At 44.1% G+C, this 86,218-nt stretch carries 72 protein-coding genes (1 of these 72 running past the window's edge); 34 read left to right on the plus strand and 38 right to left on the minus strand.

Translation table 11 applies throughout. The features are described 5' to 3' along the window. From Q0L00_RS07235 to Q0L00_RS07245, 3 genes are all read left to right on the plus strand, one after another. Positions 1 to 145 carry the 3' portion of an anaerobic ribonucleoside-triphosphate reductase activating protein gene (locus tag Q0L00_RS07235; protein ID WP_297336202.1) on the plus strand. Its footprint begins 557 nt before the window's first position, so the window shows 145 of its 702 coding nt (coding positions 558-702); the start codon falls outside the window, past its left edge; it ends in the stop codon at positions 143 to 145. Positions 146 to 720: 575 nt separating this feature from the next. Further along, positions 721 to 1,995, plus strand: coding sequence for a chloride channel protein (locus tag Q0L00_RS07240; protein ID WP_297336203.1), 1,275 nt, complete (start codon positions 721 to 723; stop codon positions 1,993 to 1,995). A gap of 70 nt (positions 1,996 to 2,065) precedes the next feature. After that, positions 2,066 to 2,710, plus strand: coding sequence for an HPP family protein (locus Q0L00_RS07245; protein ID WP_297336204.1), 645 nt, complete (start codon positions 2,066 to 2,068; stop codon positions 2,708 to 2,710). Here Q0L00_RS07245 and Q0L00_RS07250 read toward each other — a convergent pair. The 8 genes from Q0L00_RS07250 to Q0L00_RS07285 form a co-directional block, all read right to left on the minus strand. Next, positions 2,694 to 3,170 carry a hemerythrin domain-containing protein gene (locus tag Q0L00_RS07250; RefSeq protein WP_297336205.1) on the minus strand — a complete coding sequence of 159 codons (477 nt, stop codon included), beginning with the start codon at positions 3,168 to 3,170 and terminating at the stop codon, positions 2,694 to 2,696. The genes Q0L00_RS07245 and Q0L00_RS07250 overlap by 17 nt on opposite strands. Positions 3,171 to 3,365: 195 nt before the next feature. Next, positions 3,366 to 3,587, minus strand: coding sequence for a group III truncated hemoglobin (locus tag Q0L00_RS07255; RefSeq protein WP_297336206.1), 222 nt, complete (start codon positions 3,585 to 3,587; stop codon positions 3,366 to 3,368). Continuing rightward, entirely contained in the window at positions 3,587 to 4,009 is a 423-nt protein-coding gene (locus Q0L00_RS07260; protein ID WP_297336207.1) for a cytochrome C, read from the minus strand. The genes Q0L00_RS07255 and Q0L00_RS07260 overlap by 1 nt, the downstream gene beginning before the upstream one ends. Beyond that, complete coding sequence (locus tag Q0L00_RS07265) at positions 4,002 to 4,277, minus strand: hypothetical protein (protein ID WP_297336208.1); 276 nt, start codon at positions 4,275 to 4,277, stop codon at positions 4,002 to 4,004. The genes Q0L00_RS07260 and Q0L00_RS07265 overlap by 8 nt, the downstream gene beginning before the upstream one ends. Next, positions 4,274 to 4,510 (minus strand): hexameric tyrosine-coordinated heme protein, encoded by a 237-nt coding sequence (locus Q0L00_RS07270; RefSeq protein WP_297336209.1) that lies wholly within the window; start codon positions 4,508 to 4,510, stop codon positions 4,274 to 4,276. The genes Q0L00_RS07265 and Q0L00_RS07270 overlap by 4 nt, the downstream gene beginning before the upstream one ends. Before the next feature lie 11 nt (positions 4,511 to 4,521). Beyond that, positions 4,522 to 5,520, minus strand: coding sequence for a cbb3-type cytochrome c oxidase subunit II (locus Q0L00_RS07275; protein ID WP_297336210.1), 999 nt, complete (start codon positions 5,518 to 5,520; stop codon positions 4,522 to 4,524). Positions 5,521 to 5,531: 11 nt separating this feature from the next. Then, positions 5,532 to 7,337 carry a cbb3-type cytochrome c oxidase subunit I gene (locus tag Q0L00_RS07280; RefSeq protein WP_297336211.1) on the minus strand — a complete coding sequence of 602 codons (1,806 nt, stop codon included), beginning with the start codon at positions 7,335 to 7,337 and terminating at the stop codon, positions 5,532 to 5,534. An 82-nt stretch (positions 7,338 to 7,419) separates the two neighbouring features. Beyond that, positions 7,420 to 7,854, minus strand: coding sequence for an Rrf2 family transcriptional regulator (locus tag Q0L00_RS07285; protein ID WP_297336212.1), 435 nt, complete (start codon positions 7,852 to 7,854; stop codon positions 7,420 to 7,422). A 532-nt stretch (positions 7,855 to 8,386) separates the two neighbouring features. Between Q0L00_RS07285 and Q0L00_RS07290 the strand changes: the two genes are divergently transcribed. From Q0L00_RS07290 to Q0L00_RS07315, 6 genes are all read left to right on the plus strand, one after another. After that, entirely contained in the window at positions 8,387 to 8,611 is a 225-nt protein-coding gene (locus Q0L00_RS07290) for a helix-turn-helix domain-containing protein (protein ID WP_297336213.1), read from the plus strand. 15 nt (positions 8,612 to 8,626) lie between these two features. Next, the gene (locus tag Q0L00_RS07295; protein ID WP_297336214.1) at positions 8,627 to 9,037 is read left to right on the plus strand and encodes a hypothetical protein; all 411 of its coding nucleotides are present in this window, start codon (positions 8,627 to 8,629) and stop codon (positions 9,035 to 9,037) included. Positions 9,038 to 9,664: 627 nt separating this feature from the next. Then, complete coding sequence (locus Q0L00_RS07300; protein ID WP_297336215.1) at positions 9,665 to 10,228, plus strand: DUF2975 domain-containing protein; 564 nt, start codon at positions 9,665 to 9,667, stop codon at positions 10,226 to 10,228. 3 nt (positions 10,229 to 10,231) lie between these two features. Further along, entirely contained in the window at positions 10,232 to 10,438 is a 207-nt protein-coding gene (locus Q0L00_RS07305; RefSeq protein ID WP_297336216.1) for a helix-turn-helix transcriptional regulator, read from the plus strand. An 868-nt stretch (positions 10,439 to 11,306) separates the two neighbouring features. Then, positions 11,307 to 14,477 (plus strand): carboxypeptidase regulatory-like domain-containing protein, encoded by a 3,171-nt coding sequence (locus tag Q0L00_RS07310; RefSeq protein WP_297336217.1) that lies wholly within the window; start codon positions 11,307 to 11,309, stop codon positions 14,475 to 14,477. 74 nt (positions 14,478 to 14,551) lie between these two features. Continuing rightward, the gene (locus Q0L00_RS07315; protein ID WP_297336218.1) at positions 14,552 to 15,898 is read left to right on the plus strand and encodes an ectonucleotide pyrophosphatase/phosphodiesterase; all 1,347 of its coding nucleotides are present in this window, start codon (positions 14,552 to 14,554) and stop codon (positions 15,896 to 15,898) included. 60 nt (positions 15,899 to 15,958) lie between these two features. Here the strand turns inward: Q0L00_RS07315 and Q0L00_RS07320 are convergent, their stop codons facing one another. The 3 genes from Q0L00_RS07320 to Q0L00_RS07330 form a co-directional block, all read right to left on the minus strand. Continuing rightward, complete coding sequence (locus Q0L00_RS07320; RefSeq protein ID WP_297336219.1) at positions 15,959 to 16,588, minus strand: Crp/Fnr family transcriptional regulator; 630 nt, start codon at positions 16,586 to 16,588, stop codon at positions 15,959 to 15,961. A 126-nt stretch (positions 16,589 to 16,714) separates the two neighbouring features. Continuing rightward, positions 16,715 to 17,125 carry a hypothetical protein gene (locus tag Q0L00_RS07325; RefSeq protein ID WP_297336220.1) on the minus strand — a complete coding sequence of 137 codons (411 nt, stop codon included), beginning with the start codon at positions 17,123 to 17,125 and terminating at the stop codon, positions 16,715 to 16,717. A 1,033-nt stretch (positions 17,126 to 18,158) separates the two neighbouring features. Beyond that, on the minus strand, positions 18,159 to 20,606 hold the full coding sequence (locus Q0L00_RS07330) for an ABC transporter permease (protein WP_297336221.1): 2,448 nt from the start codon (positions 20,604 to 20,606) through the stop codon (positions 18,159 to 18,161). Between the two features lie 687 nt (positions 20,607 to 21,293). On the opposite strand from Q0L00_RS07330, the gene Q0L00_RS07335 reads away from it, so the two are divergent. The 3 genes from Q0L00_RS07335 to Q0L00_RS07345 are packed head-to-tail and all read left to right on the plus strand — an operon-like array spanning position 21,294 to position 24,288. Further along, the gene (locus Q0L00_RS07335) at positions 21,294 to 22,646 is read left to right on the plus strand and encodes a citrate:proton symporter (RefSeq protein WP_297336222.1); all 1,353 of its coding nucleotides are present in this window, start codon (positions 21,294 to 21,296) and stop codon (positions 22,644 to 22,646) included. A gap of 3 nt (positions 22,647 to 22,649) precedes the next feature. Next, the gene (locus Q0L00_RS07340) at positions 22,650 to 23,981 is read left to right on the plus strand and encodes an acyclic terpene utilization AtuA family protein (RefSeq protein WP_297336223.1); all 1,332 of its coding nucleotides are present in this window, start codon (positions 22,650 to 22,652) and stop codon (positions 23,979 to 23,981) included. A 4-nt stretch (positions 23,982 to 23,985) separates the two neighbouring features. Beyond that, complete coding sequence (locus Q0L00_RS07345) at positions 23,986 to 24,288, plus strand: hypothetical protein (protein WP_297336224.1); 303 nt, start codon at positions 23,986 to 23,988, stop codon at positions 24,286 to 24,288. Between the two features lie 309 nt (positions 24,289 to 24,597). Here the strand turns inward: Q0L00_RS07345 and Q0L00_RS07350 are convergent, their stop codons facing one another. From Q0L00_RS07350 to Q0L00_RS07360, 3 genes are all read right to left on the minus strand, one after another. Next, positions 24,598 to 27,741 (minus strand): PKD domain-containing protein, encoded by a 3,144-nt coding sequence (locus Q0L00_RS07350; RefSeq protein ID WP_297336225.1) that lies wholly within the window; start codon positions 27,739 to 27,741, stop codon positions 24,598 to 24,600. A 424-nt stretch (positions 27,742 to 28,165) separates the two neighbouring features. Next, positions 28,166 to 30,259, minus strand: a complete 2,094-nt coding sequence (locus Q0L00_RS07355; RefSeq protein ID WP_297336226.1) for an IPT/TIG domain-containing protein — start codon at positions 30,257 to 30,259, stop codon at positions 28,166 to 28,168. Positions 30,260 to 30,285: 26 nt separating this feature from the next. Further along, a complete protein-coding gene (locus Q0L00_RS07360) occupies positions 30,286 to 30,729 on the minus strand; it encodes a DUF6252 family protein (protein WP_297336227.1) in 444 nt (147 codons plus the stop codon). Between the two features lie 269 nt (positions 30,730 to 30,998). On the opposite strand from Q0L00_RS07360, the gene Q0L00_RS07365 reads away from it, so the two are divergent. Both Q0L00_RS07365 and Q0L00_RS07370 read left to right on the plus strand, forming a co-directional pair. Continuing rightward, positions 30,999 to 32,987 carry a tetratricopeptide repeat protein gene (locus Q0L00_RS07365; RefSeq protein ID WP_297336228.1) on the plus strand — a complete coding sequence of 663 codons (1,989 nt, stop codon included), beginning with the start codon at positions 30,999 to 31,001 and terminating at the stop codon, positions 32,985 to 32,987. Positions 32,988 to 32,998: 11 nt separating this feature from the next. After that, entirely contained in the window at positions 32,999 to 33,628 is a 630-nt protein-coding gene (locus tag Q0L00_RS07370; protein WP_297336229.1) for a response regulator transcription factor, read from the plus strand. Here Q0L00_RS07370 and Q0L00_RS07375 read toward each other — a convergent pair. Together Q0L00_RS07375 and Q0L00_RS07380 are read right to left on the minus strand one after the other, a co-directional pair. Then, positions 33,625 to 34,680 (minus strand): hypothetical protein, encoded by a 1,056-nt coding sequence (locus tag Q0L00_RS07375; RefSeq protein ID WP_297336230.1) that lies wholly within the window; start codon positions 34,678 to 34,680, stop codon positions 33,625 to 33,627. The genes Q0L00_RS07370 and Q0L00_RS07375 overlap by 4 nt on opposite strands. A gap of 177 nt (positions 34,681 to 34,857) precedes the next feature. Next, on the minus strand, positions 34,858 to 36,750 hold the full coding sequence (locus Q0L00_RS07380; RefSeq protein WP_297336231.1) for a PQQ-binding-like beta-propeller repeat protein: 1,893 nt from the start codon (positions 36,748 to 36,750) through the stop codon (positions 34,858 to 34,860). Positions 36,751 to 36,998: 248 nt separating this feature from the next. Between Q0L00_RS07380 and Q0L00_RS07385 the strand changes: the two genes are divergently transcribed. The 8 genes from Q0L00_RS07385 (at position 36,999) to Q0L00_RS07420 (ending at position 52,141) form a co-directional block, all read left to right on the plus strand. Beyond that, complete coding sequence (locus Q0L00_RS07385) at positions 36,999 to 37,619, plus strand: sigma-70 family RNA polymerase sigma factor (RefSeq protein ID WP_297336232.1); 621 nt, start codon at positions 36,999 to 37,001, stop codon at positions 37,617 to 37,619. An 89-nt stretch (positions 37,620 to 37,708) separates the two neighbouring features. Further along, a complete protein-coding gene (locus tag Q0L00_RS07390; RefSeq protein ID WP_297336233.1) occupies positions 37,709 to 38,809 on the plus strand; it encodes a FecR family protein in 1,101 nt (366 codons plus the stop codon). A gap of 148 nt (positions 38,810 to 38,957) precedes the next feature. After that, on the plus strand, positions 38,958 to 42,239 hold the full coding sequence (locus Q0L00_RS07395) for a SusC/RagA family TonB-linked outer membrane protein (protein ID WP_297336234.1): 3,282 nt from the start codon (positions 38,958 to 38,960) through the stop codon (positions 42,237 to 42,239). Between the two features lie 12 nt (positions 42,240 to 42,251). Next, positions 42,252 to 43,871 carry a RagB/SusD family nutrient uptake outer membrane protein gene (locus Q0L00_RS07400; protein ID WP_297336235.1) on the plus strand — a complete coding sequence of 540 codons (1,620 nt, stop codon included), beginning with the start codon at positions 42,252 to 42,254 and terminating at the stop codon, positions 43,869 to 43,871. Positions 43,872 to 43,949: 78 nt separating this feature from the next. After that, positions 43,950 to 45,713 carry a DUF1080 domain-containing protein gene (locus Q0L00_RS07405; RefSeq protein WP_297336236.1) on the plus strand — a complete coding sequence of 588 codons (1,764 nt, stop codon included), beginning with the start codon at positions 43,950 to 43,952 and terminating at the stop codon, positions 45,711 to 45,713. A 24-nt stretch (positions 45,714 to 45,737) separates the two neighbouring features. Next, positions 45,738 to 47,660 (plus strand): c-type cytochrome, encoded by a 1,923-nt coding sequence (locus Q0L00_RS07410; protein ID WP_297336237.1) that lies wholly within the window; start codon positions 45,738 to 45,740, stop codon positions 47,658 to 47,660. Positions 47,661 to 48,595: 935 nt separating this feature from the next. Next, entirely contained in the window at positions 48,596 to 50,974 is a 2,379-nt protein-coding gene (locus tag Q0L00_RS07415) for a TonB-dependent receptor (RefSeq protein ID WP_297336238.1), read from the plus strand. Continuing rightward, positions 50,975 to 52,141, plus strand: a complete 1,167-nt coding sequence (locus Q0L00_RS07420) for a PepSY-associated TM helix domain-containing protein (RefSeq protein WP_297336239.1) — start codon at positions 50,975 to 50,977, stop codon at positions 52,139 to 52,141. Positions 52,142 to 52,383: 242 nt separating this feature from the next. Here Q0L00_RS07420 and Q0L00_RS07425 read toward each other — a convergent pair whose 3' ends face one another. The 4 genes from Q0L00_RS07425 to Q0L00_RS07440 all read right to left on the minus strand — a co-directional run bounded on the left by Q0L00_RS07425 (position 52,384) and on the right by Q0L00_RS07440 (position 56,241). Next, on the minus strand, positions 52,384 to 54,054 hold the full coding sequence (locus Q0L00_RS07425) for a sodium-dependent transporter (RefSeq protein ID WP_297336240.1): 1,671 nt from the start codon (positions 54,052 to 54,054) through the stop codon (positions 52,384 to 52,386). An 82-nt stretch (positions 54,055 to 54,136) separates the two neighbouring features. Further along, entirely contained in the window at positions 54,137 to 54,520 is a 384-nt protein-coding gene (locus Q0L00_RS07430; protein ID WP_297336241.1) for a hypothetical protein, read from the minus strand. A gap of 186 nt (positions 54,521 to 54,706) precedes the next feature. Continuing rightward, a complete protein-coding gene (locus tag Q0L00_RS07435; protein WP_297336242.1) occupies positions 54,707 to 55,585 on the minus strand; it encodes a pirin family protein in 879 nt (292 codons plus the stop codon). 59 nt (positions 55,586 to 55,644) lie between these two features. Continuing rightward, positions 55,645 to 56,241, minus strand: a complete 597-nt coding sequence (locus tag Q0L00_RS07440) for a Crp/Fnr family transcriptional regulator (RefSeq protein ID WP_297336243.1) — start codon at positions 56,239 to 56,241, stop codon at positions 55,645 to 55,647. A gap of 104 nt (positions 56,242 to 56,345) precedes the next feature. Here Q0L00_RS07440 and Q0L00_RS07445 point away from each other — a divergent pair, with 104 nt between their 5' ends. Next, complete coding sequence (locus tag Q0L00_RS07445) at positions 56,346 to 56,597, plus strand: hypothetical protein (RefSeq protein ID WP_297336274.1); 252 nt, start codon at positions 56,346 to 56,348, stop codon at positions 56,595 to 56,597. 20 nt (positions 56,598 to 56,617) lie between these two features. Here Q0L00_RS07445 and Q0L00_RS07450 read toward each other — a convergent pair whose 3' ends face one another. Then, positions 56,618 to 57,253, minus strand: coding sequence for a GDSL-type esterase/lipase family protein (locus Q0L00_RS07450; protein WP_297336244.1), 636 nt, complete (start codon positions 57,251 to 57,253; stop codon positions 56,618 to 56,620). A gap of 89 nt (positions 57,254 to 57,342) precedes the next feature. Here Q0L00_RS07450 and Q0L00_RS07455 point away from each other — a divergent pair, with 89 nt between their 5' ends. Beyond that, the gene (locus Q0L00_RS07455) at positions 57,343 to 58,173 is read left to right on the plus strand and encodes a hypothetical protein (protein WP_297336245.1); all 831 of its coding nucleotides are present in this window, start codon (positions 57,343 to 57,345) and stop codon (positions 58,171 to 58,173) included. Positions 58,174 to 58,264: 91 nt separating this feature from the next. On the opposite strand, the gene Q0L00_RS07460 is transcribed toward Q0L00_RS07455, so the two are convergent. Further along, positions 58,265 to 59,623, minus strand: a complete 1,359-nt coding sequence (locus tag Q0L00_RS07460; protein ID WP_297336246.1) for an acyl-CoA dehydrogenase family protein — start codon at positions 59,621 to 59,623, stop codon at positions 58,265 to 58,267. Positions 59,624 to 59,658: 35 nt separating this feature from the next. Between Q0L00_RS07460 and Q0L00_RS07465 the strand changes: the two genes are divergently transcribed. Next, positions 59,659 to 60,264: a methyltransferase domain-containing protein gene (locus tag Q0L00_RS07465; protein ID WP_297336247.1), complete on the plus strand. Its 606-nt coding sequence runs from the start codon at positions 59,659 to 59,661 to the stop codon at positions 60,262 to 60,264. Here Q0L00_RS07465 and Q0L00_RS07470 read toward each other — a convergent pair. The 4 genes from Q0L00_RS07470 to Q0L00_RS07485 all read right to left on the minus strand — a co-directional run bounded on the left by Q0L00_RS07470 (position 60,261) and on the right by Q0L00_RS07485 (position 64,335). Then, positions 60,261 to 60,653 (minus strand): DUF983 domain-containing protein, encoded by a 393-nt coding sequence (locus Q0L00_RS07470; protein WP_297336248.1) that lies wholly within the window; start codon positions 60,651 to 60,653, stop codon positions 60,261 to 60,263. The two genes, Q0L00_RS07465 and Q0L00_RS07470, sit on opposite strands and share 4 nt — an antisense overlap. Positions 60,654 to 60,677: 24 nt before the next feature. Beyond that, the gene (locus Q0L00_RS07475; protein WP_297336249.1) at positions 60,678 to 62,027 is read right to left on the minus strand and encodes a neutral/alkaline non-lysosomal ceramidase N-terminal domain-containing protein; all 1,350 of its coding nucleotides are present in this window, start codon (positions 62,025 to 62,027) and stop codon (positions 60,678 to 60,680) included. Positions 62,028 to 62,030: 3 nt separating this feature from the next. Further along, positions 62,031 to 63,194: an AIR synthase related protein gene (locus Q0L00_RS07480; RefSeq protein WP_297336250.1), complete on the minus strand. Its 1,164-nt coding sequence runs from the start codon at positions 63,192 to 63,194 to the stop codon at positions 62,031 to 62,033. Positions 63,195 to 63,348: 154 nt separating this feature from the next. Then, a complete protein-coding gene (locus Q0L00_RS07485; protein WP_297336251.1) occupies positions 63,349 to 64,335 on the minus strand; it encodes a D-alanine--D-alanine ligase in 987 nt (328 codons plus the stop codon). 350 nt (positions 64,336 to 64,685) lie between these two features. Here Q0L00_RS07485 and Q0L00_RS07490 point away from each other — a divergent pair, with 350 nt between their 5' ends. After that, complete coding sequence (locus Q0L00_RS07490) at positions 64,686 to 66,872, plus strand: S9 family peptidase (RefSeq protein ID WP_297336252.1); 2,187 nt, start codon at positions 64,686 to 64,688, stop codon at positions 66,870 to 66,872. A gap of 140 nt (positions 66,873 to 67,012) precedes the next feature. On the opposite strand, the gene Q0L00_RS07495 is transcribed toward Q0L00_RS07490, so the two are convergent. Both Q0L00_RS07495 and Q0L00_RS07500 read right to left on the minus strand, forming a co-directional pair. Beyond that, positions 67,013 to 67,252: a hypothetical protein gene (locus tag Q0L00_RS07495; protein ID WP_297336253.1), complete on the minus strand. Its 240-nt coding sequence runs from the start codon at positions 67,250 to 67,252 to the stop codon at positions 67,013 to 67,015. Positions 67,253 to 67,444: 192 nt separating this feature from the next. After that, a complete protein-coding gene (locus Q0L00_RS07500; protein WP_297336254.1) occupies positions 67,445 to 68,791 on the minus strand; it encodes a rhodanese-like domain-containing protein in 1,347 nt (448 codons plus the stop codon). A gap of 177 nt (positions 68,792 to 68,968) precedes the next feature. On the opposite strand from Q0L00_RS07500, the gene Q0L00_RS07505 reads away from it, so the two are divergent. After that, a complete protein-coding gene (locus tag Q0L00_RS07505; protein ID WP_297336255.1) occupies positions 68,969 to 69,472 on the plus strand; it encodes a C40 family peptidase in 504 nt (167 codons plus the stop codon). Between the two features lie 48 nt (positions 69,473 to 69,520). Here Q0L00_RS07505 and Q0L00_RS07510 read toward each other — a convergent pair whose 3' ends face one another. Genes Q0L00_RS07510 through Q0L00_RS07535 form a run of 6 tightly spaced genes read right to left on the minus strand, consistent with a single transcriptional unit; the run spans position 69,521 to position 76,260 of the window. Continuing rightward, on the minus strand, positions 69,521 to 70,129 hold the full coding sequence (locus Q0L00_RS07510; RefSeq protein WP_297336256.1) for an HmuY family protein: 609 nt from the start codon (positions 70,127 to 70,129) through the stop codon (positions 69,521 to 69,523). 3 nt (positions 70,130 to 70,132) lie between these two features. Continuing rightward, positions 70,133 to 72,433, minus strand: a complete 2,301-nt coding sequence (locus Q0L00_RS07515; protein ID WP_297336257.1) for a TonB-dependent receptor — start codon at positions 72,431 to 72,433, stop codon at positions 70,133 to 70,135. Positions 72,434 to 72,478: 45 nt separating this feature from the next. After that, positions 72,479 to 73,528, minus strand: coding sequence for a ChuX/HutX family heme-like substrate-binding protein (locus Q0L00_RS07520; RefSeq protein ID WP_297336258.1), 1,050 nt, complete (start codon positions 73,526 to 73,528; stop codon positions 72,479 to 72,481). Position 73,529: 1 nt separating this feature from the next. Then, positions 73,530 to 74,333 carry a heme ABC transporter ATP-binding protein gene (locus tag Q0L00_RS07525; protein ID WP_297336259.1) on the minus strand — a complete coding sequence of 268 codons (804 nt, stop codon included), beginning with the start codon at positions 74,331 to 74,333 and terminating at the stop codon, positions 73,530 to 73,532. After that, the gene (locus Q0L00_RS07530) at positions 74,333 to 75,394 is read right to left on the minus strand and encodes an iron chelate uptake ABC transporter family permease subunit (protein WP_297336260.1); all 1,062 of its coding nucleotides are present in this window, start codon (positions 75,392 to 75,394) and stop codon (positions 74,333 to 74,335) included. The genes Q0L00_RS07525 and Q0L00_RS07530 overlap by 1 nt, the downstream gene beginning before the upstream one ends. After that, entirely contained in the window at positions 75,394 to 76,260 is an 867-nt protein-coding gene (locus Q0L00_RS07535; RefSeq protein ID WP_297336261.1) for an ABC transporter substrate-binding protein, read from the minus strand. Before Q0L00_RS07535 ends, Q0L00_RS07530 begins: the two co-directional genes overlap by 1 nt. 325 nt (positions 76,261 to 76,585) lie before the next feature. On the opposite strand from Q0L00_RS07535, the gene atpD reads away from it, so the two are divergent. Together atpD and atpC are read left to right on the plus strand one after the other, a co-directional pair. Further along, positions 76,586 to 78,088 carry a F0F1 ATP synthase subunit beta gene (atpD, locus tag Q0L00_RS07540; RefSeq protein WP_297336262.1) on the plus strand — a complete coding sequence of 501 codons (1,503 nt, stop codon included), beginning with the start codon at positions 76,586 to 76,588 and terminating at the stop codon, positions 78,086 to 78,088. 65 nt (positions 78,089 to 78,153) lie between these two features. Further along, the gene (gene atpC / locus Q0L00_RS07545) at positions 78,154 to 78,399 is read left to right on the plus strand and encodes an ATP synthase F1 subunit epsilon (protein WP_297336275.1); all 246 of its coding nucleotides are present in this window, start codon (positions 78,154 to 78,156) and stop codon (positions 78,397 to 78,399) included. A 262-nt stretch (positions 78,400 to 78,661) separates the two neighbouring features. Here the strand turns inward: atpC and Q0L00_RS07550 are convergent, their stop codons facing one another. The 3 genes from Q0L00_RS07550 to Q0L00_RS07560 all read right to left on the minus strand — a co-directional run bounded on the left by Q0L00_RS07550 (position 78,662) and on the right by Q0L00_RS07560 (position 80,478). Further along, complete coding sequence (locus Q0L00_RS07550; protein WP_297336263.1) at positions 78,662 to 79,054, minus strand: hypothetical protein; 393 nt, start codon at positions 79,052 to 79,054, stop codon at positions 78,662 to 78,664. 120 nt (positions 79,055 to 79,174) lie between these two features. Beyond that, positions 79,175 to 79,531, minus strand: a complete 357-nt coding sequence (locus Q0L00_RS07555; RefSeq protein ID WP_297336264.1) for a hypothetical protein — start codon at positions 79,529 to 79,531, stop codon at positions 79,175 to 79,177. Positions 79,532 to 79,812: 281 nt separating this feature from the next. Then, positions 79,813 to 80,478 (minus strand): deiodinase-like protein, encoded by a 666-nt coding sequence (locus tag Q0L00_RS07560; RefSeq protein WP_297336265.1) that lies wholly within the window; start codon positions 80,476 to 80,478, stop codon positions 79,813 to 79,815. Positions 80,479 to 80,741: 263 nt separating this feature from the next. Between Q0L00_RS07560 and rpsU the strand changes: the two genes are divergently transcribed. The 3 genes from rpsU (at position 80,742) to raiA (ending at position 82,455) form a co-directional block, all read left to right on the plus strand. Further along, positions 80,742 to 80,936 (plus strand): 30S ribosomal protein S21, encoded by a 195-nt coding sequence (gene rpsU / locus Q0L00_RS07565; RefSeq protein WP_087941158.1) that lies wholly within the window; start codon positions 80,742 to 80,744, stop codon positions 80,934 to 80,936. Positions 80,937 to 81,229: 293 nt separating this feature from the next. Further along, complete coding sequence (locus tag Q0L00_RS07570; RefSeq protein ID WP_297336266.1) at positions 81,230 to 82,114, plus strand: tyrosine-type recombinase/integrase; 885 nt, start codon at positions 81,230 to 81,232, stop codon at positions 82,112 to 82,114. Positions 82,115 to 82,149: 35 nt separating this feature from the next. Further along, entirely contained in the window at positions 82,150 to 82,455 is a 306-nt protein-coding gene (gene raiA, locus Q0L00_RS07575) for a ribosome-associated translation inhibitor RaiA (RefSeq protein WP_297336267.1), read from the plus strand. Between the two features lie 19 nt (positions 82,456 to 82,474). Here raiA and Q0L00_RS07580 read toward each other — a convergent pair whose 3' ends face one another. Then, the gene (locus Q0L00_RS07580) at positions 82,475 to 84,163 is read right to left on the minus strand and encodes a glycosyltransferase family 39 protein (protein WP_297336268.1); all 1,689 of its coding nucleotides are present in this window, start codon (positions 84,161 to 84,163) and stop codon (positions 82,475 to 82,477) included. Between the two features lie 118 nt (positions 84,164 to 84,281). Between Q0L00_RS07580 and Q0L00_RS07585 the strand changes: the two genes are divergently transcribed. Both Q0L00_RS07585 and Q0L00_RS07590 read left to right on the plus strand, forming a co-directional pair. Then, positions 84,282 to 85,247, plus strand: a complete 966-nt coding sequence (locus Q0L00_RS07585; protein ID WP_297336269.1) for a glycosyltransferase family 2 protein — start codon at positions 84,282 to 84,284, stop codon at positions 85,245 to 85,247. A 20-nt stretch (positions 85,248 to 85,267) separates the two neighbouring features. Continuing rightward, entirely contained in the window at positions 85,268 to 86,146 is an 879-nt protein-coding gene (locus Q0L00_RS07590) for a lysylphosphatidylglycerol synthase transmembrane domain-containing protein (protein WP_297336270.1), read from the plus strand. Positions 86,147 to 86,218 lie beyond the last annotated feature (72 nt).

The raw sequence follows: 86,218 nt of genomic DNA on the forward strand, positions 1-86,218 counted from the left end.
AGAGATGGTAACCTGGTTGAGGGGAAAAGGCTATTCGGGAAACTATTATTTGCAGCATTTTAGGGGTGAGAAGCAGTCTCTGGGAAGACTGGGGGAAAGCAAGAAACCTAGCCTGAAAACCGAAATAGGTCTGTGGAGGAATTGAGGGCAAGACGGAAACCCCAATAAGCCAATGTGCCAAAAAGACCAATTTTTGATGAATTGATGAAGTTTAGGCTAGAAAGGATTTTCAATAAAGAAATTGCTGATCGGCTAATCAAGGAGAGAACTCTTGAGCGGATCGGAGTTGGGGGTTTTAATGAGTACTCACAAGAATTCCCTTGAGGGTACTCTTCCTTTACTTCCCCCAATATACCGGAAGCTTTGGAAAAGAACGCTTAGGGTTGGCTTTTACATTCGATTTTTACAGCAATTGTGTTTGCTACTCTTTAGTTTAGATATACACATTTATCCAGAAAGTAGCCCTAGGAAGTATTGGAGGTAATGACCATCTCTCCTAAGCTAGAAAAGGCGGTAGTCCAAAATTTAGCCTTTGAGTCTTTTGCTGAAGAATGATAACCAAATTCCGGAGTATGTTGAGAAAGGGCTGAATTAATCCTGGGAGTTATTCCTATGGATTTCCGAGGGGAACAAAGATTCTTTTCTCCACTTTTTGACGATTTTCTTTCCTATTGGCATTTGCAACGCCTTACTTTGCAAGCTTGATCAATCAAGTAAATTTTGAAAATCAAGCAAAAACGTAAACTCATCGAATACTCCAGTATACTCGATCAGCCTATTCGCTTTAGTCCTTTTTTGTTTGGAAGGGATTTTTGGCTTTGGGCGCTTTTAGGCTTGGTCGGTGGAAGCATTGCGGGAGTTTATTGGGTGACATTAGAGTCCCTAATTCATATTTTAGCGGGCCTTGAGGGTTGGACGGTCATTCCGCTGATGACTTTTGCGGGCCTGCTCGCAGGATTGATTATTCACTGGATAGGGGATCCTGGAGAAATTCATCTGATTGTCAATAATATCCGATTTAATAAAGGGAAGCTGAATCCAAAAAACAACCCATCCATGATTCTTTCTTCCTTGATTTGTGTTGCCGCAGGAGGAAGCCTAGGGCCTGAAGCGCCTTTGGTTCAAGTTACGGGTTCTACAGGTACATGGCTTGGAAAATTGTTTCGACTTAAAGGAGAAGCTCTTCGTACTTACAGCATTGCGGGGATGGCTTCTGGGTTTACGGCCCTATTTGGAGCTCCTTTAGGAGGAAGTCTATTTGCTGTGGAAATATTGCATCATAAACACATGCTCGAATATTACCGGGCAGTTGTACCTGCATTGGTTGCAAGTTGCTTCAGTTACCTCGTTTTTGCCTTGATTATCCATTTGGGATTGGGACCAACCTGGAATTTCCCCCAATACAGCTACCAGGGAATTTTCGATTTTGGTTACGCTTTTGGCATTGCGATACTAGGATCTTTGGTCGCATGGATATTTATCTTTAGTACAAAAGCCTGTAAGAAAGCCTTTGAATCCGTACCCATGCCTATTTATGCCAAGACCACACTGGGAGGATTGGTTTTGGGAGTCATTGGCTTTGGATTTCCGATTACGCGTTATTTTGGCCATCATGAGATCAATGAATTGATCGTGCTGAATTTGAGCTGGGAAGCCCTGCTTTTGATTTTGGGAATGAAAATTCTAGCCATATCGGTCACGGTAACCTCCGGTTGGAGAGGTGGGTTTATCATTCCATTGTTCTTTGTAGGAACTTGCCTTGGATTGTTGCTTTGTGAACTTTTTCCCAGTCTAAATCCTACACTGACCTGGGTGAGTTGTATGGCAGCTGTCAATGCTTGTGTAACCCGAACTCCGGTCAGTACCACGATTTTGCTCTGTGTGTTAACAGGCTTTGGTCATTTTGTTCCTATTTTGATTGCGAGCTTGACGGGGTACTTTTTAGCACCTCGAATTCCATTTATCCATTCCCAGTTGAAAAATATTGAGGCTTAGCTCTTCCAAATCGAACTTTGCAATACCGAAGTGCTGTTGCTTCAATTCTGCCTATTAAACCTGGTTTACCTTGAAAAAGCGCATCAAGCGAGCGTTCCGGATATCTCAGTATATCCTCTATCGGGAAACGCTCATCGATTTTAAAGAACAATTCTGGTCTTTTTTGGGAGCATTTGTCGGGATTGGCGCCATTGCTTTTTATCAGACTTACTTTTTGACCCGGGAAGAAAATATATTTCTTATTGGGTCATTTGGAGCTTCCTCAGTATTAGTCTATGGTGCTATTCAAAGTCCGCTTGCCCAACCTCGAAATCTGGTGGGAGGCCATGTGATCTCTGCCTTGGCCGGTGTTGTCATGTCCCAGGTGTTTCCAGAAATCCTCTGGTTGGCAGCTCCTTTGGCCGTATCCTCTTCGATTGTGTTGATGCAAGTGACTAAAACCCTTCATCCTCCGGGTGGAGCTACTGCGCTGATTGCCGTTATTGGAACCGAAAGGATTAAGGAACTTGGGTTTTGGTATGTGCTTTCACCGGTGTTGACCGGTAGCCTGATTTTGTTGCTGGTAGCTTTGGTATTCAATAACATGACCAAAAACCGGGTCTATCCCACTAACTCGCGGTTTACCAAGTATTTAAAAGTTCGGAAGGGATGGTTCCGGTCTTTTCGAAATCCTAGACCAAGTTTGGAAATCCCGAAACCTAAGCGCCAGGCTTGATCCAAAATGGATCCTGCTCATTTTCCACAAATTTTTCCCGGTTTGCATGTCTTGCAATATCCTCCAATTGGGTAGGGGAAGCCTTTTGCTGAATGAGTGGAAAAAGTACCCGCTCTTCGAATCGGATATGTTTTTCAAGTTCTTCTTCAATTTGACCCAACGTTTTTTCCGGAATTTCCCAAGTGGCAAACAGCTTTCTTAATCGTCGATGTTCGCTTAGGCCTTGTTTGATTAGGACATCATCAGTGGCCAAAATGGGGAATATGAGTTTTTCCTCCTCTTCAAAGTGGGTTTCAAGATGATTGGTCCAAAACCACTGGCAATATGCTTTCATTCGGATTGGATCAATACGCCACTTGAATCCTTGACGGATTTTCCAACAGAGCAAGAGCCCCTGGTGATGATCGTGGCTGAGGTGATGTAGGGCTGGATGGCGTTTGAGCGGAGTTATCTTTTTCATGATTTCGTGAAAGGGTTGAAGCGATTATACGATGGGATCTACTGTGGAATTTCGATAATACTTGATTTTAAAATGAAACATCTCGGCCATTCGTTCCCCTTGCTATTTAGCCCTCTGGGTTTTTTCTCAGAAGAAATTGTCATCGACAGTTTCAACGAAAATCTGAATCCAGCGATCAAAATGAGCTTTTTCCGCTCATAAATGTGGGTGAGGTACGAATGGACTTCCCTGGAAGGTATGCTCATCGAGCAGGACGGTTTGCCAGAACTGATACATTTTCTCCAAATGGTCTTCCCATCGGTATTGAATGATAGTTTCAAAAATATTTTTCAAAAGGTCGTTCTGTCTCACTTTTCGGTAAGATTGATCAACAAGGATCCGAATACCACTGAGGTGGTGTAGGTCTGATTTAGTCATTAAAAGAAGGATTGGTAATGATCGGGATTCCAGTACATGATAAAATAAAAGAGGGCAAACCCTACAAAGGAAATCAAGGTAGCCCAAACCCAGGAAGGGATTCCTTTAGGGGTTTCCGAGCCCCGAATCAGAAAGAAATCGTTGCGCTCGCTTCCATAGGAATTAATGGTCACCGGGACTTGATCAGTCACTACCTCTCCATTTTGAAGTCCCACCACTGAGATCGATGGACCGTTTCTGACTTCAAAGGGAACCGTTTTCACTCCTTCCCTTCCCGAAGTAGACTGGGCAACGATGCGTAGCTGATGCTTGCCATCGGGAATTTTTGTGGTGTCTAACACAAACTTAATAGGCGGACTGAATTCAGCAAAGGGAATAGGGTCCTCATCGAGAAAAACCCTAATTTTTCGATTGTCATTCATGTTTGTGGACTGGGGTTAAGATCGTATTCTTGATGTGTTGGGGACTTTTCTCACCGGGTTTCAGGAGAAATTTGAGGCTATACATGAGGGTGAAAAGCACCACCAGTACCGCTCCTGCTAGGATGAAATATTCCGAATCGGCCTGTGGTCCAGTTCCATGACTGATGTCCTGTAAGAGCTTGGGCTGATTCCGTTTGCAAACATCACAGGGGAATGCCTGAATGACCGAGGCTAAGAAGAGGAAGAGCAATAATGACCCCTTTTTCATGATTTCCAGTAGTTGTTTGCCAGGGCAATGGTTTGGAATTCCATGGGGATGACCTGCGCTGAGGCAATCAATTGGGCAGTATCTTCTACATAATCAGTTCGAAGTTTTTTGTGGATTTCAGGGGCAGTTTGGATGGCTCCGATGGATTTTCGGGTAAGTTTTATCGCCAAATTTCGTCCTTCCTGAGGAGTGGCAGTAATCAGCGATTCGAGGTAACTTTCAGATGCGGGCATGAGCTTGGATTTTAGGGGTTAAGGATAAATTTTCGTATTTCTGCGACTTGCTCCACGGTGACCTTTGGAGCTTCATTCCCCCAACTGGTTCGTTCATGATTGGCAATAGCGGCAATTTCTTCATCGGTAAGCAGATCGGCGAATCCCGGCATCGCTCCAAACTCCGGTCTGGCGTCATAGCCTGATAAGATAATTTGAATTAGGATATCTGGATCGTGATCAGTAACAATTTCACTTCCTGCCAAAGGGGGAAATGCTCCGACTATTCCCTCTCCGTTTGGCTGATGACAGGCGGCGCAAGTTTCAGCGTAGAGTTGAAGTCCGTCTAATTCCAGGGAGTTTTCTTCCTGCGATGGTGCTGATGTTTGACGTGTCGAAGGAATAAAGCCAGGATCAGATGCTGTCCCTAAATCGGCCTGAACGAGCGATTGTAAATAACTGACCAAATTCAGGGCTTCGGGCTTGGCCACCAATTTGTGATCTGGATTTTTTAGAAGATTTTGGGGGACAGGAACAACCACATCCTTCTGAGTGACTAGGGCAGGTGATTTTTCTTCAAAAAGCCAAGGGTAACTAGGCATGATTGATTCTTTAACTACCATACGGGGATTGAATAAATGAAGTAAGTGCCACTCCTTCCCCGATTGTCTTTTACCGATTTCGCTTAGATCTGGGCCGGTACGTTCACTTCCCAGTAGAGAGGGTGACTGTCTCCAGATATCCTGTCGCTTTTTGCTGTAATAGTAATCGGAAGCCAAAGAGGGTCGATGGCCCCAAACTTGATCCATTTCTATGTTACGTACTTGCTGGGTATGGCAGGACATGCAGTTTTCTGAAACATAGACCTGAAGGCCTTGGAGTTCTTGCGAATTCAATTCCCTCATTCCGGGCAAGGGTTCCACTTCTTGAAGTTGAACGGCAGGTAAGATTGCGATAATGGTACTTAGAACTGCAAAACCCAGAAAGGCTGTAAAGACGAGTAGTTTATGATTTTTATGAAAGTCTAACATGGGCCTAGGAGTTAAATATGAGTAGAAGAAAGAGCAGGGGATAGCTGAACCGTTTCGGATTTATCCGCTCGCACCATCTTTATAAAATTGAAAGCAAAGACCAAATGGGAGACCAACATCAGCGTACCTCCAATTGCTCTCCATACCCAATAAGGTTGCATTAAGATCACCGAGTGGATAAAGTTCTCGCCTTCTATCCAACTCAAACCCCTCAGCGTCCCACCGGCCATAAGAGATATCATATAGGCAAAAAGCCCCACAAAAGCTAACCAAAAATGAATGCCTACTCCCAAGCCAGGAGGTTCCTTTCCGGTCACTTTGGGCAGTAAGGCATAAATGCAGGCCCAAAGAATAAAGGTGATGATCCCATACATGGTCATGTGAGAATGGGCTACGTTGAAATCGGTAAAATGCCAGATGAAGTTGGTCAGCCGGAATGCTTGCAGACTCCCTTGAGTGGAACCGACAAAATAAAAAACCACTCCTACCAGAAAGAAGGGAAGTACATAACTTTTGGATATCGCACTCCAGCTACCTTTCATGGTCATCAGAAAATTGGTCGTACCTGATAGCACGGGTATAAACATCCCGGCACTGAAGACAATGGCTACGGTCTGAAGCCACCAAGGCAAAGGACTGAACACAAAGTGATGCGTACCGATTAGGGTATAGAATAGCATTTGGGTCCAAAAGGCCAAAACACCCAGGGAATAAGAATAAATCGGTTTATTTAAGGCAGTGGGGAGGTAATAATAGATTAAGCCCAAGGTAAAGGTCATAAACCACATCCCGACTCCCTGATGCATGTAGTAGCCCTGAATGACTGTCTCACCAAGTCCATCCTGAAAAGTGGGAATATACCCGATCAGAACGAGTGTGATCGTCCAGATCAATCCGCCCAATAAGTACCAATTTGAAATGTAGATTTCGGAAATTTTACGGCTGGCGACCGTTTGATAGAAGTTGTAAAAGGTTAGAATCAAGCCTCCGGCAAATAATACCGCAACCGGCCAAATGTACTCCCGGTATTCTCCGCCCCCATTATTGATCCCATTCATTAAGAACAAATTGCCCAGCACCACAGCGAAATTCATCAGATACCAAGCGACTCTGGCAAGGGTATAGGAAAAGATTCGGGTGTTGGAGGTTCTGGAAATCACAAAGTACCCCAATCCCACCATGGCCAAGGAGGCCCAACCCCAAAAAACCGTATTGGTGTGAACCGGGCGAAGTCTTCCAAAAGAAAGCCAAGGGCTCTGATCCATTTCCGGCCAGATGAATTTCATACCCACATACTGCCCCACCATAGTCCCGAAAACCAACCAAAATACTGCTGCTCCTAGGTACCAACCCATCAAGTTTCGTAAAGGCTCGGGTGTTTCCAGCCGTAGGGTTTCTTGCTTTTTTTCATCGACGAGTGGATTTTCAGGATGGCGGGTGACTTTGGCGATCAACCCTCGCTGATCTTCAGAAGCCCCATGGCCTGAAAGCTCTCTTCCAGTAAGCCTGTAGGTTTTGGCAGCCCTTCTTTTTTCCAATATCCAATCCAATTCCTCTTCTTCCCAGTTAATTAGCTCAAATTTGATCCGTTCTTTTTCCCTGAGTTGAGATCGGTTTTGAAGTCCTTGGATGAACGCTGACAGGCGGGAACCGACAATCAAGATGGCTACAAATGAAATGATGGCGATCAACAGTGCCGTACCGATGATGCCGGGGCTCGACCACCAGTTATCCAAGTCTGGGTTAGGAAGGGTCTGAGAAAAAGTTTCTCCCACAAGAAAGAAAAGAAGTAGAGAGGAAAGGATAATGCGCTTCATTTTAGCTAGTACTTTGGATTTATGATCAATTTATTGTTTTTTATTTTCGATAAAATTGTCGGAAATAGAGTCAAAAAAATAGCTATCGAGTCAAGATGGTTTTTCCGGATTTAATCCCAATGGCAAGCTCCAATAGGCTGGTTGTTTCTAGAGCCTTTTTGAGTTCAGAACGGATTTTGACAAATTTAGAATGCATAGGGCAGGGCTGTAGGGCATTACATTCCGAAAGTCCAAGTCCACATCCTAGGAAGATGGACTCCCCGTCTATGGCCGACACGATTTGGATTATTTTTATGGACTCCATATTTCGGGGCTGTATAAAGAAGCCACCGTATGGTCCTTTGAGCGATTCAATCAAACCGCTTTTTACCAAATCGGATAGGATCTTTGCCGTAAATGCTTCGGGTGAACCTACTTTTTCCACGATGTCACCGATTTTAATCCTGTCTCCTTTGAGGGATTGGGTAGCCACGTAAATCATAGCCTTGATCCCGTATTCACAAGCTTTTGAAAACATTCTTTTTTTGACTTGGTCAAAAGTATGACAAAAATCATTTCCGACAAAAACATCGTAAATAAAAAGTCCTTTTTCATGAATAAAAAATCAGACTAGCAGGTATGCGGTTCCGATCTAGAAATATATAGATTGAAGGTCCGATTAAAGATAGGAGAAATGATACTGCTCTGCTGATTTTAATCTCGATGAATAAAAAGATGCAACCTATTGCTTAAATTCTTTTGGATAAAGGCAGGAGTCGAATGCTTAGTCTAGGGTAAAATCCAGTCGATCAGTTAAACCATTGGTTGATCTCAGGTCTAGAGGTCGAATTGATTTTTAGGTTTATCGGGACAAGAGAGGACCTGTCTTTTTGTTTTATCCAAGGGAGGAGCTCTTTTTAAAAAATAGCTGTATTCTTGGAAAATGGGTAGGCCACTCGATTTCATGAATTAGGGAAATCTGTCATTCGGAGATCCTATTCTGCAGAATGTCGTGTGGATGTCATATCCAAGTCGTTTTTAATCCTGTTTTTACCTTTTACTATTGTGCTGTGAATTACGGAACTGAAATCAAATCTCGAAGACTCGCTCGGGGGTGGACGCAAAGTGAACTAGCCCAACGATGTGAACTAACCCTGCTGACGATTCAGCGATTGGAAAAAGGGGAAGTGACCCCTAGTCTTTTGACCCAGTCCAAATTACAGGAAGTCTTGAATATGAGATGGCAATCAGAGGATCAAGATCCTGCCTTCACAATCAATCAATCGTTGAATTGAGCCTTCTTAAAAACCATGAAACCTATCCTTCAATTCCTTCAACCTAAGCTTCTGTTACTTTTAGGACTTGCTCTATTGGGCTTGGTCACTCTACCCTGGAGCCAGGAGCTTGGCCTTTCCCCTACTTCTGATCCGGGTTCTTTTGAAAGTAGAAAATTGGAAATTCAAACGGTCAATTTCGGGTTTAAATCCGAATGCGATATTGAGGTCACCCGGAAAAATGCTGCTGGAGAAATCCTTTGGCAAAAGACCTATGGGGGATCGAGTTATGACAAGGGTGCTGCAGTTCTGAAGACTCAGGATGGGGGTGCTCTTATTTTGGGCTCGACTAGTGCCTTTGGAGCAGGAAATTATGATATTCTCCTGATCAAAACAGACCCTATGGGGGAAGTCCTTTGGCAAAGGACCTACGGGGGGGGGCAATGAATATGGAAAAAATATCCGCTGTAGCGAAACCCAGGAATTTTTGATCGTCGAGGGAACCAGACAGATCTGCGAGAGTCCGAATGTCTCAGCGGATTGCCTGATGGAAACCTGGAATTTTACAATCGATCAAAACGGTCAAGACCAAAAGAGGGGGAATGAGGGAAAGAACAGCATGGCACAAAGGCCTGTATAAAACTTGATTTCAGGTAAACGAAAGAGAAAAGAAAGTAATGAGCGATTAGAATGGACTATATTTTTTTCTCCTTGATGCGGCAAGGAAATCTTCATTTCTTTCCCCTTAAAGCTACCCAAGCTTTTGTATCACGCGCTCCCATTCAACACCTCCTTTCCTTTTTTTAAAAGGGGTAGGTTCGCTTTTCTATCTAAATATGGCAAACAGAAAAAGGAAAGTCCCTTGTCCCCATTAAGATTCAGATAAACCATCATTCATGATTTATTCTGAGCGGAAGCAAATCATCCTGCTGGGATTTCTCCCAGGTTAGGCAAAATATCGTGACCACCAGTATCTTAGTAAGGAACTCTAGTAAGAGATATTTTTTTTCAATTATTATTTATTGTTTTTCAATAAAAATATTCTGAAATTTGATAATTCAAATTTAGATCTCTATGAATACATTCAAAACTCAGTGGAAAGAAAAGTGGGTCAATCAGCCATCTTTGATGTTGATCACCATAGTCATTTGGTCCATCTTTATCGGACTGTGCATTCAGGCAGGTGCGTTGCTATTCACCTTTATTTACAGCTTTTTTAATCCTTTGGTATCTCAGAATCTGTCTGAAGGGCTCAATCTTTCTGCCTTGCAGGAGGAGAATAGCTGGTACTATGGAGGAGTAATTTCCATTTTGCTCTTTATTGCAGGCCAAAAGGCATACCTTTTTTATTTGATGATTCGTGTTTTTCTCAAAATCGATCTCGTACATCCCTTTAGCCGGGCAGTATCCAAGCTCATCTCTCAAATCAGCTATTTGGCTTTGCAGATCGGGGTAGCGATCATTTTTTCCTCTGCACTGTTCAAATGGATGAGTGTCAGGGGTAACGTGCTGGATCGCGCGCCGCAGATGGTGGGTAACGGCTTCGAGTTTTTGCTCATGGCCGCCCTATTGATTGCCATCAGTATCGTATTTAAGCGAGGGGTTGAAATTCAGGAAGAAAATGAATTGACGGTATAAGCCATGCCTATTATTGTAAACTTAGATGTGATGATGGCCAAACGGAAAATGTCGCTCAATGAGCTTTCCGAGAAAGTGGATATCACACTTTCGAATCTGTCCATTCTCAAAACGGGTAAAGCTAAAGCAGTCCGCTTTAGCACCCTAGAAGCTATCTGTGAAGCGCTGGATTGCCAGCCTGGGGATTTATTAGAGTATTTGCGGGATTGAGGAAGGCAAAAGTCTTTAGACTAGAAAAGAAAGGAATTCTAAAAAGTTTTTACTTGAGTTCAACTCTTAGTGTACAACACTTAAAAAGGAACAGGAGCAAAGAAGACTTAGAATGAGAGCTTGAAAATTCTTGTTCTCTTTCTGTCAGCTTCAATCTGCCTTATGATTAAGCTCGGTGAAGGAGATTTCTGCCTGTGGAGACTAGGGAAACTATATCGCAAAAGAGAGGAGCCTTCAGTATCGCTTCATTCCATTATTTTCGATCCAATTCAACTGTTTGATGGTCACCTTTTGGTTAAGTGTGCATCAAAGAGTTTCTGGCATGCCAATCCTTCCGCTTTAGTTAGGTGAAAGGGGATTGAAAGTTCCGATCTTTCAATGGTATCAAAAAGTTGACTCGTCTTCCTATGCTAGGCAAATCAAGAAATCGGGAGGCCGGGGCTGCGCATAAAATTCCAGCGATAAGACTTTTAGATAGTTGCGAAATGGCTTTTTTCCAGGAAAGAATCTTTACTTACTAGAAAGACTAGTTGTCGAACTGGCGGCTTTTGGACTCAAATTCACCGCTTCTTTATCCACTCGACATTTTTCTTAAGACCCAAATAGGGATGATTAAAAAGGCCCAAGGAAAGGAAGTCCTCCTTTGAAAAAGTGGAGGTTCGTAAGCGAAAAACACTTTTCTCACCGGTACCTGTATGGTTATCGATAGGCTTGACATTCCGCAGAACCCTCACCTTGCCTCAGCTCCTTTGTTAGCTTATTGTTTCGCATTTTATGCTTTTGTAAACAATGGCGCTCATGTTAATTTTTAACATTCCTTCGCTTTTCACCCAGCTAGTTTTGAGGAAGTAATTCAATCACTACGTTTATGAAATTCAAAACTTTTACCAAACTAGCCTTGGGGATTTTGGGATTGACCTTCCATCTTTTCCTAAGCAGCGAAATCCAGGCACAGGTAGTCAATGCCACCGTTTCGGGAACAGTCCGGGATGATGCCAGTTCACCATTGATTGGCGCACAAATCATTGTCAAAAACGAATTGACCGGCTTTACCGCTTCAACGGTCACTACAGAATCTGGGAAATACATCATCTCCCAAATCCCACTGGGAACCAATTACACCCTGTCGGTTTCCTATTTTGGTTATGCCTCAAAAACCTTGACCGATATCGCCTTGAACCAAGGGGATAATCTAAAATTTGATCTTCAGCTCAGTGAGGATGCACAGGAATTAAATGAAGTCAGTGTGGTGGCTACTTCGTTGACCAATAGCATTGATCGTCTTGGAAGCTCGACGGCAATCACCGCAAAAGATATGACCACCCTTCCCGTGAATGGAAGAAATTTCAGTTCCTTGGTGAATTTATCTCCTGTGTCCAATGGCAATAACCTTTTGGGACAACTCTTCTCTTCTACCAACTACACCATAGATGGGATGACGAACCGAAGTCCGCTATCCAGTGGATCAACCAACCGGGGACCTTTTTCGATTTCCATGGAGGCGATCCGTGAATTTGAAGTTTCCACCAACGATTATGACGTCACCAATGGTCGAAGCGGAGGAGGTATTATCAGTGCGGTGACTAAAACAGGAACCAATGAAATGCAAGGTTCTGCTTTTATGTTTAACCGGGCAGACTGGTTGGCCAGTAATTTCGATACCAGAGGAAATAGACGTCAGGATGAATTTTCCATTCTACAATACGGAATGACCTTAGGGGGAGCCATCATCAAAAATAAATTGCATTATTTTGTCGCTTACGATGGTCAGCGGGATGCCCGTCCACTTTTCATCGCAGATATCCGAACTCCCCAAGATGAAGTACGATTTAATCTCTCCCAAGAATCCCTGGACCGATACCTTCAAATCGCCCGTTCCAAATATGGCGTGGCGGAATCCCAACAAACGGGAAGTTTTGACAAAATCAGATATTCCCATACCGCTTTTGCCCGACTCGATTATCAGATCAATTCCAAAAACCTGCTTTCCGTACGAAATAATTTTTCTTGGGATTTAAATAGTCAGGGGGTTTCTGACAATTCCAGAATTAACCTGTATGAAGTGTACGGAGACCACCTGTCCAAAGCAAATAGTTTACTGGCCTCCTTGCGAACAGTTTTGTCTCAAAATGTGACCAATGAACTGAAAATCCAATACCTCTACACTTTGGATGACGGGAGGCCAAGCGCTCAGCTTCCCAGTCAAAATATTCCAAGAGCCATTGTAGAGCGGGTCGAGTCTCAAGTGGATGATAGAAATGTAAATACCACCATCCAATTAGGAGGTCAGCGTTATTTGCCCGAAAGATTTGAGTCCCATGTTTACCAACTGGTCAACAACCTTTATTACAACAAGGGCAAGACCAATTATGTCTTTGGAATGGATCTTTTGCTCAATAATCTTACATCCTTGGCCACCAGTGAATTCAATGGACGATTCTATTTTACCGGCCTAGATAATTTTGACAACCTGACCCCCTATCGCTATGCCCGAGAAGTAGCCTTAACCGATCCTACCGTACAGCAAAAAGTGTTTGGTGGAGGCATCTACGCCCAGTCTGATACGGATCTGGGAAATGGCATGAACCTGACGCTAGGTTTACGAGGCGATTATACCACCTATAAAAACGCACCTAATTTTAACCAAACTGTTTTTGATGAATTGGGTCTTCGTACCGATGTGAAAACCGGTGGTTTTCAGATTCAACCCAGATTCCAATTCACCTTGGATATCAATGAGCGCCAGCGCGATATTTTGAGAATAGGTGCTGGGGTATTTGGTTCTGCCCTCAATAACTACACCGATGTCAACAACCTTCAATTTGACGGGACCAAAATTGTTGCCGTAGATATTACCGGAGCAAATGTTCCCACACCAAACTTTCCGTCTTATCGGGATAATCCTGACACCGCACCCGGAGTGGATCTGTTGAATAATCCCAATATTTCTCCAGTGACAACCATCAATATGAACTCTGCCGACCTCAAGGTTCCAACTGTATATAAAGGCAATGTGATGTACAGCCGGATCATTAACAATCGACTCCGAGTAGGGGCTAATTTCATTGCATCTTTCGCTCGAAATAACTACATGTATGTCGATCGAAACTTGGTTGATAACCCCTATTTCCGATTGGCAAATGAAGGAAATAGAGGGGTATTTGTTCCAGCAGAAACCATCAGTACTTCCAATGGGAACGCCGATTGGACCGAAGGAAGAAAAACCACTGAATTGGGAAGAGTGCTTGAGCTTGTAAGCGAAGGCAGAAATAATACCTACACCATGGTGCTTGATGCTACCTACCGTTACCTTAGGGATGGAGAGGTGACTTTAAGCTATACTTGGAATGACTCCAAAGACAATACGTCTTATAATGGAAACGTAGCCAACTCGGCTACCCTTTTCCAGGCAGTGGTCGATGATCCCAGAGACCTTTCTCGCATGACCTATTCCAACGGGCAGTACCGAAACAAAGTCGTGTTTTACGGGACACTTCCTTCATACAAAGGCTTTACGCTGGGCGTTCGTTATTCAGGAATCGGCGGTACCCGCTACTCATTGGTTGTCAATGGAAATGTTAACGGTGACTTTGTCAATTCCAATGATTTGGCATTCGTTTTTGATCCAAACAACACAAGCTTGCCAGAGACGATCCGAACAGATATGCAGGATGTTTTATCCAACTCGGACAATTTAGCGATGGAATACATTCAAAACAGCCTTGGACAGATCGCCACGCGAAATGGGGGAGAAAACGGATTTTATGGCAACTGGGACCTTCGGTTGGCTAAAAAGCTCTTCTTCGGATCTAAAAAGAAAGCTGGAATCGAATTGGGTGCTGACGTATTCAATGTGGCTAACTTGCTCAACAAAACCTGGGGGACCAATAAAATCCTTAGAAATCAAAGCTTGATGACCATCCGAAACTTTGATCCAGAAACTCAGCAATACATTTACGAAATTAATCCGAATGTAGGGGTGGCCAACCCAGGAGGTACGCCTTATCAGATTCAGGTTTCAGGACGAATTTTCTTCTAAAAACCACCAATCCAAGCTGGAATTTGGAGTGTCCTTTGGACCTCCAAATTCCTATTTTATTAACCCCAACCTTTATGACAAACCTTAAAAAAAATATCCTCATCCTGCTGCTTCTCTGCACTCAGGTTTCTTTGGCCCAAGAGCGGGTGGCCGAACATGTAGTTTTGATTTCCATTGACGGCTTTAGACCTGATTTTTACCTGGACAAAGCTTGGCCTTCTCCCAACCTACAGGAGATGGCTCAGGGTGGAGCCCATGCTTTAGGAGTGAATGGCGTTTTCCCCTCAGTTACCTATCCTTCCCATACCACCATTGTCACGGGCAGAACCCCCATTCATCATGGGATTTATTACAATGCTCCCTTCGAGCCAGCTGGCCAAACCGGTCGTTGGTACTGGGAAAGTGAAAAGATCCAAGTTCCTACGCTTTGGGATGCAGTTAAGGAACGGGGTTTAAAATCGGCAAGTTTTATCTGGCCCGTATCTGTGGGAGCACCGATCGATTACAATTTACCGGAGTTTTGGAGTTTGGAGCAAGGCTTTGGCCGGATCGAACCCATGCGCCAAATGGAAAACCCCAAAGGCTTGCTTGCAGAAATGGAGCTGGAAGTTTTGGGAAAACTCAATGAGCGAACCTTCAATGGAGATTACCTCAATCGGGAGGATCGGATCGGTGAAATGGCCGGGTACATCCTGGAAACCTACAAGCCCAATTTGATTTCCCTTCACTTAATCGCCACCGATCACTTCCAGCATGAGGAAGGACGAGAAGGTCCCATGGTTAAAAAATCCTTGGCTGCAACTGATCGGGCTATTGGCAAAATTGTCGAAGCTGCTCAGCGGGCCGGGATTCTGGATAAGACCACCTTTGTGATCACCGGAGATCATGGTTTTGTCAATATTCACTCTTCCCTTTCCCCAAATGTGTGGTTGGTCGAAGCAGGACTAATGGAGGATGCCAAAGACAGGGGAGACTGGAAGGCTACCTTTCATACCAGTGGCGCATCGGCATTTTTGCATCTAAAGGATGCGAATGATCAAGCTTCTTTGGATCAGGTGAAGCAAATTTTAGAGAACCTCCCGGAAAACTACAAGAAACTATTCCGTGTCGTGGATCGGGCAGAGTTGGATAGGATCGGAGCAGACCCAAATGCGGCGCTTGCTTTGGCCCCTATTCAGGGAATTTCGTTTTCTTCTTCCAGTACTGGGGATGCCTTAAAACCAGCCAAGGGAGGTACTCATGGATTTTTTCCTGATTTCAAAGAAATCCAAACCGGTTTTGTAGCTTGGGGAGCAGGTATTATGTCGGATGTGGAAATTCAGGAGATGGATTTGGTCGATGTAGCAGCCGTAATTGACTATTTGCTCGATCTGAAGATGGATTTACCTGAAAGCACCTTTTACCCCGGCATTAAGAAATAAATTGGCCTTGAAAGTCAAGATTTAATTAGAATTTAAAAAGCCCGAAACCATCGGGCTTTTTTAAACCCGTGCTCTTTTTCGGGAAAAAGGAGAAGTACTCGCTTCTGCTTTCGGCTTTAAGACCTTAGAGACCGTCTGACGACTCAGACCAGTCAGATCGGCAATATCCTGAAATGTGCAGAGTTTGAGCAGTTGAACGTTCTTTCCCTGACTATCTACCACCCTTTCCTGAAAATGAGGCAGAATGCGTCGTACCTTTTCGACCGCACCCATGCTTCTCACCGCAAAGAGCCTATCCTCTGCTCTGCACCAACGACTGACCAGCTGGTAGTTAAACCATTCCCCAAATTCGGTCACTTCTCTGGTTAATTTCATGAATAGGGAATGCTCGTAGACCCGAAGCCTGACTGGGCACAGGGCCTTGGAAAACTCTGAAAATTGACCGTTTAAAAATTGTAGATTCCCAAAAAAATCACCGGGTTTGAGAATGTCATAACAAACTTCTTCTCCTTCTGGGGAGTAGCTTCCAATTTTGATCACTCCGGCTACGATTTCAAAAATCGGAGTAATGCGCTGTGGAGGCTGGTATAAAAAAGCCCCTTTTTCAATTTCCATCAACCTGATCTCCCCTAAAATAGTGGAATCCAGCTTTTCCTGAAGAATTTCAAATGGATGGGATCGCATGGCCATTTTTTTCTTATAAAATTCAAGAAAATTGCCCAAGGTCTCAATTCAGCTCGTCAAACTTCATCACAAGTTAACCTCTGCGATATGATTTCTTAATGGGGCAATTATGGCTACAACTCCTCCGGTAAATTAAGCCAAGCCGTTTGCCAGTCCCTTAATTGGCCCTGTGGTACAAACTCGACATTCATTGGTTTGACTTTGTTTTAAAACCCCATTGATGTAGATATTGAAGGTAATGTCTTCCGATGGCTCGCGTTGGACAGTTGAATTACACTCTGGACATTCTACCATGCCATGTATGGTTACCGTTGCGGGGAATTGCTGGGGAATAAACGTAGAAGTCCATCCACTTTCGGAAAGCCCTCCTGAGGCTTCAAAAGTATTGATCCGATTTCCATTTTCATCATCATATTCTCCAGACCACTGCACTCCACCACTCGTGATTACCTCGTAGGTAACTGTAATTTCAGGTTCTTCATCATTGCTACAGGAAAAACAAAAAGCACTTAATAACAAGAAGATAGAAAGAAAGCGTTTCATAAAATTGGGATTAAAAGTGATAAGGACTTCCTTCCCTTGATGCTACAAGGATTGAGTAGTTTAGTTTTTTTTGAGTCTCTGGATTTCAGTTGAATAGAAGCCATCGAGGGTTCATCGGAAGTCAGTTTAAGAATTGATTCTAAATTAATCCCATCATTTGAGCCAAGTCCCAAGGAAGTTTTTTTACGACATGGTCACTATTTTGTCGGAATGGAGTTAGTTTTTTGATTAATTGTTTGGTTTTTATGATTTTGGCGGTCAAAGTCAACTGTTTGCCTGGATTAATCAATTTTTGGTAAAAAAGGAAAAAAGGAAATATTAAAATTCACAAGTTGGGACATGAACCATTTTTTGGTGTCAATGACACTTTTTTGAGTCTAGCTCTTAGGTTTTGGTTAAATAATTGGTTTTTCAAATTTTGGCCTATGAAAACCACGATGAACAGGAGAAAATATAGATTCTTTCCTAGGTTGGGAATTGACCATTCGGGAAGTACTATTTTTACATCATCAAGTCGCTGCATTTCCAATCGTGGGTTTTTACCATCCCCGAATTGAAAAATAGGTATCCAACTGGAAGAGCAAAGGCTTCTTTTAGGAAGGTTCTTGATTCGAAATTGAAATTGACTGAGGATTCCAAGATTATGTTATAGAAATAACCCTAGAAGGCCTCAATAAAAAATTCCATGCTTCTAAAAATCAAAGGCTTGTTTTAGCGTTAAGTGCCGCTTTTCTCAAGGTGTTTTTAATTCTCTATTGGTTTGGGATATTAAAACACATAGATGGTCATCTTTTCTTCTTATAAAGAATGAAAAAAAGGATGCAGGGTTTTCCGTGGAACTGACTTCTCTGAAAGGTACGCTAGGGAAAAAATCCTAGTAGTTTATGAGTTCAGTAAGCTACCTCAGGTGGGTTTGAAGCTGAGGGTGAATGACATCTGTTTTTAATCGGCCCATGCGCCAGGGTTATTGCTCAACTTTGAAGAGCTATATTTAGTGTTGAATGCTGGTTTAAAATCGAATAATCTGTTTTAGTTATTCAGACCGGAGGGAGTCCGCTGGATTAGCTTTCGAGGCTTTAACTGTTTTGAAACTGAGCGTTATCACAGCAATACTAAAAAGAATCAAGGCCGGAATGAGGATTATTTCCGGTCCAATTTCAATCCTGTAGGCATAATTTTCTAACCAAGAATTGGCTCCAATAAGGACCAAAGGTATAGCCAAGGCTATTGCCATTCCCAAGAGAACAAGATACTCCCGAGACAAGAGGAGCATGAGATTGCCCCTGCTCGCCCCAAGCACTTTGCGGACACCCAATTCTTTGACCTTTAAATTTACGGAATAAGAGACCAAGGCAAAGAGACCCAAGCTGGCTATTGAAATGGCCAGCAAGGAAAAAGCAAAAAAGAGATTTTGGAATTGAAGGTCGGATAGGTACTGTCTGTTGAACGAATCATCTAGAAAAAAGTATTCAAATGGATCATCCGGAAATACGGTGTTATAAGAATCTTCGATATGAGCTAGAGTAGAAGGAAGATTATCCAACTGTATGAGAATAGAAAAATAGGCGCCGTATTCCTCTTCGAGTACAAAAAATGTAGGGGTGTTGGCTTCTTTGAGTGAGCTCCAGTGCACATCTTTGACTACCCCCAGAATTTTTACCTGATAGCTTAAAAACTCCAGCTCTGCTCCCAAAGCCTCCTGTGGGGAATTAAAGTTAAAAGCCTTAAGTGCAGATTCATTAATAAAGGTGTAGGTCCAACTTTCGTAATTTTCGGGAATGTCTGATTTGGCGAGAAAGTCAAACCCAAAAGTCTGCGTAAAATAGGAGTCTGCCAATACCAGATTTGTGGCTACTGTGGCATCCTCGGTTCGATCTGATCGATGGGCGTCTGCTCTAAATTCATATCCTTTACTTGGGACTGTACTGGTTGCAGTCACAAAAGAAATGGTAGAGTGACTGGTAAGTAAATTTTTGAGCGCAGCATAGCTCGGGCCCAAGGTTTCCCCCTTTTCCCGGAGCGATTCTAAAATTACCCTTGGGCCACTCACCACGAGTATTTCTTTCAGATTAATTCCTAAATCTTTCTCTTTAAGAAAATTGATCTGCCGATAGACCAAAAACGTTCCTGAAATGAGCAATAGGGAAATGATAAACTGAAATACAATCAAGTACTTTTTCAAAGTTAAGCTTCCTCTTGGACTGAACTTCGCGTTTTTGAATATCCCGGTAGGTTTGAAAGACGAAAGAATTATTGCCGGGTAACTTGCTGAAAGAAATGACCCCAAAAGAATCATTCCAATGAATGATATCCAAAAAATGGAATCCTTGGCTAAGGTAAACTCCAACTCCTGACCCATGATTTGATTCAAAACTGGGAGTAGTAAATGGGCAAGTACTAGCGATAGGATACCTGCCAAAAAATTAATTAAAAGGGATTCCATCATAAACTGGAAAATCAATTGACTTTTCACCGCTCCGATGGATTTGCGAACTCCTAATTCTTTGGTACGGGTCAAAGACTGCGCAGTAAATAGATTGATGGAATTGGTCCAGGCCATCAACAAAATGAAAATGGCTATGATAGAAAAAAAATACACGTTTTGGATATCTCCGTTATTCCTTGCCAGCTCTCGGGAATAAGTAGAGGTTAAATGAATGTCTTCCAGGGATTGAAACCCTATGTGCCACTCCACCCTTGATTCGTCTAGGCTTTCTTTTCGGTTTGCTGCCACCAACTCGTCCAATTTCTTGCTGACTTCAGGAAGGTTTGCACTCTCGTTGAGGTTTACGTAGGTTACAAAATTATCCCAATCCCAACCCTGGTCAGATTTATATTGCCCGTAATTATCGAGAATATGAGGGAGTGGAAACAAAAAGTCAAACTGCAAATGGCTGTTTGCAGGAAGTGAGTTCAATACGCCCGTTACCTTAAAAGACCCGCTGAGTACACCTCCACTTAATTGGATAAACTGGCCAATAGGGTTAGGGTCTCCAAAATATTTGATGGCCATTTCCTCGGTAATCACCGCACTGTTTTTCTCCCGGAATACCGAATGCTTATCCCCATACTTTAAAGAAAAATCGAAAAGGTTTAAAAATGTGCTGTCCACAAACCATAGCTTATCTTCCAGATGGGGCTCATTTTTTGAAGGATTAGAAACAACCAAGTCTATTTCCAGATCATGAACCCGCACAAAATCCTTGATTTCAGGGATAGTTTCTTTTCCTCTTGGGCCCAATCCAAAAGTGGTAAATACTCCTTCTCCCTGGTTTTCTCCATTTCTAGTGATGGATTGGGTCAGTCGATAAGTGTTTTGGGATTTGGAGTGAAAACGATCAAAACTGGTTTCAAAATCCACATACTGATAAATAAGTAAACATACACCCATCCCAACTGCTAGTCCTAGAATGGTTATAAAGGAAAAAAATGAATTGCGGGATAAATGGCGATAGGCAATTTTCAGATAGTGGTAAACCATGTTGCCTGCATAAAATTTAAAATTAGTTTAATCCTTTGCCTAGTTTAGTTTCCATCTTCATGCCAATGAAAGATTGGGTTAAATTCCTATCCGCCAAGCTTTTTCCTAAAGGAAAGGAAATAATCGCTCAAAAGTGACCGTTTTCGAACAAAGTTCATTGAGAGATAGATTTGATTTGGGTGAGCGGGAATTTCCAAACGTTGGAATGAAATCGAGCGCATCATTTCGTTGAGCCAACTTAGCGAATATAGGCAAGCTTGGGGTTCTTTGTCGTAAAGCAATCAAGGTGGGTTGACTTTTTTCTTAATTATCTAAAAAAAGTGACTAATCGAATGTGGAATGCGCTTTCAGCTTAATTTGTCTTGAAAGGTTGCCTCTGATAAGGTCCTCCTTGGGTACTTAAATTGAATGGTGGCCGGCTCCTCGGCTCCACCGGAATCTTTTCAATGAATTTGCGAGTCGGGGTGGGAATCATTTCTAACCACTGAACTCCGCATTTCGTAGGCTCTTCCCTACTACCACATTCGAGGCGGTAAATAAGCTGATACCAAGGAGTTTAGATCTACTTAATAGTCGCAATATTTTTTCTCACCCGAATCGATGGGATTCTGACTTTCGCTTTTTGAGCAGCCAAGGTATTTTAAAATTCCGAGGGCTACTTTTTGCCAAATCCCCAATTTTTTACCTGTGGAATCCAGAGACAGAAATTATTTCCTACTTTTAAATCTCATCCTCACCAACCTAGTAACCCTGTTATTCATGCTGGCATCCTTGGGATTAATCACCATCGTGGTTTTGCTCTTTTTGGTCATGACCAAAAGGACCTCGCCCACCGTAGCCATGATTCTCGTTCCGATCCTTACAGCATTCATCGGTGGTTTCCGACTGGAAATGTTGGACTTTATCACCCAAGGCATTCTTTCCATCGCTCCAACTGGGGTTATGTTTATCTTCGCCATTCTTTTTTTCGGGGTGCTGATGGATGCAGGAACCTTCAAGCCCATGATCAGAGGAATTTTGAAACTGGCGGGAAATGATCCCGCAAAAGTTGCTGTGGGCTCAGCCATTTTAGCCATGATTGTACACCTGGACGGTTCCGGGGCAAGTACCTTTCTTATCGCCGTGCCTGCCTTTCTTCCAGTCTACGATCAGCTTCAAATGAAGCGGACCACCTTGGCCTGCATCGTGGCCTTGGCAGCCGGGACGATGAATATTCTCCCTTGGGGTGGCCCTACGATTCGGGCTGCCGCTGCGTTGGAGGTTCCGGTTACTGATTTGTTTAATCCTATGCTGGTACCCGTAGTAGTGGGCTTAATTTCAGTGATTCTCATTGCATACATTCTTGGGAAAAAGGAACGGGTAACCCGTAGTCCGGGACTGGAACAAAACAGCCTAGAAGAAGACAGCAACGAATGGGAGAGACCCCGACTTTTCTGGTTTAATATCCTGATGATCTTCCTCACGGTGGCTGTTTTGGTTTCGGGAATGGCTCCCCCACACCTCATCTTTATGATCGCTTTTGCGACTGCTATCTCCATCAATTATCCCAAAGTCAAAGATCAAGCAAGCCGAATCAACGCCCATGCCCAATCGGTGGTGCTCATGGTCAGCATTCTCTTTGCTGCTGGCTGTTTAATCGGAATAATGAAAGGCTCGGGCATGATAGAAGCCATGGCTGAAGCCGCCGTGGTCCGTATTCCGGACAGGGTGGGAAATCACCTTCCCCTCGTGGTGGGCCTCGCTGCCATGCCCGCTAGTTTGTTATTTGATCCGGATTCCTTCTATTTTGGGATTGTACCCATCCTTTCGACTACCGCTGTCCACTTTGGTGGGGATCCCATTGAAATTGGGCGGGCGGCTATCATGGGACAAATGACCACCGGCTTTCCGGTCAGTCCTTTAACCGGGGCTACCTTTTTGCTCATCGGGTTGGCCGGCGTGGACTTGGGAACCCATCAGCGAAAAACCATTCCCTATGCGTTTTTGGTCAGTATCATCATCTTAATTACCTCCCTACTCGTAGGAGCGATTACCTTGTAAATTATGAAGTCAATCAGAATCGGAAGCGGTGCAGGTTATGGAGGGGACCGATTGGAGCCCGCCTTGTTGCTTTTGGAAAAAGGAAATTTGGATTACCTCTGCTTTGAATGTTTGGCTGAGCGGACCATTGCCCTTGCGCAAAAGGAAAAGAAAGCGAATCCTGAAAAGGGCTATAATCCGCTGTTAGAATACCGGATGAGGGAAGTTTTGCCTTTGGCCAAGCAAACCCAAACCAAAATTATTTCCAATATGGGTGCGGCTAATCCACTGGCCGCCATGCGTAAAACAGCTGAAATTGCCCAGTATCTTGGCGTGAAGGACTTGAAAATCGCGGCAGTATTTGGAGATGATGTCTTGGATCAACTTACCGATCTCCAGGATCTAAAGATTTTGGAAACAGGGGAGCCTTTACATTCTTTGGGCAACACTCTACTTTCGGCAAATGCTTATCTGGGCGTAGACGGAATCCTTCAGGCTTTAAAATCAGGAGCAGATGTGATCCTAACCGGAAGAGTCTCAGATCCTGCCTTGTTTTTGGCTCCCATGATTTATGAATTAGGCTGGGACAGGAGTGAGTATGAAAAACTGGGGAAAGGAACCCTCATCGGCCATTTGCTGGAATGTGCAGGCCAGCTGTCAGGAGGGTATTTTGCGGATTTGCAGCAAAAGTTTGTTCCCGAACTCTGGGACCTGGGATTTCCCTTTGCCCAAGTAGATGAAACCGGGGATGGCTTCGTATCCAAAGTGGCCGGAACCGGAGGTAGAATTACCCCAGCTACCTGCAGCGAGCAGTTACTCTACGAAATCCATGATCCTGCCAATTACTTGACCCCGGATTGCATTGCTGATTTTTCCCGGGTCGAATTCAAAACCTGGGAAGAAAACAAGATCCAAGTCAAAAATGGAACAGGTAAAAAACCAACAGAATTCTACAAAGTCAGTGTGGGGTACCGCAATGGGTATTCCGGTGAAGGGCAAATCAGTTATGGCGGCTATGATTGCGTCAATCGTGCCAAGTGGGCAGGGGAAATCGTCCAAAAGCGCTTGGAAAAATGGGGATTCGAGGAAATCAAAACTGAGCTGATTGGCTATAACTCCATCACTCCTTTTCCGGGCAATCCAGAGTCTATTCCTGAGGTTCGTTTGCGCGTAGTTGCCAAAACAACCACATTGGAAATGGCCCGAAAAGTAGGTCAGGAAGTTGAAACTTTATACACCAACGGTCCTGCCGGGGGGGGAGGTGTCAGCCAATCTGCCGACGAAATTATCTCGGTAGTTTCTGTTTTGTTGCCCAAGGACCTTGCAAAACCCCAAGTTGAATACCTGAATTGCTAAGCCTATGCTACTTCGAGAAATCGCACATGCCCGAACGGGTGACAAAGGAAACATCAGTAATATTTCTTTGATTGTATTTGATCAGAAGAACTATGAATTGGTCAGAAAAAGAATCACAGCCGATCGGGTTAAAGAATGGCTGGGCAATATGGTAAAGGGAGAGGTACTTCGTTATGAACTCCCCCAACTCGGAGCCCTTAATTTTGTGCTTTACCAGGCCTTGGACGGGGGCGTGACTCGTTCCCTACAGCTCGATAAACATCGAAAGAGCTTAAGTTCCTATTTATTGGAAATGCCGCTAGTCTAGACAGGTTACAGGGGAAATTTTGAGCCATGGAAATCCATGTCACTTATTTACGATTTGGGGTCATTTTAACCAACCTCATGGCAAGTTCAATCCTGTCCTTTCTTCTCCCCAAAAGCCGTTTGGGTACTGCAATGTCGAACTCAGAAGGGTGGGCTGAGGAGGGAGTGTAGAGACTCTGAGGCGGATTTGATTTGAAAATTCCCTTTTCCGGGTATTCCAGTATTTGCCAGTATATTGATTTACTGGCGTTTTTTTGATTTCCGCCTTTTACCTGAATAGAAATAGTCTGGAAAGCCTTCTCTTTTTCGCTCACCGTATTTTTAAAAATGATCCTATTTGGCTTTGTTTACTCAGCTCTTCATTGATTTGGGTTTCAACATCAAAACGAAAACTATACGTTCCCATAGGGCTGGGCTTGCCGTCTAGGTTTCCGTCCCAAGGTGAATTTCCAGAGTAAATCAGCTGCCCCCAACGATTGAATACCGAAAGCGTGTAGTTTAGTTCACCGCAATTTGATACCGGTCCAAATGAGCCTTTTCGTGGATCAAAGCCAGTTGGAAAACGAATTTCCGGAGCAGCTTCCCGGAGCAAAATACTTCCCATACTCATGCATCCCTGACTGTCTATGATTTTCACTTTGTATTCCCCAAAGCCTAAATTTTCCAATTGGGCCTGGGAACTTCCATCATCCCACTCAAAGGAATAGGGGGCAAGTCCCCCTCTGGGTTCAGCTAATATTACCCCATTTGATTCACTGGGGCAGGGAGCTTTAGAAACCACAAGTTCTACCTCAAAGGGAGTTGGGGAGTTCAATGAAAAAGTAAGGGGTAGACTACATCCTGAAGCATCCTCCAGCAGATAATTGAATTCTCCCTCCGCTAAATTTTCCCAAGAAATAGTACCCGAATTAATCTCAGCCTCTACCGAATTTACTCGGTAGGGCGGGGTGCCCCCACTTACCTCGAAGAAGGCGGATCCATCTCCTTTTCCAAAGCAGCTGGGGTCCTGGATTTGTTCAGTGATCAAACGCAATGGAGAGGGTTCTTGAATGCTTAAGTCCTCTAAAATTCGCTCGCAGCCTTGGCTATCCCTTACTCGAATGGAATAAACCCCGGGTGTTAGGTCTTCTGCAATTGGAGAATTTAAATCCGCATCATGATCCCAAGTATAACGGTAAGGTGGGCTTCCACCGGAGACCGATACCTCAATTTTGCCATCGGAATCTCCAAAGCAACTCACCGATATTTCTTCTTTCACCTGTAGCTCGAATCCGGAGTTTAAGGCAACCTCCAATACGGGTGAATCACCCGAACAAAACTCGTCCAAGGTGCTGGATTCCTGATAATAAATCTGTCCGGTTTCATCCCCTTCATTCCATAGAATTTGAATTTCTGGTCCTTGATTAGCCCCGATAATATTCCCTCCTTCGATAAACCAATGGTATTCCCTGTTGGGGCTTAGCTCAGGCACTGAATAGGTATATTCCAAATCCAGATCACAAATGAATGCAGGCCCTAAAGCGAGTTGAGGCTCAAGTTCTTGCTTTACTTGTACTACGAATTCTGCGGGTGTTCCTCGACAACCATTGGAGGAAATCGGTGTGGCTTGGACCTTGGCTTCTTGATTTTCAGCCCCCCATCTCACGTTGATTCGATCCTGACTTTCTTCCAAAATTACTCCGCCTTCAACGTTCCACTCGACTGAGGCGATTTCTCCGGTGCCTTCAAAAATGTAATCCAACTCATCCACCTGGGGACAGGCGGTTTCTGGTCCGGTAATCCTTCCTTCCAAGCCTAAAACTTCCACCTCAAATTCATAAATTTCGCGTTCTTCACAGCCGGATTCATCCTGGGAAGCCAGTATTTTGACAGGATAAATGCCCGGTTCTGTATAGGTATGCATGACCCTATTCCCGTCTTTTTCTCCACTATTATCTCCAAAATCCCAAGTGAGAAACTTGAAATTTGAATTGGCGGGAATAATCTCCCAAGTACCCTCCTGGTTTAGACAAGCGATGCGCGGAGAGCCAGCTGTTAACTCATCAAAACTGGAAAGAAGCTCATATTCCGAATTAGAAAAATCTGCTCCAAAGTCCATGGCGTAGGATTGAGAAGCGCCTACTGCATAAAAATATCCAGTGAATCCCGCCGCATTGGATAGGGTATGGACTCCGGGGGAAAGTTGGATTTGCGCAAATGAAAAATCCGGATTATTCGAAATCGGACTAAATTGTCCCCCCACCGATGAACCATCAATCAACATCAGGTTAACATCCTCTGTTCTGATTACTAGTTGCGCAAAATGCTTAGCGGTGTTGAAAACCTGGTGAAAATTGACCATAAGGTCATATTTCAACGCTTCAAAGGGGCTGTAATTGACCTGTTGGGGATTTCCATAATTGGCCACATTCGGTGGAGACAAAACCGAGTTTGCATCTAAAATCTCGCAAGAATAGGACTTGCCGAAGCCAAACACTCCCACTGGGTTGCTACTTGTAAATTCCATAGCTTGGCCATCGGGTACATCCAGGGTAAAAAACTCTCCGGCATCTAATGTGGTCAGTAAATTTCCTCCTTCAAATACCTGGGTATTGTCAAATGCTGCAATAAATTTAACTAACTCTCCCAATTGCCTATCCCGTAAAGGGATATGAAAATAGGTTTGGCCCCAGGAGGAAATGGGGATATTCTGATTAAAAATATGCGAGGTAGAAAAGGTGCCACATTCCGGTTCTCCAATATCGGCAAACTTATTTCCCGAAAAAACAGCTATCCGGGCACAGTTTTCCCCGCCATTGACCACCCTAACTTGGGTGCCGCTAAGATCGCCCTTGGATTTGATTTGATAGACATCTCCGGAGTTTAGGGTTTGTCGTATGGGGTTAAGGGAGTTGTTTACCGGCGAACTTGGGATAATTTCAATTTCAGTATTGTCTTGGGTGCCCACGATCAATACTTGACTCTCATTATTTCCTTGACGAAGGGGCAGACTGATTCCTTTAGTTTGTAGTTCATAATGAGAGCCTATAAAGTAGTCGGAACCTATTTTTTCCAAAGGCAAAACAATCGTCCCATCCAAAGAACCTTCTTTCTTGTTGATGGCATAAACCGACACTTCCCCCTCTGAATAAATATAAAAGCTCTTTTGTTCAATTTGGTTGTTCGATCTTGTAATCAAGTTATTGGAGCCTTCGTATTCAAAGACTTCTCCTATATTCAGGGAAAAGGGGATACGGTTGCCTGGAAATTCTATGTACCCCTCCACATCTCCTTCCAGGGCGGTAATGACCAAGGTTGGAACAGCTAGCTCCCCAACAGCAAGGTTATCCATAAACCCCACATAAAATTCCTTTACCTCTTTTACTTCGGTAAAATCCTGTCCGTAGGACAAGGAAATCATATTGATCCAGAATAAAGAAATGAGAATATTGAGAAGAGCTGCTTTGTCGAACATACTGATTCTCAAAGTAAGGATTCAATTTAATAAAGCGAAGAAATTTTAGAACCTTTACTTGATTCATTCATTTAGCAAATAAAAAATGAAGGGAAATTATGGGGAAATAGAAGAGCAGTAGCAATACGTTTTAACCCATTTGGATCAACAGTTGGCCTAAACAATCGAGGTAAGATCAAGAGTATAGTACTGAACGGAACGGTAAAATGGAGTTTATTTCCGGCTTCGAAGTCCGGAATATTTTCCAAATTAGGTCGGTTGGGAAGGATAACCCCACCTAAGAATTTCCGTACTCCTGCGAGCTATCGGAAGCCTTTCATGTAGCCAACCAAGTGGGTTTGATCCATTCAGGCGGACTTTTCTTTCCATAAAAAAGGGGAGACAAGCCTTTGCCTCCCTTTGCCCAAAAAGTCTCTAAACTATCCTAAAAACTCACCTTATAAATCCCTCCTAAAGCTCCGGCAATGAAGTTTCCTTGAGCATCGGTAGGGGTTTGTAACAGAATATACAGGTCACCATTTTTGTCTGCCACCAGCACATTCCCCCGCAAGGTATCGTCAATTTCATAAGCGAGAATAGGCGTTGGATTGCCATTTCTCAGGTAGGTTTGCTTGAGGATGAATTCCCCTTTTTTAACAAAATTTCCGGTTTCACCAGCCTGGATACCAATGGTGTATTCCTCATCTGAGCTGGCAAACATTCCGATGAAATCTCCATTGAGGTATTCCATTCCAACGATTTCTGCGCCCCCACCGTCTGCAGGCCGAAGGGATTCCACTGCACCAGACCAGTCTATGGGGCCAGAAATATCCGTTCCATCTACTTGGCTGTAGTGAAGGTCTTGTACTTTTTGATCTCGGAGGAGACGAAGCCTATTTCCTCCCATAGGGATTAACTCTGAGGCACGCTTGCTTTGAAAATTAAGAAGCGTTTTGGCATCTTCCATGTTGAGGTCAAAACTCAGCAAATCATATCCTCCCTGCGCCCGAGTCAAAAAGATTCGATCCTCTGAGACGTACATACCGGCAAATATTCCTCCTGCATTGATTTTAGTATTTCCAATCATCGAAGAGTTTTGGGTAGAAAGGGCAATTTTGAAAATATTGGTTGGAGCAAAAATGGCTGCCAATGGACTTTTGACCCCGTATAAGTTTCCTTTTCCATCGGGATAAACTGCCTGAGGTAGCGTGCTTACTGCCGAGGTTCCGAGTTCAGGAGTATACACTTGATCATTGGCATCCACTAAGAGTTGGGTGGAACGAGTGGTCAAGTCAATTTCTACAATCCCTTTACTGCCCACCGCATAGAGTTTATGGTTTGCTCGGTCGATTTCAAAGGTCCAAAAAGGTCCGTATTCGCTGTTATTGATTAGGACTTCTTCGAAATTGAGATCGCCGGAAACCACCTCAAAAATCTCATTGATCGGGGGGCCTGCGGTGACAGGGTCAGCCGTTATGCTTAGCTCAGGGCCTTCCACAGCTGGTTTTCCTTTTCTGGCTACCGTGATTTTACCCGTTTGGGTACCTTCACTGATTTTGAAAGTGAGGGTAGTCAAACTGGAAGAAAGAATTTCCATATTCTTTTCCCCGACTTTCACTTCTAGAAGTGTGGGGTCTGCATCAAAATGCTTCCCACTGAGGACTACTTCTTCTCCAACTTTTGCGGCGCTTTTGTCTGCCGATTCGAGGATGGGTGCATAGAAGAAAAAGGTGCTTTCTGCATTTCCTCCTAAAACGCTCAGGTAAAATTTACCATGGTTTCCATTTTCTGGGACACTTATTTTAAGCTCAGTGGCCGAGGCACTTGCAGGTTCACCCAAAACCAAGTCTCCTAAACGAAGGGCATTTTCACTTTTCAGCGCACTGAATCCTGTTCCTGTGAGTGTGACTTCGGTTCCTGCTGGACCATAATCTGGGCTGATCGAAGAGATGGATAGGTTGGAAGCGGGGGAATTGATTTCAGATCTAGGTCGCTGATTGGATCGATAGTCCTTGATTTGGGTGCTACCTTTGGCCGTGAAGGTATTTCCACTTGTGTCTTTGAAGGTCACCTCCCAGGTGAAGGTGAGATTATTCCCATCAAGGCTAATTACATATTTTCCCGAAATGGCAAAATAGGTTTGTTCAGCCTGGGTGTATTTGACAAAGGATGGGGGAGTGGAAGATACTTTCTGATTCGAATGGATTGCTTCTTTTCGTAAGCCATAGGAACCTGAACCCATTACCGCTGGGAATTCTTGGCTGAGCGTGATCGTACCCTCTTTGACTTCATGAATAAAGAAAGTCAACCGTTCGCTGTTTGGAAGTTGGGCTCCGACTTCCAGTGCACCTGTATTTTCTCCTTGATCAGAGAAATACGTATGTTGGATTGCTGAACCGGTCAAAGAAAGGTTTTGATCTGCCAACTTTCCTTCTAAACTAGAATTAAAAGGATCTATTGGAGTGGGGTCCTCTGAATCTTCTTTGCAACCCGAACCAACCAATAGTAGAATTAAAAGGCCGTAAAATAGATTTTTCATGGGATGGACTGAATTTTAGGTGGGGTTTAGCGCATAATCGTGATATCGGTAAATTTCCCATTGGCGATAGTCACTTCAGGACCGTTTCCTGTCATTGGACTTGCTTTAAATGCAAAAGTTCCTGAGACTTTATCCCCTTCAATGCTGGTGATGTTTACAGTCCCAGAGGTCGCATTGTGAACAAGCTGATCAGCCGTAGTCCAAATGGCCTTTCCAGAAAGGTCAAAATTTCCTGTACGCTCGGCGTCTAAAGTCAAGGCAATACTAGACCGGTCGGTTGCTCCGGCTCCGATGGCAAATACCGTAAATCCACCTACATTGGTAATTCGGCTATTTCCAGAAGCCCGCCAGTCCTGACCGTCGATGGTGGCTTCCACATTGAGTGAACCTTGAGGAATTTCGTCATCCTTATCTGGACAAGCGAAAAAGACAAAGGCCAACAGGCTTAAAAGTAGTGATCGAAATTTCATGGTGTTTTTTTTTGGCAAGTTGACAAAGAAGAAGCGCAGGTGAAATCCCCTGATTTTGGGATTTGCTATCCGTACTAGTGGGTATTTTTTAAAAATCAGCTTCCAAAAAGGTTGGTCAGAAGGTCAGTAGGGAATAGCATTCATTTTAATTTCGTGGGTGGCTCAGGATGAAAACAGAATTTTTCGCAGAAAAAATAGTACCTCAAATCAAAAAAAGAATTTGAAAAGTGTGTTGAAGCATTTACTTTGAATTCCCAAACCTTTAGCATTTGAACCGTATTCGCCTTTTTTCCATCTTTTTCCTCCAGTTTTTGGTGTCTTCAACTTTACTGGGTAGACAGCAATCCCGATCTGATAGCTTGGAGCAAGTTTTCCAGAATCAAGATCTTTCCGATTCCATTCGGTACCGGGCCATTCAGCAGCAAACCTTTTCAATGATTTTCAGTGAAGGCGAAAAGGCGAAAGAAAAAATTCAACAGGTACTCAAATCCGCGGAGAAAGAGGTGGGCAGGTCCCGAATTTACTATGAAATCCTACAGAATTTAGGGATCTACTATGATGTTAATCAACAGACCGATAGTTCGTTGATTATTTTTTCAGAGATTTTGAAGGAAAGTAAAAAGCAAGGTTGGAAGGCTCTTGAGCAGCGCTCTTTCAATAATTTAGGGATGAATCGGTTGAATTCTTCTGATTACAAGGCAGCGATTGCCTATTTTTCAGAGGCACTTACCTTGGCCCAAAAAGATCCCAATTCAAGGCCAGGGGATTATGTAAATTATATTTCGAATATGGGCCTGGCAAATCAGGAATTGGATTTGATTGATCAAGCGATCAAATATCATCTCGAAGCCTTGGGAATTCGTGAAGATTTGAAAAATTTAGATGGAATGGCTATTTCCTGTGCAAATTTGGGGGTCTGTTACAAAATCTTAGGGCAACTTGAGGAGGCGATCAAGTATTATAACCGGGCTATATCCTATGCCAAAGAAGCTGGAAATAAGGTTCTTTTTCACCGGATACATGATAATTTAGGTAGCTTATATGTGGAGCAGGGGAACTTTGAGAAAGGGCTGATTTTGTTAGAGGTCGCCTTGGATAGTTCTGATGGTTTTACCCCTGATCCAAAAATGGAATTGAGTATTGTCAGCAATATGGCAGCTTCTTACTTGATGATGGGTCAAGTAGATAAGGCCGAAGGTTTTGCCGAAAGGGGAATCGAACTATTGAAGGAGCACCGAGAATTGATCAATTATTCGTTGACGCTAAAAAATACCTTGGCTAAAATCCATTTCCGAAAAGGAGATTTTGAAAAAGGCAATGCTTACCTGGAGGAATATGAGGAGCTCAACAAGAAAGTATTTAGTCAAGAAAATGCAGCGCTCTTGACTGACCTCCAAGTGAAATACGATTTGGAGAAAAAGGAAAATCAAATCGCTCTTCAAACTGCCGAGCTTCAGGAGAAAAATGCGACCTTGCAACGGAATTATTTCGCTTTTGCAGCTCTTGGCTTGCTGATTCTTCTGATTGGAGTAGCCTTTTTCTTTTATCAAAATCGGAGTAAACGCAAGCAGGAACTCCTAGTCAAAGACCGAGAACTGAAAGTGAAAGAAGCCTATATTCAAGCTTCCCTAGAATCTCAAGAGCAAGAACGCCGACGTATGGCCCAAGACCTTCACGATGGATTTGGGCAATACATTTCTGCGCTCCGATTGTATGTTTCCCAACTGAAAAGCAATTCGGCCAAAGAGGAATTCAAAACCGAGCTGGTCAGCCGTACTGATGAGGTTTTGGATGAAATGTCTAAAGAAATCAGCAATGTGGTCTATGATCTGATGCCCGCCACTCTAATCCGACAGGGTTTCCTTTCAGCCTTGGAGGACTTAGCTCACCGGATCAATGCCAGTCAAAAAGTATACCTTCACATTGAGGCAGGAAATCTTCCCGATCGATTAGATGAATTGTTAGAAATCAACCTTTTCCGAATCTGTCAGGAGTGGGTCAATAATGTGCTCAAATATGCAAATGCAAAAAACATCTCGGTAAACTTATCTCACAATCATCAGGTAGCACGGCTTCAAATTTTAGACGATGGGCAGGGTTTCGATTCCGGGATTTTTCTAACTAGCAAACGAAATGGCTGGAAAAATATCAGTACCCGGGCGGAATTGCTCCAAGGTAAACTGGAACTTTTTACCCAACCCCAACAGCAAGGGACAGAGTTATTGGTCACTTTTCCGTATGTTCGACGAGCCAATTAAATACCGTAGAAATGAATGTTCTTCTTGTTGATGATCACCGTATTCTGTTGGATGGATTGAAGTTTTTGATCCAAAGTCAATCGGATGTGAACGCTGTGGAAACGGCAACTACCGTAGAGGAAGCCTTGGAAAAGGTGGGTCAAATTCCTCCCGATCTCATTATTTCAGATATTTCCATTCCTGAAATTGGCGGGATTGCTTTTGCCCAAAAAGTCAAAACGATTTTTCCGAAGATCAAATTGATTTTTCTAAGCATGCATGAGGAACCCTATCGGGTCAAAGAGGCACTGGCCACAGGTGCAGAAGGCTATGTTTTAAAGAAAGCGGCTCATGAGGAATTGTTAAAGGCGCTGAGAGAAGTATACTCAGGAGGAATGTACTTCAGTTCAGCGATCCAAAAAATTCTGATTCAGCGGATGAGATTCCCAGAAGATGAACGGATCTTGACCGACCGGGAAAAGCAAGTGTTGCGGTTGATTTTTGAGGAGTGCTCCAATAAAGAAGTGGGTGAAAAGCTAAATATCTCAGAACGGACCGTAGAAACTCACCGAAAAAACATCTACCAAAAAACAAAGACCAACACGCTGGTTGGTCTTTTGAAGTTTGCCTTGGAAAATAATCTGGTGGGCGGGATGGTCTAATCTTTGGTTAATTCCAGAAAATTAGAAATCCCTGTGTCCAGCATGTCTTTCATTACCCCTGAGGCAAAAGCCACATAGGCATCATGGTCACAATCAGCAAAATGGGAGGCTACTGTTTGCTGATCCCCGGAGGTCATTACCAACTGGGTATAACCTGTTTTTGAAAACAAATCGGACTGTGCCTGGGTAACTTCCTTAATTTTTTTGTCTTTAAAAACCCCTTCCGCATAGACTGCTTTTTTGGGCTCTACTTTGGCATGAAACAATGGGTTACTACCAATATCCAATCCGGAAATAAACCTCACTTGAGTAGGAATGGGGCTTACCCCAAAATTGGCAATAGACCGGTTGTTTTCAGTTGGGTCTAAAAATGGTGTTATCCGGTAACCGATATCTGCTTTCACTGACGTTGAATTGGTCCAGGTCGATGCATCGGCGTCCAAGGTAACAAATGGAAAAGAGAAACTTACATCTGCAATAAATGCATTTCCCAATTCCTTTGAAATTTTCGGGGTGGGATCTACCAGTCCTCTTCCGAATTTTTCTTTCCCTCCTTTGGTCACTGATTTTACCAAATAGTCATAATTCTGGGGAGTAACCATGATGTAGCCTTCCACCTGAGCATCGGAAGAAGCTCCCCCTTTTTTGGTGGTCCATCCCGAATAATAGTCAAATTGACTTGCTTCACTTGCAGTCATAATTTCAAATCCCTGACTTTTTAATTGGCTCACAAAAGATTCGTAAGCTTGATCAATTAATTGCTGGAAATCAGGGACGTCCACTCCTTGGATTTGAACGCCCATTTTGGTCATAGTGCCCGAAGTAAAGGTAGTCCGATTTGCACGCTCTTTCTTGGAGCCTGAGGTTTTAGCAGTAGCTTCCTCATATACCTCAAAATAGGCATTGAAACTTCTGATAAAAACTTTTCTTGGGGCTTTGCTTCCTTGCTTTTTCTTATTGAAGCTGGTGACCTTGAGGTCTTTTTCATTGAGGGTGCTGCCAGGAAAGGCATCTACAAAAAGTAGGAGGAAAATAAGTAGGAAACTTTTCATGAGTTCTGTTTTTGATTTCGAAATCAAAATTGGCTAAACCAAAAACAGGGGAGAATACCATCAATTACAGATTTTATATCCGTACAGGTACGGAGAAAAGGATCATGTGATAGCCAGGGATTCAAAAAAGCTCCTTGGGGAAACAACCAAGGAGCTCTTAAAAAAATCTATCAATTTTTAATTTTTTAAATCATATGCGTTGATTTGACCTGAACCGGCCAAATAATAGAGGTAGCCCTCAATATCATCCACTTCATAAACCGGCTTTTTGTCTTTGAGGACAATTTCTTTTTCGGTTTTTCCACTGTCCTTGTTGACTTTGACCAGCCCTACGCCGTCGCTGAGATCAGTCAAGATAAAGCGTGCATTTTCCGTAGCCATCGTTGCTTTAAAGCGCTTGGTCATTTCTCCGTAAGAAATTGAGGAAATGTTAGAGAAGGACTCTGCCGCGCGGGCATTGTTTCTGGCCCGCATGGCATCGGCACTACTGTATTCACCGATGTAATAACTGTAGGTGGATTGGGAAGCGGCGGCTGCAGCGACTGTTGCCGAAGCTAAGGTAACTGCACCCAGGGCTATTTTGGTCAAGGTACTTTGTCCAGGAGCTTTATGAAATACATGGTAGTTTTCCTTTCCATCGCCATCCAGCAACATCATATTTTGATCGGAAGCCAAAAAGATCCCTGAGGAGCGTACTCCTATTTCGCTCGGGCTTTCTTTGCCTTCAAATTTTAGCTTGGCAAAGGTGCTCACATCTCCGGTGTTTTCATCGATAGCCATGATTTCCTCGCCCGTGCTGATCAAGTAGCGTCCATTCGCCTTGTCGTAGGCACTGGATACAGCTGTTGCCTTCTTGTACTGAATGCCTTTTTTCCACTTCGCCTCTCCGGTACTGAGATTAATAATATTCGCATCGGTATCGGTGATGTAAATCATCCCTTGTGGGGTGGTAGCCATGGTATGAATATTAGCTCCGGTATCAATGGGTTTTTTGAACAGTGGAGTCCCGTCAAATTTGATTTTATTGATCCCGCCTTCCTGTAATCCGAATAGGATCCCGTCTTCCATCACGTAAAAATGCTGAACATACCCTTTTGTTTTGGGGGCTTTTTCCCATAAATCTTCTCCAGTTGAGGCATCCAAAAAGGCAATTTTAGACTCACCAGGACCGCTTAATTGGCTGACTAAGCTGCTGCCTCCCTTAAACACATCACTGACCACCGCCAATCCTCCGGGAAGGATCTGGAATCTGGTAATCGCGCCTTTGATTTTTCGCTCTTTCTCCCAGAGGGCCTGCCCGTCCTTTCCAAATTTGTGAATTCGGGTGTCCCCATTACTTCGCTCCTCAAATCCATAGATTTCGCTTCCCGTTTCATCGGCAATCATGCTGGTTAGATTTTTTACCTCATTTTCCCAAATAATGCTCCCGTTACTCACATTGGCGCTGACTACCCCTTTGGTGGTAGGAACAAAAACTTGATCCTGGAGTAAGAAAGGAGCTCCCGAACTCATCGGAATGGCTGCAGCACTTCGGACTTTTCCTGCATTGGGATCCAAATTGGCAAATCCTTCTTGCTTACCAGATGCCATGTCGTATATGCCTACTGCCAGGATTTCACCCTCGCTTTTTTCCCGATTCCCAACGACTACTAGTTTGTTTTCGGGAAGAAAGATTTTAAGTTGGGCAATTTGCTTCCAGCCATTTTCCTCGGTGACGAAAACTTTTTTTCCGGTGATTACATCAATGACCGTGCGCTTGGAGTTGGCAAAGATAGTCCCAGGAATTTGTGATTTTCCTCCTTGGGTTAAAATAACATAGGGGCTGAGCGGAACCAATTCCATTTCCTCTTCTTTGATTTTACCGTATTCGGCAAAGTTAAAATGGGGACTATCCGCTCCTGGACGGATGCCGGCTAATCCATTACTTCCATTGATCAGAAGGACTCCGGCATCGGTTAGGGTCATCTTTTCGATTTTCCCTCCAATATCATAGGTGTAGCTAGGGGCTGTTTGAGCCCAAATACTGCCGGAAAACAGGGCAGCAAGGGCAAAAGATAAATACGTTTTCATGGTTTTGCGTAAGGTTGAATTCTTGCCTAAAGGACGGGGGATTGGGGTTGGAATTCCATACGCTGTTTGCCGTATTTTTTGTCGTTTGACCGGTATTCTTAAGAAAAGGGTATCCTGGTGCCAAATCTACTTTATTTAAATAAATGGATTGGGGCTAGGACTTTTATGAAAACTTATAAGAAGATCGGCTCATTGTCTAAAAAATCTTTTTTTACTCAGATGGATTTCTTATTTTTCACTTTGAATCAATGACCCAAAATAGAGTGAATCCACAACCCTCATCCGCGGAAATTAATGACCAAGAGCTTTGGGAATCCCTAATTAAGGGGGATAGAGCGGCTTTTGGCTTGATTTATCAGCGAACTATTCAGGATCTCTATCGTTTTGGATGTTCCTTGGTATCAGATGAGGATCTAGTTTTGGATTCGATTCAGGAGGTTTTTGTGGATCTTTGGAAGTACCATTCCCATTTACAAAAGACCGATAAAATAAAAGTTTACTTGTTTAAATGCCTTTCCAATCGGATTCATAAAGAATCCATGCAGCAAAACAAGAGAAAAACCAAGAATGAGTTTTTTATTGCCGGAGAGGAATCAGCCATTGAAAGTATAGAGGATAGGCTGGTTCTTAATACTTACAATCAGGGAATGAAAGCTCAATTGTCCAAGGCACTTCAGCAGCTTCCATTCAGGCAAAAGGAAGTGATCAACTGCCTGTTTTTTGAGGATTTTTCTTATGAGGATACGGCCAAAATTATGAATATCAATTTACGTTCGGTCTACACCCTAGCTTGGAAAGCCATATCTAATTTAAAATCTTCGATATCAATCAAAATAATCATTGGTTTTATTATTCTTATGAGTAAATAAATTTTGTTTTGAGAATTTTTTAAAAAATATAGTCAAATCAAAGGATAACTTTTCAGGATATCGGGCTTGTATAGGTGAAAGAAACCTTTATGAGCAAGTCAGAGTACAGCACCGAAGATTTTGTCTTAGACCCGGATTTTAGAAAATGGGTCTTGGAAAATGATTCCGAAAGTAAGACCTATTGGGTCGAATTTTTGGCACAGTATCCATCCAAAGTCAAAGAAATCAAAGAGGCCAGGGAGCTCTTGATTCACCTTTCCCGTCAAAAAGTATCCCTTTCCTCCTCAAAGGAAGCTGAGTTGTTTGCAAAAATCAATCAAGCGATCGAAAAGCAGGAATCAGGCGATAAAGTGGATGCTACCTTGATGGTAGACTTAGATAGCTGGAGTACGATTCAGAAATATAACTTGGAGCGGGAGCGGCAAAAGCGGAAACATCTTAAAATCAGAATAGGGGTTTTGTCCGGTTTGTTACTTGCAGTGGTTGGTTTATTTTTCTTACCAGAAATCAAGAATGACCCACTGGAGCAGGAAGTTAAAGTAGAATGGGTGAGTTTTGCTGCTCCGGCTGGCGTCAAGTCCAGCATTAGCCTGGAGGATGGCTCAAAGGTTCATTTAAACTCAGGTTCAAAAATTACCTATCCCAAAAGTTTTGTGGGTGGGATTCGGGAAATCCGATTGGAAGGAGAAGCTTTTTTTGAAGTGGCCAAAAATCCCGAAATGCCTTTTGTAGTCCGGACAAAACACCTTGTGACCACTGCCTTGGGGACCTCGTTTAATATCAATGCCTATCCTGAACATGAAATTGCTGTCTCCCTTGTCAGTGGCAAAGTGCGTGTAGAGGATAGTCAAAATGAGTCCAATCAAGCCATCCTTAATCCCGGAGAAACGATCAAGTCTGATCTTGAAAGTAAAAGCTGGGAAAAGGGAAACTTTGAACAAGAGGATATTTTGGCCTGGCTAAACAAAACCCTGGTGTTTGAGAAAACTTCGGTCCAGGAGGCGATTTTAATGCTGGAAAACTGGTATGGGGTCAATTTCGAAATCCAAGGTACCATCCCCATCAATACCACAGTTTCAGGAAAATTCAAGGATGAGACCCTTCAAAATATTTTGGAGGGCTTGAGCTATAGTGCCCGATTTAACTACAAAATCAATGGAAAAACAGTCAATTTAACTTTCAAACCCTAAAAAACGCCTATGAAACATCCGCCAAACCAAAAGTAGAAAGCCGGGAATGCGCCAACATCCCCGGCCTTTACTGGGTGAAAATTTGTCTCGAAAACGCTTTTCACCTGATGCCTAAACCCTTCTTTAAGTCTAAACACTAAGTAAAGTTATGAAAAAAGTCATACTATTTCATGTATGGGCTATGTCCAAAAAAATACTACAAGTTTTTCTGATTCAATGCCTTTCGATGAGCGTCTTATTTGCCAACTCCGGCAATGCACAAATTAAGACCATCGATCAGGTAGAATTGACACTCAATCTTAGCAATGCCGGATTACTAGAGGCATTTAACCGGATTGAGCATGCCACGGGTTTCAACTTTGTCTACACCAACAAAGAGTTGAAAAATGTGCCTCAAGTTAATCTGAAGGCAAATTCTAATGTCTACGATGCGCTAGTGGAGATATCCAAGCAAACGGGATTGAATTTTAAACAGGTCAATGGAAATATCCATGTACGCAGAAACAGTACTGCCCAAGCCTCCCAATCGGTGGTCATTGAGGAACAGGAAGATGTTGCTGTCAGTGGAGTAGTCTATGACGATACAGGAGTTGCCCTACCGGGCGCATCGGTGATTGAAAAAGGAACCACCAATGGGACGGTAACCGATCTGGATGGAAGCTTCAGTCTGACCGTATCCTCTTCGGAATCTGTCTTGGTCGTGTCCTTCATCGGGATGTTAACCCAGGAAATTACCGTGGGACAGCAGAGCGAATTCACCATCAATCTAGAGCAAGACACTAAATCCCTTGAGGAGGTTGTCGTGATCGGATACGGAACCCAAAAGCGGAGAGAAATCACCTCCTCAGTGGCTAAAGTAAATGAGGAAAGTTTCAATTCCGGTGGGGTTCGCTCGCCTTTGGATTTGATTCAAGGAAAGGTGGCTGGATTGAGTATCACGCGAACGGAAGGTAACAACCCGAACTCTGGAGCTGCCATTCAGCTCAGAGGGGTGACCTCCTTGACCGGAAACCTGAGTCCATTGATTGTCATTGACGGGATTCCAGGGGGAAGCTTGGATTTATTGCAGCAGGATGATATTGCATCATTTGATGTGCTCAAGGACGGTTCGGCTGCAGCCATCTACGGTACCCGGGGAAATAATGGGGTGATTCTCATTACAACCAAAAAAGGAAAAGCCGGTGATCCAAGATTCGAATATTCTACTTATTTCCAGCGGGACGTGGTGGACAGAAAACCCGATTTTCTCACTGCTGAGGAATACCGAGACCTAATCGATCAAGGCTTAATTGGTGAAGGAAATGATTTGGGAGCTTCCACTGACCTGTATGATGAATTGCTCAACAAACAAAACTTCAGTCAGTACCATAATTTTGCCGCTTCCGGAGGTACGTTGAATTCCAATTACCGGGCTTCCTTTTACTTTAATGATGCCGAAGGGATGGCCAAAGAAAATAGCCGTCGACAGTTTGGGGGCAGAATCAACTTTAATCAGACCGGACTTGAGGGTAGATTGCAGATGCAGTCCAATTTGGCCACTAATTTTAATTTAGCCAATCTTTTAGGAGGTGGAGGCACTGATTTTGAACAGGCAATTCAACGTAATCCAACCGCGCCGATTCGGGATGAAAACGGTGAATTTGTAGAAACGGAAGCCTTTAATAACTACAACCCTCTGTCACGGCTACAGCACCGGATCAATGAGCGAAATCAGGCAACTTTCTCCGGGGATACCCGATTCACCTTTGAAATCATCGAAGGATTGACGGTTAGTGCTTTTGGAGCACATGTTAGAAACACTTTCAACGACCGACAGTATCGATCGCTCTTGGATTTTGCCCAGCGTCCCAATGCCCAATATCAGGGAACCGGATACGCTCGGAAGTACAATGAATTGACTTGGACCAACGTATTTGAATCCACCGTAAATTATAAGCGAAACTTTGGGGATCATGCCTTCGACTTTATTGGAGGATATTCGTATCAGTACAGCACCTACGAGAATTTTGCGGTCAACAACAATGGGTTTACTACCGATGCGTTTCTGGACTGGAACTTGGGTGCGGGTAGTGCGATCAACAATACTTTGCTTCCCAGACCCGGTATGGGGAGCTTCAAGGATGACAATACCTTGATTGCTTTGTTTGGCCGAGTCAGCTATTCCTTCAATGAAAAGTATTTTGGTCAGGTGACTTTCCGAAGAGAAGGCTCGTCCAAATTTGGGGCAAACAACAAGTGGGGTAACTTCCCGGCCTTTTCTGCCGGATGGGATCTTTCCAAAGAGGATTTTCTTTCCGGAATCAGTCAGATAGACAATTTGAAACTTCGCGTAGGATATGGAGTCACCGGTAATCAGGGGATTCCTAATTACCAGTCCTTGGTTACTTTAAGTACCGGTGGAGTGTATCCTCAAGAGGGAATTTTCTATCAGACCTACGGACCCTCCAGAAACCCAAATCCAGACCTTCGGTGGGAGAAAAAACAGGAATGGAATATTGGATTGGATTTTGGCGTATTCAACAATCGCTTAACCGGTTCTTTGGATATCTATCAGCGTAATACCGTGGACTTGCTTAATAATTACACTGCACAGCAGCCTCCGTTCGTTCGAAGCTCCATTTACACCAATGTAGGAAGTATCAAAAACAAAGGGGTGGAACTTTACCTCAATGGGGTGATTGTGGAAAAAGAGGGTTTCCGATACAGTGTGGATTTTGCCGCAAACTCCCAATTTAATGAATTGAGTACGCTTTCCAATGAGTTTTACTCTGCGGATTTCTTGGAATATGGCTTTTTGCCTTCTCCGGGTAATCTCGGTGCTGCGATTCGACTGGAAGAAGGCGGGAAAGTTGGAAACTTCTACGGAAAACGCTTTGCCGGATTTGATGAAGATGGCAAGTGGTTGTTTTTCAATGCTGACGGAGATGCAGTTTCTGCTAGCGAAATCACTCCTGGTGATCTGACAGTGATCGGAAATGGAGTACCCAAATACATGGCCTCCCTTTCTAATAACATCAGTTATAAAAACTGGGACTTTACGGTTTTCTTCCGAGGAAAATTTGGCTATGATATCCTCAATACACAAGATTTGTATTTTGGAAATAAGGCCTGGTTGCCCAATAACCTGTTAAGCAGTGCCATCACCAAAAATGCCGAGTTGGACGATAATCCGCAGTTCTCGGATTATTATTTGGAAAATGGAAGCTTCGTGAAGCTGGACAACGTGACCATCGGGTACAACTTTGATGTGAGTGGAAAAGCAGTGAAAAACCTCCGGGTATACGCCACCGGGAGAAATTTACTGACCTTTACGGGTTATTCCGGATTGGATCCTGAGTTGCAGGATACAGGTTTCACCACCGGGATAGATAACCGCGGATTCTATCCACGGACCAATTCGTATACCCTGGGTTTGAACATCACTTTCTAAAAAAGGAGAACTATGAAATTTATCAAAAAAACATATCAAATTTTAGTCGCTTTTGTCCTTGTTGGAGTGAGTAGTTGTATGGATCTCTCCGAGACTTTTTACAGTGAACTATCCAAGGATAACTTCTATAATAACAAGGTCGAAGTAATGCAGGGTGTCTTGCGTCCCTTTACCCACATGCAGGCTTGGCTTGCTCCCACGGGACAAAATGGATTTTATTACCATAGTGAAATGGCTGCCGATCAAGTAGCTTGGCCACAGAAAGGTCGACATGGCTTTGATGGAGGAGATCACATTCGACTTCACTATCATACTTGGACACCTGACGAACCCCGCATGCGTTCTGCTTGGTCTCTTATGTGGGAAGGAGTAGGCTATGTCAATGCGATTTTAGGTGATTTGGAAACCCTCGATATTCAGCGTGCCGGTTTGACCGAAGAAGAGCGGGACAAATTAATCGCCGAAGTGAAAGTCATGCGTGCCTACCATTACATGCGCATCATGGATATGTGGGGCAATGTGCCGATTATCACTCAGGTGGGAGAGCCACTTAATCCACCCACCTCCCCTCGGGCTGAGGTATTTAATTTTGTGATGACCGAGCTGGAGGAAAATGTGGAAATGCTCGAACCCCTTTCCCAAGCATTGGTAGGTCGGGTATCCAAAGCAGCAGGCTATGCCATGCTATCAGAACTTTACCTAAACGCAGAAACTTGGGCGGGTACTCCGATGTGGGATAAATGCATCGAATATTCCGATAAAGTGATTAACGGAGAAGGGGGATCACTTACCGGAACCATGGCCTTGGACTCGGATATTTTGGGACCCTTTGAAAATGACAATCACCTGTCCCCGGAAAATATCTTCCAATTTGCTTTCAGTAGAGAAGGTGGATTTACCTTCAATTGGGGAGGTTTTTATTTTGGTTACGGGAACATGTCCCAGGCCTTAAATGTGACCTACAGTGGATGGAATGCCTTTGTGGTTATCCCTACAGCTTTTGATGCTTACCAGGAAAATGACCTTAGAAAGCAAGAGTGGTTCTTATTTGGCCCGCAGTATTTCTATGGTACGGATGATCCGATCCTAGGTACAGAGGAATATGACGGTGAACCTTTGGTGTATGTCAATTCGATCCGACGAAACAGTGAAGGACAAACCGGAGAAGGATCCATGACTGACGGGGAAGAAAACAGTGGTGCTCGATTCCATAAATACCGATCCGGTACCGTGGATGATGAGGGATACTGGGAGAATGATTATATCATTTATCGTCTCACCGAGATTTATTTCAACAAGGCTGAAGCTTTGATGCGTCAAAACGGAGGACAGGCAACCCCAGAGGCCGTAGACCTGATCAATGCTTCCCGGAAACGAGCATTCGCTCCTGAGGATTGGGCTGATGCTGCGTATACTACTTCTACCCTGACCCTAGAAGAGCTACTTGCCGAAAGGGGACGAGAGTTTATCTTTGAAGGGAAAAGAAGAACTGATTTGATCAGATTTGGTAAATTCAGCACCGGAGACTGGTGGGATCACCGTCCAACCAATGATCCTAACCTGAATTTATTCCCTATTCCTCAGATTCAAATCACTTCCAATCCTAACCTGGAACAAAACCCTGGATATTAAGGCAATAAAAAAAGCAACTGGTGGATTTTTTCTGCCAGTTGCTTAACTTAATCAATTAAAATCACTTCGCTAAAATTTATGAAATTCAATTCTGGAAAGATTGGACTGGGAATGTTTTTGCTCTGCGCAGGATCATTTTCAAGCCAAGGGCAGACTCAATTGACCCTTTCGGATTTTCAATCTCCCTCCAAAAGCTGGAAGGAGGCTGCCCAAGTTTGGGCTGATCCACAGGAAGCCACAATGCTCTATTCCGATGGGGAGGGGACCGTCTTTTATAATCTACCGGATCGGAAAAATCCCGGTAAAGACCTCATCTCCTCATCAGAATATGGAGATGTGGAGCTAAAAATGGAATACCTCATGGCCCCAGGCTCCAATTCGGGACTTTACCTACAAGGCCAATATGAAATTCAACTGTTGGACAGCTGGACGACCACCTATCCAAAAGCTGGAGACAATGGAGGCATTTACCAGCGGTGGGACGAGTCCAAACCTGAGGCTGAAAAAGGGTATGAAGGTTATGCTCCCCGTCAAAATGCAAGCAAAGCTCCTGGGCTTTGGCAAACTTTGGAAGTGGGCTTTGAAGCTCCCCGCTTTTCGGCTTCCGGAGAAAAAATCAAAAATGCACACATTCGATACGTTCGGTTGAATGGAGTAGTGGTCCAGGAAGATGTTTCGCTGAGTGGTCCTACCCGAGGGGCATTACAAGCAAAGGACATAGCCCGAGGTCCGCTTCGGATTCAGGGAGACCATGGGCCAATTGCCATTCGTAACCTGGAAGTTAAGGCCATGGATACCCCCGCCCCCCAAATCAACGCGTTGACCTATGAAGCCTACGCAGGCAGTTTTACCGAATTGAATCAAATCGAAGGGAAAAGCCCGGATATAACCGGTGAATTTGAGACTCTGGCTGATTTTTCATCTGGGGTTAGGGGAAATTCACTTGTCAAAGTAGAAGGAACACTGCAAGTGGAAAAATCAGGAATCTACCGATTTGACATGGCTTCCGCGCAAGGATTGGTTCGGATGGATTTGGCCGATCAATCCAGTGGGGAATTGAGCAGAAATGGAATTAACCTGGAAGCCAACTTAGAAAAAGGCAGTCATCCGATTACTTTTTGGGTTTCCAAACCCCGTGATTGGAGTACGCAGGGATTTAGGCTGCAAGTGAGTGAGGCCAACCTTTGGCCGGTTGCCTTAAGTGAACCGGCGGGATTTGCCGAATGGAATACTGACCCAATTTGGGTAGATACCCAAGAAAATCCAATCATCCGCTCTTTTATGGAAATGCCGGATCGGGGAAAAATTTCCCATGGCGTTTCGGTTTCCTCCCAAGCAGGAATTCATTTTTCCTACGATTTGAGCACTGGACGCTTGATTCGGGTTTGGCGCGGAGAATTCTTAGACGCAACCCCGATGTGGAATAACCGAGGAAATGGGGTTTCTCGTCCTTTGGGAAGTCAAACATACCTGGATAGCCGATCCAAATCAGATCCGATAGCAGGTATTGCCGATTTCCAACCTAAAGGATATCAGGTTATGGGAGATGGAGCAGTCAAATTTCTGGCGCAGGCCGGAGCAAATCAGATCAGTGATGTGCTTATGCTACTAGAAGATGGTACAGGAATAAAGCGAACGATTACGCTGGGGAATTCCGGATCCGAGGTCATTGCCATCGCAGAAGGTTCCCAGATCAAAGAAATTAAACAGGGGCTGTATTTGATTGAAGATACCGGGTTGTATCTATCACTTTCGGATGCTAACATGAAGCCTACTGTGAACTCCGAGGGTCAAGTGGTGTTGCCCATCAATTCCACGCTTACCTATACCCTGCTATTTTAACGAAGATTGAAAATGCGCAATAACATGCTAGTAAAACATATACGCCTGATTTTGGGCCTTTGCCTGGGATTAGGCTACTCAGTTCAAGCTCAGGAATCTCCCAAAGAGGAAGATTTCTTCAAAATTGTGAGAGTTCCCGCACCGGAAGGTACTTTGCTGGAAGTTGGGGGATTAGGAATGCTTCCCAATGGAAATCTGGGAGTTGCTACCCGCCGGGGGGATGTGTATGTGGTCGAAAATCCCACTTCAGCCCGTCCCTATTTTAGGAAATTTGCCTCAGGGCTTCATGAAATTTTAGGTCTTCATTATGAAGAAGGAAGCTTTTATGTGGTCCAGAGAGGGGAATTGACCCGACTTCGGGATATGGATTCTGATGGGAAAGCGGATTATTATGAAACAGTGGCGTCTTGGCCGCTCTCGGCTCACTATCATGAGTACAGTTTTGGTCCCAAATTGGCTCCGGACAATACTTTTCTTGTCACCACCAATGTTGCCTTTGGGGATCAGGAATGGTGGAGAGGGGAGAGTCGCGTGCCTTATCGGGGATGGACCCTAAAAGTGCATCGTGATGGAAGAATCGAGCCTTATGCCACAGGTATGAGATCTCCTGCCGGACCGGGGGTCCTTAATGGAGAGATTTTTTATACCGAAAACCAGGGGGATTACATGGCCTCAGGTGGCTTATGGCATTTGGAAAAGGGAGACTTCAGTGGGCATCCGGCTGGATTGAGTTGGGCTCAAACTGAAGGTTCACCTATCGAAATGACTACCGCGGAGTTCAATGAAGTGGTGGACCCACAAAAGGTAAAGGATGAAAATGGACGCTATATCAAGCCTGAAAATGTTCAGGACGATAATTTTATCACGCTATATGAGGCAAAGGAGTCCTTGCCCGAAATCAAATTACCGGCCGTTTGGTTGCCACATGGAATTCATGGGATTTCCAATTCCGAGCCTTTAGTCATTCCCGAAGGTTACTGGGGTCCTTTTGGAGGCCAGATTCTGGTAGGAGATCAGGGGCAAAGTAAAATTATGCGAATCATGCTGGAGCAGGTCAATGGGGTTTATCAAGGGGCCTCGATTGATTTCCGTTCCGGATTTCAGTCCGGGGTGCTTCGGATGGCTTTTGCCGAAGATCAGTCTTTGTTTGTAGGCGAAACCAATAGAGGTTGGGGTTCAGCCGGTGATGCCAATGAAGGACTGCAGCGCCTGATATGGAACCGGCAGGTACCTTTTGAAATCCGGGATATCAAAGCCAAGCCGGATGGATTTGAAATCGAATTTACCCATCCGGTAGATCAAGAAAGCGCCATGAACAAGGACAGTTATTTCGTGGGCAGCTTTACCTATAAGTATTTTCCGGTGTATGGTTCCGCTCCTGTTCGGAATGAAACCCACCAGATTAAGGGAATAAGGGTTTCTGAAGATGGAATGAAAGTCAGAATTGCGTTGGATACCTTGTATCAATATCATGTTCATCGCTTGAGTTTCCCAGGTATCCGAGAGAAGGGTAGCTCTAATGAGTTGGTTCACATGGATGCGTATTATACGCTCAATGAAATTCCAGCCGGGGAAAAAATGGAAATTAAAGCAATGCCAAAGCCCGTGGCCCAGCAGCCTGCTCAACCCACTCCGGTTAAGAAACCGGCAACGCCTACCCAACCCACCGTGAGGCAAACCGACCAGGTAGTCAATGAAACGGAGATCAAAGCACTCCTGACCAAAAATACCTGTACGGCCTGTCATGCTACCGACAAAAAACAGGTCGGGCCAGGTTTTAAAGAAATTGCCGAGCGCAGGTATTCCGCGGAACGAATCGTTGAGTTGATCTATAATCCAGAGCCCGAAAACTGGCCGGATTACGCCACACCGATGCCGCCGATGCCTCAAGTACCCAGGGAGGAAGCCTTAAAAATCGCTAAATGGATCAATTCTCTGAATGACTAAAGAAATTAAGATTGGGTTTATGAACCACAGTTGATGGTTTGAATTTTTGAAAACCAATGGTCTTTTGGGCCATTGGTTTTTTTTCGGTGTGCCCAGCATGGGCGATAGCTATAGGGTGCAAGTCCCGAACACGCCTTGGCAGTTGGAAGTGTTAGCTTAAGGCAAGGGTATCCAACGTAAGGTGGAATCTGAAGGAAGCCGGCGGCAAATCGTTACCCCGAGGAACACGAACCTTATCAGGCATATCCGATGGGATGAGACGGCCAAGTAAGTCAAAATCCAAAGATTACACGGACATCGGAGTGTAAATGAGGTGGGGACATGGAGTGAAAGTGGGTTGCCTTACCTGAGGAGACCTCATGGACGTATGAAAATCCCTCAAGTATGGGAAAGTACGGAGTAAAGCTGGTCATGAGGAGTCAGCCGAAGGCAAAGTACCGGATCACGAGTTAGTTTGGGAAGGCCCGAACCTTGCCGTATGGCAGTGAATGAATGTTACCGAAAGGAAAAGGATCAGATACTCGGAAACCAGGCTCCTTACCAAAAGAATAGGACGGAATCCGAAGGATGGATAAGAGTGATTCCATTGGAGGATAACTGAAAACAACGCCAAACAAGCCTTTCGAGGCGTAAAAGCAAGAGACTGCCGTATACCGAACGGTACGTACGGTGGTGTGGGAAGTCGAAACGGGAACTAATCCCGTCTCTCCTACCCGATTAAAGCGCAGTGTAATGTTTGAACCATGAACTAGTTGATTTTTTGAATCGCAATTACCAAGTGGTTTGGCTCTTGGTCAATCCAACTTCCGGGAGTTAAACAAGTGTACATTTTTTCTTCTAATCAGGGGTTAAAATTATTTATCGAGATTAATTCTAAATTGTTTGTTTAGAATTAATCCAATTAATAAGTTTGCAGCGTCAAATCAATCCGATTTATGAATATCAAATCTCTACTCTTCACCCTGGCGTTTGGGATGCTTCATTTCGTAGTTCTTTCCCAATCTGCAACCTTGAAAGGACAAGTCACAACCTCCGATAATCAACCCCTTGAATTTGTTAACGTGGGGATCAAAGGTCTTTCCAAGGGCTCTACCACTGACCGCTTTGGAAATTATGAAATCAAAAATATCGAACCCGGTTCCTATACTGTTTTTGCTTCTTTTGTAGGATTGGAAAAGCAAGAACAAGAAATCAGCCTAAGTGCCAATCAAACCCTTACGCTGAATTTCTCGGTAAAAGAAAGCTCAACCGACTTGGCCGAAGTGGTTGTGACTGATTTTTCCTCCAATCGGTTTTATTCTGATTCCAGCTTTACGGTAGGGAAGCTTCCCTTAAAAGACTTGGAAAACCCACAAGTATACAATTCCATTTCCGGTCGCCTCCTGCGGGAACAGGTGGTGACTACGATGAATGATGCGATGAAAAATGCTACCGGTGTTACCCGTCTTTGGGAGTCTACCGGTAGAGGAGGGGATGGGGCAGAGTACTACTCCATGCGTGGATTTTCCATCCAACCGACCTTGGTTAATGGTATGCCCAACGTGAATAACGGTGCACTTGATCCGGCAAATATTGAGACGATCGACGTGGTCAAAGGACCTTCTGGGACCCTGTTTGGAAGTGCAGTTATTTCTTATGGGGGCTTGATTAATATCACCACCAAAAAACCCTTTGACTTGTTTAAAGGGGAAGTTGGCTTTATTACCGGAAGCTTCGGGATGAACAGACTGACGGCCGATGTCAATGTGCCCATCAGTGAAACTACCGCCATCCGGGTCAATTCAGCCTACCAGTCCCAAAATACCTTTCAGGATGCCGGAAATAGAACCTCCTTTTTTATCGCTCCCTCTTTTAAGTTTCAGGCCTCTGAGCGATTGACTTTTCTGATCAATACTGAGTTTTTGCAATCTCAATCAGTCAATGCCCCCATGATTTTTCTCAACAGAAATGCAGAGTTGAAATTTGATCGCATTGATCCTTTTTTAGCCAATTATGAAAACAGCTTCACGGGAAATGAATTAAGCATTCGAAACCCCAGCTACGGGATTCAGGCCCAAGCCCTTTATACCCTTTCTCCCAATTGGACTTCACAAACGGTGATTTCCAGAAGTGCGACAGAGACCAATGGCTACTATCATTACCTATTTGATGCCGGAGATGGAGATTCCTTTACCCGTTTTATCTCCGATCGAAATGGGCAAACCATCACCACCGATATCCAGCAGAATTTCATCGGAGATTTCTCCATCGGGCAATTTAGAAACCGAATGGTCGTGGGATTGGACTATTACGATCAAAGCATTTTCAACGGAAGTACAGGGTATGTGGCCAATGGCTCAGTCAAACTTTCTGATGGAAGTGATACCGGAGTGCTTACTCAGGCAGGGGTGGATGATTTGCTCCGCAATTCCTTCGAGGGAAATTCTACCGGAAAAAGTACCGTCTTGAGCGCCTATATCTCTGATGTCATTAATCTGAGATCAAATCTCTCGGTAATGGCTAGTTTGCGGGCCGATCGCTTTGAAGGAAAAACAGATTACTGGATTGAGGAAGAAGTAGAAAGCCAAACGGCTCTCTCTCCTAAGCTGGGGCTGGTTTATCAGCCGATTGAGGACAAGGTATCGCTATTTGCCAACTACATGAACGGCTTTGTCAATGTAGCCCCGCGCACGGTAGCCAATGCCGATGGCAGCAATCCAAGATTACAAGCTTTTGATCCGGAGCAAGCCAATCAGCTGGAGTTTGGGGTAAAAACAAACCTGTTGAAAGATAAACTGGCAGCCACCTTGAGTTACTACGATATCCGGGTAAAAAATCGACTGATCAACGATCCGGAGAATATCAACAATACCCTACAGGCAGGAGAGGTGGAAAGTAAGGGAGTGGAGTTTTCTTTGGTCGCTTCTCCTTTCGAAGGAATGAGCATTATCGCCGGCTACTCCAACAATACCGCGAAAGTGACCGAAGACAATCCTATCAATGGGTATCTGGGCTTGAGACCCGAGGAAGCCGGACCGGAGGAATTGGTTAATTTCTGGTTGAGCTATTCCATCCCCACGGGAAGTTTGAAAGGATTTGGATTGGGTTTTGGGGGAAATGCTGCATCTGAGCATCTGACGCTGAACCGAGCCAATGGAAGCTTTGCGATTCCTGCCTATCAGGTCTTTAATGCCGCGGTCAGCTACACCAGCAGTCAGTACTTGCTGGCTTTGAAAATCAATAACCTGAGCAATGAACGTTATTTCTCGGGCTGGTCCACCGTGACTCCTCAGTCCTTGCGAAACATTGCCTTAAGTTTTAACTACCGATTCTAAATGAAGCTAAAGCATTGGCTCGGAAAAATACACCTCTGGCTCGGACTTTCTTCCGGGCTAGTGGTGTTTATTGTCGCAGTGACCGGATGCATCTATGCATTTCAGACCGAAATTAAAGACTTGACCTATTCGTTTTTGTTTGTGGAGCCACAGGACAAAGCTGTCCTTCCCCCCAGTCAAATCAGTAAGATTGCCCAAGAGGCCTTTCCCGAGGGGCACTTGCACGGAATTCTTTACCCGACTGCGGAGCGATCGGTTCAAGCAATATTTTTCAGCTACGGCGAAGGAAATGATCATTATAAAATTGCCTATGTCAATCCTTATACCGGAGATATTCTCAAGTTGAATGATGAGTACGCGGACTTTTTTCGACTAGTTCTGGATGGACATTTTTACCTTTGGTTGCCCCCGGAAATCGGACAGCCGGTTGTCGCCAGTTTTACTCTGATCTTTTTGGTGATGGTGATTTCGGGCTTAGTTCTTTGGTGGCCCAAAAAGAAGAAAGGAAGCAGTAAGAGTTTCAAAATCCGCTGGGATGCCCGTTGGAGAAGAAAGAATTACGATCTCCATCAGGTGTTGGGATTTTATGTGATGATTTTCGCCTTGGTCTTTGCCCTAACCGGATTGGTCTGGGGCTTTACCTGGTTTAGGGATGCTTACTATGCCGCCACTACAGGTGGAAAACAATTCGTGGAATATTATGCACCCGCCTCTGATTCTACCCAACAGTACACCGGAGAAATTCCAGGGATTGATCAGGTTTGGTTGACTATGCGCGCCGAATATCCCAATGCCGAATGGATCGAGGTTCATCCGCCAGATTACGAGCACGGTTCCTATGCGGCCAATGCCAACCCGGATGCTTCCACGTATTGGAAAATGGATTACCGCTATTTTGATCAATATACTTTGGAGGAGCTCCCGGTTGACCATGTCTGGAACCGTTTTGAGGAAGCTAGCATAGGAGATAAGCTTCAGCGGATGAATTATGACATCCATGTGGGTGCAATTGCAGGTTTACCCGGGAAAGTACTTGCCTTTTTTCTAAGTGCGATCGTCGCCTCCTTGCCGGTAACTGGATTTTTAATTTGGTGGGGAAGGAAAAAGAAATCGAAGAAAGGGAAGGTAAAGGTCAAGCAGGCGGTTTCTGAGCCAGTACCCGCTTAAAGAAGTAATCCTGGATATAAAAAAAGGGAAGGGGAATTTTAATTCAATAAAATACTCCCTTTCCCAAGTATAAAGGCTCGACACTCACCGCAGTCAGAATTCCAGTAATTCAATTTTCCCCTCTCTTATGGGCTAAGATTTTTCAGTTTTCTCTGGGGATTTCAATACCTTAAGTAGAAAGTAAAGCGTAGCACCCGTGACCAAAGCCTGAGTGAGCATGAGTAGGGTTAAAGCTAATGGATTCATTGGACTTTAGTTTTTCGTTTGTAATTGGCATAATAGACCAGCAAACAGATGAGCATAAAAAGACATGCTAATTGTATTCTGGCAAAGTTAGCGTAGCGAATTTTTTCTTCTAATATCCGGCTTTCTTCCTGACTTTGACTGGCTGCTAATTGCATTTTGAGATCGCTGTGGGCGAGCTTTTCAATGATGGAATTGGGATCGAGATTCCAACCCTGACCACTAAAGAGTGATTGGATGGTTGTTGCCCAATCATTGTCCTCTGGGGTAATCAAGGCTCCCAAAAAGACCAAGAGTAAAAGTAAAGGGGTGATGTATTTGATGATGAATCTATAGACCTGAGGCACCTTGATGTCTGCTCCTGTGGTAATTTCATTCCAGCCTTTGTTCATCCCAAATACCCAGGCGAATAAAATGGATTCCAAAAGCGCAAAGACCACCAAACTCACCGTGCCTGCCCAATAATCGTATTCTTCAAAGACACCCTGTTGGTAGAACAGTACTGTAGGAAGTCCCATCACTAAGGCCATGAGTCCAAAAGAATAAGCTCCTTTTTTCTTTCCCCAGCCAAATTCATCCTTCATAAATCCCATCCAAGGGGTACCCATGGCAAGAGAGGAGGTGATGCCGGCGAAGAACAACAGACCAAACCAGGAAACTCCGGCGATGGCGGCAAAGAATTCCCCCCATTGCTGGAACAGAAAAGGCATCGTCTGAAAGGCCATTCCGAATCCGGCATTTTCTAATACCCAGTCGATTCCCAAATAACCCGCTGCGATGGGTATGACGATGGCACTTCCCAAAACTACTTCCACAAATTCATTCATAAATCCGGCAGATACCGCATTCAAAGCGATGTCGTCTTTGGAGTCAAGGTAGGCGGCGTAGCATTGAATGGTGCCCATACCCACTGAAAGGGTAAAGAAAATCTGGCCGGCCGCAGCCAACCAGACTTTGGGATTGAGCAGGGAGTCAAATTGGGGTGTCCAAAGAAAATTAAACCCATCCCATGCATTGGCCTGGGGAAATTCGGCAGACCGCCCCGAATCTCCCAATCGGTAAGCCGTTACGGCCAAAATAATCCCAAATAAAATCAATAAAGGCATTCCGATTTTGGCGACCTTTTCGATTCCTCCCAAACCTTTGGAAAGAATATAAACATTGAGAAAAAGCACCAAAACGTAAAAAAACAAAGGTTCCAAAGGAATACCCAAGGTGCTGCTTCCTAGTGAAATATACCGGTCAAAAAATTGGGCTACCTCAGCCTGTGACAGACTTTCAAAGGTTCCAATTAAGGCATGAAGCACATACGAAAAGCTCCAGGATTCGATGTAGGTATAATAAGCCACTACGCCGATGTTGGTGAAAATCCCAAATACCCCGATGTATTTCCAAGCGGCCCGCTTACCCATGGTATCCAGAATAAATGGGGTGCTGTGGTTTCCGAACTTTCCCCCATACCTACCGGAAGACCATTCAATAAATAGCAGGGGTATTCCCAAGAGCAGAAAGCAAACCAAGTAGGGGATGATAAATGCGCCACCCCCATTTTGGACGGCTTGGACAGGAAATCTAAGAAAGTTACCCAGTCCTACCGCATTTCCTGCCATCGCAAGAATCAGCCCGAGCCTGGATCCCCAGGCCTCTTTAGGCAAAGTTATTTTTTCCATGAATGAATGGTGTGATTCAGAATTTGAAAAACGTGAGTGGGTTGGCCGTTAGATGTTGGCCGAGGCGAGGAAAATCCAGCGCTTAGAAGTAAAAATGAGAAGGGTGGATCTGGGATAGAATCGAATTAAATGAGAGATTATGACTTAAATCCAACAGTTGTTTTTCTTCCAAATCAACCCCTTTTGAAGGTAAGTATAAGCCCAGTCGAATATCTCCATCAGAGGAGGTTTCTTGATTTTTGAACTGAGAAGCATAGGGGTTGGCTATGGGCAAATACCCCAAGTCAGAAAGGTTTAAATCCGAAAAGATAAGTCGGGTTTCAGTTGCTTGGGACTGATAAACTTCCCGGTTAGGAATTAAAAAAAGAATCCAAGCCATGACAAAACAAAAGGCCAAACCCGTCATTAAGCATGAGGCGTATTTTTGATCCATGAGAGGATGAGAAGAAAAGAATTTCCGTATCATCGGATGAATTTGCGCCAAAGCTATTCTAAAATTTTGATTGATTTTTTAAGGGTTGAAAAAATTTTTTTTTAACCACAATAAGGTTTGAAATTGAGGTACGTTGACTTGGGTGATCTTTTCTTTCAGTGAAAATAAAAAAAGGCGGAATAGGATGTTCCGCCTTTTGCTGAGGTAAGGAATTTGGATTTAATCCTCCAAGTATCCGAATTTTCCTTCGTTGAAATCCCGGAAAGCCTCCATCAATTCCGCCCGGGTATTCATCACAAATGGACCATGGGCAGCGATGGGTTCGTTTAAGGGTTCTCCGCTGAGAATCAGTACGACAGCCTTTTGCAGAGCGAAAACAGTAAAGTTCTCCCCCTTGTTTTCAAAGAGTGCCAAATGGTCGGTGGGGACGATATCGGTGTCATTGACTCGAACACTCCCTTCCACAACCAGCATGGCTGTGTTATGGTCAGCTGGAATTGTGAATTCCACTTGCCCATCTTTTTCCAGTTTGGTATTGAGCATATTTAAGGGGCTAAAGGTACTGGCACTTCCTTGAATGCCCTTAAATTCTCCTGCAATCACCTCTACAATACCAGCGCCTTCAGGTAGATTGACCTTAGCGATTTTTTCATGATCTAACGCTTGGTATTTGGGGGCACTCATTTTGTATTGGGCAGGAAGGTTGACCCAGAGTTGGACCATTTGAAAATCTCCTCCGGTTTTACTCCATTCCCGCTCGTGATATTCTTTGTGTAAAACACCGCTGGCGGCGGTCATCCATTGCACTCCGCCTTCTCCGATAACCCCGCCTCCTCCAGCTGAATCGTGATGTTCTACTTTTCCTTTATAGGCGATGGTCACCGTTTCAAATCCTCGGTGTGGGTGTACGCCGACCCCTTTTGGACTTGAACTTGCAGGGAAGGCATACTTGGAATTGTAATCCAGCATAATGAAAGGATCCATTCGCTTCATATCCAAACCGGGATAGCTTGGGATGAAATTATGCACCCGAAATCCATCTCCAACAAAGTGAGCTGGATTGGGTTTGGCAATGAGTTCAATTCGTTTGCTTGTCATTTTTCCTCCTTTTTTTCTTCAAAGGTAGAGTGATGTAAGCTTCCATCCCTTGATGTAGGTTAAGAATGGCTGCGATGCCGATCAGCAAGTTCTTTGCGGACCCGACTGAGACTCTCGGGTGTGATGCCCAAATAGGAAGCAATGTGGGTTTGGGGAACTCTCAAGGTGAGATCAGGGTAGGTCTGGATAAAGTCAAGGTAGCGTTCTTCAGCAGGGGCACTTTGAAGCTGGGTAATGCGTTTTTGCAGACTCCGAATATGACGGTGGAGAAGAAAATTATTGAAGGCAATAAACCGTTCATCGGCTTTTGCCAGCTGAAGAATCAGGTCTTTGTTGATGTAAAAGATCTCACTGTCCTCGATCGACTCAATGAAGTAAGAAGAGGCTTGGTCAAAATATTCGCTTTCCCGATCGGCCATCAGCCAGTTTTCCGGGGCAAACTGCAGAATATGTTCCTTGCCTTTTTTATCCACTGCGTATTGCTTGAGTAAACCTTTTTCGACAAAAAAGGAATGCTGGATTTTTTCTCCGGAACGAAGGAGGAAGGTTCCTTTACGTACTTCTTTTCGGCTGCAATGCGACAGGATCTGATCGGTCAAGTCCCGGTCTAAGTGGGCGTTTGAAGTCAGAAAATGAGTGAATCGGAAGTTGTTCATCGAAATTCAATTTACAAAAAAATCAAGGAAAGTCTCATGGAGTTAGCGGGAGGAAAGGCTATCTCATTTTCTGTTTTATCTTTGAGCAAATTCTAATTTCTATGATGTTTGACAGTCCCGATTTTCCGTTGTCATTGGAAGAGTCACTTTTTGAAACCTGGCTTGAAAAAGGCCGGGAAAGTAAGATTTCCTATGCCTATCTTTTGGTGATCTGGGATGAATTTGAGGGAGAATATTTGCCGGTTTTTGTTCAAACTCGCTCAGAAATTCAAAGCTATCCCCGTTATGGCACTACTCCCGAACGACAAATGCTCGTAGCCGCTTACGATTTATATTCTGAATCCAGAGTACTGTAGATTGACCGAATTAACAATTTCTACAGCCGAATTGCCCGAGCCACGGAAGCGGCCATGATGCCTAATCCTTCAGTATTGGGATGGACCCCGTCCGGAAGGAGATCAGCTCTGTCCATCAAGGGAGTGTACAGATCGATGAGCTCTGAACCGCTTGACTGGGCAATGTCGATGATCATCATTCGCTGTTCATTATTCATCACTTCTGCTGTAATCCCAAAATTATCTTTGGTCACCGGCACCGGCATAACGACATACACGTTGCCATCGGCAGGCATTGATTTCTTAAACTCAGCAATCAGCTCTAGATAATCGCTTCGAAAATCTGCTTTATGAGCCCAGTTTTGGGGCTTGGAATCATTGGTACCCAGCATGATAACCAAAATATCCGGGGCAAATTCCTTCACTTCTCCAAACTGAGGTTCATTCCAATACGGAAAATCCCCTTTCTTTAATAGGGTCCGACCACTCACTCCAAAGTTTTTGACTTCGTAGGATTTGCCAAGAATTTCCTGCAGTTGAAGGGGATAGCTATCGGGATGATCACGTCCGGGACCTTGGGTAATGGAGTTTCCTACGCAGGCGACTTTGAGGGTAGTTTGGGAAAACGCTGAGACGGAAAAGAGAACTCCGATAGCAAAGGCAAAGAAGGTTTTCATAGCATATTGATTTTAGAGATGAGCAAAATAGAAAATTTTACTCAAGAAAAAGTCCTTGTTTACAGCAGGGCGTCAGCTATTTTTACCAAATGCATTTCCTGGCAACTCGTCTTCGTTGGATTTCTTACTTTTCTCTGGATGTGGTTTTTGGTGCCATGGCGGGGATGTTGTTTTTTTCGAAGGTAGCTCATGTAGAGTTAGCTTGGCCTCCCTATGTGTTGTTAGCATTGGCCGTGTGGTGCATTTACAATCTAGATCATTACCTGGATTCGCGCAAAGAAGAAATACTCTTATCTAGTCGAAGGAAATTTCACCGGAGATCAGGTAATTTGATCCTTGGCTTGGTGTTCGTTTTTGGAATACTCGGTTTGGTTGGGGGATTTTGGTGGTTCGGCTGGGGTTTGGAGCTACAGCTCACCATCGGACTTGGGTTGTTGATTGGAGGAATTCGGCTGCTGGTCTGGAAATTTGGGAAGGGTTGGATGAAAGAGTTTTCCATCGCGGTTTTTTATGTTGCCGGGATTTCTTGGTTGCCCTTTTTAAGTGCTAATCCACTGGATCGATCCGGGGAATTTTTTTTGTTTTTGGGACTTTACCTTTTGCTGGCCCTACTTAATTTGTTGATTTTATCTCAACTCGATGCAAAAGAGGATCAGAAAGCCGGTTTCTTCTCGGCAACAAAAACCATTTCCCCTCAGAATCTCCGCCAATGGATAAAAAATCTAGGCGTTGCATTAGTAGTACTCCAACTGGCTTTATTGATTGTTCTTCCCTCCTTTTTTAAGATTTTTGGATTGATTCTCCTACTGATGACGCTAGTTCATGTCTTTGTTTTCTTGACTAATACACTTAATCCCGAGCAGCAACGCATGCGAATGGAATGGGCTTTTTCGATTCCTTGGGTCTTGCTATTATTTTAGGTTTAGTACAAATGCCTATTGATTTAACCTACGGCCTGACCGCTTTCTTTCTAGGGAAAGGCCGTGATTCATAGTGATGGTGCCCTATCAGTTATACAAAGGCACTGTGACCGGTAATGGCCCTACCGACGATAAGAGAATTGATTTCTTTGGTGCCTTCATAGCTATAAACTGCCTCGGCATCAGCTACAAACCGGGCGATATCATGTTCGAGCAATATCCCATTTCCACCAAATAATTCCCTGGCCTGATCTACAATGGAGCGCATTCGTTGGGTGCAGAAAACTTTCGCAAGGGAGGCGTGTTCGTCGTTGAGTTCTCCCTGATCCTGCATTTGCGAAAGCCGAAAAACCATCGTCTGCATGGCGGTTAAATCTCCCAGCATGGTCACCAGAAGGTCCTGTACTAGCTGAAAAGAGGCGATTTGTCTCCCAAATTGTTTTCGCTCATTGGTGTAGGCCAAAGCTAATTCATAGGCTCCACGGGCGCAGCCAACCGCCTGCCAGGCTACTCCGGCCCGAGTCATCCGCAAGACTTTAGCGGTGTCTTTGAATGAATGGGCTTCCTGCAATCGATCTGCTTCAGGTATTTCACAGTGGGTCAAAGTAATCAAGGCGTTTTGCACGGTTCGAAGGGCCATTTTATCCTCCATCTTTTCAGCTTTAAAACCGGAGTTTTCTTTGCGCACAATAAACCCTTTGACCTGCTGATCATCCAGATCCCTCGCCCAAATAATGGTCATATCGGAGAATGTGGCGTTTCCGATCCATTTCTTTTGTCCATTTAAAATCCAGCCCTCCCCTGTTCGCTTGCAGGTGGTGGTCAATCCACCGGCGACTCCCGAGCCCACCTCTGGCTCGGTTAGTCCAAAGGCTCCGATTTTCTCCAGTTTCTGCATTTGAGGAAGCCATTCCTTTTTCTGCTCTTCGGAGCCACAGAGATAAATGGAACCCATGGCCAAACCGCTCTGGACCCCAAAAAAGGTAGAAATGGAGGTGTCAATCCGTGCCATTTCCATTGCAATAAACCCTTCCAACAAAAAGGAATGTCCAGGACAGCCGTAGCCTTTATAGGTCAAGCCAGCAATGTCCAGTTCGGCCATTCTCGGGATGATTTGCATGGGGAACTCGGCACGATTCCAATAGTGATTGGCAATGGGTTTGATCTCCCTCTCCATAAATTCACGAACACGCAATTGGATTTCCCGCTCATGGGAGGGAAGGGTTTTTCCCAACTCGTAAAAATCTCCGTTGACCGCCGGAATTACTTTGGGTTTGCTTCCTCCCTTAAGCATGCCCATCATTTTAGACAAATCCTCCTCACTCATTTGGGAGACTAAGCCAACCATTTTGGATAGATCGACTTTTTGGGAAAGCTTAGAGATCTGGTCAAGATCAATGGTTTTCAAAAGTTGGCGGAGGCCGACAAGATTTTTAAAAAGGGTTTTCATTCGGATTCAGGATTTTGTGTGGTATAATTGAGCCAATGCAAGATCGATACCGTTTATTGGCTCCGTTTTATTCGAAACTTTCCCGTTTGGTGTTCGGGGCTAAAATCGAAAAAGCAACGACTTGTTTTCAATCCAAGATACCAAACAAATCGCTAATTATCATCGGTGGAGGAGATGGTCAGCATTTTGTGCCTATTCAACAGGAACTGTCGGGGGAATATTGGGAACTTTCGGCCAGTATGCTCCAACAAGCCCAACGAAATTTATCCCAAAGTGAGCTGTCCTTTCACTTGGGTGGTTTTGGCCGCTCATCCAATTCCAAAAAATATCCCTTGGTTTTTTTGCCTTTCGTTTTGGACACCCTGACCGACTCTGAAATCCTAGAACTTTTAGAGCAAGTCAAATACCGGTTAAGCCCTGAAGGAGAAGTGATGATTTCGGATTTTTATCCCACCAAAAACCGAATGCAGCTTTTCATTCAGTGGATTATGATTGCTTTTTTCAGGCTTTTTGCCCATCATTCTCGCGTTGATTTACCAGATATTGAAAAGTTGATGAGCGATGCTGGCTTTGAACTTTTACAGGAAATGAGCTGGGAGAAGGGCTGGATTAAATCACAGGTGTTTGGCAAAAAACCTTAGTCTTTTACTGCCTTAGGATCAAACCTGACGAAAATGGCAAGCCAAATTGAACGACTCAATCGATAGGTAAAGGGTAAACCTAAAATGACTACCAAGACTAAAATCCCCAATAATAATCCTAAAGTATAATCGGGATAAAGAACAGTCAAAGCTACCCAAGCGGCAATAAAAAGGGCCGTATTGATGGCATAGCTGACAAACATCGCCCCAAAATAAAACCCGGGTTCCGGCTCATAGGATTGATTGCATGTGGGACAATGTTTATACATTTGAAACAAGCTGGCTGGTTTGAGCAAGGAGCCTTTTTTGAAAAGTGGACCGGATTGACACTTGGGGCATTGGAAACCGAAAATGCTTTTAAGGATAGCTCCTTTAGGTGAATGACTCATTTTGAGAATTTTTTGAAGTTTGGATTAGAGGACGATTCGTCGAATACTTTCCTGAATCAGCTGATCAAAATAGTAACCATTTCCCGGGCCGTACCAGTTCATTTCCCGCACTTCATGGTAGTTTTCATCGTATAACTCGTCGGGAGTAATATAGCCCATGTATCCTCCATTGAAGGTAGTGATGATCAGGTGTAGGCCTTTTTCTTTTGCTAGGTTTTCCCACTTTTCATAAAAAACTCCCGAAATTTCCCCACTCGACGTAATCATGAGTACATTTCCGATCAGGGTCAGCTGAATATGGGGCTTGGTTTCCCCGAGTAACTGATTAAACAGCCATGGGCGAATTCGTATCTCATCGGAAATTCTCAAATGTGGCTCCCGCAATCGGAGGGGGAGGGTGGCAGTTTTGATTCGTGGATTTTTGACTGTGGCAAAGCGGGTCATTTTTAGGCTGACCAGGGAGTCCAGGGAATGCGCATAAGCCTGAATAGCGTTAGGCGTATTACCGACCGGTAAGGGACGATGGGATCCGACTGTACCGGAAGCAAATAGGCTAAAGTCAAATTCTCGCTCTTCCATTTTCTCCATCAGGTAAAAGGGATAATCGCCTGAAAGCCCCATGAATTTCGAACTCAAGCAGGTAGCATGGGCCGAAAAGGTTAGCAGGCAGGCTTTTTCTCCTGAATTTTTGGTAAAAACAAGCTGTCGGACAAAAGGATCTGTCGGACCATCCTTTACAAATCGATTGGCTACTAATAGACCAGCGTCTGATTTTTTGAAATTGATCATGACCGTATCCATGCTGGAACGTGCTTGCTTGATAGCGAGTAGACTTCGCTCGCTGATCAGATCGACGATTTTTGGGTCAAAACCTCCGAATGCCAAAGATCCTAACAAGCCGGGCATGTATCCTCCCATTCCCGAATGCGTATGGGTTGCCGTAAAGTGGATTTGAGAAAAGTCAGGAAATTCAGTTAGGATTTTTTCACGGACCGACTGAGCTAAGGAAGGGTGTACAATCAGTAATTCATAATTGAGCCAGGCGAGTTTTTGCTTTCCATTGCTCAGTACGATGGTTTTGACATAACTGCTATCCTGGATAAATTCGTAGGGGCCACGAGGTGCATAACCGACCAAATCCACAGGCTCGCTGGGGGTCACGTTGGCTTTTCCCCAGCCGGCGAGCCAGTTTTCCCCTTTGCTGCTTTCAAAGGGAAGCCGGGCTAAGTTATCCATGGTTTGCCGGTAAAAATCTTGCTCGGCAATAGGACTTCGATCGACCTGGGTTAGCGTAATAAGGGCCACCAAGACCAAAAACAGAAAGATCCCAAGCAGGATCTTTCCAAAAGTTAAAAATACAGCTTTCCAATTCATGGATTAATACTCAAAGGTGCCGTAGGAACTCTGAATAGTCACCTTTTTACCCTCGGCTGCTTCTACTCGGCCGATAATTTGTGCTTCTACGCCATGGGATTCGGCAATGTCGATGATTTCTTCGGCGTAGCGCTCGTCGAGGTAAACCTCCATTCGATGTCCCATATTGAAGACTTTGTACATTTCTTTCCAATCCGTACCGCTTTCCTCTTGGATGATGCGGAATAGAGGAGGCGTTTCAAAAAGGTTGTCCTTTATCACATGAACCTGATCCACAAAATGTAAGACTTTGGTTTGGGCTCCTCCCGAGCAGTGCACCAATCCATGAATATGGGGGCGAAGGTAATTTAACACGTCAACCATAATCGGAGCATAGGTTCGGGTGGGAGAAAGCACCAATTTGCCCATGTCCAAGGGGGTTCCCGGAGCAGGGTCTGTCAAGTGGTATTTTCCTGAGTAAACCAGATCCTGGGGAACAGCTGGATCAAAGGACTCGGGGAATTTGCTTTTTAAAATCGAATTGAATACATCATGTCGTGCGGAGGTTAGGCCATTGGACCCCATTCCACCATTGTACTCGGATTCATAGTTGGCTTTGCCAAAGGAGGCTAAGCCTACAATCACGTCACCGGCTTGAATTTTATCATTGGAGATGACTTCTGCTCTGGGCATTCGGCAGGTCACGGTACTATCCACGATTACGGTCCGAACTAAATCTCCCACATCGGCGGTTTCTCCTCCGGTCAAAACAGCGTGGACTCCGTGGTCCCGAAGCATTTGAAGTACTTCTTCGGTGCCCTGAATGATGGCCGATATCACCTCACCTGGAATTAGATTTTTATTTCTGCCAATGGTAGAGGAGACCAAAATATTATTGATGGCTCCCACGCAAAGTAGATCATCCATGTTCATGATGATGGCGTCTTGAGCAATTCCTTTCCAGACGCTGAGATCTCCGGTCTCTTTCCAATAGAGGTAGGCGAGAGCTGATTTGGTTCCGGCTCCATCGGCATGCATGATATTGCAAAAATCCGGGTCATTGCCCAAGGTGTCTTCAACTATTTTACAGAAAGCTTTGGGGAATAGACCTTTATCGAGGTTGGCGATGGCCTGATGCACATCTTCTTTGGAGGCGGAGACACCGCGCTGCATGTAGCGCTCGTTCATGGGATTTTGGGATTGGTTACCTGCTGACAAAGTTAAGTATTCCCATTCATTGAAGAAGGAAATATGAAGGAAATATAACTCGGCTAACTCGCTGAGCTAGTCCTTACCTCATACTTAGGCTTAACCTTATGATTCTATTCGCCTTTTTTTGCATTCAATCAAACATCTCCTCGATCAACTGGGTGTAAAAATCTTTCACCTCCATTCCAATGGCCCTTACTTGCTGGGAGATCAAACTGGTTTCGGTTTGACCGGGTACCGTATTGATTTCGATGAAGAAAAATTTTCCGCTTTCTTTTTCTAAAAAATAGTCCACCCGAACAGCTCCTTTGCAGTTTAGCTTTTCATAGATTTTTTCCACAATTCGGGCGACTCGTTCAACTTCCTCCTTGTTCATCCGGCCCGGGGTGATTTCTTCGGTGACCCCGGCGGTGTATTTGGCCTCAAAATCAAAGTATTCCTTGCTGCTCACAATTTCGGTGGCAGGCAGGACCTTGATTTCTCCTTTCCCCCGAAATACCCCAATTGAAAACTCTCTGCCGGATACAAATTCTTCGACAAGGACCTGTTTGTCTTCGGCAAATGCCTTATCCAAGGCTTCGGGTAATTCTTCCCAAGTTTTGACTTTGCTCATTCCAATGGAGCTGCCGCCATTGTTGGGCTTGATGAAAAGTGGTAAACTCAATTCCTTTTGTATTCGGTCCAGAGTTGAGGGGCCGTTTCCAAAAAGCTGGAGAGATTTGGCAATGTGAAGTTCTGGAATGTCATCCACGATGGCTTTAGTGTAGCCTTTGTTCATGGTTATAGCCGAGGTCAACTGATCACAGGTAGTGTAGGGAATCCCGAGCATATCGAAATACCCGGCAAGTTTTCCGTCTTCTCCGGGGGAACCGTGAAGGATATTGAACACCCCATCAAAAGTAATTCTTTCGTCTCCGATGCTGATAGAAAAATCATTTAAGTCCACTGGTATTTTTTCGCCCGAGGCACTTTCGAAGTACCAATCTCCCGGATAAATCAGGATCTTATAGACATCGTATCGGTCTCGGTCGATGGTTTTTTCGACGATAGCAGCACTTTTTAGGGAGATGACAGATTCTCCGGTAAATCCACCGGTAACCAAGGCAATTTTTTTCTTCATGATGGGAAAAATTTCTCAAGCAAAATAGAAGAAAAACCTTGGATGCTGCAAATCTTATCCACTTTCAGCAGGATCGAAAATTCCTGAAAGAGTTAGTGTATGGGGCTCAGATACCATTTGTTCTGCAACTGGAAGTGGCTATTCACAACCGGTGTTTGTCTAGGATAGAACTAAAGGATTCCCATTGAAGAGCCTGTTGGCAAAAAAGCAGGAGTGATGACTTTCACCTGGGTTAAGGAAAGTTAAGAGATAATTAATCACGGATTTGTCAGGGAATGTCAACCCAGAAGCTTCCAGACTTTTTTTATATTCGCCCAACAAATTCGAAAAAACCCAAAAACAATTAGCTGATGATAAAAAGTTGGAAAATAGGCGGTCTGATGATGCTCATTCTGTCAATGAGTCTGGTTAGCCTGCAGGCCCAAGAGCTGAAAAAAGTAACGCTGGAGGATGTATTTAAGAAAAATTCCTTCAGCCAAAAATCGATCTATGGCATCAATTGGATGAAAGATGGACAATATTACAGTTCACTGGTCAATCGTGGAGGTTCACCTACGGTGGTGAAAATTAATCTAGCGACGGGGCAGGAAGAAGCCGTACTCCTGGATGGACGTAAACTTGGAGTGAACTTTACTTCTTATTCCTTCAATGCCGATGAATCCAAAGCCCTGATTGCTTCCGATGTGGAGTCGATCTACCGACGATCTAGCAAAGGAGTCTTTTATGTGGTCGATATGGCCTCAGGAGAAAAGCAGCAGCTGATGAACGGGGAGAAGATTTCCTACGCAACCCTTTCTCCGGATAATGACAAAGTGGCTTTTGTCAAAGAAAACAACCTATACTTGGTGGATTTGGCGAGCAATGTCTTGACTCAAATCACTAGAGACGGGGAGTGGAATAAAATTATTAATGGCTCGGCAGACTGGGTGTATGAAGAGGAATTCTCCATGGCTCAAGCTTTCAAATGGTCTCCGGACGGTAAAAAGATCGCTTTTATCCGATTTGATGAATCAGAAGTACCGGAGTTTAATATGCAGCTTTGGGGATCACTTTATCCCCAGGATTACCGATTTAAATACCCCAAGGCCGGAGAGAAAAATTCCCAGGTAAGTATTCACGTGTTTGATGTTTCCACTGAGGAAATACAAAAAATAGATACCGGATTGGAGTCCGATATTTACCTTCCGAGAATCTATTGGACCCAAGATGCCAATCAGCTGGCTTTTATCCGATTGAATCGCCTTCAAAACCAACTAGACCTCTTTCATGCCGATGCCAGCACAGGAGAGAGCAAGCTAATTCTTTCAGAAAAATCTGAGACCTATGTGGATCTGAATTACAATGATAACCTGCAGTACCTCAGCGATGGGAAGAGCTTTATTCGCACTTCCGAACAAGATGGATTCAAGCACATTTATCATCATGCGATGGATGGTAGCTTGATCCGGCAAATCACTACAGGCAACTGGGAAGTTTCTGAATTGGTTGGAGTAGATGAAAAGGCTAAGAAAGTGTATTTCGTATCTACGGAGAATTCTCCTTTGGAAAGGAATTTTTATGCGATAGATCTGAATGGTAAAAATAAAAAAGCCTTGACTCCAGCAACTGGAACCCACCGCATCAACATGAGCCCTGACTTCCGGTTTTTTATTGATTACTATTCGACCACCGAAAATCCGCAAGTGGTCACACTGAATGATAATGCCGGCAAAATGCTCAAAGTTTTGGAAGAAAATACCGAATTGAAAGAGCGTATGAAGGGCTTTGCTTTAGGGCAGAAAGAGTTTTTTACGTTTCCGACGGTGGATGGGACCGAACTCAATGGCTACCTCATCAAGCCGGCTGACTTTGATCCCAACAAAAAATATCCTGTGTTGATGTATGTCTATGGAGGCCCGGGTTCTCAAAATGTGTTGAATGCTTGGGGCGGTACGCGTGACTTTTGGCATCAGGCCTTGGTTGCTGAAGGGATTATCGTAGCCTGTGTGGATAATCGGGGTACTGGAGCACGAGGCCGGGATTTCAAGCACTCAACTTATGCAAATTTGGGAAAGATTGAAACCGTCGATCAGATCGAAGGTGCCAAGTATTTTGCCAAGCAATCCTTTGTCGATCCTGAGCGAATCGGGATCTGGGGATGGTCCTATGGTGGATATATGTCCTCGCTGGCGTTAATGATCGGAAATGAGGTGTTTAAAACTGCGATTGCTGTGGCACCTGTGACGACCTGGCGATATTACGATACGATTTATACGGAGCGCTACCTGCAGACTCCTCAACTCAATGCTGCCGGATACGATGACAATAGCCCAATTACTCATGTCAATAAACTGAAAGGCAATTACCTGCTGATCCACGGGACTGGAGATGATAACGTGCACTTTCAGAATACCGTGGACTTGGTCAATGCCTTGATTTCTGCCGATAAGCAGTTTGAGACCTTTTATTATCCCAATCGAAACCATGGGATTTACGGTGGAAATACCACCTGGCATTTATACACACAGATGACAGATTTCTTAAAAAGAAAGCTTTAAAAATTAAAGAACCGCAGGATGAGCATTCTGCGGTTTTTTTATCCCGGGAGAATAAGGGAAACTTGGAATATCGGGTGTAAAGGAACTAGGTAAGAATAAAACACTTCTTGAGTTTTAGTGATTTTTCATTTCTTGCCGGTTTAAGCTAGCTTAATTTGATCGAGGTAGAATTTCATACGACTGTGGTCTCGAGGTAAAAAGTCGATTTTGTCGATTTTATCTTCTTTGTGATTGTAAAAAACTTCCACGTATTCATTTTCCAAAAGATACAGATTGACCTTGTGCCGGTAATAGCGAATAGCCACCACAAAAGTACCCTCTAAATAAAGGGTTTTGATCTTTTGGTGTAAAGGCATGTTCTTGAATTCCTCTCGGCTCATGGAAATCTGTTTCTTCTTTGACTCCAAATTAGCCAAAATGGTTCGGATTTGGAATAAGCTTTTGCTAAAGAAACTCGAATGGGGCGGTTAAAAAGTTTTTAAATCAGATCGGTTCCTATCCCAAAGTCCATAAAAAAGCCCCTGAATGTGCAGGGGCTTTAGGGGTAGGGGATTTTCAACTTTTCTATCTGCTTAGTGCACTTCTTTTTGGAAGTCCTTAATTGCTTCGCTAAAGTCCAATACTTTCGCATTTTTCAAGGCTCCTGCGACAATGCTCGAACCTGCTGCAGAGCGATACCCACCGGCGCAATGAACCACAACCGGTTTTTGGGTTGGGATTTCACCAGTGCGCTCACGGAGTTCATGCAAAGGAATGTTGATGCTTTGCTCAAAAATAGCTGAGTTTTTATGCTCATCCTTGCTTCGGATATCTACAATGGTAAAGGCATCCGGATTGGATTTGAAGGCCTCTACATCGAAGTTATTCTCTGTTTCTGTCATGCCCTCCGGATTGACCACGGCACCTCTGATGAGCTGTTCGTATCCGATTTTGGCTGCTTTGAAGATTAGGATTTCCAGTTCGGCAACTGTGTCGGCAACTAAGAAAAATTTCTCTTCGGGACTCACAATGGAGCCTAACCAAGTCTCAAACTTTCCGCCGTTCATGATATTGATCGCACCGGGAAGGTGGCCTTTTCTGAATTTGTCCTGCTCTCTACTATCAATAACCAACGCCCCTTCAGGAAGATTGGAGCCTTCTGGCCAAATGCTCACCTGAGAAATTGAACGCTGGTAAGCCGGAGCTCCTTTTTTATTCATGTCTACATCATATCCAAAATATTTTGGAATGTAGGGTTGGCCTTCAAGTAGTGAATTAACAAAGGTCACTTCATCCACATTTCCAAATGCCCAGTTGCTTGCACGCTGTTCCCCAATGGTGGATTGACGGGCATCGCTCAGGTTTTTGCCACAAAGCGAACCCGCGCCATGGGCGGGATAAACGATGACCTCATCGGCCAAAGGCTTCAGTTTATCCTGAACGGTATGGTACATCATTTTGGCAAGTTCCTCTCGTTGTGCTTTCAGGTTACCAGCCTTTTCACGAAGGTCTGGACGACCTACATCCCCGATAAAGAGGGTATCACCCGAAAACAGCGCATAATCTTTCCTATTTTCGTCTTTGAGTAGAATACTGATCGAATCAGGAGAGTGACCGGGAGTATGTAAAGCATGGAAAGAAACTTTACCCATTTCAAAGGAATCACCTTCATCAAATCCGGTATGTGGATATTCGGCACCTACCAGTTTGGAGACATAAATGATGGCTCCTTCATTTTGGTGGAATTCCAAATGGGAGCTTACAAAATCTGCATGTGGGTGGGTTTCGATTACCGCGACAATTTTTGCCTCTGCGGCCGCGGCATAGTCATAGTAGGGCTGTGGGTTTCGCCCTGGATCTACCAACGCCATTTTCCCTTCGCTCAGTATGGCATAGCTTGCATGAGCTAATCCTTCGTCATAAAATTGTTGAATATTCATGTTTCTCGTGTTTTCTAATTTGATGAAACAAAGGTAAGGCTTGATAAAAGTCCGTTTCAGTGATACTTATCACTTTTGCCCATTTAATCCTTATGTTCTCTGCAGGTTTAGGTTCTTCAAAGATTAAATTTAAAAAATCAGTTGGATTTCATGACTTAGCGCAGTAAAATTGATTCTATGGCAGAGCGAACTAGAAAACAGGAGTATTGGCGAGGAAATACCTTAAGGCTTTTTGGCTTGCTTATTTTACTTACATATTTTGCCTCCTGCAAATCCAGCAAAATCCCCAAAGATGATCCGGTTTTTCAAGTAATAGCCACTGCAAAATCCTTCACGGGGACGCCTTATAAGTTTGGAGGAACCACCCGGGCCGGAATCGATTGCTCCGCCTTGGTGTTTCATTCTTATTATGCGGTTGGAGTGACGATGCCGCGGATATCTGCAGACCAGGCTCGAATGGGTAAAAAAGTAAATCCCAGAGACCTGAGACCTGGAGATGTCTTATTTTTTGCCACCAGCCGAAGAAGAAATCGCGTGACCCACGCCGGGATTGTTACCGCGGTAGATCGGGGGGATATTCGCTTTATCCATGCCTCAACCTCTCTGGGAGTAACGGAAGATTTTCTGAGTAATCGCTATTGGAATAAAGCCTTTCTTTTTGGGAGGCGAATTTTGGAATAAAAAAGAGCACCGAAGTGCTCCTTTCCATTAAAATAGACCCGAATATTCTTAAAAACTGGTGCTGCCATTAGGCTGTAAGAGGTAGCGAAAGGTGTAATACCCGCTGGGCGTGGTTCTAGGGTCGATTTCCTCCACGGGGGGATTTCCCTGATAATAGCTAAGAATCTCAATTTTGGAATAATTGCCTTCTGTGGTTTGCACCAATAAAACTCTTCCCGGAATCGGTGTTACCGTGAAAGTTGAGGAGTTGTAATTGTACCACCCATTTCCACTACCGGTAGGAATGGCGAAACTGGTTTCGGTATCCGTTGCGAAGGTGGCATTGGCGGGTACTTCAGTGATTTCTTCAAATATCCCACTCACCACGGCAGCTTGTACATTTTTTTCGCTGTTTACGCGAATAGTTGTTCCCTTGAAGGCTAGGTCCCAATCTTCGTTTTCAGCAACTAAGCTGTTTTGTTCCAGGCTGAAAAACTGAAAAGGTCGCTCCTCGATAATTTCTCCGGTAGTTCGGTCGATGTTATCATTTGGTGCAGCCAGATCCTCCACTAGAGTAGCCGCTAACGGGACAACTGGGTCGGGATTGGAATTGCTTTGGCAAGCAAATAGAAGGAAAGCAAATGCGGTGGATAAGAAGAGGTTGTGAATTGTTTTCATTGTTTAGTTTATTAAATTAAGAATAGGTAATTTGATTCCAAGAAAAAGCACTCTGCCCGGATTGTTGGGCTCTGCTGGAGTAGCTGTATTCAGTAAATTAGTGCCTCCCGCTTCCAGGAAGATTCCATTTTTGAGTGTTTTTGAAGTAGTAAAATTCAGGCTGATCCATCCGTCTGCATATTCACTTTCATCGTCAAGGATCAGGTTGCCATTGCGATCTGCAAACCCAAATTTTCCACGATAGATGGCTCGAAGTGACCAATCCGTTCCGGTGAATTGTTCCCGGTAGTTGAGCTTGACATTTCCGCTGTGTCGACTTCGATTGAAAAGCCCTCCATAATCTGCTCGGGTCACTTTTCGGGTTTGATTTTGATCGTTTCGTTTGAAGACCTCTCCATTTTCTATCTGCTCCACCACTTCCTGATCACGGGTGTCCAGTAAGGCATATCCGGCACTTAGGCGGAGCTTTTCAGAAAGTTGAATTTGGGCATCCACTTCCAGTCCTTGAGTGATCACACTTCTCACGTTGAAATAAGAAAATGCATTTTGTCCGGTTACCAGCTGGGCGATGGGAGCCGTTTCGATTAGGTTATCGATGTTGTTGCGAAAAGCATTGACTTGAAGCGAGGCATGTTGATTCACTTTCCATCGAAATCCCGTATTGATTGCCCAGGAAGTTTCGGCTTTGAGTTCCCCGAGGTTTTTCGGATTGAGAAGAATTTGAGCGACTAGGCCTTGCTCTTGTAGTTGACTGATTCCTTCTTCAGCTAAGGTGGCTCCAAAGACGTAGTATCCAGAAGCGGCATTGTTGAAATTGAGTAAAAGCTGTCGAAAATCAGGAGCTTTAAAGCCTGCCCCCAGCGACCCTTGCCAACTCAAGTTTTCAGAAATCCGATACTGTCCCGAGATTTTCGGACTCAGCCGTTGGCCATATTGGCTATGAAAATCTGCTCTCAAACCACTGACTAAATTGATTTTTTGACCCGGATCCCATTGGTGTTGCACAAAGACGTACCCTGCATCAAAACGATTGTTGTCATCATAGCGCGTAGCCTCCACCGCCTCGGTCAACTGACCCATTCCCAAAGTCAGGAGTTGATTGGCAGAGATTTGATAATCAGTCTGAAGTTCGGATCGATGATAAAATTGGCTGAAATCTTGAAAGTCGAAGGACTTCCCACTGCTCTGGAAGCGGCTGTCTGACAAGGTGGAAAACCATGAGGTCATTGCCCGCAGGGTGAACAGCCAATTTTCATGGGGTTTGAATCGAAGAGTTGGATTCAAATTGAAATCCTGACGTTCATTTTCCAAAGTCAATACTTGGGGATCAGCACTGCTTCCGCTCTGAAGTAGTCCGTCTGAGTTTTCCAGGTAGCCTCTTCCAAAAAGGCTGAGTGAAAGTTTTGGGGAGATTTCTCCTGAGATCTTTACTTGTGTTGTGGTGGCTTGATAGGGATTTTGAGTTTGTCCCACTGTTTCGGGGCTCAGATCAAATCCATCGGTTTTGTAGTGGTCCAAGAACAGGTCAGTGGTCCAATTTTTATGTACCAGGCCGACTTCCAATCCAGGGTTCCAGGTATTAAATGATCGCTGCCTGAGTGAAAAGTCGATTTTGGATTTTTCTGAAGGGCTTTTAGTGATGATATTGACCACCCCAGCCATGGCTTCGCTCCCGTAAATAGCACTGGAGGGTCCTCGGAGAATTTCGATTCGATCGATGTTGGAAACGGAAATTCGGTCCAAATCAAAAGTACCAGCTGTCCGGCCAATTAAGGGTTCTCCATCCAGCAGGATCAAAATATAATCCGAATCCAATCCCTGCATTTGAAGTCCGGCTCCATGATCAGAACTGATCTGCAGGCCTGTTTGCTCCCGCAAGATCTCCGAAAGACGGATCCCGCCAGTTTCTTGAATCTTTTCGGAATTGAGCACAGTCACGGGTATAGGAAGCTCTTCCACACTTCGCTCCGTTCGTGTGGCAGAAACTACTACCTCACCTAATTGACTGGATTTCTCTTCTAAAATAATTTGCTGTGCATCAATCCATTCCTCCCAAGTCAATTGTTGGGTTTGATAGCCCAGGGCAAATATCAGGACGCGCTCACCGGATTGTAGGGATGGGGTTTTTCCTTCTTCATCGACGGGCTGGGCAGGCTGGTCGTCCACTTTGACTAGTGCAAATGGAATGGGATTTCCTTTTTCGTCGAGTATGATTTTTTCTGTTTTATTGACCCCAGACCAAACTGGAATGGGTGAAACCAAAAACAAAAGAAGTATTAATTTAATTAGATTAATTCTAAACATGGGTTTAAAATTTTAGCGGAGTCCTTTACGCTCCGCTAGTTTGAATTAAGTTAGGCTATCCAATAAAGCTTTCCATTCTGGTTTTTGAGGGATTCCCGGCTTTCGAAGACCAAAGAACTGCGCCACCATTTCTCCTCTTTTGTCGAATAACTCCAAAGCGGAGACCAAGCCTTCCCTGGTATTTTTGTGAACCACAAAAGCTCGATCGACCACCTGTTCATTCAGGTGCATGTTAAAGGCAGGATCCATGATATTGAGCCAATCTCCCATTTGACGGATGGTTCGTACCTTTCCTTGATGGATTTGGATATTTCCTTTATTACCTGCGAAGATCATGATGGGTAGATGGGTTTCTGAGGCTACTTCCAGGATTTTACGAGTGACCAATCGGTCCACTTCATACGCCCATCGGTCATCGATCCACTCGACTGCATTTAATCGATTGAGTTTGTATTTGCGAAGCATCCCGAAGAAATCGTGGGTATCTTGCATATTTTCCCAGTCCGAAGAAAATCCTTCAAAATCCAACTCCTCGCGACTGGTGTAGTCCGCTGGCTCAAAAGCTTCTGTTTCGAGCGCGGAGTTTTGATCAGGATGGCGATGCGATTCCACCAGTTGCTCTGAAAAGTCAAAATCGGAATCCTCTTGAAGAAATACTTTCATCACGGCTTCACCGGATTTGTCAAAATATTGAAGGCTGAATCTTGGTCCTTGTGGAGTTTCGGTGACAACAGCAAAACCGAATTTCCAGGATCGAAAAAACACGCGTTGTTCGATGGGACCGATGACTGTGGCGATTTGATTCGGGGTGGTGCCATGGAGTTCCATTTTTTGAAACGTTCCTTTATGCTCCAACACGCATCCTTCGTTGCGAGTAAGGGACATCACCCTTCCAAGTTTGGGGAATTGTAGAACTTGCGCTGCAAAGTCAGTGGAAAGACGAATGACGTTTTCACCTAGGCCAGTAGCCAGAAGTTCCGCTTCTGATACGCGGAGTTTTTTGGCCGCCTCACGAATTCGGAGTTTGGGTTCCTGGTTTTTAAGCTCCTCCCAAGATTGTTTAAGGAGGCTAGCTGATGCTAAAGTCGTATTCATATTAGGCTTGTTTAGTCGTTTGCAATGGAGAATAGGATTCTGGCAAGCTGCTGACCAGAATCTGATTGAGTTTAGGATGCTGGATGAGCTGAATGGGATAATCAAAGACCTCGCTGAGTAAGGATTCGGTATACACTTCCTTGACCGGGCCGATACCAGCGATGAGTCCGTCTTTAATCAAAGCCACCCGATCTGCATAATGCGCGGCAAGATTCAGATCATGAATTATTAGGAGTACCCCAATATTCTGGTTTTTAAGCTGCTTGAGAATTTTTAGGACAATGTGCTGCTGGGCAATGTCCAGACTGGAAGTGGGCTCATCAAGCAAGAGGTATCGGGGAAAGGGCTTTTTCTCCCAAATCTGAATCAGTACTCGGGCCAGTTGGATACGCTGCTTTTCTCCTCCTGAAAGCTGATGATAGGATTGATCCTTGAGGTGAAGCGTTTGCGTTAGCTGCATGACCTGGTCAAGCTGTTTGTCCCCGATTGTTTTTGTGTTTGCGGGCAATCCCAACTCCACAACTTCTTGAGCGGTAAAAGGAAAATTGACTGAGGAATGCTGGGGCATTACCGCTCTGATGGAGGCGAGTTGTTTGGTTTTAAGCTGTTTAACCGACGTACCGTTGTAATGTACGTTTCCACGCGTGCAGGAAGTCTCTCCGGTGAGTAGGTTGAAAAGAGTTGATTTCCCAGCGCCATTCGGGCCCAAAACAGCGAGAATCTCTCCGGGTTTTACTTCCAGACTGGCCTGCTTTACAATGGGACGCTGTCGTATGCAAAAGTGGATATCGCTTGCCTGTAACATTATTTTTTGGAGAGATTAAGTTTGAAAATGAGCCAAATAAAGAAGGGAGCACCGATCAAAGCGGTAACTACCCCGATGGGAAGTTCAGCGGGAGAAACTGTCGTTCTGGCAATTAAATCGGCAACATTGAGTAAGGTGGCTCCAAGGATAAAAGAGGCCGGCAGAACCAAACGGTGATTGGCTCCGAAGCCAATCCGAATCAAGTGTGGGACGATTAAGCCGATAAATCCAATCATTCCCGCAATCGAAACTCCAACACCCACAATTAGAGCTGAGAAAATCAACAAACGGAGTTTGACTTTTTGAACTTCAATTCCCATATGGAAGGCTTCACGCTCTCCAAGGGAAAGCGCATTGAGGTTTTTGTATTCGGTCAAAAGCAGAAGGGAAGGTAATCCGATCAACAGGAGGGCAAGTGGAAATTTACTCCAAGTAGCCGCTCCCAGATCACCTAAACTCCAAAATGTAAAGCTCCGCAGTGCAGTATCGTCAGCGAAAAATAAGGTCAAGCCAATCAATGCACCCGCTAAGGCATTGATGGCAACTCCGGCAAGGATTAAGGTGGCCGTATCGGTTTTACCTTGACTTCTAGAAAGTTGGTACACTGCCAGAACATGAATCAATCCGCCGGAAAAAGCAGCAAAGGGTAATCCCAGTTTTTCGAGTATTGGAAATCCACCGATCCAACCTGAGAGGAAAACAAGGAAAATGACGGCAAACAATGCACTGCCACTACTTACTCCAATTAGCCCAGGCTCTACCAAAGGATTACGAAACATACCCTGTAGGGCCGCACCGGCAATCCCCAATCCACCTCCAATAAGAATGGAGAGGAATATTCGGGGAAGGCGGATTTGCAATAAAACATTCTTAGCCGCTTCATTGATTGGTTGGCTGCCCAGTCCCACCTGGTCCAATAAAATGGCTCCTACTTGGGAAAGAGAAATCACATAGGCTCCTTTGGCCAGCGACAGCATTGCCACCACGAGCAATCCAACGCCCAAGCCCATCAGGACGAGCGTTTGAAGGTAATTTCTCGATAAAGTGGCTCCTGTAATCATTAGTTTTTATTTTCTCGGATTGATTTTGCCAATTGCAAAGCTGCCTGACCTACTCTGGGTCCAAATCCAGAGAGCAGAAGCCCATCCATCGCAATGATGTTGCCTTGCTGAAATGCCTTGGTTTCCCGCATTCCCGGGATAGTGCCTAATCCTTGTTTTCCCCCCAAGCTTTCCAAGCCCGATTCAAAGAGTACCAGGTGAGTTGGATTCATCGTAATCAAAGCCTCGGGAGTGAGCGGAACAAAGTCTTCAAAATCTGCGGCTACTGAATTCACTCCTGCCAATTCGAAGAGGTGGGAGGCAAAACTTCCTTTTCCGGCCAGAAAAAGTGACTCTGGGCCTCTTGCCATCACAAATGCGGTGGTACCTTCGGGTTGACTTGTTTTGCTTTTGAATTCCTCCAATGCCACTAAATCAGACTCGATCTGTGAAATGAGTTGATCCCCTTTTTCCTGTAAGTTGAACTGCTCGGCAAGTTGCTGGACCAGAGCCATAGTTTCATCAGGGGATTCGGGTTGCTTAAATTCATAATAGTTAATTGAAGTATTTTTGAGCTGGCCCACCACCTCAGGGTTGAGGTAGCCTTCCTCAGCTAAAACTAAAGATGGGTTCAATGATAGTATCCCTTCTGCCTTAATTTGATTTCGGTACCCAATGCTGGGTAATTGTTGAAGTTCCTTAGGAAAGGTGGAAGTCCGGTCAGTGGCGATGATTTGATCCTGTAGACCCAATGCAGCCACGATTTCACTAATAGTGCCCCCAGCAGTGATAATTCGCTGTTCTTGATTTTCCGCTTTTTTTTCCTGCGGGGAACTGCCACATGCAGCTGTTAAAATTAGGGCGAAAAGAAAACCGAGTCGTTTCATTTATTAAGATTGAATATAAATAATGATGCAAATCTATAGTTAATTAGATTCAATCCAAATAAAAATTAATCAAATTTTCTGATAGTGTTGATTAGGGAAGTTGATCTTTTCGACTTTGAAAGGGAAGAATGGGAGCTAGCGAAAAACAGGATGTATCGGGAAAAATTGGAAGGAAATTGGTTTGGCGCTTAGAAATTGATAGTCAGAAGGGGAATGAATAGAAATCGGGCTTTAATTTTCCAAATATCCTTTGGTATTAGGCTTTATTGATTAATTTTGCGGTCGAATTCAAAAAGCACATCCTTTTTACATTTCATACAATCAAATGGCAAATATTGGAAAGATAACCCAGGTAATCGGGCCCGTAGTGGACGTTGCCTTCGACGGCGGAAAACTACCCAACATCCTTGACGCGCTGGAAGTAACCAAAGAAAACGGCCAAGTAGTCGTGATGGAGGTTCAGCAGCACCTTGGGGAAGACCGCGTGAGAACAATTGCAATGGATTCATCCGAGGGGATGGTTCGCGGCATGGAAGTGAAAGATTTAGGCCAGCCTATTTCTGTTCCTACCGGTGAGGCGATCAAAGGACGTCTTTTCAATGTAGTAGGTGAAGCGATTGACGGTCTTCCGCAGGTTCCTGCCGGAAAGCGTCTCCCCATTCACCGTTCTGCTCCTAAATTTGAAGATCTTTCGACTTCGACCGAAGTGCTTTACACCGGTATTAAAGTAATCGATTTGATCGAGCCTTATGCAAAAGGGGGTAAAATTGGATTGTTCGGGGGTGCCGGGGTAGGTAAGACCGTTTTGATTCAGGAATTGATCAACAACATTGCAAAGGCTTATTCAGGTTTGTCTGTATTTGCCGGTGTAGGTGAGCGTACTCGTGAGGGAAATGACTTGCTACGTGAAATGATCGAATCCGGGATTGTGACTTATGGAGAAGATTTCATTCACAGTTTGGAAACTGAAGGAGGATGGGATCTTTCTAAAGTAGATTTGAAAAAATTAGAAGACTCCAAAGCAACCTTTGTGTTTGGTCAGATGAACGAGCCTCCTGGGGCGCGTGCTCGGGTGGCCTTGACCGGATTGACCTTGGCAGAATATTATCGTGATGGGGAAGGTGACGGTGCTGGTAAGGATATTCTATTCTTTATTGACAACATCTTCCGATTTACCCAAGCCGGTTCTGAAGTGTCCGCACTTCTTGGGCGTATGCCATCTGCGGTAGGTTACCAGCCTACTCTGGCGACTGAAATGGGTGCTATGCAAGAACGAATTACTTCGACTAAAAATGGGTCTATCACCTCAGTACAGGCGGTTTACGTGCCTGCTGATGACTTGACTGACCCGGCTCCGGCAACCACATTTGCCCACTTGGATGCGACTACGGTACTTTCTCGTAAAATCGCCGAATTGGGAATTTATCCAGCGGTGGATCCTTTGGATTCTACTTCTCGAATTCTTTCTCCGGACATTTTGGGTGATGAGCATTATGGCTGCGCGCAGCGTGTAAAAGAGATTCTTCAGCGCTACAAAGAGTTGCAGGATATCATTGCGATCCTGGGTATGGAAGAACTTTCTGAAGAGGATAAAATGGTCGTTCACCGGGCTAGACGGGTGCAGCGATTCCTTTCTCAGCCTTTCCACGTAGCCGAGCAATTTACCGGCTTGAAAGGGGTACTTGTGGATATCAAGGATACCATCAAAGGATTCAACATGATCATGGATGGAGAGCTTGATCACCTGCCTGAAGGTGCCTTTAACTTGGTGGGAAGCATCGAAGATGCAATTGCCAAGGGCGAGAAAATGTTGGCTGACGTCAAATAATCAGCGAAGCTTAAATCTTAAGGCTGCTTGATATGGATTAAGTAGCCGATTAAAATCAAATGAGCATGCAATTAGAAATCGTCACACCAGACAAGAAGGTATTTGAAGGCGAAGTTTCGGAGGCTAGTTTTCCCGGAGCGAATGGTGCCTTTCAGGTTCTTACCAATCACGCTCCTATTGTTTCGGCTTTGGCAAAGGGAACCGTTTCCTTTACCACTCCGGAAGGAAAGCAATCCATGATCGTGGATGGCGGAGTAGTGGAAGTGAAAAATAATGTTATCGTAGTTTTGGCAGAAAAGGTGGTCGGCTAAAGCTGATAAATAGAAAATAAAACAAAAGTCCAACTCGTTCGGGTTGGACTTTTTGTGTTTTTGAGGATCCCTTTTTCAAAGTAAAGACTTTGGAAAAGGTTAATATGGCTTAATCCTCTACCGGTCTAAGCACTGCGCGTTTGATGTATTTATCATCGTATTTCATCATGCTGCCTTCATAAAAATAAAAGGTGTCTTTGACTACGCCTGCAAGCATTCCAATGTCAAGGATGCTTTTCGGATTTTGGGTTTCATGCCATTTTTATTCTTTTTTATTGTAAATCATCATGTGGGTAAATCGTGTCTTTTCGATTCCGCCTTCTCCAATTTTCATCCAAGTCCCAATGTAAACTGATTTTTCATCTTCGTGTCTAGAATTAAAATAATGGTTGTCAGGAGTCTTAATACTTCCCTTTTCTCCGGCCATAATGCTATTGAAATTAATGATTCGATCGGCAGCTCTCAGTTGGTAATCAAAAATTCGACTTGGGGGAAGATCAATTTGTTCGATCTGTTCACCATTTTCTGAGTACCTGAACAGTTTTTTGTTATGAGGAAAAGAAAGCAGGATAGTTTGGTTATTGTCACTCCTTTTTAAGTAGTTAGTCGGACTCAACGAGCCTTCCATGGTTTTATATTCCTCTGGATATTCCATTATAGATTTTTGAACTTTTCCATTATTGTCAAAGAAATAAAGGAGATCACCCGAATTGCGATAAAAATCAGGTAGATAGGCGTCATGTTTTTGTCGTCTAGTTCTACCAGAAAGCCATTTTCAGTTTTTTTTAAACTCTACCCCAATTGTTCGGATGATTTTGTCCTCTGGAAGATTGAGTCTAATCTTCTCGATAAACTCTTGGCTGGCCACATTGAATTTCAGCACAGATTGGCTTCTTTTGTCTATAATGTGGACCATAGGGTATCCTGAGACATCAAAGGATGATGGCATGAAAGCACCTATGGGAAAATCTCCTGATGCGAGGTTTCCTACTTGTTCCCCATTTGTTCGGTTAATTCCTACAGCGGGAGTTCTATTTGAGGAGACGGCCAACAAACTATCCCCGATTAATTCTACCTTGGCGGGTACATTCATAAAAAAATCCTTTTCCTTGACTCGAGTGGAGTCAAGCATTTCAAGGTTTAGTAAAGTAGGAAGACCATTCCTTTTCGCAGAGGATTGACAAGACCAAAAAGCGAAAAAGAATGCTCCGAATAGACAGTACTGTTTCATTTTGGTCAGTCCTTTGGCTCAGTCGGCCTTGTTTGGAATTCTCCTTTTGCCCAAAAGGCGAGTCTTGTATGATTCGCAACAAAAAATCCCCTTAGTTTTTTGATTGAAATTAGTTAAAATTTTGACTAATACCGGTATTCCTTTTCTCTTTATTAGGGTAGGGATCTAGCTGTTTTATTTCATTAAAGTTCGCCCTGAATGGCTTCTTCAAGTTCTTCTTCTTGGTACCAGGATTGTTTAGCGGCTACTTTCCCCTCTTTATTGATTAATATTGCCATGTTAGGAGCTTCTCCGGCTTTTTGCCAGAACTCGTTTTTGGGACCATCAATTAATACGGGAGTGGTTAATTTATCTCGATTGATCCATTTTTTTGCAAGGTCTTGGCGCTGAGAAACTGTTTTTGGTTGTTTGGCGCTAATTCCATTTGCGATATTATCCGCTGCCAACCACGGCTCTGGTTCAGCGGAATAGGGACTGGGGGTATCGCTGGGATGTGCCTCTAAAGTATGGATAAGATAGATGTCTATCTCTCCTTTGTATTTCTCAAAAATGCGTTGAATTGAAGGAACCTGGCTTCGTGTTATGTCGCATGTATAGCTGCCATTGATGAGTAAGAGCGGCTTTTGGCGAGGTCCTGAATCAAATCGTTTTTGCTCTCCATCTACGGTACTGAGTTTTAAACTGGGCAGATTATCTCCTTTTTGTAATCCCAAGGTGTCAAAATCCATTTGGTTCATCACGCCTTGAGAAACTTGAAACTCAATAGGTTTTTCGGATCTGTCTTGGCAGGAATAAGACAAAACTATAAAAAATATAATTAAACTTGAAATAATTATAGAATCCTTCATCGTAATAGAAATAGATAAGTTGGTTATAGGTTGGGTGAAATAATGGAAATTAGTTTTCAAATCAGTCTCCAAATCGAGTAAAAGGTTTTAATTGGTTGCAGTCGGAGGGAAAAGCGCTTTTGCGGACCAAATTCAAGGATGATAGCCGATTAAATTTCGTCCGCTGCTGTAAAAAAGTGGCTTTTTGCGATTGTGATTTCGGACTGTGGGTAAAATATCAGAATTAATTTATACCTTTGCCCCACGAAAGGGGGTGTATATACATGATCATAGTAAACGTAAAAGAAAACGAATCCATCGAAAAAGCGCTAAAGCGTTTCAAAAAGAAGTTTGATAAAACCGGTGCGGTTCGGGAACTCAGAGCCCGTCAGGCTTTCACCAAACCTTCCGTTAAAAGAAGAGATCAGGTAATCAAAGCGGCTTACAAGCAAAAACTTCAGACTGAAGAAGCGAAGTAATCCGGTTAGGATAAAAAATAGTGGCAGCTACTCCAAAGGGTAGCTGTTTTTTTTGTTTAGGAGGATTAAAACTACGTTTAGCTCTATTTCATTTTTTAGTTTCCTTACTTTTTTAGAAACAACTCAAATTGGTCAGTTGTTTTTGCTTTACCGGTCAAATGGAATCGTTCAGGTACTATTTATCCCAAGGTGTATTGTATATTAGTTATGCTCGATTTCATCTATTCTTGTGACTTTTGTCATCAAAATACTTGGAATTTTTGATGTATCTTCAATTCACAAACCAAGACAAAATGATCTCCTCATTTCTTAGCTATTTACAATTTGAAAAGCGCAGCAGTCCACATACCGTGGAGGCATATGAACGGGATCTGAAGCAGTTTAATGAGTTTTTGGAACTTTCCTTTGAGATGACTCAACCCGAACATGCTGGGCATGCTGAGATTCGGGCTTGGATTATTGACCTAGTCGAACTGGGGTTGAGTTCTACTTCAGTGAATCGAAAACTGGCCACCTTGCGCTCATATTATAAATTTCTGTTGCGCAATGATTTAGTCAAATCCGACCCAACTTATAAGTTAAAATCCCTTAAAAACCCGAAGAAACTCCCCGAATTTGTACAGGAAAGCACCATTCAAGACGTTTTAAGGGAAGAGGTTTACGAAGCGGGCTTTGAAGGTCAGCGGGATCGGATGGTTATCGAGTTTTTGTATCTGACCGGGGTACGATTATCCGAGTTGATTGGACTCAAATGGATGGATCTTGATCTGTCCCAAGCTCAAGTCAAAGTCTTCGGAAAACGCAAAAAAGAACGAATAATTCCGCTTTCCAAAGGGCTCCTACAGAATATTGTTTCTTATCAAAAAGTATATGAGGAAAGGTTTTCAAATGCCCCGCAAAGTTCCTATTTTATTGTCAACAATAGGGGAAAGAAAAGCTATCCCATGATGATTTATCGAACAGTGAGAACGTATTTGGATCGATTTGCCCAAACTAGTAAGCGAAGTCCTCACGTGCTCCGGCATACCTTTGCCACCCATCTGCTTAATAAGGGGGCAGATCTCAATGCGGTAAAAGACTTGCTTGGCCACGCCAATTTGGCGGCTACACAAGTTTACACGCATAATTCCATGGAAAAACTGAAGGCTGTGTTCGAACAGGCACATCCTAAAGCATAATTAATTGATTGTTCAACCACTAAATGCACAAGATTATGAAACTGCAGATGCACTCAATCCATTTCGACGCTGATCAAAAGCTGATCGATTTCATCCAAAGAAAAGCCGATAAGCTGGACACTTATTACGATCAAATCATAGATGGGGAAGTTTTTATGCGATTGGATAAAAATGAAAAAAATGAGAACAAACTGATAGAGATCAAATTAAACGTCCCAGGAAAGCAGTTTTTTGCCAAGAATCAATCGGATTCTTTCGAGGCAGCAGCCGATGAAGCAATTGAAGGATTGAGAAGACAAATCAAGAAGTACAAAGAGAAAGTGGTTTTGGCCAAGCAATAAACCCGGTCATTTAAACACCCTAAACGCCTCCGAGAAATCGGGGGCTTTTTCGTTTCAGCCAAAAGTAGCGTTTCGCATTTTTTTCGAGCACAGCAGTGTATTGAGCTGTGCCTTCTGCCCAAAGCAATTCCGGAATGGCGCTGGATTTTCCGTTGATGGATTCAGCAAAAACCTCGAATTGACTCGAGTCAATTTCTTCCAAAAAACGATCCTCCAGAATCAATTGGTCATAATTTTCCAGACTTTGCCGCCAAGTCTCTCTATTCAAATCAATGAGTTTCACTGTGGGGAAAAGACTCATTCGGATTTTACTCCCCACGTGGAGATTCCCAAAAAAGGCCACCCGCTGAGTTTCGGATAAAGGAATGGTATCTTCCAACTGTGCTTTGAACTGAGTCCCCTGATGAGGAAAGGAAAGGTGATCAGTGAGGGTACTCAGCATTAGAAAAATCAATAAAAAGGAAAAGGCAATCACTTTGGGTAATTTGATCTGTCGTCGAAGCAGGAAAATCAGATACATCCCTACCACTGCCCCCAGGCCTAACTTTAAAGCTGTTAGGAATCCGACGGGATTTTTGAAAAATAAACCCAATGATAGCGTCCATATCAAAACCGATAATCCAATGATAATCCAAGCAGTGATTATTTGTCCCCGGATTTTGCGTTCCAGATCTATTCTGACCAGCAACCAAGCCAATCCAATGGCCAAAACCGGAGCTACGGGTAAAAGGTATCGCTCGTAAAATTTACTGGTCAAAGCACTCATTCCCAAAATAGCCAAGCCCCAAAGGATGATGAAACCCAGAAGTTGAGGGTTTTCTCGGCTTATTTTTTGAATTCCTTCTTTGAGCTTTCCTAATGGGAAAAAAATCCAGGGAATGAATATCAATAGCAAGACCGCCGTGGCCAAAAGTCCGTTTTGGATAATCAACCAAATCCGGGAAGCCACCCGAACTCCGACCTGATCTTCCAAAAAACTATCCAAATAAGTGGGGCCATGGATGTACCACATGGCCACAAACCAAAATAGGGCGATGAATAAACTGACCAGAATAGCAGGTAGAAGAAAGATTTTTTTCCAATGAATCCGCTGCCAAGGATTGAATAGGAGATACAGTATCGCTAAAATTCCCAAGGCTGCCGCGGGAAGCCCTTTGACTTCGAAAGCCAATGCCAGCCCGAAATAAAGTGACCAAACAGCCCATTTGGGAGCCGAATTTCCCTGCTTGAGCAATGCTACAATGCCCAAAGATGCGATCGTCAAGGTCATGACCAAAAGTACATCCGGGATGGAGCGGCCTGCCGATAAAATTAAAACCGGATTGGATGCCATAATCAAGGCTGAAATGTCCGCTACTTTTCGATCCTCAACTAATACCCTTCCCATTCGATGGGTTAACCCTACCGTGATAGCCCCAGCCAGCAAAAAGAAAATTCGGGAGGCAAAGGCATTGACTCCAAAAAGCTTGAAACCGGCCAAGACCGACCAGTAGGTCAAAATGGGTTTCTTGAAGCGAAGTTCTTCACTGCCCAAATAAGTGGTCAGGTAGTCCCCATTTCGAAGCATGTTGATGGCCGCATCTCGATAGTAAATTTCATCGGGATAATGCATGTGAAAATCCAGCGCAAAAGGGCCCACTAAAAGCACAAAAATACCCATGAGTATCCAAGGATTGATTTTTAGTGAGGTAGACTGGGGCAAAAGCATGTGCAAAGATAAGCCGATCTTAAAATTGAAGGCTTAAATTACTAGCGATTTAAGGGGCTTTGACATCCTTTTTTGTCCCCTGATGGATTTTAAAGTATTTTTGATGAAATTTTATTCCATGAGCCAGCCAAAAATCTCCGTCGTCATCACGGTTTACAATGAAGAGGAAAATATTCAGCCACTTTTAGCACAAACCTATGCGGCACTGGAGACCATCGATTATGAAATTATACTAGTAGAGGACGGCTCTACAGACGCGACAGTAGCAGAAGTGAAAAAATACGCCAATGAGCGTACCAAGCTGATTATCTTCAATAAAAACTATGGTCAGACCACAGCGCTCGCTGCGGGGATTGATAAGGCAAAGGGCGAATACATCGCCACGATGGACGGAGATTTACAAAATGATCCCACCGATATTCCTGCCATGTTGGAAAAAGCCGAGGCAGAAGAATGGGATGTGGTTGCCGGAAGACGGGCCAAGCGAAAGGATGGATTTGTGCTCCGGAAATTCCCCTCCAAAATCGCCAATTGGGTAATCCGAAATACTACCAAAGTCTATTTGAATGATTACGGCTGTACACTTCGGGTATATAAAGCTGAAATCGCTCAAAATATGGGCTTATACGGCGAATTGCATCGCTTTATTCCGGTGTTGGCCAAACAGCAAGGGGCCAAGATGACCGAAGTGGATGTGAAGCATCATCCCCGGATTCATGGGACTTCCAAATATGGATTGAGCCGAACCTTCAAGGTGTTGGCAGACTTGATCTTGATGCTCTTTTTTCAGAAGTATTTTCAGCGCCCTATTCATTTGTTTGGGGGGCTGGGCCTAATCTCATTCTTTTTGGGCGCTTTGATTAATGTGTATTTGCTGATTCTGAAAATTTTTGGAGAGGATATCTGGGGAAGACCGATTATGATTTTGGGCTTTATTTTGATTTTGGGAGGGATTCAGCTGATCACTACGGGGATAATTGCGGAGATCATTGTTCGGACTTATTTCGAATCGCAACAAAAGAAGACGTATACGATCAGGTCTGTTTTTGAGGGAGAAAAGCAGGAATTAACAATTAACAATTAACAATTCTCAATTCTGATCATTTGCATCGGTATAAAAACCAGCTGAAAACACTCCTTAAACTGATCCTGACTGGATTGGCTTTGTATCTGGTTTTTCGAAAGATTGACACGCAGCAACTTTTTGCGATTCTCCAAACCCTTCATTGGCCTTGGTTGATTCCCGCCGTTATGTTATTTGTCTTAAGCAAGGTTGCCACGGCGGTTCGGTTGAATCAATATTTCAAGAATATCGGTTTGTATCTCTCGGAAAAGTTAAACTTCCGATTGTACCTGATCGGGATGTTTTACAATTTGTTTCTGCCGGGAGGAATAGGAGGGGATGGCTATAAGGTTTATTTGCTTCATAAGGAATTCAAAACTCCTGTCAAAAAGTTGCTCCAAGCCGCGTTGCTGGATCGGCTCGGTGGTTTGGTGGCGATAGTTTTTTTGCTTTTTGCCTTGTTTTTGATCGTGGAGGTAGAACTGGATTTTTTGGAGACTAGTCTTTGGAATGTACTGATGATTGTCGGGTTGATGCTGACGATTCCGTGCTTTTGGCTGGGCCAAAAGTTTCTCTTTCGTGACTTTTTGCCCTCCTTTTGGTCGGCCAATGCCTGGTCTTTTGCTGGGCAGATTACACAGCTGATTTGTGCCTGGTTTATTTTGATGGCTTTGGGGATCGATGAGAAGATTCTGGCGTACCAATTGGTCTTTTTACTTTCCTCCATCGTAGCAGTGCTTCCGCTGACGATTGGGGGAGTAGGAGCCCGTGAATTGGTCTTTGTCTATGCGCATCAATACGCGGGAATTGAAGAAACCGCAGCGGTGGCTTTCAGCCTGATCTTTTTTCTGATTACGGCAGGGGTTTCTTTGGTTGGGGCTTTTGTTAAGGTGGAATTGAAAGAAAACGGTATTAATTGAGTAGTATCCACCCGAGCAACCCCGTCTTTGCTTAGTTTGATTTTTTATTAATGAAAAGTTTATAATAATTGG

It is taken from the genome of Algoriphagus sp., assembly GCF_024305035.1.
Taxonomy (GTDB): domain Bacteria; phylum Bacteroidota; class Bacteroidia; order Cytophagales; family Cyclobacteriaceae; genus Algoriphagus.

What these genes read in the sequence shown, in the direction of transcription:
- Q0L00_RS07370 (WP_297336229.1), top strand. Translation starts at nt 32,999, where the DNA reads ATGAATGTTCTTCTTGTTGATGATCACCGTATTCTGTTGGATGGATTG.
- Q0L00_RS07360 (WP_297336227.1), bottom strand. Translation starts at nt 30,729, where the DNA reads ATGAAATTTCGATCACTACTTTTAAGCCTGTTGGCCTTTGTCTTTTTC.
- Q0L00_RS07260 (WP_297336207.1), bottom strand. Translation starts at nt 4,009, where the DNA reads ATGAATGACAATCGAAAAATTAGGGTTTTTCTCGATGAGGACCCTATT.
- Q0L00_RS07420 (WP_297336239.1), top strand. Translation starts at nt 50,975, where the DNA reads ATGAAGCTAAAGCATTGGCTCGGAAAAATACACCTCTGGCTCGGACTT.
- Q0L00_RS07580 (WP_297336268.1), bottom strand. Translation starts at nt 84,163, where the DNA reads ATGCTTTTGCCCCAGTCTACCTCACTAAAAATCAATCCTTGGATACTC.
- raiA (WP_297336267.1), top strand. Translation starts at nt 82,150, where the DNA reads ATGAAACTGCAGATGCACTCAATCCATTTCGACGCTGATCAAAAGCTG.
- Q0L00_RS07280 (WP_297336211.1), bottom strand. Translation starts at nt 7,337, where the DNA reads ATGAAGCGCATTATCCTTTCCTCTCTACTTCTTTTCTTTCTTGTGGGA.
- Q0L00_RS07340 (WP_297336223.1), top strand. Translation starts at nt 22,650, where the DNA reads ATGAAGTCAATCAGAATCGGAAGCGGTGCAGGTTATGGAGGGGACCGA.
- Q0L00_RS07380 (WP_297336231.1), bottom strand. Translation starts at nt 36,750, where the DNA reads ATGAAAACGTATTTATCTTTTGCCCTTGCTGCCCTGTTTTCCGGCAGT.
- Q0L00_RS07490 (WP_297336252.1), top strand. Translation starts at nt 64,686, where the DNA reads ATGATAAAAAGTTGGAAAATAGGCGGTCTGATGATGCTCATTCTGTCA.
- Q0L00_RS07475 (WP_297336249.1), bottom strand. Translation starts at nt 62,027, where the DNA reads ATGAATTGGAAAGCTGTATTTTTAACTTTTGGAAAGATCCTGCTTGGG.
- Q0L00_RS07480 (WP_297336250.1), bottom strand. Translation starts at nt 63,194, where the DNA reads ATGAACGAGCGCTACATGCAGCGCGGTGTCTCCGCCTCCAAAGAAGAT.
- Q0L00_RS07530 (WP_297336260.1), bottom strand. Translation starts at nt 75,394, where the DNA reads ATGATTACAGGAGCCACTTTATCGAGAAATTACCTTCAAACGCTCGTC.
- Q0L00_RS07510 (WP_297336256.1), bottom strand. Translation starts at nt 70,129, where the DNA reads ATGAAAACAATTCACAACCTCTTCTTATCCACCGCATTTGCTTTCCTT.
- Q0L00_RS07270 (WP_297336209.1), bottom strand. Translation starts at nt 4,510, where the DNA reads ATGCCCGCATCTGAAAGTTACCTCGAATCGCTGATTACTGCCACTCCT.
- Q0L00_RS07305 (WP_297336216.1), top strand. Translation starts at nt 10,232, where the DNA reads ATGCCTATTATTGTAAACTTAGATGTGATGATGGCCAAACGGAAAATG.
- Q0L00_RS07525 (WP_297336259.1), bottom strand. Translation starts at nt 74,333, where the DNA reads ATGTTACAGGCAAGCGATATCCACTTTTGCATACGACAGCGTCCCATT.
- Q0L00_RS07410 (WP_297336237.1), top strand. Translation starts at nt 45,738, where the DNA reads ATGCTAGTAAAACATATACGCCTGATTTTGGGCCTTTGCCTGGGATTA.
- Q0L00_RS07485 (WP_297336251.1), bottom strand. Translation starts at nt 64,335, where the DNA reads ATGAAGAAAAAAATTGCCTTGGTTACCGGTGGATTTACCGGAGAATCT.
- Q0L00_RS07375 (WP_297336230.1), bottom strand. Translation starts at nt 34,680, where the DNA reads ATGAAAAGTTTCCTACTTATTTTCCTCCTACTTTTTGTAGATGCCTTT.
- Q0L00_RS07250 (WP_297336205.1), bottom strand. Translation starts at nt 3,170, where the DNA reads ATGAAAAAGATAACTCCGCTCAAACGCCATCCAGCCCTACATCACCTC.
- Q0L00_RS07285 (WP_297336212.1), bottom strand. Translation starts at nt 7,854, where the DNA reads ATGTTTTCAAAAGCTTGTGAATACGGGATCAAGGCTATGATTTACGTG.
- Q0L00_RS07295 (WP_297336214.1), top strand. Translation starts at nt 8,627, where the DNA reads ATGAAACCTATCCTTCAATTCCTTCAACCTAAGCTTCTGTTACTTTTA.
- Q0L00_RS07520 (WP_297336258.1), bottom strand. Translation starts at nt 73,528, where the DNA reads ATGAATACGACTTTAGCATCAGCTAGCCTCCTTAAACAATCTTGGGAG.
- Q0L00_RS07585 (WP_297336269.1), top strand. Translation starts at nt 84,282, where the DNA reads ATGAGCCAGCCAAAAATCTCCGTCGTCATCACGGTTTACAATGAAGAG.
- Q0L00_RS07395 (WP_297336234.1), top strand. Translation starts at nt 38,958, where the DNA reads ATGAAAAAAGTCATACTATTTCATGTATGGGCTATGTCCAAAAAAATA.
- Q0L00_RS07515 (WP_297336257.1), bottom strand. Translation starts at nt 72,433, where the DNA reads ATGTTTAGAATTAATCTAATTAAATTAATACTTCTTTTGTTTTTGGTT.
- Q0L00_RS07450 (WP_297336244.1), bottom strand. Translation starts at nt 57,253, where the DNA reads ATGAAAACCTTCTTTGCCTTTGCTATCGGAGTTCTCTTTTCCGTCTCA.
- Q0L00_RS07315 (WP_297336218.1), top strand. Translation starts at nt 14,552, where the DNA reads ATGACAAACCTTAAAAAAAATATCCTCATCCTGCTGCTTCTCTGCACT.
- Q0L00_RS07460 (WP_297336246.1), bottom strand. Translation starts at nt 59,623, where the DNA reads ATGAAAACCCTTTTTAAAAATCTTGTCGGCCTCCGCCAACTTTTGAAA.
- Q0L00_RS07400 (WP_297336235.1), top strand. Translation starts at nt 42,252, where the DNA reads ATGAAATTTATCAAAAAAACATATCAAATTTTAGTCGCTTTTGTCCTT.
- Q0L00_RS07265 (WP_297336208.1), bottom strand. Translation starts at nt 4,277, where the DNA reads ATGAAAAAGGGGTCATTATTGCTCTTCCTCTTCTTAGCCTCGGTCATT.
- Q0L00_RS07465 (WP_297336247.1), top strand. Translation starts at nt 59,659, where the DNA reads ATGCAAGATCGATACCGTTTATTGGCTCCGTTTTATTCGAAACTTTCC.
- Q0L00_RS07385 (WP_297336232.1), top strand. Translation starts at nt 36,999, where the DNA reads ATGACCCAAAATAGAGTGAATCCACAACCCTCATCCGCGGAAATTAAT.
- Q0L00_RS07555 (WP_297336264.1), bottom strand. Translation starts at nt 79,531, where the DNA reads ATGCTTGACTCCACTCGAGTCAAGGAAAAGGATTTTTTTATGAATGTA.
- Q0L00_RS07415 (WP_297336238.1), top strand. Translation starts at nt 48,596, where the DNA reads ATGAATATCAAATCTCTACTCTTCACCCTGGCGTTTGGGATGCTTCAT.
- Q0L00_RS07455 (WP_297336245.1), top strand. Translation starts at nt 57,343, where the DNA reads ATGCATTTCCTGGCAACTCGTCTTCGTTGGATTTCTTACTTTTCTCTG.
- Q0L00_RS07505 (WP_297336255.1), top strand. Translation starts at nt 68,969, where the DNA reads ATGGCAGAGCGAACTAGAAAACAGGAGTATTGGCGAGGAAATACCTTA.
- Q0L00_RS07325 (WP_297336220.1), bottom strand. Translation starts at nt 17,125, where the DNA reads ATGAAACGCTTTCTTTCTATCTTCTTGTTATTAAGTGCTTTTTGTTTT.
- Q0L00_RS07350 (WP_297336225.1), bottom strand. Translation starts at nt 27,741, where the DNA reads ATGTTCGACAAAGCAGCTCTTCTCAATATTCTCATTTCTTTATTCTGG.
- Q0L00_RS07440 (WP_297336243.1), bottom strand. Translation starts at nt 56,241, where the DNA reads ATGAACAACTTCCGATTCACTCATTTTCTGACTTCAAACGCCCACTTA.
- Q0L00_RS07495 (WP_297336253.1), bottom strand. Translation starts at nt 67,252, where the DNA reads ATGAGCCGAGAGGAATTCAAGAACATGCCTTTACACCAAAAGATCAAA.
- atpD (WP_297336262.1), top strand. Translation starts at nt 76,586, where the DNA reads ATGGCAAATATTGGAAAGATAACCCAGGTAATCGGGCCCGTAGTGGAC.
- Q0L00_RS07500 (WP_297336254.1), bottom strand. Translation starts at nt 68,791, where the DNA reads ATGAATATTCAACAATTTTATGACGAAGGATTAGCTCATGCAAGCTAT.
- atpC (WP_297336275.1), top strand. Translation starts at nt 78,154, where the DNA reads ATGCAATTAGAAATCGTCACACCAGACAAGAAGGTATTTGAAGGCGAA.
- Q0L00_RS07275 (WP_297336210.1), bottom strand. Translation starts at nt 5,520, where the DNA reads ATGTTAGACTTTCATAAAAATCATAAACTACTCGTCTTTACAGCCTTT.
- Q0L00_RS07310 (WP_297336217.1), top strand. Translation starts at nt 11,307, where the DNA reads ATGAAATTCAAAACTTTTACCAAACTAGCCTTGGGGATTTTGGGATTG.
- Q0L00_RS07345 (WP_297336224.1), top strand. Translation starts at nt 23,986, where the DNA reads ATGCTACTTCGAGAAATCGCACATGCCCGAACGGGTGACAAAGGAAAC.
- Q0L00_RS07330 (WP_297336221.1), bottom strand. Translation starts at nt 20,606, where the DNA reads ATGGTTTACCACTATCTGAAAATTGCCTATCGCCATTTATCCCGCAAT.
- Q0L00_RS07355 (WP_297336226.1), bottom strand. Translation starts at nt 30,259, where the DNA reads ATGAAAAATCTATTTTACGGCCTTTTAATTCTACTATTGGTTGGTTCG.
- Q0L00_RS07560 (WP_297336265.1), bottom strand. Translation starts at nt 80,478, where the DNA reads ATGAAGGATTCTATAATTATTTCAAGTTTAATTATATTTTTTATAGTT.
- Q0L00_RS07570 (WP_297336266.1), top strand. Translation starts at nt 81,230, where the DNA reads ATGATCTCCTCATTTCTTAGCTATTTACAATTTGAAAAGCGCAGCAGT.
- Q0L00_RS07390 (WP_297336233.1), top strand. Translation starts at nt 37,709, where the DNA reads ATGAGCAAGTCAGAGTACAGCACCGAAGATTTTGTCTTAGACCCGGAT.
- Q0L00_RS07405 (WP_297336236.1), top strand. Translation starts at nt 43,950, where the DNA reads ATGAAATTCAATTCTGGAAAGATTGGACTGGGAATGTTTTTGCTCTGC.
- Q0L00_RS07300 (WP_297336215.1), top strand. Translation starts at nt 9,665, where the DNA reads ATGAATACATTCAAAACTCAGTGGAAAGAAAAGTGGGTCAATCAGCCA.
- Q0L00_RS07535 (WP_297336261.1), bottom strand. Translation starts at nt 76,260, where the DNA reads ATGAAACGACTCGGTTTTCTTTTCGCCCTAATTTTAACAGCTGCATGT.
- Q0L00_RS07320 (WP_297336219.1), bottom strand. Translation starts at nt 16,588, where the DNA reads ATGGCCATGCGATCCCATCCATTTGAAATTCTTCAGGAAAAGCTGGAT.
- Q0L00_RS07435 (WP_297336242.1), bottom strand. Translation starts at nt 55,585, where the DNA reads ATGACAAGCAAACGAATTGAACTCATTGCCAAACCCAATCCAGCTCAC.
- Q0L00_RS07255 (WP_297336206.1), bottom strand. Translation starts at nt 3,587, where the DNA reads ATGACTAAATCAGACCTACACCACCTCAGTGGTATTCGGATCCTTGTT.
- Q0L00_RS07425 (WP_297336240.1), bottom strand. Translation starts at nt 54,054, where the DNA reads ATGGAAAAAATAACTTTGCCTAAAGAGGCCTGGGGATCCAGGCTCGGG.
- Q0L00_RS07550 (WP_297336263.1), bottom strand. Translation starts at nt 79,054, where the DNA reads ATGGAATATCCAGAGGAATATAAAACCATGGAAGGCTCGTTGAGTCCG.
- Q0L00_RS07430 (WP_297336241.1), bottom strand. Translation starts at nt 54,520, where the DNA reads ATGATACGGAAATTCTTTTCTTCTCATCCTCTCATGGATCAAAAATAC.
- Q0L00_RS07470 (WP_297336248.1), bottom strand. Translation starts at nt 60,653, where the DNA reads ATGAGTCATTCACCTAAAGGAGCTATCCTTAAAAGCATTTTCGGTTTC.
- Q0L00_RS07445 (WP_297336274.1), top strand. Translation starts at nt 56,346, where the DNA reads ATGTTTGACAGTCCCGATTTTCCGTTGTCATTGGAAGAGTCACTTTTT.
- rpsU (WP_087941158.1), top strand. Translation starts at nt 80,742, where the DNA reads ATGATCATAGTAAACGTAAAAGAAAACGAATCCATCGAAAAAGCGCTA.